The organism is Actinomyces sp. oral taxon 181, from assembly GCF_018370895.1.
Lineage (GTDB): Bacteria > Actinomycetota > Actinomycetes > Actinomycetales > Actinomycetaceae > Pauljensenia.
Genome location: NZ_JAGYZL010000002.1, coordinates 115343 through 203198 on the forward strand (window position 1 = coordinate 115343; position 87856 = coordinate 203198).

General features: G+C 57.6%; 87 protein-coding genes, 2 tRNA genes and 1 pseudogene (1 of these 90 only partly in view). 20 read left to right on the top strand and 70 right to left on the bottom strand.

The genetic code is table 11. The features are described from left to right. Together KHW85_RS01445 and KHW85_RS01450 are read right to left on the bottom strand one after the other, a co-directional pair. Positions 1-88 carry the 5' end (the start) of an AGE family epimerase/isomerase gene (locus KHW85_RS01445; RefSeq protein WP_291458494.1) on the bottom strand. It extends 1205 nt beyond the left edge of the window, so 88 of the gene's 1293 nt are visible here — the first part of the coding sequence; the start codon lies at positions 86-88; the stop codon falls past the left edge of the window. Between the two features lie 105 nt (positions 89-193). After that, the gene (locus tag KHW85_RS01450; protein WP_178705467.1) at positions 194-1120 is read right to left on the bottom strand and encodes a MerR family transcriptional regulator; all 927 of its coding nucleotides are present in this window, start codon (positions 1118-1120) and stop codon (positions 194-196) included. Positions 1121-1464: 344 nt separating this feature from the next. On the opposite strand from KHW85_RS01450, the gene KHW85_RS01455 reads away from it, so the two are divergent. From KHW85_RS01455 to KHW85_RS01465, 3 genes are all read left to right on the top strand, one after another. Continuing rightward, on the top strand, positions 1465-1758 hold the full coding sequence (locus KHW85_RS01455; RefSeq protein ID WP_009408838.1) for a WhiB family transcriptional regulator: 294 nt from the start codon (positions 1465-1467) through the stop codon (positions 1756-1758). Between the two features lie 170 nt (positions 1759-1928). Continuing rightward, the gene (locus tag KHW85_RS01460; protein ID WP_291458495.1) at positions 1929-2720 is read left to right on the top strand and encodes a thioredoxin domain-containing protein; all 792 of its coding nucleotides are present in this window, start codon (positions 1929-1931) and stop codon (positions 2718-2720) included. Then, complete coding sequence (locus KHW85_RS01465; protein ID WP_178705460.1) at positions 2717-3571, top strand: cytochrome c biogenesis CcdA family protein; 855 nt, start codon at positions 2717-2719, stop codon at positions 3569-3571. The genes KHW85_RS01460 and KHW85_RS01465 overlap by 4 nt, the downstream gene beginning before the upstream one ends. Positions 3572-3780: 209 nt before the next feature. On the opposite strand, the gene groES is transcribed toward KHW85_RS01465, so the two are convergent. Next, positions 3781-4077 carry a co-chaperone GroES gene (gene groES, locus KHW85_RS01470; RefSeq protein WP_009408834.1) on the bottom strand — a complete coding sequence of 99 codons (297 nt, stop codon included), beginning with the start codon at positions 4075-4077 and terminating at the stop codon, positions 3781-3783. 217 nt (positions 4078-4294) lie between these two features. On the opposite strand from groES, the gene KHW85_RS01475 reads away from it, so the two are divergent. Next, positions 4295-5533: a methyltransferase domain-containing protein gene (locus KHW85_RS01475; protein ID WP_291458496.1), complete on the top strand. Its 1239-nt coding sequence runs from the start codon at positions 4295-4297 to the stop codon at positions 5531-5533. On the opposite strand, the gene tsaD is transcribed toward KHW85_RS01475, so the two are convergent. The 10 genes from tsaD to KHW85_RS01525 form a co-directional block, all read right to left on the bottom strand. Continuing rightward, positions 5514-6611 (bottom strand): tRNA (adenosine(37)-N6)-threonylcarbamoyltransferase complex transferase subunit TsaD, encoded by a 1098-nt coding sequence (gene tsaD / locus KHW85_RS01480; RefSeq protein ID WP_178705457.1) that lies wholly within the window; start codon positions 6609-6611, stop codon positions 5514-5516. The two genes, KHW85_RS01475 and tsaD, sit on opposite strands and share 20 nt — an antisense overlap. Before the next feature lie 85 nt (positions 6612-6696). Further along, on the bottom strand, positions 6697-7440 hold the full coding sequence (locus tag KHW85_RS01485; protein WP_009408831.1) for a succinate dehydrogenase/fumarate reductase iron-sulfur subunit: 744 nt from the start codon (positions 7438-7440) through the stop codon (positions 6697-6699). After that, complete coding sequence (locus KHW85_RS01490; protein WP_009408830.1) at positions 7437-9416, bottom strand: fumarate reductase/succinate dehydrogenase flavoprotein subunit; 1980 nt, start codon at positions 9414-9416, stop codon at positions 7437-7439. The genes KHW85_RS01485 and KHW85_RS01490 overlap by 4 nt, the downstream gene beginning before the upstream one ends. A 15-nt stretch (positions 9417-9431) precedes the next feature. Next, complete coding sequence (locus KHW85_RS01495; protein ID WP_291458497.1) at positions 9432-10133, bottom strand: succinate dehydrogenase cytochrome b subunit; 702 nt, start codon at positions 10131-10133, stop codon at positions 9432-9434. Positions 10134-10340: 207 nt separating this feature from the next. Further along, on the bottom strand, positions 10341-10889 hold the full coding sequence (gene rimI / locus KHW85_RS01500; protein ID WP_178705453.1) for a ribosomal protein S18-alanine N-acetyltransferase: 549 nt from the start codon (positions 10887-10889) through the stop codon (positions 10341-10343). Further along, a complete protein-coding gene (gene tsaB, locus KHW85_RS01505) occupies positions 10886-11581 on the bottom strand; it encodes a tRNA (adenosine(37)-N6)-threonylcarbamoyltransferase complex dimerization subunit type 1 TsaB (protein WP_178705450.1) in 696 nt (231 codons plus the stop codon). Before tsaB ends, rimI begins: the two co-directional genes overlap by 4 nt. A 9-nt stretch (positions 11582-11590) precedes the next feature. Next, positions 11591-12145, bottom strand: a complete 555-nt coding sequence (gene tsaE / locus KHW85_RS01510; RefSeq protein ID WP_178705447.1) for a tRNA (adenosine(37)-N6)-threonylcarbamoyltransferase complex ATPase subunit type 1 TsaE — start codon at positions 12143-12145, stop codon at positions 11591-11593. Then, the gene (gene alr / locus KHW85_RS01515) at positions 12145-13383 is read right to left on the bottom strand and encodes an alanine racemase (RefSeq protein WP_291458498.1); all 1239 of its coding nucleotides are present in this window, start codon (positions 13381-13383) and stop codon (positions 12145-12147) included. The genes tsaE and alr overlap by 1 nt, the downstream gene beginning before the upstream one ends. A gap of 25 nt (positions 13384-13408) precedes the next feature. Further along, on the bottom strand, positions 13409-14329 hold the full coding sequence (locus tag KHW85_RS01520) for an ADP/ATP-dependent (S)-NAD(P)H-hydrate dehydratase (RefSeq protein ID WP_291458500.1): 921 nt from the start codon (positions 14327-14329) through the stop codon (positions 13409-13411). A 49-nt stretch (positions 14330-14378) separates the two neighbouring features. Continuing rightward, positions 14379-15305 (bottom strand): GRP family sugar transporter, encoded by a 927-nt coding sequence (locus tag KHW85_RS01525; RefSeq protein ID WP_291458501.1) that lies wholly within the window; start codon positions 15303-15305, stop codon positions 14379-14381. A gap of 148 nt (positions 15306-15453) precedes the next feature. Between KHW85_RS01525 and coaA the strand changes: the two genes are divergently transcribed. Then, positions 15454-16404: a type I pantothenate kinase gene (gene coaA, locus KHW85_RS01530; protein WP_291458503.1), complete on the top strand. Its 951-nt coding sequence runs from the start codon at positions 15454-15456 to the stop codon at positions 16402-16404. Here the strand turns inward: coaA and KHW85_RS01535 are convergent. The 5 genes from KHW85_RS01535 to KHW85_RS01555 all read right to left on the bottom strand — a co-directional run bounded on the left by KHW85_RS01535 (position 16394) and on the right by KHW85_RS01555 (position 24149). After that, complete coding sequence (locus KHW85_RS01535) at positions 16394-17827, bottom strand: alpha-L-fucosidase (RefSeq protein WP_291458504.1); 1434 nt, start codon at positions 17825-17827, stop codon at positions 16394-16396. The genes coaA and KHW85_RS01535 overlap by 11 nt on opposite strands. Positions 17828-17847: 20 nt before the next feature. After that, positions 17848-18783 carry a carbohydrate ABC transporter permease gene (locus KHW85_RS01540; RefSeq protein ID WP_178705432.1) on the bottom strand — a complete coding sequence of 312 codons (936 nt, stop codon included), beginning with the start codon at positions 18781-18783 and terminating at the stop codon, positions 17848-17850. Continuing rightward, a complete protein-coding gene (locus tag KHW85_RS01545) occupies positions 18780-19691 on the bottom strand; it encodes a sugar ABC transporter permease (RefSeq protein ID WP_291458506.1) in 912 nt (303 codons plus the stop codon). The genes KHW85_RS01540 and KHW85_RS01545 overlap by 4 nt, the downstream gene beginning before the upstream one ends. Before the next feature lie 74 nt (positions 19692-19765). Then, a complete protein-coding gene (locus KHW85_RS01550) occupies positions 19766-21181 on the bottom strand; it encodes an extracellular solute-binding protein (RefSeq protein WP_178705425.1) in 1416 nt (471 codons plus the stop codon). Between the two features lie 124 nt (positions 21182-21305). Then, the gene (locus KHW85_RS01555; protein WP_291458508.1) at positions 21306-24149 is read right to left on the bottom strand and encodes a glycoside hydrolase family 2 TIM barrel-domain containing protein; all 2844 of its coding nucleotides are present in this window, start codon (positions 24147-24149) and stop codon (positions 21306-21308) included. Positions 24150-24263: 114 nt separating this feature from the next. On the opposite strand from KHW85_RS01555, the gene KHW85_RS01560 reads away from it, so the two are divergent. Next, positions 24264-25286 (top strand): LacI family DNA-binding transcriptional regulator, encoded by a 1023-nt coding sequence (locus KHW85_RS01560; RefSeq protein WP_178705419.1) that lies wholly within the window; start codon positions 24264-24266, stop codon positions 25284-25286. Here KHW85_RS01560 and KHW85_RS01565 read toward each other — a convergent pair. Beyond that, positions 25283-25366, bottom strand: a complete 84-nt coding sequence (locus tag KHW85_RS01565) for a hypothetical protein (RefSeq protein ID WP_291458561.1) — start codon at positions 25364-25366, stop codon at positions 25283-25285. The two genes, KHW85_RS01560 and KHW85_RS01565, sit on opposite strands and share 4 nt — an antisense overlap. Here KHW85_RS01565 and KHW85_RS01570 point away from each other — a divergent pair. Then, a pseudogene (locus KHW85_RS01570) lies at positions 25346-25555 on the top strand (hypothetical protein); the annotation flags it as partial. The gene KHW85_RS01565 and the pseudogene KHW85_RS01570 sit on opposite strands and share 21 nt — an antisense overlap. A 335-nt stretch (positions 25556-25890) precedes the next feature. Here the strand turns inward: KHW85_RS01570 and KHW85_RS01575 are convergent. Then, on the bottom strand, positions 25891-26793 hold the full coding sequence (locus KHW85_RS01575) for a DUF4862 family protein (RefSeq protein WP_291458510.1): 903 nt from the start codon (positions 26791-26793) through the stop codon (positions 25891-25893). Between the two features lie 5 nt (positions 26794-26798). Beyond that, positions 26799-28274, bottom strand: a complete 1476-nt coding sequence (locus tag KHW85_RS01580) for an MFS transporter (protein ID WP_291458512.1) — start codon at positions 28272-28274, stop codon at positions 26799-26801. Between the two features lie 263 nt (positions 28275-28537). Between KHW85_RS01580 and KHW85_RS01585 the strand changes: the two genes are divergently transcribed. Continuing rightward, on the top strand, positions 28538-30775 hold the full coding sequence (locus KHW85_RS01585; RefSeq protein ID WP_291458514.1) for a sialidase family protein: 2238 nt from the start codon (positions 28538-28540) through the stop codon (positions 30773-30775). Positions 30776-30921: 146 nt separating this feature from the next. Here KHW85_RS01585 and glmM read toward each other — a convergent pair whose 3' ends face one another. From glmM to rpsL, 39 genes are all read right to left on the bottom strand, one after another. Next, positions 30922-32271: a phosphoglucosamine mutase gene (glmM, locus tag KHW85_RS01590; RefSeq protein ID WP_291458516.1), complete on the bottom strand. Its 1350-nt coding sequence runs from the start codon at positions 32269-32271 to the stop codon at positions 30922-30924. A 112-nt stretch (positions 32272-32383) separates the two neighbouring features. After that, positions 32384-32875 (bottom strand): 30S ribosomal protein S9, encoded by a 492-nt coding sequence (gene rpsI / locus KHW85_RS01595; protein WP_009408809.1) that lies wholly within the window; start codon positions 32873-32875, stop codon positions 32384-32386. Between the two features lie 44 nt (positions 32876-32919). Further along, a complete protein-coding gene (rplM, locus tag KHW85_RS01600; protein WP_019126481.1) occupies positions 32920-33363 on the bottom strand; it encodes a 50S ribosomal protein L13 in 444 nt (147 codons plus the stop codon). 225 nt (positions 33364-33588) lie between these two features. Continuing rightward, the gene (truA, locus tag KHW85_RS01605) at positions 33589-34575 is read right to left on the bottom strand and encodes a tRNA pseudouridine(38-40) synthase TruA (protein ID WP_291458518.1); all 987 of its coding nucleotides are present in this window, start codon (positions 34573-34575) and stop codon (positions 33589-33591) included. Then, entirely contained in the window at positions 34563-35312 is a 750-nt protein-coding gene (locus KHW85_RS01610) for an ROK family protein (protein WP_291458519.1), read from the bottom strand. Before KHW85_RS01610 ends, truA begins: the two co-directional genes overlap by 13 nt. Positions 35313-35443: 131 nt before the next feature. Then, entirely contained in the window at positions 35444-36025 is a 582-nt protein-coding gene (gene rplQ, locus KHW85_RS01615) for a 50S ribosomal protein L17 (protein ID WP_291458521.1), read from the bottom strand. A gap of 41 nt (positions 36026-36066) precedes the next feature. Beyond that, positions 36067-37065, bottom strand: a complete 999-nt coding sequence (locus KHW85_RS01620) for a DNA-directed RNA polymerase subunit alpha (protein ID WP_291457906.1) — start codon at positions 37063-37065, stop codon at positions 36067-36069. Positions 37066-37215: 150 nt separating this feature from the next. Beyond that, on the bottom strand, positions 37216-37623 hold the full coding sequence (gene rpsK / locus KHW85_RS01625) for a 30S ribosomal protein S11 (RefSeq protein ID WP_009408802.1): 408 nt from the start codon (positions 37621-37623) through the stop codon (positions 37216-37218). A gap of 55 nt (positions 37624-37678) precedes the next feature. Continuing rightward, positions 37679-38053 carry a 30S ribosomal protein S13 gene (rpsM, locus tag KHW85_RS01630; protein ID WP_009408801.1) on the bottom strand — a complete coding sequence of 125 codons (375 nt, stop codon included), beginning with the start codon at positions 38051-38053 and terminating at the stop codon, positions 37679-37681. A 141-nt stretch (positions 38054-38194) separates the two neighbouring features. Next, the gene (rpmJ, locus tag KHW85_RS01635; RefSeq protein ID WP_003790577.1) at positions 38195-38308 is read right to left on the bottom strand and encodes a 50S ribosomal protein L36; all 114 of its coding nucleotides are present in this window, start codon (positions 38306-38308) and stop codon (positions 38195-38197) included. Between the two features lie 43 nt (positions 38309-38351). Then, positions 38352-38573, bottom strand: coding sequence for a translation initiation factor IF-1 (gene infA, locus KHW85_RS01640; protein ID WP_009408800.1), 222 nt, complete (start codon positions 38571-38573; stop codon positions 38352-38354). 208 nt (positions 38574-38781) lie between these two features. Next, positions 38782-39774, bottom strand: coding sequence for a methionyl aminopeptidase (locus tag KHW85_RS01645; protein ID WP_291458523.1), 993 nt, complete (start codon positions 39772-39774; stop codon positions 38782-38784). A gap of 95 nt (positions 39775-39869) precedes the next feature. Then, positions 39870-40445, bottom strand: a complete 576-nt coding sequence (locus tag KHW85_RS01650; RefSeq protein ID WP_156335120.1) for an adenylate kinase — start codon at positions 40443-40445, stop codon at positions 39870-39872. Next, positions 40442-41734 (bottom strand): preprotein translocase subunit SecY, encoded by a 1293-nt coding sequence (gene secY, locus KHW85_RS01655; protein WP_291458525.1) that lies wholly within the window; start codon positions 41732-41734, stop codon positions 40442-40444. Before secY ends, KHW85_RS01650 begins: the two co-directional genes overlap by 4 nt. Positions 41735-41985: 251 nt before the next feature. After that, entirely contained in the window at positions 41986-42465 is a 480-nt protein-coding gene (gene rplO, locus KHW85_RS01660) for a 50S ribosomal protein L15 (protein ID WP_009408796.1), read from the bottom strand. A gap of 2 nt (positions 42466-42467) precedes the next feature. Then, positions 42468-42650: a 50S ribosomal protein L30 gene (gene rpmD, locus KHW85_RS01665; protein WP_009408795.1), complete on the bottom strand. Its 183-nt coding sequence runs from the start codon at positions 42648-42650 to the stop codon at positions 42468-42470. Beyond that, a complete protein-coding gene (rpsE, locus tag KHW85_RS01670; RefSeq protein ID WP_291458562.1) occupies positions 42650-43342 on the bottom strand; it encodes a 30S ribosomal protein S5 in 693 nt (230 codons plus the stop codon). Before rpsE ends, rpmD begins: the two co-directional genes overlap by 1 nt. Before the next feature lie 29 nt (positions 43343-43371). Next, positions 43372-43743, bottom strand: coding sequence for a 50S ribosomal protein L18 (gene rplR / locus KHW85_RS01675; protein ID WP_291458527.1), 372 nt, complete (start codon positions 43741-43743; stop codon positions 43372-43374). Next, on the bottom strand, positions 43743-44279 hold the full coding sequence (rplF, locus tag KHW85_RS01680) for a 50S ribosomal protein L6 (RefSeq protein WP_291458528.1): 537 nt from the start codon (positions 44277-44279) through the stop codon (positions 43743-43745). The genes rplR and rplF overlap by 1 nt, the downstream gene beginning before the upstream one ends. Positions 44280-44294: 15 nt before the next feature. Continuing rightward, the gene (gene rpsH / locus KHW85_RS01685; protein WP_009408790.1) at positions 44295-44693 is read right to left on the bottom strand and encodes a 30S ribosomal protein S8; all 399 of its coding nucleotides are present in this window, start codon (positions 44691-44693) and stop codon (positions 44295-44297) included. Between the two features lie 62 nt (positions 44694-44755). Then, positions 44756-44941 (bottom strand): type Z 30S ribosomal protein S14, encoded by a 186-nt coding sequence (locus tag KHW85_RS01690; protein ID WP_009408789.1) that lies wholly within the window; start codon positions 44939-44941, stop codon positions 44756-44758. A 2-nt stretch (positions 44942-44943) separates the two neighbouring features. Next, a complete protein-coding gene (gene rplE / locus KHW85_RS01695) occupies positions 44944-45489 on the bottom strand; it encodes a 50S ribosomal protein L5 (RefSeq protein ID WP_009408788.1) in 546 nt (181 codons plus the stop codon). A 2-nt stretch (positions 45490-45491) separates the two neighbouring features. Next, complete coding sequence (rplX, locus tag KHW85_RS01700; protein WP_009408787.1) at positions 45492-45926, bottom strand: 50S ribosomal protein L24; 435 nt, start codon at positions 45924-45926, stop codon at positions 45492-45494. Continuing rightward, positions 45926-46294 (bottom strand): 50S ribosomal protein L14, encoded by a 369-nt coding sequence (gene rplN / locus KHW85_RS01705; RefSeq protein ID WP_009408786.1) that lies wholly within the window; start codon positions 46292-46294, stop codon positions 45926-45928. Before rplN ends, rplX begins: the two co-directional genes overlap by 1 nt. A gap of 95 nt (positions 46295-46389) precedes the next feature. Next, the gene (gene rpsQ, locus KHW85_RS01710; RefSeq protein WP_009408785.1) at positions 46390-46656 is read right to left on the bottom strand and encodes a 30S ribosomal protein S17; all 267 of its coding nucleotides are present in this window, start codon (positions 46654-46656) and stop codon (positions 46390-46392) included. A gap of 5 nt (positions 46657-46661) precedes the next feature. Continuing rightward, on the bottom strand, positions 46662-46895 hold the full coding sequence (gene rpmC, locus KHW85_RS01715; RefSeq protein ID WP_291458530.1) for a 50S ribosomal protein L29: 234 nt from the start codon (positions 46893-46895) through the stop codon (positions 46662-46664). Continuing rightward, positions 46895-47314, bottom strand: a complete 420-nt coding sequence (rplP, locus tag KHW85_RS01720) for a 50S ribosomal protein L16 (protein WP_009408783.1) — start codon at positions 47312-47314, stop codon at positions 46895-46897. Before rplP ends, rpmC begins: the two co-directional genes overlap by 1 nt. A 5-nt stretch (positions 47315-47319) precedes the next feature. Beyond that, entirely contained in the window at positions 47320-48129 is an 810-nt protein-coding gene (rpsC, locus tag KHW85_RS01725) for a 30S ribosomal protein S3 (protein ID WP_291458531.1), read from the bottom strand. Beyond that, positions 48130-48501: a 50S ribosomal protein L22 gene (gene rplV / locus KHW85_RS01730; RefSeq protein ID WP_009408781.1), complete on the bottom strand. Its 372-nt coding sequence runs from the start codon at positions 48499-48501 to the stop codon at positions 48130-48132. Between the two features lie 35 nt (positions 48502-48536). Beyond that, positions 48537-48818, bottom strand: coding sequence for a 30S ribosomal protein S19 (gene rpsS, locus KHW85_RS01735; RefSeq protein WP_009408780.1), 282 nt, complete (start codon positions 48816-48818; stop codon positions 48537-48539). Between the two features lie 13 nt (positions 48819-48831). Beyond that, positions 48832-49668, bottom strand: a complete 837-nt coding sequence (gene rplB / locus KHW85_RS01740; protein WP_009408779.1) for a 50S ribosomal protein L2 — start codon at positions 49666-49668, stop codon at positions 48832-48834. A 24-nt stretch (positions 49669-49692) separates the two neighbouring features. After that, on the bottom strand, positions 49693-49998 hold the full coding sequence (rplW, locus tag KHW85_RS01745; RefSeq protein ID WP_009408778.1) for a 50S ribosomal protein L23: 306 nt from the start codon (positions 49996-49998) through the stop codon (positions 49693-49695). Beyond that, entirely contained in the window at positions 49995-50639 is a 645-nt protein-coding gene (rplD, locus tag KHW85_RS01750; RefSeq protein ID WP_026066606.1) for a 50S ribosomal protein L4, read from the bottom strand. The genes rplW and rplD overlap by 4 nt, the downstream gene beginning before the upstream one ends. 2 nt (positions 50640-50641) lie before the next feature. Beyond that, the gene (gene rplC, locus KHW85_RS01755) at positions 50642-51307 is read right to left on the bottom strand and encodes a 50S ribosomal protein L3 (protein WP_178706751.1); all 666 of its coding nucleotides are present in this window, start codon (positions 51305-51307) and stop codon (positions 50642-50644) included. An 11-nt stretch (positions 51308-51318) separates the two neighbouring features. After that, positions 51319-51627, bottom strand: a complete 309-nt coding sequence (gene rpsJ / locus KHW85_RS01760; protein WP_009408775.1) for a 30S ribosomal protein S10 — start codon at positions 51625-51627, stop codon at positions 51319-51321. 447 nt (positions 51628-52074) lie between these two features. Next, entirely contained in the window at positions 52075-53265 is a 1191-nt protein-coding gene (gene tuf / locus KHW85_RS01765) for an elongation factor Tu (RefSeq protein ID WP_178706754.1), read from the bottom strand. Between the two features lie 162 nt (positions 53266-53427). Continuing rightward, a complete protein-coding gene (fusA, locus tag KHW85_RS01770) occupies positions 53428-55551 on the bottom strand; it encodes an elongation factor G (protein ID WP_291458534.1) in 2124 nt (707 codons plus the stop codon). 82 nt (positions 55552-55633) lie between these two features. Then, positions 55634-56104: a 30S ribosomal protein S7 gene (gene rpsG / locus KHW85_RS01775; RefSeq protein ID WP_009408772.1), complete on the bottom strand. Its 471-nt coding sequence runs from the start codon at positions 56102-56104 to the stop codon at positions 55634-55636. Further along, complete coding sequence (gene rpsL / locus KHW85_RS01780) at positions 56104-56478, bottom strand: 30S ribosomal protein S12 (RefSeq protein ID WP_009408771.1); 375 nt, start codon at positions 56476-56478, stop codon at positions 56104-56106. The genes rpsG and rpsL overlap by 1 nt, the downstream gene beginning before the upstream one ends. Before the next feature lie 603 nt (positions 56479-57081). Here rpsL and KHW85_RS01785 point away from each other — a divergent pair. Next, a complete protein-coding gene (locus KHW85_RS01785) occupies positions 57082-58245 on the top strand; it encodes a hypothetical protein (protein ID WP_178706760.1) in 1164 nt (387 codons plus the stop codon). Positions 58246-58502: 257 nt separating this feature from the next. Here the strand turns inward: KHW85_RS01785 and rpoC are convergent, their stop codons facing one another. The 4 genes from rpoC to KHW85_RS01805 all read right to left on the bottom strand — a co-directional run bounded on the left by rpoC (position 58503) and on the right by KHW85_RS01805 (position 66872). Further along, positions 58503-62402 (bottom strand): DNA-directed RNA polymerase subunit beta', encoded by a 3900-nt coding sequence (gene rpoC, locus KHW85_RS01790; protein WP_291458563.1) that lies wholly within the window; start codon positions 62400-62402, stop codon positions 58503-58505. Between the two features lie 15 nt (positions 62403-62417). After that, the gene (gene rpoB, locus KHW85_RS01795; RefSeq protein ID WP_009408765.1) at positions 62418-65903 is read right to left on the bottom strand and encodes a DNA-directed RNA polymerase subunit beta; all 3486 of its coding nucleotides are present in this window, start codon (positions 65901-65903) and stop codon (positions 62418-62420) included. Positions 65904-66153: 250 nt separating this feature from the next. After that, positions 66154-66227, bottom strand: a tRNA-Ile gene (locus KHW85_RS01800). A gap of 66 nt (positions 66228-66293) precedes the next feature. Beyond that, positions 66294-66872: a LytR C-terminal domain-containing protein gene (locus tag KHW85_RS01805; protein ID WP_291458538.1), complete on the bottom strand. Its 579-nt coding sequence runs from the start codon at positions 66870-66872 to the stop codon at positions 66294-66296. A gap of 121 nt (positions 66873-66993) precedes the next feature. Between KHW85_RS01805 and KHW85_RS01810 the strand changes: the two genes are divergently transcribed. Continuing rightward, positions 66994-67680, top strand: coding sequence for a uracil-DNA glycosylase (locus KHW85_RS01810; protein ID WP_009408763.1), 687 nt, complete (start codon positions 66994-66996; stop codon positions 67678-67680). Positions 67681-67769: 89 nt separating this feature from the next. On the opposite strand, the gene KHW85_RS01815 is transcribed toward KHW85_RS01810, so the two are convergent. Continuing rightward, positions 67770-71129: an RICIN domain-containing protein gene (locus KHW85_RS01815; protein WP_291458540.1), complete on the bottom strand. Its 3360-nt coding sequence runs from the start codon at positions 71127-71129 to the stop codon at positions 67770-67772. Positions 71130-71559: 430 nt separating this feature from the next. On the opposite strand from KHW85_RS01815, the gene KHW85_RS01820 reads away from it, so the two are divergent. Together KHW85_RS01820 and KHW85_RS01825 are read left to right on the top strand one after the other, a co-directional pair. Then, positions 71560-71763, top strand: a complete 204-nt coding sequence (locus KHW85_RS01820) for a hypothetical protein (RefSeq protein WP_178706773.1) — start codon at positions 71560-71562, stop codon at positions 71761-71763. Positions 71764-71923: 160 nt separating this feature from the next. Continuing rightward, positions 71924-72619 (top strand): DUF3800 domain-containing protein, encoded by a 696-nt coding sequence (locus KHW85_RS01825; protein WP_178706776.1) that lies wholly within the window; start codon positions 71924-71926, stop codon positions 72617-72619. Positions 72620-72732: 113 nt separating this feature from the next. Here KHW85_RS01825 and KHW85_RS01830 read toward each other — a convergent pair whose 3' ends face one another. From KHW85_RS01830 to KHW85_RS01845, 4 genes are all read right to left on the bottom strand, one after another. After that, on the bottom strand, positions 72733-72969 hold the full coding sequence (locus KHW85_RS01830; RefSeq protein ID WP_178706779.1) for a hypothetical protein: 237 nt from the start codon (positions 72967-72969) through the stop codon (positions 72733-72735). Positions 72970-74767: 1798 nt separating this feature from the next. Continuing rightward, positions 74768-74843 (bottom strand) — tRNA-Thr (locus tag KHW85_RS01835). A gap of 228 nt (positions 74844-75071) precedes the next feature. Further along, positions 75072-75923, bottom strand: a complete 852-nt coding sequence (locus tag KHW85_RS01840) for a thioredoxin domain-containing protein (RefSeq protein WP_291458543.1) — start codon at positions 75921-75923, stop codon at positions 75072-75074. 141 nt (positions 75924-76064) lie between these two features. Continuing rightward, positions 76065-77945 (bottom strand): serine/threonine-protein kinase, encoded by a 1881-nt coding sequence (locus tag KHW85_RS01845; protein WP_291458544.1) that lies wholly within the window; start codon positions 77943-77945, stop codon positions 76065-76067. 209 nt (positions 77946-78154) lie between these two features. Between KHW85_RS01845 and ugpC the strand changes: the two genes are divergently transcribed. The 3 genes from ugpC to KHW85_RS01860 all read left to right on the top strand — a co-directional run bounded on the left by ugpC (position 78155) and on the right by KHW85_RS01860 (position 81604). Continuing rightward, on the top strand, positions 78155-79285 hold the full coding sequence (ugpC, locus tag KHW85_RS01850) for a sn-glycerol-3-phosphate ABC transporter ATP-binding protein UgpC (protein WP_291458546.1): 1131 nt from the start codon (positions 78155-78157) through the stop codon (positions 79283-79285). A gap of 98 nt (positions 79286-79383) precedes the next feature. Next, positions 79384-80802: a DUF4032 domain-containing protein gene (locus KHW85_RS01855; protein ID WP_291458548.1), complete on the top strand. Its 1419-nt coding sequence runs from the start codon at positions 79384-79386 to the stop codon at positions 80800-80802. 52 nt (positions 80803-80854) lie between these two features. Next, positions 80855-81604, top strand: coding sequence for a glycerophosphodiester phosphodiesterase family protein (locus KHW85_RS01860; protein WP_291458550.1), 750 nt, complete (start codon positions 80855-80857; stop codon positions 81602-81604). Here the strand turns inward: KHW85_RS01860 and KHW85_RS01865 are convergent. Beyond that, complete coding sequence (locus KHW85_RS01865; protein ID WP_291458551.1) at positions 81601-82224, bottom strand: RNA methyltransferase; 624 nt, start codon at positions 82222-82224, stop codon at positions 81601-81603. The genes KHW85_RS01860 and KHW85_RS01865 overlap by 4 nt on opposite strands. 46 nt (positions 82225-82270) lie before the next feature. Here KHW85_RS01865 and KHW85_RS01870 point away from each other — a divergent pair, with 46 nt between their 5' ends. From KHW85_RS01870 to KHW85_RS01890, 5 genes are all read left to right on the top strand, one after another. Continuing rightward, positions 82271-83089 (top strand): HAD-IIA family hydrolase, encoded by an 819-nt coding sequence (locus KHW85_RS01870; protein ID WP_048713861.1) that lies wholly within the window; start codon positions 82271-82273, stop codon positions 83087-83089. A gap of 9 nt (positions 83090-83098) precedes the next feature. After that, complete coding sequence (locus tag KHW85_RS01875; RefSeq protein WP_291458553.1) at positions 83099-83605, top strand: hypothetical protein; 507 nt, start codon at positions 83099-83101, stop codon at positions 83603-83605. Positions 83606-83744: 139 nt separating this feature from the next. Then, on the top strand, positions 83745-85157 hold the full coding sequence (locus KHW85_RS01880; RefSeq protein ID WP_291458554.1) for a DASS family sodium-coupled anion symporter: 1413 nt from the start codon (positions 83745-83747) through the stop codon (positions 85155-85157). Beyond that, positions 85158-87260, top strand: coding sequence for an ATP-binding protein (locus KHW85_RS01885; protein WP_291458555.1), 2103 nt, complete (start codon positions 85158-85160; stop codon positions 87258-87260). Continuing rightward, complete coding sequence (locus tag KHW85_RS01890) at positions 87257-87727, top strand: response regulator (protein WP_291458556.1); 471 nt, start codon at positions 87257-87259, stop codon at positions 87725-87727. Before KHW85_RS01885 ends, KHW85_RS01890 begins: the two co-directional genes overlap by 4 nt. The last annotated feature ends 129 nt before the right edge of the window (positions 87728-87856 follow it).

An 87856-nucleotide genomic window follows, 5' to 3' on the forward strand; every position in this document is an offset into this window, starting at 1 on the left:
CTACAACCGAGCCCGCCGCAAAATGAACAAGTTCTTCGAATTCTTCATCGAAGGCTTCGATAAGCTGGCGATCTTCCCACGGGGTCATCTTTAATCCTCTGTGCATGCCGCACCTGCGCGACCTAATAGATACGCGTCTACGCTAACACGTTGCAAGAACATGCAGTAATTGAACGAGGTAACGCAAAAGAACTCAGCGAACAGAGGCTGCGGGGGCCTTCGCACCCAGCAAGGCCAAAGTCTCTTCAACACACGCTGAGACCGTACGAACGCGAAGAACATGGTCGTCCAGAACGCGCGGGGATTGAGTTCCCACCTCGATGACGTCGATTCCGTGGTTGTGAACTGCCGCAGAGACGAAGTTCTTGCAGTCCTCACCCTGTCCCATGGTGATAAGAGCAGCGACATGCGAATCGATATTTTCAACAAAAGCATCAAGTTTTTCGCGGCCACCAGTCCAGCCACGGCTACACGCTCCCAGCACCACGACATTCGGGCCGTACCACCGCAGGGCGACTCCAATGACATGCGCGGGAAGAAGATGCGCACGATCGCCCAAAATAATGATGCTGGGCGAAGAGGGGAACTTGGGTTCGGGACGTTGTTCTGACATCACGCGAAGAACGTCATACATCGCTTGACTGAGCATTGACGAACCTGCGATACCCGGAATTTCACCGTGATAATCAGTAGCCATGATTTCAAAAGCGGGTTCGACCAAAAGCATCCATGTATGAAGCAGGCCTTTTTCACTGACACTTGCTTCGATGAGATGAACAAGACGGTCTCGATCACCTGCTTGTGCGGCAACAACCAGTTCATCTGCCGTACGCGGGGGGCGAACTTCCTCCAGCTCTCCCTTATCTTGAGCAAGGACGATCGCAGCAGAATCAGCGGGAGTGACTCCGCTTTGGATCAGCTCGATCATATGCGTCAGTCTGGCAACATCTTCCGGAAGGTAGCGACGGTGACTACCCGCGGAGCGCTCTCCGGGCCCCAGACCGTAGCGCCTTTCCCAGGTTCGCAGTGTCGAGGCCGAAACACCGAGTTTGGCAGAAACTGCAGTGACGGTCAGCGGCGCATCGTGAGCAGCGGGAGGCACGAGCTGTGCACGGGGCATGGCCACTCCTGACGTGTTGAAGGATACCTAAGTGAATGCTACCTAATTGATTGTCAGATTTCCTTCTTGCCTTTTCCAGTCGAGCGGTCAGATTTTGTCCGCTGACAGCTAAGAACGACTATGTAACGGGCAACAAAATTACGCTTTCAGTATTTCTGCAGCATTTCGTTATCTCCTGTAATAATGCGGTTTTCAGCGTTACTTCGGCCGGCTCAAGTTTCCTGTGAAACAACTATGATTCACTGAAGGGGCCTTGAATAACTCTTGCACAATTCGGTACTCTTTTTGCAGTCTTTCTCGCCGAGAACGTCTCGCGCAGGGAAATGCAATGAATGGAGGTACTCATGTCTGACGTCTCTCGACTGCCAGGCCCGTCGATTGACGCGTGGGAATGGCAGTACCAGGGCGCCTGTCGCGACCTCGATACGGAACTTTTCTTCCACCCCGAAGGTGAACGCGGTTCAACCCGTCGTCGCCGTGCCGCCAACGCAAAAGCCATTTGCGCAACTTGTCCTGTCATTGAGCAGTGCCGCGAGTATGCTCTGCGAGCTCAGGAACCCTATGGAATCTGGGGCGGCATGACTGAAGAAGAACGTCGCGAAGAAATTCAGCGCCGTCGTATTCGTCGAGTTTCCTGACCCCCTCACAACGTCACCTCGAACTCGCTCGGGTCGGTGTCCCGAGCGAGTTTCTTTTACCTAGTGTCAACCGCTTCCCTATTCCCCGCTCTCTTCCCCTATTCCCCACTCTCTATGGAATAGACTGAAACCCATCCCCGTCATCCCGTGCGAAATGCGAAAGGTGCCCCATGGAATCTCGAGGCCTCGGCAAGCAGAGAATCATCGCCATTCTTCTTCTTGCATGCGCTGTTGTTCTTGTTGCTGCTGCTGTCTGGTGGACCAGCCGGCCGTCAACGTCTCAACCCCAAGCGACGGCCTCGGCTAGCGCAACTCCGATGCAGCAAACACAGGCAACTACCGCTTCCCCACAGCAAGCCCAAGCATCCTACGCGCAGACCGTTACCGATCAACAGGGACTCGACATCATCCACTCTCAGCAGCGTCGTGATGCCAATGACGCGCGAGCAAAGGGTTCGATCGACGCTCCCGTCGTGATGGTGCTTTACTCTGATTTCTCTTGCCCCTACTGCACGCGTTTCGCGCAGCAAGTCGAACCGCAATTGCAAGATCTGGTCGATAACGGGACCTTGCGAATTGAGTGGCGCGATCTGGCACAAATCTCACAGTCTTCCCCTCTTGCCGCTCAGGCTGGCATTGCCGCAGCCAACCAGGGACGTTTCTGGGAGTTCGTGAGTGCAGCCTATGGCGAGGCCAACCCATCCGGCCACCCCGAGTACACGATGGATTCTTTGACCGCTTTGGCGCAGAAGGCGGGCGTCCCCGATATCTCGCGCTTCCAAGCCGATACCAACGATCCCGAAACGGCGGCAGAAGTCAAACAGGCCCAAAACGACGCCTACAAGATCGGCATCCAAGGCACACCTTTCATGTTCATTGGCGATAGCTTTATCTCAGGCTTCCGCGATACCGACTACGTGCGGGCAACTATCCAGAACCAGGCAGAACACCTCAAGAAGTGAATCCTCTTATTGCATTCCTCGGTGGAGTATTGACACTGCTCGCACCGTGCTCCGTCATGCTTCTGCCCGCCTTCTTTTCCTACGCGTTTCAATCTCCGCGGAAATTGATCGCTCGCTGCGGGATATTTTGGCTGGGCTTACTCACTCCGCTGATCCCGCTGGGAGCAGCGTTATCAAGCGTTGTCACGCTGATTAGAGAACACTCGGCCTTCATTACCCACATCATCGCCCTTTTGGTGATTATTGCTGGACTGATCACGCTCTTCTCCTTGGATCTTCCTGTTTTCCGCGTACGTTCCCTAGAAACGGCTTCTCAGTCACGTGATACCGCATGGGCGGTCTACCTCTTGGGTATTACCTATGGAATTGCAGGGGTTGGTTGCGCAGGTCCCATCCTTGGAGCAGTACTGGCAACTTCCTCTTTGGGCGGTTCAGTCGTAGAAGGCATTATCGCAGTCGTTTTCTATTCCGCTGGAATGGCATTTCCCCTTTTGGTGCTCGCACTACTTTGGCAGCATTCCGCGGGGCGTATCCAAGCGATCGTGCGACCGAAGCCCTTAACTCTGTTCAAGCGTCAGACGACGTGGACAAATGTAGTCTCTGGACTGGTTCTCATCATTTTGGGTCTCACAATTTTCAAAATCGACTTGAGTAACCCTCTTGGCGGGATCGTCTCCATTGACACTCTTGCGTCGTGGGAAGAATCCATCATGGGACTTTTTGGAGCACTACCCACATGGGTGATCACCCTTGCAGGAGCACTCATTATCGGCGCTATTGTTGCCCTGCTCTGGAAACCGCGCTCTGCTTCTCTTCCCTCTTCCACGCCCTCGGAAGATCAGCAGGACTAGCGCGATTGCCACTAGCGCAGTCACGACGAGTAACAGCGCTAACAGCATCACTAGCCGTACTAACACCGCCAGCGGTAACACCGCCAGCGGTAGCGCCGATGCAGTAAGTAACAGCCACGCATCTGCACTCAGAACGCAAAAAGTGGTGAGCCAGGAGGTTCACTCCGGGCTCACCACTTCATGCATCACGCGGATGCATGAACGTCTATTCAGCGCTCAACAATTGCCAGCACGTCACGTGCAGACAGGATCTGCAGTTCTTCGCCGTCGTACTTGACTTCGGTGCCACCGTAACGGCTGAAGATCACGTGGTCGCCGACCTTGACGTCCACGGGGACGCGGTTGCCGTTGTCGTCAACGCGTCCGGGGCCCACTGCCAGAACTTCGCCTTCCTGCGGCTTTTCCTTAGCGGCATCGGGAATGTACAGACCGGAAGCGGTCTTCTCTTCGCTGTCAACCTGACGGATGACAATACGATCTTCGAGGGGCTTGATGGTGATAGCCATTTCAGCACTCCCTTTCTTCTCATAACGATTAATGTCATCCCGTCCCTGCCGTCGCGGGGGTCAGGTTTGGGATCGCATGTGTGCTTACCCACTCAGTCTAGGGCTCGATTGGCACTCTAGCAAGCTGAGTGCCAATGCTGTCTACCGCCTCCACTCAGCCTCCCACACGCCCCATATCTTTTCTCTAATTCCCTGAAATTCCGCAACAATAGAGACCATGTCCTCCATTGATCCACTCTGCTGCTCCCCCGGACGTGAACTTCTTGCCCAATGGGAAGAAAACGAGGAATACCGCCACCTCTCACCCATGGAGCTCAGTTTGGCAATCCGCGCGCAAACGGATGACCCGGCCACGGCCTCGGCAATCGCCTCTCAACTGCAGTTACGCACCCAGGCGGAAGGAAAATTCGGCTCTCTTGCGCGCACAATGCTGTGGACGCGCGACGGCTACGAACAAGCAACGCGATGGGTTCTTGCCCGCGAGCACGCCGCGCGCTTCGTGGGTTCCGGCGCAACGCATATCGGAGACCTCGGATGCGGGATCGGCGCAGATTCCCTTGCTTTCGCGCGTGCGGGCATGCGGGTTACTTCGTACGACATCAATGACGAGGCACTTTCCGCCGCTCGCGAAAACCTTTCCTCGTTCCCCTCCACTCGCGTTGAGAAACGCGATGTGAGCACGCTGGGTCCTGAAGATTTCGAGGCGGAAGGTTTCGACGCGCTTTTCGCTGACCCCGCGCGCCGAACAGGAAAACAGGGTGGTTCCAAGCGCATTTCTTCGCCCTCGGATTGGTCCCCTTCTTTGGACCGCGTTTTGTCTTGGGCGCAGTATGTCCCGCGCTTAGGGGTAAAAGTTGCGCCGGGTATCCCCTACGAACTTATTCCTTCCCAGTTCCACGCGCGCTGGACCAGTGTTGATGGAGATCTTCTCGAGGCCGCGCTGTGGTCTCCTTCCCTGGCCAGCGAAGGGGCAGGGCGCTCAGCATGCGTCATCACCCACGATGAGGTCCGTACCCTTGAGGACCCCCAAACACCTTTCGCCGATTCGCCTGCCCGGCAGGCAATAGTTGGGCAGCTGGGGAGCTACCTCTACGAGCCAGATTCTGCGGTTATTCGCGCGGGTATGGTTGCAAGGCTCAGCGAGGATCTCGACGCGCATCTGATCAGCGAATCGATTGCCTACCTCAGCGCATCGCAGTTGATCCCCACTGCCTTCGCGGCAATATTCGAAGTCATCGACCAGGTCAACCTGCGCGCTAAAAATATTCAACAGGCACTTCGAGCACACGATATTGGACGTGTCGAGGTCAAGAAACGCGGCGCCGACATTCAACCCGATGTGCTGCGCAAGTCCCTCAAACTCACGGGGAGTCAGCCGGGTGTCGTTATCGCCACGCGAATTGGCCAATCACACCGGGCAATTATTGCCCGACGAATCAGTGCCGGGGAAGCATAGAGGTTTGCGTCAAGGGCATACCGGAATCGGGAGAGAAATCCCAATCTGACGGTTCAACCCCTGCACGCACAAGCTCTGAGCCCATGGCGGCAATCTGTGCCCCATTGTCCGTGCAAAAACGCAGCGGAGGCATGCGTACTTCCAAACCTGCAGCCTTACCGCGCTCAGCCAGCAACGCACGAAGTCGGGAATTAGCGGAGAAGCCACCGCCCACAACGATCGTCGAGCATCCGTGATCGAGTGCAGCGCGAACTGCTTTCGCCGTTAAGGAATCGTTGACGGCCTCGGAAAAGCCCGCGCAAATATCCTCAGCGGGAATTTCCTCACCACGTTCTTTAAGGCCTTCAACATAGCGGGCGACCGCGGTCTTGAGGCCCGAGAAAGAGAAGTTGTACTTGTGGCGTTCCTGATCTTTGCCAGCTGCCAGACCTCGCGGGAAACGGATAGCAGTGGGGTCGCCCTTTTGTGAGAGGCGGTCGACGTGCGGACCACCCGGGTAGGGAAGGTCAAGGAGACGTCCGACCTTATCGAAGGCCTCGCCAGCAGCATCATCAAGGGTTCCACCGAGCTCACGAACATCCGTTGCGATGTCATTAATGAGCAGAAGATTCGAGTGGCCACCGGAAACAACCAGTCCGATAAAACGTTCGGGCAGAGGACCTTCAGCGAGCTTATCGACCGCAAGGTGACCAATCACGTGATTGACCCCGTACAGCGGTTTTCCAATTGAGGAGGCCAGTGCCTTAGCCGCACAGATACCAACCGTGAGGGAACCCACCAAGCCGGGACCAGCAGCAACGGCCACCGCATCGACATCGTCAAGAGTCACGCCGGCTTCATCAAGGGCGCTATCAAGCGTGGGAAGGAAAGACTCAAGGTGAGCGCGCGAAGCGATTTCGGGGATAATTCCGCCGTAACGGGCGTATTGATCCATTGATGTAGCCGTGCGATCAACCAGGAGCTCGCAGCCGCGCACCAGCGCAACGCCCGTTTCATCGCAGGTTGACTCGATACCCAGTACTAAAGGCTCTTTTTCACTCACCCGGCCCAGTTTAGTCCGCTGCTGTGCTTGGTGCATTCGCCCCGACCTTCCTACAAAAAGGTGTGGGGACGACCCTAATGGATCGTCCCCACACCGGTGTTGCAAAGATTCCTTTTAAGGATCACACGCCCTTGAGCGCTGCCTTACCCAGCTGACGGTTCAGCGTGGAAATGACATCAAGCGGAATCTGCTTGGGGCAGACGGCCGCGCACTCGCCGATGTTCGTGCAGGAACCGAATCCTTCTTCATCCATCTGGTTGAGCATGCTGACAACGCGACGGTAGTTCTCAGGCTTGCCCTGCGGGAGCAGGTGCAGGTGAGTGACCTTCGCCGAGGTGAAGAGCATTGCCGAGGCGTTCGGGCAGGCAGCCACGCAGGCGCCACAACCGATGCAAGCAGCGGCTTCGAACGCGCGGTCCGCATCCTGCTTGGGAACGGGAGTGCCGTTAGCATCCGGTGCGGCACCGGTGTTCACCGAAATGTAGCCACCAGCCTGAACGATACGGTCCAGAGCGCTGCGGTTAACAACCAAGTCCTTGATGATCGGGAATGCTTCCGCACGCCAGGGTTCGATGGTGATGACATCACCATCGTTGAAGGAACGCATGTGCAGCTGGCAGGTCGTGGTGACCTCAGGGCCGTGGGCAATACCGTTAATGACAATGCCACACTGACCACAGATGCCTTCACGGCAGTCAGAGTCAAATGCGATCGGTTCTTCGCCGCGAGCAAAGAGCTCTTCGTTCAACACGTCGAGCATTTCCAGGAACGAGGATTCCTCAGAGATGCCGCGGACTTGGTATTCGTGCATGGCACCCGGATCCTCGGGTCCGTTTTGGCGCCAAATCTTCAGTGTCAGGTTCACTTGTAACTCCGCTGCTTAAGCTCGATGTTGTTGTAGATCAAGGCTTCCTTGTGGAGGATCGGAGGCTGATCCTCGCCACCCCACTGCCAAGCTGCAACATAGAGGTACTTGTCATCGTGGCGAAGGGCTTCACCTTCGGGGGTCTGCGACTCCGCACGGAAGTGACCGCCACAGGACTCTTCGCGGTGCAGGGCATCGATGCACATGAGCTCGCCCAGCTCCATGAAGTCTGCAACACGGCCAGCCTTTTCAAGGGACTGGTTGAGTTCACCAATCGACTTGCCGGGAACGCGAACGTCACGCCAGTAGTCGGCGCGAAGCTTGCGGATCATCTCGATGGCCTTCTTCAGGCCCTCTTCGCGACGCTCCATACCGCAGTATTCCCACATGATCTGGCCCAGTTCCTTGTGGAAGGAATCCACCGAACGGGAACCATTGATCGACATGAGCTTGTCAATGCGACCCTGAGCGGAGTTCAGTGCTTCAACAACATCCTCGGAGGACTCATCCAGCTTGGGGAGGTTGAAGCAGTGTGCCAGGTAGTCGTTGATGGTGTTCGGAAGAACGAAGTAACCATCGGACAGCCCCTGCATCAGTGCGGATGCACCCAGGCGGTTCGCGCCGTGATCAGAGAAGTTCGCTTCACCGGCAACGTAGAGGCCGGGGAGGTTTGATTCCAGATCGTAGTCAACCCACAGGCCACCCATCGTGTAGTGGACAGCCGGGTAGATACGCATGGGCACTTCGTAAGGGTTGTCACCCGTGATGCGCTCGTACATATCGAAGAGGTTGCCGTACTTAGCGGAGACCGCTGCGCGGCCCATACGGGAGATTGCCTCGGAGAAGTCCAAGTAGACGCCGCGAGCCACGCCGTCAATCTTCGGACCAACACCGCGACCCTCATCGCACATGTTCTTTGCCTGACGGCTTGCGATATCGCGAGGAACAAGGTTGCCGAAGGAGGGGTAGATACGCTCCAAGTAGTAGTCGCGATCTTCCTCGGGAATGTCACGAGGATCCTTCTCGCAATCTTCTGCCTTCTTAGGAACCCAAATACGACCGTCGTTACGCAGAGATTCGGACATCAGCGTCAGCTTGGACTGCTGATCTCCGTGCTGCGGAATACAGGTCGGGTGAATCTGGGTGAAGCAGGGGTTCGCGAAGTATGCGCCCTTGCGGTATGCTCGCCAAATTGCGGTGGCGTTGCAGCCCATGGCGTTCGTCGACAGGAAGAAGACGTTTCCGTAGCCGCCGGTTGCAAGAACAACCGCATCCGCAATATGGGTTTCAAGCTTGCCGGTGGTCATGTCGCGTGCGACGATGCCGCGAGCGCGGCCGTCAGAAACAATGAGTTCGACCATTTCGTGGCGGGAGTGCTCGGTAACGGTACCGGCAGCAACCTGACGCTCGAGCGCCTGGTAGGCGCCAATCAGCAGCTGCTGACCTGTCTGGCCGCGTGCGTAGAAGGTACGCGACACCTGGACGCCGCCAAAGGAACGGTTATCGAGCAGGCCGCCGTATTCACGTGCGAAGGGCACGCCCTGTGCGACGCACTGGTCGATGATATTCGCGCTGACCTCAGCCAGACGGTAGACGTTGGTCTCACGTGCGCGGTAATCGCCGCCCTTAACGGTGTCGTAGAAGAGGCGGTAGACGGAGTCATTGTCGTTGCGGTAGTTCTTCGCGGCGTTGATACCACCCTGCGCTGCAATGGAGTGCGCACGACGAGCGGAATCCTGGTAGAAGAACACGTCAATGTTGTAGCCCATCTCGCCCAGCGAGGCGGCAGCTGCACCACCGGCAAGGCCGGTACCCACGATGATGACGTGGAGCTTACGACGGTTTGCGGGGTTGACCAGAGCCGCAGTGAACTTTCGCTTTTCCCAAGCGTCTGCGAGGGGAACATCCAGCGGGGCCTTGGTATCGGCGATGTCGTCGCCTTCGCGGTACAGCCCGTGAATCAAAGTATCAGTCATGTCTCAATATCCTTGTCAGGAGATGTAACCGGCGACGATCGCCAGCGGGGGAAGCGCGAACATCAGGAAGATCAGCGCACCGACCAAGCCGGAGAGAACTTCCATGAACTTGCGGGTTCCACCGCGGACCCAACCCAGAGATTGGAATGCCGACCAGAAACCGTGAGAAACGTGGAGCGCTGCCAGACCAATGAAGATCAGGTAGACAACAACCATCAAGGGATTCTGGAAAGTCGCGACCATGCGCTCGTAAGGAGTGGAGTCTGCGACGAATCCGGTACGGATGGTTCCCGTGGTGAAGTGCAGGATGTGGAAGACGATGAGGAAGAAGAGCAGAACACCGGTCATACGCATGGTGCGTGCTGCATAAGCATCAGCTGCACTGCGCTTGACAACGTACGCACTGCGACGTGCGCGGCGTGAGCGCTTCCACGTCACTGCTGCTGCCCAAATGTGGATCACCAGCATGAGAACCATAGCTGCGCGGAATATCCAGATAAACCCACCGTGAGGGAAGATCGGTACAAAGGCTTCTTCTTTCAGCCAGTGTGCGTAGTGATCGTAGGCTTCTTGCCCCAAGAACATCTTGAGGTTGCCGTAGGAGTGGAAAAGAAGGAAGAGCACGAACACGATGCCGGAGATCGCCATAAGTTGCTTGACGAAAACGGTCGTAGTCCATGCGCGACGCTTGCGAGTTGCGACAGTTTTTGTGGCCATGACTCAAGCCTAAGCTGAAGGAGTGTCATTTCCGTAGGACTGCTGGCCCGAGCGCTCCTTATCTGCTCACAGCGTCAGATAAGTCTTCCCTAAAACCCTGATTTTTCAGGGAAATAGCGGCGCGGAGAAGCCCCGTGAAAATGCGTCACAAAGTCGACAAAATCTGTCAGAAAACACCGTATTAGGGCAACATAATTTTTCGTATTTTCATGCGTCGAAAACAAGGCGCATGTTTACCGCATCTTCGCGCGGGTTTCGGAAATATGCCTTGGTGACACCGACACGTTCAAAACCTGATTGCTCATACAGCGTGATCGCTGGGGTATTGGACGCTCGCACTTCCAGGAAAACTCGTTCACTCCCCCGCTGCCGTGCAAGTTCAAGCAAAGCGTCCATCAGCGCGCGTCCTAAGCCACGGCCTCGAAAATCAGGAAGAACCCCCATGGTCATCACGTCGCTATCGAGGCCAATCTTGACACCCGCATAGCCACACAACACAGGAAGTTCACCCTGGGGAGCATCAGCACACACGCCAAAGTAGACGCTCAGTCCCGAGGAAAGTTCCTCGGCTAGCATCCCAGGCGTCCACGGGTCCTCGGGGAAGATCGCCTGTTCCAGTGCAATAACTGCGCGCCAGTCCTGTGGCCCCAACACGACAAGCTTTCCTCCCGAGGCCTGGGCAAGCCTGTGCGCGCAGGCGCTTAGCGTTTCCTGAAAACCTTGGGCGGGGGCAGCACTGGGATTTGCTGTGCTCACATACGCTCCGGCGCTTGCCCATGAATATCGGGGCGACGCAGATACAAGGGTTCGGTACCCAAACGGTCCTCTCCACCGCGAGCCAGGCGCGCTCGGACAATGCGAACCATGACTGAAGGGTCTAGAGGAAGAACCGGTCCCATTTCTGCGCCGGCAAGTTCATCGGCACTGTGCGCCGGGATCGGCGCATCAGAAACCAGCAGTCCTTCTTGTTCACGCAAGGCACTACTCAAGGTACGCGCGTAGCCAACCTCAAGACGCCCAAGCAAGCGAACATCATCGGGGCCTTCTGCAAGGTAATGTCCCCAATACAGTTCCTTACGGCGAGCATCGGTCAATGCATACACATGAGTGTCCGGCGACAGGTGATCCAAAGCAGCGCGGGCGATCACATCCAAAGAGCAGACGCCATAGACCGGAATCCCCGCCGCCTTCGCGAAGACACGTGCTGAAACAAGTCCGGCTCGCAGACCGGTGAAAGGAGCAGGACCAGTGCCTACGCACACGGCGTCAAGACCGGCCTTTGCGGCGTCGGTCGGCAAACCGGCCTCTTCAAGGGCTTCGAGGACGCAGGGGGTAATCGATTCTGCGTGGTGACGACCCGACTCATTCCTCGAGCTCCCCAGTATCTTCCCGTCATCGACGACGGTTACTGCAGTTGCTCCAGAGGTATCAATGCACAATTCGGTCATAAGTCGATCCTATTCCACGCTCGCACGCAACTGTGGTGCAAGGTCATCAAAGACACCGTCCCAGCGGTGCGAGTAGGGCGTAAATGTGATGATGCGTTGACCGTCATCCATGCTTTCGAGGTCAACAACATCACCGTCACGTGCGGCCTCTCCCCCGCTCGCGCGCCGCACCTCAATTTCAAGGCGCGCATCACTCATGGCTTCGGTCTTGCCCTCGCCCCATTCAACAACTGTCACAGCCTGATCAATAGTTGAATCCAAATCGAGAGTCTCCAGATCATCGAGGTCACGAATTCGATAGGCATCGGCGTGGATGAGGTCAGGTCCTCCGACCAACGAGGGGTGAACGCGCGCAACGATGAATGTCGGGGAGGCAACTGTCCCTCGCACTTGAAGCCCGCGGCCAATTCCCTGAGTGAAGGTAGTCTTGCCGGCGCCCAAGCCGCCTCGGAGCATGAGGAGGTCGCCCGCGCGTAAGTGACGCGCAAGCTCTTCACCTAACTCGCGAGTCTGCTCTGCATCGCTCACACGATAGCTGTACTGCTTCGTTTGTGTCTGCGTCATTATTCCTCTTCGTTCACGTACTGCCTGGGAATGCGTTCTCCCAAACGAGTAATGACCTCATAGTTGATTGTGCCCGCATGCGCGGCCCATTCATCTGCGATCGGGTATCCCTTGGCCGGATCGCCGAAAAGAACGGCTCGATCGCCTACATGGGCGGGCGCATTGCCACTGTTCTGCGTAGCTGTGTCTTTCTGCCCGTCAGCGGGCCCCAGGTCGATGATGAATTGGTCCATGCAGATCCGACCAACGATCTGTGCCTTCACCAGACCTGAATCAGTCTCAACAACAACCGGCGCACCATTGGAGGCCGCTCGTAGAATCCCGTCTCCGTATCCCAGTGGGACCAAACCCACCCAACGACGGCTCGGGGCCTGCCAGGTTCCTCCGTACGAGGCCGGGGTCCCTTCTTCGATGACCTTGACTGAGGTTAGTGGAGCGCTCAGCGTCATCACGGGTGTCAGGCCCAGTTCCTGAGCACTTGCAACTGAAGGATCAGGGGAAAGTCCATACATTCCGATCCCCGCACGAACCATGTCGTAGTGGGTTTCCGGGTGCCATAAAATCCCCGAGGTTGCAGCAAGATGGCGAATCTGCGGACGCAGTCCAGCTTCGGCGAGAATACGCAAGCCCTCTTCAAATATCTGACGGTGCCGGCGCGTCGATTCCTCGCCGGCCACGCTGGGATCATCTGCTCGCGAAAGGTGACTCCAAGCGCCAACTACCTGAACAAGACCAGCATCTTCTGCGGCTCGTACAGCCAGGGCAAGCTCCGGCAGATCGGCCAAAGTTGAACCCGCACGCGACATCCCCGTGTCGACCTTGACGTGAATTCTGGCGGGGCGCCCGCAGCGGCGCGCCGCCGCACAGACCTCATCAAGAACCCACGTCCAGGACACAGACAGGTCAATATCTGCACGGATCGCGGATTCGAAATCACTTCCGCTGGTGGAAATCCATGCCAGGATCGGTGCGCTATCACGCGCGATCCCTGCGCTATCGAGTCCTTCACGTAGCTCAAAAGCCTCGGCTAATTGAGCGACACCCAGCCAATCGGCTCCAGCACCCAGGGCAGCTTGGGCAACGGGAAGCAAACCATGTCCATAGGCATCGGCCTTAACGATCGCCATCTGCAGAGAAGACGGGGCGCAGGTTCGCAAATGAGCAAGATTATGCGCGAATGCTGCAAGATCAACGGATGCTACCGAAGGGTATCCGCATCCACGTTTGGAAGTTTCCACTCCCCAAGTATCGCACCCTCAGCGACTAGGAACACAGTCCACCGATGACTTCTGGAAGAGCGCGGGCAATATCAATGGCCTGGATGGGGCGCGCTTGCCCTTCCGAACCCAGGCTTGCCCGAAGAGCCGCTTGGGCATGCACCCACGCTCCAAGGCTCGCAAGGGTTGCGCAGTCGGCCTCGGAAATCGACGGGCTCCCCTGCCTGCGCTCAGCTCGCGCTTGGAACCCCGCAGTGATCCCCGCGACCGTCCCGGCAAGCACATCACCGCTACCCGCAACCCCAGCCCAGGGAGTTTCTTGAGGAATCGAGACGATTTCTTGCGTCCGACTCCCCTGGTCATGTTTGAGATACGAGCACACAGTAGTCGCACTTTTCAGAAGGATAATCGCTCCCGTGAGCGAGGCAAGTTCCTTGGCAGAAGGGGCGGGATCAGCATCAACGTCTGCGCGAGAATGCGGACTACCCAACTGAGTGAGAAGGCGCGCGGCCTCGCCGTGATGAGGGGTGAGTATAGTGCGCGAAAGGGAACGCGAATGCGTGTCTGCATAGTCGATAAGGCCTCTGACTAAGTCAAGCGCGCCCGCGTCAATAAGCAGAGGAAGCGTGGAATCAATACAGAATTGCGCGAGCTCACGGCAGTCGTCGTAGCGCTCATTCGTACACCCCGGACCAATTACTCCGCTTTGGATGCGACCTCCCACAGTCACAACACCAGGAGCGTAGTGAAGAACCAGATCTTCTACCCGACGGGTCGAATTTAGACGAACCATACCCACGCCGGTGTTCGAAGCGGCAAAGGCAGCCAGCAGCCCGGCCCCCGGGTAGGTGTCAGAACCCGCGACAACGCCCACGACGCCTCGGCGATATTTATCCTCATCAGCGGAAGGCGCGAAAAGAAACTCGCGCGCGCTTTGGGGATTAAAGAGAGGAATCTGCTCAGCCATGTCCCCATTGTTTCACGTAACCAATGGGGACATCCGGCGCACGTCTGATCTAACTGAAGGAGCGAGCAACGCCCACCATGATGACGCCGATAACCATGATGACAACGCCAATAATGGTCCAGCGCATCTCACGACGCGTGCGCGTCTCGTGGAGAATCAAGATTCCACCGAAAGTCTGAATAATGACGCCCATCTGCGATAGGGGGAAGGCAACTGAGACGCCAAGGAGCGAGGAAGAAACTTGAGTCAGGAGAATAGCCGCACCCCACATCAGGCCGGGGATCAGTTGGCGAAGAGTGAGCAGACTCCAGCGATTGTCTTCCTTGCCAAGTTGAGGCGAAAGCGCAGGGATTGTTCCAACGAGGCCGACCAACAAATAGCCAACCGCTTGGGGCAGGATCACGGAGCGGCCGTCAAGGCCAAAGCCTTGCACCAAGAGAAGGAACGCCACGAGGGCGGCCGTTGAGATCACAACTAAAGGAACTCCACGTTTCCAATCAACATGCTCTTCGGTCGCTTCTTTAGTCTTCTCACTCTTTGAAATGAACAGAACACCGATAACTAACAAGGTGATTGCGCTGAGCGCACACACCAGAGCCAAACCTTGATTCATCTCGCCGAAGAGAATGATGCCACCCAATGACATGAAAACAATCTGACCAGCCGTTGTCATTGGCATGGCACGCGAAACTCCCAGCAGTTTCAAGGAGAGAATCTGCAAGTACTGACCGAATCCCAACAGGAGTCCCGAGATAAACGAGATCACAAGAGTCTTCGTCGTCCAGTGCACTTCAATGAAGGGGGTAGCCAAAAGGGAGAATAAGAACGCGCCACCCAAAAGACCGAGACTCTTCTGCCGATCATCGCCACCTTGTGCGACTAAAACAATGGCCATAAAGCCATTGAAAAGTGCCGGAAGAAAAGCGATGAGATAGTCGATCACGGCATACTCACTTTCTGGTGCGTCAATTGGCACAACCAAGTAACGATGTTTTCAGGCTAGTGGACAAGCAAGCAAATACAAGGTGCAAGATCCCTGTCTGAGCTGCGCGATAGATAACATTTTCAGACGCATAGGACCTCTGATTGCGTGTCCAGTCCACGAAGTTGCCACAATTAACACTGTGAGTGATATCAACAACACTGAAGAATCTCCCTTCGATTACTTCTCGCGAGAACAGTGGGACCAACTTGCTGATCGTTCTCCCCTCCCCCTCACTCACAACGACCTTTCGCGTTTAGCATCCCTTGGCGATCCCATCGATATTGCCGAGGTCGACGCAATCTACCGACCGCTGACCGCACTCTTGCAGCTCTACGTGGAAGGACACCGACGCGTTGAGCAAGAGCGTTCCGATTTCCTTACGCGCTCTCACCGATCTCCCGTCCCCTTCATCATCGGAATCGGCGGCTCGGTTGCCGTTGGAAAATCTACCGTCGCCCGCCTCTTGCGTTTTCTCTTATCCCGATGGGAAAAGACCCCGCGAGTTGATCTGATCACGACAGACGGTTTCCTCTTCCCCAATGCGGTTCTCCGTTCCAAAGGCCTGCTCGGGCGAAAAGGTTTTCCCGAGTCCTATGACCGCCCCGCACTCATTTCCTTCCTCTCGGCAGTGAAGTCAGGGATGCGTAATGTTCAGGCTCCCGTCTACTCGCACGTCGTTTACGACATCATCAAAGATGAAAGTGTCGTCGTAGACTGCCCAGACATTCTCATCGTTGAAGGACTCAATGTCCTCCAACCTCCCAAATGGGGACCTGGCGTTATGCCGACCGCAGTCTCAGACTTTTTCGACTTCAGCATCTACGTGGATGCCGACGCCGAACACATCCAACAGTGGTACGTCGATCGTTTCCTCACCCTGCGTCAAACCGCATTCACCCGCGAGGACTCCTTCTTCCGCACCTACGCTTCACTGACCGATACACAAGCCGAGGCGACGGCCCGCTCGATTTGGGAGGAAATCAACCTCCCGAACCTCTTGGAAAATATTGCCCCAACCCGCGAGCGCGCAACGATGATTTTCACCAAGGGTGCGGATCACCGTGTCGAGTCACTGCGGCTCAGAAGGTGAGCTCTATTCCCACCGCATAGCGCAGATCGGTCTGAGGAATCACGAGGCGTGATGAGCCTTCACGCGCCTCGACGATGACTCTGTCCTCGCTTCCAAGAATCCGGGCGCTGCGTACCTTCCCGGGGACCTCAAGCCACGTCGATGCAAGACCGGAAGGAGCAAAGGTTCTTTCTTCGAGGGAACGCTCCTCGGCCTCGTCAGTCGATGGAGCCGGAGGCATCCCAAAGAAGAAAACTCGAGACTCACTGTCCTTGGGCTGGGTTGCGTACCAGGACCAGCCGTTTTCCGAACGCAGTGTATCGGTATCCATCCACGGACGAGTCGCGTAGATTCCTTCACCGTTGATGCGCAAGAAATCACCCAGCTGCTCGAGGCCGCGCTGAATCCACGTGGACATGCTTCCGCGCGCGTCGGGACCGATCCCAATGAGGTAGTTCCCGCCTCGCGACACGATCGCCAACAGGTTGGAGATGATGTGGCGCATGGGCTTGATCGGTTCTTCGGGGCGCATCGAGCACCAGCCGCGAGTCATGGTGATGCATGATTCCCAGGGGTAGAGCCGAATATCGTCCGGAATTTCCTGTTCGGGGGTTCGGTAGTTTTCGTTCACCCCATGGACTTCTCGGTCAACGACCAAGATATCGGGTTGGAGGCGACGTGCATTCTCAGCGATCTCATCGATATCAATCGGTTCATCTGGTTCGCAAACCCAACCGGCATCGAGCCATAGCACGTTGATACGCCCGTAATTGCGCAAGAGCTCGTCAATTTGATTATGGGTGTAGCGAACAAAGGAATCCCACTTTGCGCGGTGCTTCTCGATGTCGAAGTTGTGGTAGCGGTCAGTAATAGTGCGGGCGCGATCCCAATATCCCGGGTGGTTCCAATCAGCCTTGGAGAAATAAACACCCGTTTCCATACCGTGAGCACGGAAGGCCTCGAAGATTTCGCGGACAATGTCGCGACCAAGTCCGGATTCTTCACTGGTCGACTTGAAGTTCGAGAAGTCCGTGTCGTACATGGCATAGCCGTCATGATGCTTTGTCGTAAAGACGACGTAGCGCATTCCGGCATCGGCGCACGCGGCGGCCCATTCTTCGGCATTGAAATCGTCCCCCGTAAAGGAACGAGCTTGATCGCAGTACCACGAGTGATACTCCTCGTCAGTCCCCTTCCAATCCTCAGGCGGGTCAGTAAAGCCGCCCAAACGCTGGCGGTGCAAAGACCAGGAGCCATCTTGACCAATGTGAGAGAAGATCCCCCAATGGATGATGACACCGACCTTGTGGTCCCTCCACTGCTCAAGTGCAGCGACAGTGCGCAGGTTCGTTGGCCAGATGTACCCGGGATCCGGGTATTGACGCAGCGCACCTGCAGCTTCTAGCGCATCGGGAGCGAAGTCCTCACTCAGTTCGTCACTCATTGGTGTGTACCTCTATCGATCTAAAACTTCAATCCGCCATCTTCGATTCCACGGAAGAAGTACTTCTGCGAGAAGGCGAAAACTACAACGACAGGAACCAGTGCAACGACCGCTCCGGCCAAGACCAGTTGATAAGTCGTTCCCTGAGCGGAATTTTGAATGGCTGTCAGTTCGAGCATCAAAGTGTGCTTGTCGTTGTCGACCAGCATGAGTAGCGGGAAGAGGAAATCGGACCAGGCGCCGATGAAGGAGGTCAGTCCAACAACCGTGAGAGTCCCACGAACCTGAGGAAGGAAGATCCTCCAAAAACGCTCCCATTCGCCTGCCCCATCAATCAGTGCGGCATCTTCAATTTCTTCGGGGATCCCAAGGAAAGCAGCGCGCATCATCAGGATCTGGAAGGGGCCGATCATGGCAACCATCCACACACTGGTCAGGGTCTTGTACGTGCCGATGGACACCATCATCGAGTACAGGGACAGCATGATTGATTCAAAGGGGAAGATCATCGCCGAGAGCACGACGAAGTACATGATGTTACGACCGGTCCATCCCCGTCGCGAGAGCATGTATCCGCCCAAGCAGGACAAGACGATATTTGAAACGACCGTCAGCGTTGCAACGATGACCGAGTTGCCAATCGCACGCAGGATCGCGGTTTGTTTAAACAGTGTTGTGAACGCTGCAAGCGACCATGTCTGCGGGAAGATCGTGGCGCCTTGGCCGAAAACCGACTCCCCCGGAGCTTTGAATGCCGCGAGGAGAGGAAGCAGAAGCGGTCCCACCATAAGGATCGCGACGACGACCAGCGTGATGTAACGCAGGACTAGGCGAGAGCCTTTGAGTTGGCGTGATGCGACGTTGCGCGATTGGTGCTCCAGCTTGCGAGTTTTGCGCCAGTTCGCAAACTTTGACGAGGCCGTGGCTGAGTTGGTTGAAGAAACTACGGTACTCATTGGTCTTCAGCCTTCCTCTGGAGTTTCTGGGAGGCAATGATGAATCCGAAAGTGATGAGGAAGAGGCAGACCGAGGCTGCATCGCCCTTGCCTAGAGACCCGTATGTCGGATCGGTCCAGTCTCGGATGTACATGGTCAAGGTCTTTGTTGGGGAGGCACTTCCGCCAAGGAGGTAGACCTCGGTGAAGATCTTGAGGCATCCGATGGTTGTGAGTGTCGCGACCAAGAACATCATGACTTTGACGCCCGGAATAGTCACGGTGAAGAAACGACGAACGCTTCCCGCCCCGTCGAGTTCTGCGGCCTCGTAGAGGGACTTATCGACGTTCGCAAGAGCGGACAAGTAGAGAATCATGTAGTAGGGCAAGCCCTGCCACAAGGTAATGAGCATCGCGCAAAAAAGGATCAGCCATTGGTTCGAGAGGAATGGGACCGCATCCATTCCCCACGAGGTCAAGAGGTTGTTTACTGGTCCTCTTTCATTGAGCAGGTAGCGCCAAGCCAAGGAAATGACGACGAGCGAAGAAACCGCAGGCAGGTAGTAGAGCGCGCGGAAGAACCCGATGCCCGGAACATAGGACTTGACCAGGAGGGCAAGGAGAAGAGGGAGAAGCACCATTAGAGGGACAACGCAGACCGCGTAGATCAGCGAGTTACGAAGAGAACCCCAAAATTCCGCGTCGTTCAGAACGTAGGTATAGTTCTCGATCCCAATGAAGGGACCAATTTTTCGCAGCGGTTTTGTTTTTGTGAAAGAGACGAAAACCGTTGTGATAAAGGGATAGATGTAGAAAGTAATAATTGCCAAGACCGGGAGTGTAATCCAGATCCACGGCATCCATCCCGGGCGGAAACGCGCGGCCCCATTAAGAGATCGGCTTGGGGCACGCCCTGTACGCGACGACATTGTCAGGTCCTTCGGTGCTGTTCAAGGGTTTTGCCGGGGCGAAACCGTAGTGTTTCGCCCCGGCAAGGGTGAGATCATTCGCCCAGAGCCTTGAGCTTCTTGTTCATCTGATCTTGTGCAGTCTTCAGAGCGGTCTTGGGGTCGACCTCTCCGCGGATTGCCTTGTTCACATTCTCAACGAGGCTGTCCTGAACAGCGCCGGTGGTGTAGAAGACGTCGGTGTAGGCCTCGGCGTCCTTTGCAGCCTTTGCGGCTTCCTCGTAGGCAGCCTTGAAGACCGGATCATTTGCGATCTCCGGCGGGTTAGCAACGAGCTTGTCAAGAGCAGTTGTTGCTGCCGGGAAGATGATCGCACCACCGTCGTGGGTCCATGCGTATTCGTTCTCAGCGTTGGTGATCCATTCGGCAAACTTCATTGACAGAGGAGCGTTCTTGGTTGAGACGGACACGCCGATGTACTGGCCTTCGAAGACCGGCTTGATTCCGGGGTTGGTCGGGAAGGGGCCGACACCGGTGTTGTTGTAGACGGTCGCGTTGTTTGCCTTGACGGACTTGAGGAAGGAGGCGTTCGGGGTACCGAATGCGAGGTTTCCATCCGCGTATGCCTTGCCCGGATCAGGTTCGCCGGTCAGCGAGTCCTTCGGGATCGCACCGCTCTTGTAGAGCTCGGCGAGACGGGTCACGTACTTGATGGCCTGCTCATTGTCAGCAAAGTTGAACTCGGTCTTATCAGCGTTCATGAGGCTGACACCCATTCCGTGCAGCTGAGCGGTCATGTACCACTGCGGGGAACCGTAGATACCGTAGTCGCCCTTGCCATCCGCTCCGACCTTTGCAGCGTAGTCAAACATCTCTTCCATGGTCTTGGGAGAGGTGTTTTCATCCAAGCCTGCGCGCTTGAAAACTTCCTTGTTGTAGGTGGTGATGTAGGGGCCGAAGTACCACGGGAGTGCGGTGTGGTGCTTGTTTGCGCCCAGCTCGGTCGAGCCCCAAATGGTCTTGACAAACTTGTCACCAATACCGGGAGCCTTCACGTCGAAGTCCATGAGGAGGTTGGACTTTGACAGAGCCAGGATGGTAGAGGAAGGAACGTTCACAACGTCTGCCATCTGGCAGTTCGTTGCCTGAGCGGTAATGGTCTGATCGAATTCGGCGCCGCCCGCCTGGTCAGTCCACTTGATCTTGACGCCGGGGTTTGCATCCTCAAATTCCTTGATCTTCTTGGTGAAGAAGTCGCCGAAGTCGGTCTTGAGCCCCTGAGTCTGGAAGGTGATTTCACCTTCGACCTTCGAGGTGTCGATCTTCGAATCATCGAGATTCGTTGCGGGAATATCGCAGGAAACATCGGGCTTGGGGATTGAACCCGATGCGGATCCACCGCTTGCAGAACTTGAAGAAGAGTCGCTGCTGCCGTTCGAGCAGGCGCTCAATCCTAGAGTGCTTACCATGGCCAGGGCGATGACACCAGCGGCCATCTTTTTCTTCAACATGCGAAACCTCCATTGGTTCGTGTCGTAGCTCGATATAAATACCGAATCACTAACTATCTCGTGTTAGTTGATAAGGCTAGGCTACCGTCGAGAAGCTAGCTTTACGTTGCATAGCGGACAATTGTTATAGATCCGTTACACAAACAATGAATTCGATAGTCAGCGGATTCATCCGTGCACCGAATTCGGGGCGCGCATCCGGGCCACACGAGCGAGTCCCGATGCCATCTTGAATGGCGTCAAGCCAAACAAAAGTCCGATTTGAATGCGGCAAGTCTTCCCAGTGTCCCGCCTGGGCAAGCTCTTGCTCACTCCACGGCGAGGCACTCCACCCCACCTCGCTTCGAGGAATGATCGTGAATGCACAGTCCTCCCCGCGCAGCTCAAGAACCTTCAGTCCCGGTCGGTGCCCACCTTCTTGAGGCTTGACACCCACATCCCATAGATCTTCGAGTTCAGCGCACCCAAACCCATTTGGATTGCCGCCGGGCATATCCGCATAAGCAATATCCGTCTCCCCCACCCACGAGGCCGTCCACCCCGTTCCCGGGATGCACAAACGAACCCCTGCACGAGGGATGCGCTCGGGCCACTGTCCGTAGGGAGTCATGTCGACCTTAACTGCGAGGCAGTTGCCCGGCAGCGGAGCACCCACAGATGCGCCTCCATCCTCTGCACCTACGGGAGTAAAACTCCAGCGAGCCTCAAGTCCAAACTGTGCAGCAGGCGGCGCCCAGCGTTCGACAAGCACCCGCTTTCCGTTCTCACGGGCGCATCCGTTCCAGGTTCTGCGCAGGAGATGCAAACGTGCCATTTCCCATCGCTGGGCGTGAGAGACTCCCCATTGACCGGTCCCCGTTCCCAGTGGACCCAAATCATCAGAGGAAATCCCCCAATAATCGACAGGACCGCGACCCCGATCGTTGTCCGTCGGTGCACGGTAAACACTGATCTCCGCCGCGATCACAAGCCCGCCCACGGACTCCACACGCCCTCGATCATCAAAGACGGCACTGCACTCGGCCTCGCCACAGGAGAGACGGGAAGAAGCTGAACGAGCCAGCGCACGCAAGCGTTCCTCGGCCTCGCCACCCGATTTTTGCGAGCGCCCCTGAAGGATCGGCGCGTCAGGTGCGAGCGCGCGAATCCATGCCCAGGTCCCCGCGTAGGGACGCGAAAGCGCATCAACCAAGCCGTCGCAGACGAAATTTCCGTCGTGCACTAGCTCCCCGAAATCGCCACCGTAGGCAAGAGCGCGGCGCCCATCAGGAAGGGTGCGCCACAGCGCATGGTCACGCCACTCCCACACGAAGCCTCCAGCATGGCGAGGATGGCTCATTTGCTCGACATAAGCGGCCGCCCCACCGGGGCCAGTCCCCATCGCGTGGAGGTACTCACACATGATGTAGGGAGCGCTGCGGATACGTTCTTTCGCAGCGTCATCCACAGCCGCACTTGCATGGCTCGGAACAGCAACCGGCGCATGCATATCCGTATCGTCGAGCACCGCAGCAACTTCTTCAAGTGTCGGGTACATCCGCGAGTAGATATCGACGTACTCCATGGCATGGTCACCCTCGTAGTGGACGAGGGCGCGTCCGTGGGTGCGTTCACGGAGCCAACGCGCGGACCCTGCCAAGTTACGTCCCGTTCCGGATTCATTCCCCAGGCTCCAGCAGAAAATGCTGGCATGATTCTTGTCGCGTTCAAAAGCGCGTTCGGTGCGGTCAAGGTAGGAGGCTTCCCACCGCGGATCGTCGGAGGGATTATCGATCCAGGTACGATTCCCCTCAAAACCGTGGGTTTCAATATCCCCCTCGAGCATAACCCACAGCCCAATTTCATCGGCCAGATCAAGAAGGCGCGGGTGAGGCGGGTAATGGGAGGTTCGGATCGCGTTGATTCCCATCGATTTCATGAGTTCAAGATCGGCGCGCGCAAATTCTTCACTGAATACCCGCCCTTCGTCGGCACGAATTTCATGGCGATTGACGCCATTAATCGTCAGCGGCTGCCCATTGGCATGCAGAACGCCATCGACGATTTCAACCCTTTGGAAGCCGAGGCGCAGGTGACGTTCTTCCGTTTTGCGGCCGCTCTCCCCCACCACTTGCACGCGTGCGGCGTAAAGTTGTGGCGATTGTGGGCTCCACGGCTCGACATTGCCGAGGCCAATGCTTTCACTCCGGTAGCGCCCGTCTTCCCCGCGCGAGAGAGTGAGCACCGAGGCGCCGAGGCCTTCGATGTCCAGGCTCGCTTCAAGCGTTTCGCTTTGCGCCCCGCGCACTCTGAGCTCAAGGGTCGCAAATCCTTGCCCGGCCTTGTAATCGGTATTGACCCACAGATCCTCAATGGAAAAGTCAGGAAGGTATCGCAGCGAAACTGAGCGGAAAATTCCGGGGAGCCACCACTGATCCTGATCTTCAAGATAGGATCCTGCGCTGAACTGATGAACGCGAAGAGTCACCGTATTTTCACCGGGGACAAGCATCTGGGTGACGTCGAATTCATGGGCGAGGCGTGACCCGCGAGCCATTCCAATCCACTGGCCATTGACCCAGACAATGATCTGGGATTCAACGCCCTCGAAGCGCAGACGGATCTGCCCTCCCTGCGAAAACCACGACTTGGGGCATGTGAAGCGGCGAGAATAGTCGCCGACAGGATTATCTTCCGGAGGGAAAGGCGGATCCACAGGGAAGGGGAAATCAACGTTGGTATAGGCGGGGGCACCCCAGCGTCCATCTCCTCTGAGAACCCAGTGGCTTGGGACATCGATCGTCTCTTCGCTTGATACGCGGGGAGAGGGACATGCCTCCTCGGGATTCGCACCGGGATTGGGATCAACGCGGTGATAGGTGAAGGCCCAGCGGCCATCGAGGCTCATCTGCCCTGGATCATCAGCGAGATACGCACGAGCAGGAGAAAGTGCTCCCACACAGGGTGCGTATGAGGGCATAATTTTCATGATGAGCCTTTCAGGTGAGTCAACATTGAAACTCCTTGCAGTACACAAAGACTAACACGTTATAGTTATTGTGTTAACGCACTTTTATTCCATCGCAGATCCGGAGCAGAAAGAATGGAACGAGCAACGCGGGCCGATGTGGCCCGAGCAGCAGGAGTTGCTCCTTCGACGGTTTCTTTGGTACTGAACGGCCGCGGACCGGAAGTGAAGATCGCACCGGCAACAATTCAGAGAGTCCAAGATGCAGCGCGAGACCTGAACTATATTCCTAACGCTGCTGCACGTTCACTTCGGCGAGGCAGTTCTCGTCTGATCGCGCTGCTCATGGCAGAACTCCCAGATAATCCCTTCGTCCCGGTCGTTCACACGGTTCTCACAACCGCCATGATCGAAATCCAAAAGCGCGGATATTTGCTTCTTCCCCTCTTCCAATCAAGTAATGACCCCTCAGACGCGCAGACAATTCGCTCCGTCTTAGGGGACACGCAATTAGCCGGGGTCATCCGCGAAACGACCTCCGCCGAGAGTTTTACCTCCACGCTTCTGGCAAACCTTGGTATTCCCATCGTTGCAATGTCGATGATTAATACGGAAGACACCCAAGGAGCCAGCGCTCTCGTGAGCATTGACGAATGCGTGGGAGTGAAAGAAATCCTCAGCGATCATCTGAGCGCACAAAGACGCGGACACGCAGTTTTTCTTGCAGGACCGAATACCAATCACTCACGCCAGCTCCCCCTTGAAGCCGCCTTCGGCGCGGGTTTCACTTTGCTTTCGCTTCCCGATTGGGATGCCTCGACCGCATACCAGGCAGCCCTACGCCTTCTCTCAGATAACCCGGATATCACCTTGATCGCCGTCGCCGATGACTCGCAGGCACCGGGCGTGTTCCAAGCCGCCATCGATCTTGATCGCCGCGTTCCACAAGACCTTTCCATCCTGGGATTTGGTAATCAAGAACCCGCGAGCAGCCAAGCCCTCGGCCTCACAACCGTCGAGTGGCCGCTGCGCGAAATGACGCAGGGTGCCGTTGAGGCGGTGATTTCGGCGATCGAAAAGCCGCGCAAAGCAAAGAAAGTTGAGCGGCTCATCGTCCCCACTCGCGCGGTTTGGCGCTCTTCAGTCGCCCGTCCTTAGAGCGACAGGCTTTCCTTCACCACGTCAGCCAGGCGTGAGGCTACGCCATCAGCTTGCGCCTGCGTCGCTGCCTCGACCATGACGCGAACCAAGGGCTCGGTGCCGGAGGGAGTGAAGAATCTCCCTTCGATTACTTCTCGCGAGAACAGTGGGACCAACTTGCTGATCGTTCTCCCCTCCCCCTCACTCACAACGACCTTTCTCGTTTAGCATCCCTTGGCGATCCCATCGATATTGCCGAGGTCGACGCAATCTACCGACCGCTGACCGACGCTCAAGCCGAGGCGACGTGCGTGGGGACCACAACCTCGGTGTGGGGATCGCTCTCGTCGAGGTCGGCGGCGACTTCCTCTAGGGCCGGCTACATGCGCGAGTAGATGTCCGTGTATTCGAGGGCATGACCACCCTCGCAGTGGACGATCACTCGGGAACCGCTGCGCTCGTGGACCCATCGACCGGCAAAAGAAGCGGGCGGGCGGTGCTTGATACAACACAGGGAGGGGTGGATGCCGCCTGGCATCCGCCCCTCCCTCACACTTGTACCTCGCTCCGGACACCTCCCACACGCTCACAAAATGCGGGAACGCACCCAGAGGCGCCGCTATTAATCGCCGAGGCCGCAGGCCCGGTAGATGTTGGTCAGCATGGCCAGGCGCTGCTCGAGAGACGCATCCTTGGGGACGCAGACCTTCGCGCCGAGGTACTTGGCACCACCCTCGATGGCCGCCTGCGCACAGCGAGCGATCTCGGCCTCATCCATGAGCGAGGTCGGCTCATCGGCTTGCGCGGGCAGGTGACCGTCGATCCACGAGTATCCGTACTGGGTTTCCTCCGGGCCTGCGCCCGAGAAGATGATCCCGTCCAGGACGCCACGCTTGCCAGCCTCGAGTACGTGCTCGTACGCAGTGTTTGCGCTGCGGCCCTCCACGGCGGAACGTCCCCAGTTGAGGTGAATACCGATGCCAACCTCGGAGGCGATGCCGATCTCGGATTCGAGGGACAGGAAGCCCTTCTCGGGGTTCTGCTCGGGCACGAACTTATCGCAGTGCTCAATAACGAGGCGAGCCCCACACCAGTCCCAGGTGGCCAGCTCAGCGAGTGAACTCTTGAAAGCGTCCTCCTGGGCCAGGCGCGTGGGCGCCGAGTGCAACTGCACGCGGGCGACCAGCTGGCGGCCCGCTCGCTCACACAGGGCAGCAAGGTCGTCACGCAGCGCGCGGGTGAAGTCAAGAGCGGCGGCGCGTCCGGCCTCGTCGGGCGAGGCCAAGCCGAAGTTCTCGTTCTTCCACACGTTCTGCATGGTGCCGGGGATCGCAGTGATCGTGTTGAAGTCCCAGTGTGCAGCCAGGTGGCTGGCCAGGAGCTCGCCTTCGGTGGCAAGCTGACCCGGGTAGGGCATCTCGACGCCGCTCACCCACGGCTGATCCGCAAGGAGGCGGTAATAGTCAGCCTCCAGCTCCTGTACCGGATGCGACGCGTACGCGCCGATAACGAAAGGAAGTGTCATGGCGATCATCCTTCCTTGATGATTTCATCGTTTCCATCTTCGGGACGAACATACTCCGGACCCACGGCTTTCTGCAGGAGACGCGGGATATTCGCACCGATGAAGACCATGACGATCGCGGCGAATCCGAAGGACAGGATTGCCAGCGCCATGCCCAGGCCCATCTGAGCGGCAATTGCGGCACCGAGAACGGGGCCGACCGCGCCACCGAGGGCACCGACGTTGTAGCAGAAGCCTAGGCCCGCGGCGCGCTTGTCGACCGGGAAGTAGGAGGAGACCCACTTGGGCAGCAGGCCCGAGACACCCTGGCCGAACATCTGCTGGAAGAAGAGTAGGCCCGCCACAAGAGAAACATACTTTCCATCCTGCATGAACAGCGGGAAGACAATGACCTGCGAGAGCAGAAGCGAGATCGCGTACCAACGACGCATACCAAACTTGTCACCGGCGAAGCCGGCGATAATGTAGCCCGCGGCGTTGCCGAGGCCGGCGAAGGACACGACGTTCGCGACGACCTTCTGGTCCATACCAACACCGTGTAGGTAAGTCGGCAGGAGGCCCTGGATCGGCCAGGTGTACATGAAGGACGCGAAGATCGTCAGCATGATCGCGATGCCAATGATCCAACGATTCGAGTCGAACTGGATGATCAGGTAGATGAAAACGATCGCGCACACGACGCCGATCAAGCTGACCGCAACAATACCAGCCACCTGCTGGGTGAAGATCAGCAGCAGGCCAACGAAGGCGATTACAACGACGATGTAGTTGAGGACCTTGCGCTGCCCACCAAAGAGCACGGCGAGCATGTCATTCTTTTCGTCGCCACCCTTTTCCTTGGCCTCGCTCCAGTCTGCGGCCTCGGGCAGGGTGCGCCGCATGTAGATGGCGACGACGATCGGGACAATGCCCGTCAGGAACAGGGCTCGCCAGCCCCAGCCAGGGCGCACTGAATCAACCCACGTCACGAAGTACTTGTCGACCTGAGCGGCGGCGATAACACCGAAGGCGTAGCCAGAAAGCAGGAAGCCCGAGGCCTTGTTACGCATGTGCTTGGGCCACGATTCGATAACGTACGCAGCAGATGCGGAATACTCGCCTGCCATCGCGAAGCCGATGATGAGGCGCAGGACAAACAGGATCCAGAAGTTCGGAGCGAGCGCGCAGGCGATCGATCCGAAAGCGAACATGAAGATCGATAGGATCATCGCGGGCTTACGACCGTAGCGGTCGCCTACAGCTCCGAGCACGAGGCCACCGATCCAGCGACTAATGAAGGCGGCTGAAATCAGGGATGCGCTTTGGACGAGCGTCAGGTGGAACGCCTCCCTGATCGCGGGGAGCGCAAAGGAGATGAGGACGAAGTCGTAGCCGTCCAACAGAACGCCGATCCAAGCGGCGAAGAAGGCCTTGCGATCTTCTTTGGTCAAGTATTGATACCAGGGCTTTGTGGGAAGCGCCTGCAGCGGGGACGTACTCATGATGAGTGCCTTCCTGAAATTTCATCGTTGAATAACGAAGGGCTTTGAGTCCATGTGTCTCATTAGTAAGTTGTCAGACAACTTGCTGCAATGCTAGCTCTCACCCACTCTAGAGTCAACACAAAATTCCAACCCAATCCGTGTATTGCCAATGAAATATCGCAGTGATAACATGTCTGACAACTTAATACTTGTGGTTGACCACACGCTCCACTTCGTAACGATGCGAAGCAGAATGAGCAACTAATAGAAAGATGTCAAGCATGACCTTCGACGCAAGTCAACCGGGATTCTCCTGGACTCTACAGTTCCGCGCACGCATCGACGGAACACTTATCAAGCTCAGCAGTGCGGATGACACAGGGTGGGACCTGTTCATCCGTTCCAGTGCTCTCTTCCTCGAGGGATCAACGGCGTCAATGACGTTCGCCCTAGACTTGGAGGACACCGCCTCCGTCACAGACGACACCTGGCATTCGCTTGCGCTCACAGCGACGAGCGCCGGATCGAAGATCTTCCTCGACGGTTACCAGTGCTTCTCAACCTGCGCAGACCTCTCTCCCGCCGGAAGCGGCCCCGAGGCTACTCTCGAGCTCACCCCGGGAGCTGGCATCGAGATCCGTTCCTTCGCGACGCACGACTCCGTCCTCTCCGCAGAAGAGATCCTCGCGCTTTCCCCCGCCCCCACACCCCTCATTGAGTTCGCCGCCGCCCACCTGTCGGATTACGACGTCGCCGAACTCTCTGAGCTGACCGCCGGCACAATCTTCGCCCGCTACCGCGTGCGCGGACCGGGCCAACACGGAACGATCCTCGCAGCCGGCGGCGCCGGCAGCGAGCAGCTCAATCTGTCGGTCACAGCGGATGGTATCGAATACAAGGTTCTGGGCCGCAGGGGCCAGTGGCGCACTTTCACCGCACACGGCCACTGGGATCAGGGGCACTGGCACGACGTCGTCGTGCGCGTCGGTCACGGCGCGGTGCAGATCTACGTGGACGGTTACCTTGAAGCACACTTGCCCGGACAGGCGTTCTTCGCGGCCGTCAATTCCCTCGACGAGGTCGTCATCGGTCAGGACACCTCGGGCTCGCGCCTATTCGGCGAGGTCCGCAACGCGGCGCTCTACTCCTCGGTCCTCAACGATTCACAGATTAAGAAGCTCTCCTCCGTCGCCCCACTCGACACACAGTGCCTCTTTGATGCCGGGTTTCACGACTCCATCAGCTACCGGATTCCCTCGCTGATCACCCTCAAGTCCGGGGTCGTCGTTGCCGGTGCCGACCAGCGCGAAACCATCGCAAACGACTCCCCCAACTCCATCAACTTCACGATCCGCCGTTCCTTTGACGGCGGACATACCTGGGGAGACCTCCAGACGGTGCTCACCTACCCCGGCCACGGGGCAAAGGGCGCATCGGTCATCGATTCGTGCGTCGTGCAGGATCGCCGAAACGGACGCCTCGTCGTCCTCATCGACCACTTCCCCGGCGGGATCGGTCAGCCTAACGCCGAAGCCGGCCTCGGCGTTGACGAGAAGGGCCGCTACATCCTGCACGATTCCAACGGAGCCACCTACACCTGGAACGAGGATGGAAGCGTCACAGACGCTGACGGCAACACCGCCCCATTCAGAATCTCCGAGCGCGGCGATGTCACCGTCACCTCGGGCGGCCAGGAAAACCCCGGGGGCAACGTCTTCCTCGCCGATGGGGAAGACCCCCACCAGACACTCCTCACCGCCCGCACCTGCTTCCTGCAGATGATCTACTCCGACGACGACGGCGAGACCTGGTCCGGCCCCTTCAACCTCAACCAGGACGTGAAGGAAGAATGGATGTCCTTCTGCGGTACCTCGCCGGGCACGGGTGTGCAGCTGCGCAGCGGGCGCCTCGTCATCCCGATCTACTACAACGGGGACCACAAACGTCACTTCTCCGCATCTGTTGTCTACTCCGACGATGGTGGTGCAACGTGGAAGCGCGGCAAGTCCCCCAACGACGGGCGTATCTTCGAAGGCCGCGAGATCGATTCGCGCACGCTCGACACCGAGGCGGCCGCAACGCACGAGGCCACGCTCATCGAGCGCGCCGACGGTTCGCTCCTGATGCTCATGCGTAATCAGCACCCCAGCGGAAAGGTCGCGGCGTCCGTCAGCACCGACGGAGGCGAGACCTGGAGCGACGTGTTCTTTGCGCAGGAGATTACCGAAATCTTCTGCCAGCCGAACGCGGTTCCCTGGCCGACGGAGGACTGCCCCGAGCGCGTCGTCTTCGCGAACGCCTCGCAGATGCGTCCCTACCGCGGTCGCGGCGTCCTTCGCCTGTCGGAGGACGGAGGCCGCACGTGGATCGCGTCGCGCACCTTCAACCCGGCGCACTACGTCTACCAGTGCATGACGATCCTGCCCGACGGAACCCTCGGCCTACTGTGGGAGCGCGAGATGCAGGGACTGTACTTCACACGCATCCCGCTAGAGTGGCTCGAGGCCGCCAAGATCTGACAATTCGCCTTACCTTGACGCGAGGCCGCCTGCCACACTCTCCACACAGGAGAACGGCAGACGGCCTCGCACGCCGAGGGAAGATATACAAGGCGCAGGGCGGGACCCACCGGTGCCCACCCTGCGTGCGTACGTCTCTCAGACGTTCACAGCGCTAGGTTCTCCTTGACGACGTCAGCCAGGCGCGAGGCTACGCCATCGGCTTGCGCCTGCGTCGCCGCCTCGACCATGACGCGAACCAAGGGTTCGGTACCGGAGGGGCGGAGCAGGACGCGTCCGGTATTACCCAGCACGGCCTCGGCAGCAGCAACTGCCTCTGCCACGGTTGGATCGGTGTTTGCGCGAGTACGGTCCACTCCCCCAACGTTGATCAGGGTCTGTGGGAGGCGCTTGATAAAGCCGGTAAGGTCTGCAAGATCACGTCCAGATTCCTTCACCATGCGTGCGAGCAGGAGCGAGGAAAGGATGCCATCACCGGTAGTTGCGTACTTCTTCGCAATGATGTGTCCGGACTGTTCGCCGCCCAGAGAGTATCCACCCTCGAGCATGGCTTCGAGGACGTAGCGGTCACCGACGCCGGTCTGAATCGTCTTAATACCGGCCTCTTGCATGGCAAGAATCAATCCGAGGTTCGACATCACCGTAACAACCAGCGTGTCCTTGGCAAGCTGGCCGTCATCGCGCATGTGGACAGCCAGTGCGCCCATGATCTTGTCACCGTCAACAAGATTTCCGTGGCGGTCAACCGCAAGACAACGGTCCGCGTCACCATCGTAAGCCACACCAAAATCGGCCTCGGAGGCGACGGTCAGCGCCTGAAGCTGTTCGGGGTGCGTCGAGCCGGCTTTGTCATTGATGTTCCGACCATCGGGGGCAGCATTGATCACGACAGCGTCAGCACCGGCCTGACGGAAAGCTTCAGGGGCAAGGAAAGAAGCACCACCATTTGCGCAGTCAACAGCAATACGCAAGCCGTGCAGGTCTGTTCCCAAAGAAGTCATAAGGTGCTCAATGTAGGACTTTTCTGCCCAGTCATCGTCGTATTCAACCTCGCCAACAGCGGCGCCTGTGGGACGATCCCAAGGAGTATTGAGGAGCTCTTGGATCTGATCCTCGACCTGGTCAGGGAGCTTGTAGCCGCCGTGCGCGAAGAACTTGATGCCGTTGTCGGGCATGGGGTTGTGCGAAGCGGAGATCATGACTCCCAGATCAACTGAGGACGAGGCAGTCAAGTGAGCAACGGTCGGGGTGGTGACGACGCCAACGCGGACAACGTCCATTCCGGCACTTGCAAGACCTGCCGCCAGCGCGTGGTCGAGGAACTCGCCGGAGATTCGTGTATCGCGACCGATGATAGCTTTTGGTTTGTGTCCCGAGGCCGGGCGTCCCTGAATCGTCAGGCGAGCTGCCGCTTCACCCAGTTCCAGTGCGAGGGGCGCGGTCAAATCAACATTTGCCAGTCCGCGTACGCCGTCAGTTCCGAACAACCTGGTCATCGGGGTTCCTCCCAAATTCGATATCGAACTCTCCAAGTTTACCCGGCCTGCACAAAAATGACTCGTGGCTCCAACCAAAAGGTGGAGCCACGAGTCGAAGTAAAGGCGAAGATCAGCGCTTCGAGAACTGCGAAGCCTTGCGTGCCTTCTTGAGGCCTGCCTTCTTACGCTCAACAGCGCGGGCATCGCGGGTCAGGAAGCCAGCCTTCTTCAGTGCGGGACGGTTCGCGTCACGATCGATCTCGTTCAGTGCACGCGAAATGCCCAGGCGCAGCGCACCGGCCTGGCCGGAGATGCCGCCGCCATTGATACGAGCGATCACGTCGAAGCGACCGTCGATATCAAGCAGAGTGAAGGGGGACTTCACGAGCTGCTGGTGCAGCTTGTTCGGGAAGTAATCTTCAAGAGTGCGTCCGTTAATGGTCCACTGGCCGTTGCCGGGAACCAGGCGAACACGGGCAACGGCTTCCTTACGGCGGCCAAGGCCCGCGCCGGGCGCGGTGATGGACTGACCAGCACCAGCAGGCGCTGACTCAGTCTCTGTGGTGTAGGAGCTGGGGACAACTTCCTCATCCAGCTCAAGAATCTCGGTGGTCTCAGCCACAGTTCTCCTCAGTGCAGTTCGTTGGGCTCAGAAGCGCGACGCGCTCACTGGGCGACCTGGGTGATTTCGTAGGGAATCGGCTGCTGGCCGATGTGCGGGTGCTCAGCTCCGGCGTAGACGTGCAGCTTCTTGAACTGCGCGCGGCCGAGGCTGGTGTGAGGAAGCATGCCGCGGACTGCCTTCTCGACTGCGCGTTCAGGACGCTCAGCCATGAGATCGCGATAGCGTGTTGCGCTCAGACCACCGGGGCGACCGGAGTGGCGGTAGGCCATCTTCTGGTCAAGCTTCTTACCGGTGAGGGCAACCTTGTCCGCATTGATGATGATGACGTAATCGCCCATATCGAGGTGAGGGGCAAACGTCGGCTTGTGCTTCCCACGAAGGATAGCGGCAACTTGAGCCGCCAGGCGGCCGAGGACGACGTCAGTGGCGTCAATGACGTACCACTGCTTGTCGGCATCCGCCGGCTTAGGTGAATAGGTGCGCACGGGCGTAACCTTCAATTCTTTCTGTCATGGGGCCTAGCATCGAGTGTTCGACGCACCGGCCCGCTATGAAACGGTTCCGCGAGGCATCAGCCGAATTTCTTCTCCGGCGAGTGGGAAGGCACCGAAGGTCCAGCTGACACACAGCACCTGTTAGTTTATGCGCCAAAAGGCAGCGGGGTCAAAGCGCAGACCAGAGTGTGGCTTATTCCTCATATCGTTTCTGAATCAACCAGCGCAGCAGTTGCCGCCCATGGCCCATTCTTCAAGACTTCCGTCAAAGGCAAAACCGCGTATACGGCGTGCCCGGTGGACCTGATCGCTCCACTCGGCCTCGTCGGGATAACTCACGGATTCCAGGGTCAGCCCATGCGCGGGGGCAATCGGTGCCGCCTCTTGGCGCGAGGCCTTCTCAAGCAGCTGTGCGGGCCAACTTTCCTCACGCACTCCCCTGCCCACCTCAATTAAAGCGCCAACAAGAGAGCGAACCATGGAATGGCAGAAGGCATCAGCGCGCACATGACACTCGAGGACCCCGGTCGCCCCGATCTCGGGAACAATGCGCAATTCCCGCAGTTCACGAATCGTCGTCGCCCCCTCGCGCGGGCGGCAGAAGGCAAGGAATTCGTGCTCACCCAGAAGAGGCTGCGCGGATCGGTTCATTGCCTCGATGTCAAGGGCGTGGGGGACCTCGTAGACATCCCAACGCCGCGCCAGTGGCAGTTGTCCCTCGGGGACGAGGCGATAGGTATAGGAACGCTCAAGCGCTGCGAAACGCGCATCAAAGTCAGCTGATACCACGCTTACTTTTGAGAGACGGGCATCAGCAGTCCCCCGGGGCACTTTGACACCTGTTGTCGCCATATGTTCGATGTATTCACGACCGAGAAGCGAATTCACTCGTCGCAACAGGGCGCGACAGCAGGCCTGGTTGAGGTCATCTTCGTTTTCGGGGCGGTCGGATTCTCGTATCAACGACTGGAAGGCGTCAGAAGCGCAATCAAAATGGGCGACCTGATGGCGTGCGTGGACTCCGGCATCGGTTCGCCCAGCGACGGTCAGGATTACAGGACGGCGCAAAATTGTTGAAAACGCTTGGGTGAGAACGCCCTGAACAGTGCGAAGGCCATCTTGTGCAGCCCATCCGTGGAAGAAAGTGCCATCGTAGGCAAGATCCAGACGAATCCGTAGCTGGGAAGTATTTAGAGCTCCCATGAACGCACGCCTCCGATAATGCCAGCATCATTGGGGACAATGATCACATCCTCCCCGAGACGGTCACGGTAGGTTGGGACAATTCGTTTTGAATTGCCACCGCCCAGATACAGACGATCCCACATGTACATAGGACGCAGACCATCCACGACTCGCCGAACGCGGCGAGACCAATGGACGTCACCGAGGCGAAGTCGCTCATGCTCGCCGATATAGTCATCGTAGGTAAGGCCCCAACGAATCGGCCCCTGTGAGACCTCGACGTGCGGAGAAAGCTGCCCACCATCGAAGACCGCGTTTCCCAGTCCCGTGCCCAGCGTGATGATCATTTCTAGGCCGCGTCCGGTGATCACACCGGCTCCTGCAACTTCAGCATCATTGAGAACCTTGGTCGGAATTCCAAGAGCACTCTCAACCGCCTGCCCCATATCAAAGTGATCCCACTTCTCAACAAGTTCGGGAAGAACACGCGAGCGAGGACCGTCCTTCGTGATGTAGTGCGGAGTTGCAATCACAACCCCATGGCGAATCATTCCTGGCATACCAACGGTCGCGCGATGAGCGTCTGGAAGCTGAGCCGCAAGATCGACAATCGTCTGAACCAGCAATTCAGGGGGAAGCGGATAGGGCGTGGGTGTCCGTTTTGGCGGGGCGACCATTGTCCCCTGCCCATCAAGAACGGAGGCTTTAATTCCGCCACCGCCACAATCCACTGCCAGTGTCATCTCGCGAGTCATAGGTACAGGCTAGCGCCACCGATGACTTTCATCCCGAAAAGGCAAGAAATATGAAGGCGACGATTGGCACAACAAAGGGGCCGGCACCACACGTGGTACCGGCCCCTTTCAAGTCGCTTACGCGAAAGAGATCACTTCTCTTCTTCGACCTGCTCAGCGGCGTCAGCCTCTTCGCCGGCCTCGGCTGCGATTTCCTCAGCCTCGTTAGCCTTGGTGAGATCGCCCTCTTCGCGAGCCTCTTCGGCGCGCTCGAAAGCGGCCTCTGCAGCTTCCTCAGCCTCTGCTGCAACCTCGGCTGCAGCGGCCTTTTCGGCGGTCTTCTCAGCAGACTTCACGACTGCCTTCTTCTCGACGGCCTCCATGCAGAACTCAATCTGCATCAGAGGAGCGTTGTCGCCCTTGCGGTTACCCACGCGGGTCAGGCGGGTGTAGCCGCCCTGACGCTCGGGATCAAGCGCAGGAGCGATGACGTCGAACAGGGTGTACAGGGCGTTCTTGTCGGTGATGACGCGAGCCACGGTACGGCGAGCGTGCATATCGCCACGCTTTGCCTTGGTCACGAGCTTCTCAACGAAGGGGCGCAGGGCCTTAGCCTTGGCCTCGGTCGTGGTGAGCGAGCGGTGTTCGATGAGCTGAGTCGCAAGGTTCTTGAGGATCAGCTTCTGGTGTGCCGGGCTTCCGCCCAGACGAGCACCCTTCTTGGGGGTGGGCATTTTGTCTCCTAGGAATTTATGCGTCCATCGGACGCAGCATGTCAGATGGACTGATCGTCGCTGAAGTGGATGGAACCGGATTCGCTAGCCTCGCCGGAGGGCAGCACAGAATCCTTCAGGGTCATCCCAAGGGTTGCAAGAGCTTCCTTGATTTCTTCAATCGACTTCGTACCGAAGTTGCGAATGTCAAGCAGATCCGCCTCGGAGTGAGCCACAAGCTCGCCAACAGTGAGGATTCCGCGGCGACGCAGTGCGTTGTAGGAACGCGACTGCAGGCCGAGGTTCTCAATGGGCAGCGCGAGGTCGGCAGCGAGGGTGGCGTCCGTGGTCGAGGGACCAACTTCGATGCCTTCGGCTTCCTCGTTCAGTTCACGCATCAAACCAAAGAGCTCAACCAAGGTCTTGCCAGCGGAGGCAACGGCGTCACGCGGGCTGATTGCCGGCTTGGTCTCAACATCAATGATCAGGCGATCGAAGTCGGTGCGCTGCTCAACACGAGTTGCCTCAACCTTGTAGGTCACCTTGACAACGGGAGAGTAGATCGAATCGATCGGGATGCGGGAAATTTCAGCCTGGGGATCCTTGTTCTGAGCAGCCGACACGTAGCCGCGGCCACGCTCGACGGTCAGCTCGATCTCAAGCTTGCCCTTTTCATTGAGGGTCGCCAGATGCAGATCGGGGTTGTGAATCTCGACGCCGGCCGGAGGGGTGATGTCCCCTGCGACGACCTCTCCCGGGCCTGCCTTACGCAGGTACATAACAACAGGCTCGTCGTTCTCGGAGGAGAGAACGATCTGCTTGATGTTCAGGATGATCTCGGCAACGTCTTCCTTCACGCCCTCGATCGTCCGGAACTCGTGAGGCACACCATCAATGCGGATGGAGGTCACGGCAGCGCCGGGGATCGACGAGAGCAGGGTTCGGCGCAGGGAGTTACCCAGCGTGTAGCCGAAACCGGGCTCAAGGGGCTCCAGGATGAAACGGGAGCGCAGTTCGCTGACCTTCTCTTCGGTCAGGATGGGTCGCTCTGCAATGAGCACGTCTTAGTCCTTTCTTCCCGGCGCCCGCCATATGACGCCGGATCGGGGTCCCGCATTGCGGGGAAAAGGTAAGGACGAGGCCACGTATTCTTGTGTGATCCCGCCCAGACGTGGGGGGTGGATTTCCGTGGGATCTCCACCCTCCGGGGCTCAGACGCGACGACGCTTCGGGGGACGAGCGCCGTTGAATGCCTGGGGCGTCACGTCCTGAATCGAGCCGACCTCCAGGCCAGCAGCCTGAAGCGAACGGATCGCGGTCTCGCGGCCGGAGCCGGGACCCTTCACGAAGACGTCGACCTTCTTCATGCCGTGTTCCTGTGCGCGACGCGCGGCGGCCTCGGCAGCAAGCTGAGCAGCGAAGGGGGTCGACTTACGCGAACCCTTGAAGCCCACCTGGCCGGAGGAGGCCCAGGAGATCACCGCACCGGTAGGGTCGGTAATGGAAACGATAGTGTTGTTGAACGTCGACTTGATGTACGCGTGTCCGTGAGTGACGTTCTTTGAAATCCTGCGGCGCGGCTTGCGTCCCGCGCCGGAACGAGTGGTCTTTGCAGCCATGTGTTTCAGTTCCTTCGAAGTCGTGTGTTAAAAGTCCACGCTGGACTTAGCGGCCTTACTTGGCCTTCTTCTTACCTGCAACGGTGCGCTTGGGGCCCTTACGGGTACGCGCATTGGTCTTGGTGCGCTGACCGTGGACCGGCAGGCCACGACGGTGACGAAGTCCCTGGTAGGATCCGATCTCAATCTTGCGACGGATGTCTGCCTGGACCTCACGACGCAGATCGCCTTCCACCTTAAAGGTGTTCTCGATGTATTCGCGAAGCTTGACGAGGTCTTCCTCGGTGGCATCCTTCACGCGAAGATCGGGGCTCACGCCGGTGGCCTCGAGGGTCTCCTTGGCGCGGGTGCGTCCAACTCCATAAATGTACGTGAGCGCGATCTCCATACGCTTTTCGCGAGGGAGGTCGACGCCGGCAATACGTGCCATGTTTATGCTCCAAATTGTTCATCGGAGGTCGTCACCACTCCTCCCGGGTGAGCCACCCGGCCCCGGCCTCCGAACCGAGGGTCGCGCAAGCGCGTGTGGAATGATGCTGCCGGATTACTCCGGCGTTATCGCAGCGAGGATTCAGCCCTGGCGCTGCTTGTGCCTGGGGTTGTCACAGATGACCATGACGTTGCCGTGGCGACGAATCACCTTGCACTTGTCACAGATCTTCTTGACACTCGGCTTGACCTTCATGGTGTGTACCTCCGCTACCCGCAGGTAGCTTGTGTCGGTGTGTTCACTTGTAGCGGTAGACGATGCGGCCTCGAGAGAGGTCGTAGGGGCTCAGCTCGACGACCACTCGGTCCTCGGGCAGAATGCGAATGTAGTGCTGACGCATCTTGCCGGCAATGTGGCCAAGCACGATGTGTCCATTGCTCAATTCCACGCGGAACATCGCATTCGGCAAGGCTTCGATAACCGTGCCTTCGATTTCGATGACGCCGTCCTTCTTCGCCATATCCTCCGTCTATCCTCTACTACTTTTTCGGATTCGAACGGCCTCAGGCCGCTCGGGATTGCCCTTGGAAACAGGCATACTGCCCCCAAAGACACGTCCAAGGGTCGAGCCTACGCTATTTTGGCCCTTCTTGGAAAGCTGGATGCGGTGTCTATCACCTCACGCTTAATTCCAGCAAGGCGTTGGCATATTCATGCGCGCAAGCGGATCAGTCCAGCAAAACAGGAGTGACGCCGAAAGGCGCAAGCCCTGCTACTCCCCCGTCAATGGCACTCAAGATTGCGACACCATCATCCAAAATTGCGATGGTGTGCTCCCATTGAGCGGCATCTGAGCCATCAACGGTGCGAACCGTCCAGTCATCGTTCTCGGTGACATTCTCAATGTCCCCGCTGGTCAGCATCGGTTCAACAGCCAGAACCATTCCGGGACGTAGCCTGGGCATCATGCCACGCACGCGATAGTTCAGGACTTCCGGGTCCTGGTGCATCGCGGTACCAATCCCGTGTCCGGTGAAGTCCTCGATAATTCCCGCTTCCCAGCCAAGGTCCTCCGCACGCTCGGCAACGACGCGCTCGACGGCCTCGCCAACTGCGCTCACGCGCTTTCCACGAGCAACCGAGGCGAGTGCCGCCCACAGCGCCTCACGAGTAACGAGGTCGAGCTCGCGCCTGCGTGCAACGCTTCCCTGCTGCGAAACTTCCCCTGCCGAGGCCGCCTTGGTTTCGCCCACCTCAGTCTGAGGAGCTGAAGGGATCGCACTCCCCCAGCGTTTTCCCGCGCCCGGTCCTTGGTGACGACGAACCCAAGAACGCGCAAACTCTTCATCAGAGGTGAATTCATCTCCGACGATCATTGAGAATGCTGCATCTCCGTGCCACTGTTGACCACTGCGCTCAAGCCATGCCCCGCAGTCGAAGGTCACAATGTCACCGACAGCGAGCTTGCGCTTTCCGGGGATACCGTGAACGATCACGTCATTGGGGGAAATACACACCGTTGCGGGATAGCCGTAGTAATTGAGGAAGTTTGAGCGCGCACCGCAACGACGGATCGCGTCTGCGCTTACCTCGTCCAGCTCACCGGTTGTTATACCGGGACGAGCCGCCTCTCGCAGACTTCGGTGAATTTCTGCAACAACCAGCCCGGCTTCTCGCATCCACTTGATCTGATCAAGGGTCTTGTATTCAATGTGGGACATTGTGCTTCCTTTGGATGAAACTCCGGGGCGCGATGGCTTTCACCACCGCGCCCCGGTTCCGTATCAGCGCTGAGCAGCGCCAAGGTACGTGTTGCTTACTTGTTGAGACCGTCGAGAAGCGCGAAGATGCGCTCGCTCACTTCGTCGATCGAACCGCGTCCGTCAACGACCTGAAGTAGGTCTTGATCGGCGTAGTAGGTTGCCATGGGCTCAGTCAGCTCGTGGTAGATCTCAAGGCGGTGACGAATCACGGGCTCAGTATCATCCGAGCGGTTCTGCTCGGTTGCACGCTTGAGCATGCGAGCCACGACCTCATCTTCGTCAACCTGAATCTCCAAGACGACATCCAAGCTCACACCAAGTTCGGCAAGCATGTCGCGCAGAACATGTGCCTGTTCCAGGGTACGGGGGTAGCCGTCGAGGAGGAAGCCGTTGGCGGTATCCGGTGCCGAAAGACGCACCTTCACCATGGGGTTCGTTACCGAATCGGGAACGAACTCACCGCGTTCCATGTATTCCTTGGCTCGTTTACCCAATTCCGTGCCCTCAGACATATTGGCGCGGAAGATCTCTCCGGTGGAGATAGCGGGAATGTTCAGGCGCTCGGCGATACGCGCGGCCTGAGTACCCTTACCAGCTCCGGGAGGGCCGAGGAGAACGATAGCGGTCATCGCAAGAATCCTTCGTAGTGATGCTGTTGAAGCTGAGTGTTGATTTCCTTCACCGTCTGTAGGCCGACACCGATGATAATCAGAAGGGTCGTGCCGCCGAAGGGCATCTGTCCTTGGGAAATGTGCAACGGAATGATCGCCAACGAAGGAATGAGCGCGACGATGACCAAGTAGAGCGCACCGGCGGTGGTGATTCGGTTCATCACGTAACGCAGGAACTCAGCCGTCGGACGGCCTGCGCGGTATCCGGGGATGAAGCCGCCGTAGCGCTTCATGTTATCCGCCACCTCATCCGGATCGAAGGTGATCGCGGTGTAGAAGAAGGTGAAGAAGAGTGTGAGCAGGGCGTAGGTGGTCAAGTAGGGCCAAGCGTCCTGGTGGAAGTTCGCGCTAATCCACTGGACCCACCTGGAGTCCTGACTGCCGAACTGTGCAAGCATCGGGGGGAATGCCAGAAGTGAAGAAGCAAAGATAACGGGGATAACGCCCGACATATTGATCTTCAGAGGAATGTAAGTCGTTGTGCCGCCATACTGACGGCGACCGATCATGCGCTTTGCGTACTGAACGGGAATTCGGCGTTGAGCCTGTTCCAGATAAACTACGACGATCGAGACGAGAAGCATCAGGCCGATGATCGCGAAGACTGCTCCCCACTTACCACTTTGTCCGATGGTGAGAAGCTGGGAAGGCATACGCGCGGTAATAGAAGTAAAGATCAACAGCGACATACCGTTACCGATACCGCGTTCGGTGATCAATTCGCCGAGCCACATGATGACACCGGTACCGGCGGTCATGACGATCATCATGAGAAGGAAGGTCCACACTGAATTCGAGGGGATAACCCTCTCAGAGCATCCTGCGAAAAGATTTCCCGAACGGGCCAGCGAAATCATGGTCGTGGACTGAAGGACACCCAAGAAAATTGTCAGATATCGCGTGTACTGAGTGAGCTTCGTTTGGCCGGTCTGACCTTCTTTGTGCAGATCGTCGAAACGAGGAATCACGACGCGCAGAAGCTGAATGATGATCGATGCGGTGATGTAGGGCATGATACCCAGCGCAAAGATCGACAATTGGAGGAGCGCACCACCAGAAAAGAGGTTCACCAAGTCCAGCAGCGAAGCGTCACTCTGTTGAGCGAGACACTTGTTTACTGCCTGCGAATCAACGCCCGGAGTTGGAATGAAAGATCCCAGACGGAACATCGCCATAATAAATAGCGTGAACAGAAGTTTCCGTCGAAGATCTTGGGTACGGAATGCCTGCGCGAACGCACTGAGCAAGGCTTCCTCCTACGTAACGAAATAATTGCGACCATTTAGATCGCACGACTCTCAAAAGACTACCTGAAATGACAGAGATACTGTGAATCAAAAGTAGAGAACTTGAGAAACTGTGATATGGGTAAAGGCCCTCTCCCACAAGAGAGTCACTGAAATCGGGGGGCTTCAGCGACTGGGGAAACGGCCTCGACGTGCAAGAAAGCGAAACGGGGGCAGCCCGGAAACCGAGCCACCCCCGTGGCAATCACCACTCAGCGGGTCTTGATAGAACCGCCGGCAGCAGTAATCTTCGCTTCTGCCGAAGCCGACCAGGAGTCGACCTCAATATCGAGCTTAACGGTGAGCTCACCGGTGCCGAGCACCTTCACTGCCCAACCGTCGCGCACTGCGGAACGTGCAACGAGATCCTCAACAGTCACCTTTCCACCTTCGGGGAAGAGCTCCTGCAGACGACCGACGTTGACGACCTGGTACTCAACGCGGAAGGGATTCTTGAAGCCGCGCAGCTTGGGAAGGCGCATGTGGATGGGCATCTGGCCACCCTCGAAGCCTGCGGGAACCTGGTAACGAGCCTTTGTGCCCTTGGTACCACGTCCAGCGGTCTTACCCTTTGAACCTTCACCGCGACCGACGCGGGTCTTCGCGGTCTTTGCACCAGCGGCGGGACGCAGGTGGTGCAGTCGAACGACGCGACCCTGCTCCTCACCGGTGTTCTTCGTGGAGTCCGCCATGGTCAGTCGACCTCCTCAACTGTAACCAGGTGACGAACGGTGTGGATGGCACCGCGAACGGTTTCTGCATCCTCACGAACGACGCTCTGGCCGATCTTGCGCAGCCCGAGGGTGCGCAGTGTGTCCTTCATGTTCTGCTTGGCGCCGATGCTGGACTTGACCTGCGTGATCTTCAGCTTTGCCATCACTCAGTCACCCCCGCAGCAGCCTTATCAGCTTCGCTTGCCTCTGCGGCAGCGCGCTTTTCAGCTTCGCCTTCTGCGCGTGCACGGAGCATGGAAGCGGGAGCAACGCGCTCGAGCGGAAGACCGCGGCGAGCTGCGACTGCTTCAGGCTGTTCCAGAAGCTTCAGTGCAGCAACAGTTGCGTGAACAATGTTGATTGCGTTGTCAGAACCGAGCGACTTCGTCAGCACGTCGTGGACGCCTGCAGCCTCGAGGACTGCACGGACGGGGCCGCCGGCGATAACGCCGGTACCGGGGGCGGCGGGGCGAAGGAGAACTTCACCTGCCGCGTCGAGGCCCTGAACGACGTGGGTGATGGTGCGGCGGATCATCGGGACGCGGAAGAAGTTCTTCTTCGCTTCCTCAACACCCTTGGAAATAGCCTGGGGAACTTCCTTGGCCTTTCCGTAGCCGACACCGACGGTGCCTTCACCGTCACCAACGACAACCAGAGCGGTGAAGGAGAAACGACGTCCACCCTTCACAACCTTGGAGACGCGGTTGATGGTGACAACACGCTCGATGTACTGATCTTTACTTTCGCCCCGACGGGTGTCGCGGTTCTCGCGACCGGAGCGGCGGTCACGGCGTTCGCCGTCGCCAGAGCGCTCGGCGCCTTCCTGACCGTTCCTGCCTCGCTGCGATGCAGCCATCAGTTGATCTCTCTTTCCTCGAGGCTCAGTCACAGCTCAAGTCCGCCCTCACGGGCGGCTTCTGCGACTGCCGCAACGCGGCCGTGGTACTTATTGCCACTGCGGTCGAAGACCACAGCGGTGATGCCTGCGGCCTTTGCGCGCTCTGCAATGAGAGTGCCGACCTGGTAGGCCTTGTCCTTCTTCGTCCCTTCAGCGGCAACGAGTGCTGCTTCCTTGGTCGAAGCGGAGACCAGGGTGTGACCGATGGTATCGTCCACAACCTGTGCGACCATGTGGCGGTTCGAACGGGTGACAACCAAACGCGGACGCGAAGGGGTGCCCTGAACCTTCTTGCGCAGGCGCAGGTGACGACGCTTGCGAGCGACGAACTTGCCCTTGCCCTTGACTGTGTACGCCATCACTTACCAGCCTTTCCAACCTTGCGACGGATGGTCTCGCCCACGTAGTGGATACCCTTGCCCTTGTAGGGTTCAGGCTTCTTGAGCTTACGGATGCGAGCGGCGGTCTCTCCAACGAGCTGCTTGTCGATGCCCGACACGGTGAACTTCGTCTGAGATTCGACGGAGAACTCGATGCCTTCGGGCGCCGCAACGAACACGGTGTGCGAGAAGCCGAGGGAGAACTCGAGGTCCTTGCCCTTTGCAACGACACGGTAACCGGTACCGGCGATTTCAAGCTGCTTCGAGAAGCCCTTCGTCACGCCCTCGATCATGTTTGCGATCAGGGTGCGGGTCAGGCCGTGGAGCGAACGAGCAATACGATCATCGGAAGGACGGGTCACAACGACCTTGCCTTCGTCGATGGCGGCACTGATAGGTTCAGCCACAACGTGGCTCAGTGTTCCCTTGGGGCCCTTAACGGTAACGTCTGCACCATTGATGGTGACATCGACGCCCGCGGGAATTTCGATCGGATTCTTACCAATACGCGACATTCTTCAGCCTCCTCATCACCAGATGTAGGCGAGGACTTCCCCACCCACACCCTTCTCGGCTGCCTGACGGTCGGTAAGCAGGCCGGAAGACGTGGACAGAATTGCCACGCCGAGGCCGCCGCGGACCTTGGGCAGGTTGGTGGACTTGGCGTAGACGCGCAGACCGGGCTTGGAGACGCGCTGCAGACCCTCAATAGCGGCCTCGCGGTGCGAGCCGTACTTGAGAGTAAGAACCAGCGTCTGGCCGACCTTGGCATCCTCGACGTCGATAGAGGCGATGTAGCCTTCCTCGACGAGAATCTTCGCGATCGCGGCCTTGAGCTTCGAGTACGGCATGGAAACCGACTCGTGGCGCGCGTGGTTCGCGTTACGCAGACGCGTCAGCATGTCTGCGATCGGATCAGTCATTGTCATTTGGGGATTCTCCCCTTCCTCGTCGCGGTTTCTCCGGAAAACCGGGACCTACGACGTCAGTTTTACCAGCTGCTCTTGGTGACACCCGGGAGATCGCCACGAAGGGCGAGCTCACGCAGGCACACACGGCACAGTCCGAACTTGCGGTACACCGAGCGGGGACGACCGCAACGGTTGCACCGGGTGTAGCCACGCACGCCGAACTTGGGCTTACGCGCAGCCTTGATCTTCAGTGACGTCTTAGCCATGGTCAGTCCTCCTTAAACGGGAAGCCGAGGTGACGCAGAAGAGCACGGCCTTCTTCGTCGGTGGAGGCCGAGGTAACGACCGTGATGTCCATACCGCGAACGCGGTCGATGGAATCCTGATCGATCTCGTGGAACATGGACTGCTCCGTCAGGCCAAAGGTGTAGTTGCCGTGTCCATCGAACTGCTTCGAGGACAGACCGCGGAAGTCACGAATGCGCGGGAGCGCAGTCGAGAGAAGGCGGTCCAGGAACTCCCACATGCGGTCACCACGGAGGGTGACGTATGCGCCAATAACCTGGCCTTCGCGCAGCTTGAACTGTGCGATGGACTTCTTCGCCTTGCTCGTCTGAGGCTTCTGACCGGTGATGGCGGTGAGGTCGCGGATCGCGCCCTCAAGTGCCTTCGAGTCACGGGCAGCCTCGCCGACACCCATGTTGACGACGATCTTGGTCAGACCGCCCACCTCCATGGGGTTTGCGTGCTTGAATTCAGCGCGCAGAGCATCGCGAATTTCGGAGTTGTACTTTTCCTTCAAACGCGGGGCCATAATCAGATCTCCTTGCCCTGCTCGATACCGCGACGGGCTCCGCCACGGGTGACGCGAACGCGAACGGTGCGCGTACGGCCGTCACGCTCAACGGTGTCCTCACGGAAGCCAACGCGAACGCGCTGCTTCGTCTCAGGATCAACCAGAGCAACCTTCGACAGCGAGATCGGAGCCTCGACGGTGATGATGCCACCGGCCTGGCCCTGGGTCTGTCCCTGACGCACGTGGCGGGTCTTCAGGTTGATGCCCTCAACGAGGACCTTCTCCTGAGCGGGGAATACGCGGATAACGCGACCCTGCTTGCCCTTGTCGCCAGGCTTGAGGGGCTCGAGGCCCTGCTCGGCACGGCGTGCGTTGCGCTTTGCGAGTTCCTTTTCGTCCGAGGTACGTCCGCGAACGACCTCGACCAAGTCACCTTTACGAATCTTCGCTGCCATCAGATCACCTCCGGTGCGAGAGAAACGATTCGCATGAACTTCTTTTCGCGCAGCTCGCGGCCCACGGGACCGAAGATACGCGTACCGCGGGGTTCACCGTCATTCTTCAGAATGACTGCCGCGTTTTCATCGAAACGGATGTAGGAACCGTCGGGGCGACGGGTCTCCTTGCGCGTACGCACGACGACCGCCTTAACGACGTCCCCCTTCTTAACATTTCCGCCGGGGATTGCATCCTTGACGGTGGCGACGATCACGTCGCCGATTCCGGCATAACGCCGACCAGATCCGCCGAGAACACGGATGGTGAGGATTTCCTTGGCACCTGTGTTGTCGGCGACCTTCAGTCGCGACTCCTGCTGGATCATTTTCTACTGACTCCTGTCGTCGAGCCGGTTCTCTGCCCCGGAGTTACCTCCGGGGCCGAGCCTTGCCGAACGGATTTCGGTCTGTTAGGCGAAGATTACTTCGCCTTTTCGAGAATCTCGACCACGCGCCACCGCTTGGTAGCGGAAAGCGGACGAGTCTCCATAATCAGGACGAGGTCGCCAACGGAGCACTCGTTGTGCTCGTCGTGAACCTTGACCTTCTTGCTCTTGCGCATAACCTTGCCGTAGAGGGCGTGCTTGACACGGTCCTCGATCTCGACGACAACGGTCTTGTCCATCTTGTCACTGGTGACGTATCCACGACGGACCTTGCGCTCGTTGCGCACAGTGGTTTCTGCCATGTTTGTCACTCCTCAGTGCCAGGTGCGGTGCGGTAGCCGAGCTCCCGTTCACGCGCGATGGTGTAAATGCGGGCAATATTGCGACGAACAGTCTTCATATGACCGTTGTCTTCAAGGGAGCCAACTGCCTGCGCGAAGCGGAGGTTGAAGAGCTCAGCCTTTGCCTTCTCAAGCTCCTTGGACAGCTGTGCATCGTCCATGGCATCGAGATCGGCGGTGGTCAGACCCTTATCTGCCATCAGTTGTCACCACCCTCGCGGACCACGAAACGGGTCTTCATCGGAAGCTTGTGCTGGGCGCGGCGCATTGCCTCGCGAGCAAGGCTCTCGGGCACACCGGCCAGCTCGAACATGATGCGTCCCGGCTTAACGGGAGCAACCCACCACTCGACGGCGCCCTTACCGGAACCCATACGAGTTTCGGCAGGCTTCTTGGTCAGCGGGCGATCCGGGAAGATGTTGATCCACACCTTGCCACCACGCTTGACGTGACGGGTCATTGCGATACGAGCAGCTTCGATCTGACGGTTGGTGACGTAGGCACCCTCGAGTGCCTGAATCCCGTAATCGCCAAATGCGAGCTCCGTGCCGCCGGTAGCAAAACCGGTGCGGTGCGGGCGGTGCTGCTTGCGCCACTTAGTACGACGGGGAATGAGCATTGGGCTCAGGCCTCCGTTCCGGTCTCGGTAGCGGCAGGTGCTTCAGCCTGAGCTGCCTGCTGCTGAGTGTTCTCGTGCTGCTGCTGGCCACGCTGTCCGCGACGGGGGTTGCGACGATCGCCGCGTCCACGTCCACCGCGGTTGGCCTGCTCAGCCTGCTGGCGGGCAAACTCACGCTCGGTGATATCGCCCTTGTAGATCCACACCTTGACACCGATGCGACCAAAGGTCGTACGGGCCTCGTGGAATCCAAAGTCGATGTTTGCACGCAGGGTCTGCAGCGGGACACGGCCTTCGCGGTAGAACTCGCTACGGCTCATTTCAGCGCCACCCAGACGGCCGGAGACCTGGACACGGATGCCCTTGGCTCCCGCACGCTGTGCGGACTGAATACCCTTACGCATTGCGCGACGGAAAGAGACACGAGCAGCGAGCTGCTCAGCAATTCCCTGTGCGACCAGCTGTGCATCCAGATCGGGGTTCTTGACCTCGAGGATGTTCAGCTGAACCTGCTTGCCGGTGAGCTTCTCCAGGTTCTGACGAAGACGATCTGCTTCTGCTCCGCGGCGACCAATAACGATACCGGGGCGAGCGGTGTGCAGATCAACGCGAACGCGGTCACGCGTACGCTCGATATCGACCTTTGCAATACCTGCGCGCTCAAGGTTCTCAGTCAGGTTCTTGCGGATTGCGACGTCCTCTGCAACGTAGTCAGCGTAGCGCTGACCTGCAGTCGTCGAATCGGAGAACCAGCGAGACCGGTGATCAGTTGTGATTCCCAGGCGGAACCCGGTGGGGTTAACCTTCTGGCCCATTTACCGGTCTCCCTTCTTCTGATCTTCCTTAGTGCCAACCACAACGGTGATGTGGCTGGTGCGCTTAAGAATGCGTCCTGCACGGCCCTGAGCGCGGGGGCGGAAGCGCTTCATCGTAGGACCTTCATCAACGTAGGCTTCGAGGATCAAAAGATCCGCCTCATTGAAGGTCTCCTTAGCGGCTTCAGCCTTAACCTTCGCGTTAGCGACTGCGCTCAAGAGCACCTTGCGGACATCGGTGGCGACGGCCTGCGGGGCGAACCGCAGAATGTCGGCTGCCTCCAAAGCAGCCTTGCCGCGAACCTCGTTCACGACACGGCGTGCCTTCTGGGGCGTGACGCGGACAAAACGCGCCTGCGCCTTGGCTTCCATGAAATCCTGCCTTTTCTTCGTTACGCAAGGCCGGCTCAGCGCCGACGTCCCTTGCGATCGTCCTTGTCGTGGCTACGGAAAGTACGCGTGGGAGCGAACTCTCCGAGCTTGTGGCCCACCATCGACTCAGTGACGAAAACGGGCACGTGCTTACGACCGTCGTGCACGGCAATGGTCAGACCCAGGAAATCCGGGGTGATGACCGAACGGCGCGACCAAGTCTTGATAACGTTCTTAGAGCCGGATTCGACCGCGGCGTCAACCTTCTTCATAAGGTGATCGTCGACGAAGGGGCCCTTCTTCAAACTACGAGGCATTCCCAGCTCCTACTCAGCGATTCTTGCCGGTCTTGCGACGACGCACGATCATGCGGTCGCTGGCCTTGTTCGGACGACGGGTGCGTCCCTCGGGCTTGCCCCAAGGCGACACGGGGTGACGACCACCAGAGGTACGGCCTTCACCACCACCGTGCGGGTGGTCAACCGGGTTCATAACAACACCACGGACGTGCGGGCGCTTGCCCTTCCAGCGCATACGGCCGGCCTTGCCCCAGTTGATGTTGGACTGCTCGGCGTTGCCGACCTCACCAATGGTGGCGCGGCAGGTGATTTCGACGTTGCGAATTTCACCGGAGGGCATACGCAGCTGAGCGAAGCGGCCTTCCTTTGCGACGAGCTGAACCGAGGTTCCAGCAGAGCGTGCAATCTTTGCGCCGCCACCGGGGTAAAGCTCCACAGCGTGGACAACAGTACCCAAGGGGATGTTGCGCAGGGGCAGGTTATTGCCGGGCTTAATATCGGCCGCGGGGCCGGACTCGACAAGGTCGCCCTGATTGAGCTTGGCAGGTGCCAGGATGTAACGCTTCTCGCCATCTGCGTAGTGCAGGAGGGCGATACGAGCGGTGCGGTTGGGGTCGTACTCGATGTGAGCGACCCGTGCGGGCACGCCATCCTTGTCGTGACGACGGAAGTCGATCACGCGGTAGGCGCGCTTGTGGCCGCCGCCACGGTGGCGAGCAGTCACACGGCCGTTGTTGTTACGGCCGCCAGTCTTGTGCAGCGGACGCACCAGCGACTTTTCGGGTTCGGAACGAGTAATCTCGACGAAGTCGGAGACGCTCGAACCACGACGACCCGGGGTCGTGGGCTTGTACTTGCGAATTCCCATGATTTTCCTCTAGTTCTCCGACGCTCAGGCCTGCTCGCCGAAGATGTCGATGGTGCCTTCACGCAGGGTCACGATGGCGCGCTTGACATCCTTGCGCGTACCGATTCCGTTGCGAGTGCGGTAAACCTTGCCCTTGCGGTTCTGCGTAGCCACGGAGGCAACCTTCACGCCGAAGATTGCTTCGACGGCCATCTTGATCTCGGTCTTGTTCGAACGAGGATCAACTTCGAAGGTGTACTTGCCCTGATCCATCAGGATCGAGGACTTTTCGGTGACAACCGGACGCAGAATGATATCGCGGGGGTTCTTAGCGGCTTCGATCGAGCTCACTTCGTTTCCTCCTTGGTGCCGAGGAATGCCTCGAGGGCGCCCTGGGTGAAGATGACATCTTCGTTGTCGAGGACGTCATAGGTGTTGAGCTGATCTGCCCACAGCACGTGAACCTCGCGAGCGTTGCGGAGCGACAGAGCCGAAAGCTCATCGCCGCGCTCGAGCACGACAAGTGCCGGACGGTCAGCAACGAGTGCGCGGACCGCGGCCAGTGCCTGCTTGGTCGAGGGCTTCTCGCCTTCGAACAGAGCGGTCACGACGTGAATGCGACCATTGCGTGCACGGTCAGAAAGAGCCGAACGCAGTGCGCCGACCTTCATCTTCTTGGGGGTGCGCTGCGAGTAATCGCGAGGCTGAGGACCGTGGACAATGCCACCGCCAGTGAAGTGAGGTGCACGGATGGAGCCCTGACGAGCGTTACCGGTGCCCTTCTGGCGGAACGGCTTCTTACCGCCACCGGAAACCATGCCGCGCGTCTTGGTTGCGTGCGTGCCCTGACGGCCTGCAGCAAGCTGAGCGACGACGACCTGGTGCATCAGCGGGATGTTGGTCTCAACGTCAAAGACCTCTGCGGGGAGGTCGACGGTGCCGGCCTTCTTACCCTTCAGGTCAAGAACATCGATGGTACGGATTTCAGACATGATCACGCACCCTTCACAGCGGAGCGAACCAGCACGATGCCGTTCTTAGGTCCGGGAATCGCACCCGAAATCAGGAGCAGACCCTTTTCCACGTCAACGGCCTGAACGTGCAGGTTCTGGACGGTACGACGGACACCACCCATACGGCCAGCCATACGCTGACCCTTGAAGATGCGACCGGGGGTTGCGCAAGCACCGATCGAACCGGGCTTACGGTGGTTACGGTGAGAACCGTGAGATGCGGACACGCCAGCGAAACCGTGACGCTTCATAACACCGGCAAATCCCTTGCCCTTGGTGTTACCCGAAACATCGACGCTCTGTCCAGCTTCAAAGATTGAGGCATCCAGTTCCTGGCCGAGCTCAAAGTTATCGGCCTCGGAGGTGCGGACCTCGGCGAGATGGCGGCGGGGAGCAACCCCGGCCTTTGCGAAGTGAGCAGCCAGGGGCTTGGTCACCTTGCGTGCATCGATATCGCCGAAGCCAAGCTGAATAGCGGTGTATCCGTCGGTTTCCTCAGTACGGAGCTGAGTAACAACGTTGGTGCCAACCTGCACGACAGTCAGGGGCACGAGGCGGCCGTCGGCGTCCCACACCTGGGTCATACCGAGCTTGCGGCCGAGCAGCGCCTTAACAGGCGCAGCAGCGTGCTGCTTATTCTTTGTCATTGCAGATGTCCTCAGAGCTTGATCTCGATGTTGACGTCCGCGGGCAGATCGAGGCGCATGAGCGAATCGACGGCCTTCGGAGTCGGGTCGATGATGTCGATGAGCCGCTTATGCGTACGCATTTCAAACTGTTCGCGGCTGTCCTTGTACTTATGGGGCGACCGAATCACGACAAACACGTTCTTTTCGGTCGGCAGCGGCACCGGGCCCACGACAGTGGCACCTGCTCGCTGCACGGTGTCCACGATCTTGCGCGCGGAGCTGTCGATGACCTCGTGGTCATACGACTTGAGCCGGATGCGGATCTTTTGTCCCGCCATGCCGTCTTACCTCTTCTCGTACAGATTCGGCGCCGGTACCCGTATCCGGGCGTGTCGCTCTTAGCGAGAGCGCCCAGTGCGGACCGGCGTCTTGTCCAAAGATCTTGGGCATTTTGCCCGATTAAGCAGTGATTGCACTGCCTAACCGCCCCACCTCTAGCGGGGCAACCCTTCTATTTTGGCAGAAATACGCAGGCTTCCTCAAGCTCGAGGCCAAGGAAACCCGTGTGAATCCACTGACATAGAAGACGTGCGCATGCATTGCTCCAATGGAGGTACGTTGCGCACCGGATACCTACACTACACCGCACTCGGGCGTGTCGCAAAGTCAGATCGGTCACCTTTGCATACGCCACTCCCCCACAATCGACAACAAAAGAGCAGGCCCGTTCAAAAGAACGGACCTGCTCTACTGAAGATTCAGCGATCGCTAGGCGATCAACAAAGTCACTTCAGGATCTTGGTCACACGACCGGAACCAACGGTGCGGCCACCTTCACGGATTGCGAAGCCGAGGCCGGGCTCCATGGCGATGGGCTGGATCAGCTGAACGGTGATCTCAGTGGTGTCGCCAGGCATGACCATGTCGGTGCCCTCGGGAAGGGTGATGACGCCGGTCACGTCGGTGGTACGGAAGTAGAACTGAGGACGGTAGTTGGAGAAGAACGGGTTGTGACGTCCGCCTTCTTCCTTCTTCAGGATGTAGACCTGGCCCTCGAACTCGGTGTGAGGCGTGATGGAGCCGGGGACTGCCACAACCTGGCCACGCTCGACCTCGTCGCGCTTGGTGCCACGGAGAAGCAGACCACAGTTCTCGCCTGCCCATGCTTCGTCCATCGACTTGTGGAACATTTCGATGCCGGTGACGGTGGTCTTCTGGGGCTCGCGGATACCGAGGATCTCAACTTCGGAGTTGATCGGCAGCTTGCCACGCTCGACACGACCGGTAACGACGGTGCCACGACCGGTGATCGTGAAGACGTCTTCGATCGGCATGAGGAAGGGCTTGTCCATGTCGCGCTCGGGGGTGGGAACGTAGTCGTCCACAGCGTCCATGAGCTCTTCGACCTTGGCGGTCCACTCGGGGTCACCCTCGAGGGCCTTCAGAGCCGAAACCTTGATGACGGGAGCGTTCTCGCCGTCGAAGCCCTGCGAGGACAGGAGGTCACGGACCTCTTCCTCAACGAGCTCCAGCATTTCTTCGTCATCAACCATGTCGGCCTTGTTCAGGGCGACGAGGATGGTGGGCACGCCGACCTGACGGGCGAGCAGAACGTGCTCGCGGGTCTGGGCCATGGGGCCGTCGGTGGCGGCGACAACGAGGATGGCGCCATCCATCTGTGCCGCACCGGTGATCATGTTCTTCACGTAGTCAGCGTGGCCGGGGGCGTCAACGTGTGCGTAGTGACGCTTCTCGGTCTGGTACTCAACGTGAGAGACGTTAATGGTAATACCGCGATCGCGCTCTTCAGGAGCGTTATCGACCTGATCGAAGGGGGTGAACTCGTTCAGATCCGGGTACTTGTCGTGCAGAACCTTGGTGATTGCTGCAGTCAGCGTGGTCTTGCCGTGGTCAACGTGACCGATGGTACCGATGTTGACGTGCGGCTTGGTGCGCTCGAACTTGGCCTTCGCCACTTGTGTCCTCCTGGACTCGGGTAGAAATTCTCAGCCTATGGCTAGGTGTCAGCATAACACCCAATGGGGCATGAGACCTACAGGTTTATTGATTCTTGTCAGGTCGGTCACAGCTCAGGAACAATTTTGGCTGTTCCTGAGCCGCATCCAACCCTGTGGGACTCACTCGCCCCGAGACTTTCCGATGATCTCATCCGCGACGTTACGCGGGACCTCGGCGTAGCTATCGAACTGCATAGAGTACACTGCGCGACCCTGCGTCTTGGAACGCAGATCACCAATGTAACCAAACATTTCTGACAGCGGAACCTGTGCGCGGACCACGCGCACACCGTGCTGCTCATCCATGGACTGGACTGCACCACGACGAGAGTTCAGGTCGCCGATGACGTCGCCCATGTATTCTTCGGGCGTACGGACCTCGACGGCCATGATCGGCTCGAGCAGAACCGGTGAAGCCTTCTTTGCGGCCTCGCGGAATGCCATCGAACCTGCGATCTTGAAGGCCATTTCCGAAGAGTCAACTTCGTGGTATGCACCATCAAGCAGAGTTGCCTTGACATCAACCATCGGGTAACCGGCAAGAACACCATTCTGCATGGCGTCCTGAATACCAGCGTCGACCGAGGGGATGTATTCGCGAGGAACGCGTCCACCTGTGACCTTGTCCTCGAAGATGTACTCTTTTTCGGATCCGGCCGGGATGGGCTCAAGCGCGATGATGACACGCGCGAACTGACCTGAACCACCGGTCTGCTTCTTGTGCGTGTACTCGAACTTTTCGACGTTCTTACGAATGGTTTCGCGGTAAGCAACCATGGGCTTACCAACGTTTGCCTCGACCTTGAATTCGCGACGCATACGGTCAACGATGATGTCGAGGTGAAGCTCACCCATACCGCCGATGACGGTCTGGCCGGTTTCGGGATCGAGCTCGACCGTGAAGGTCGGGTCTTCTTCAGCCAGCTTCTGGATGGCGACGCCCATCTTCTCCTGGTCAGCCTTCGACTTGGGCTCAACGGCCACGTGGATCACGGGCTTGGGGAAGGTCATGGACTCGAGAACAACCGGCTTGTCGATCGCGCAGAGCGTATCGCCAGTGGTGGTGTCCTTGAGGCCGATAACGGCGTAGATGTGGCCTGCATGTGCCTCTTCGACCGGGTTTTCCTTGTTGGAGTGCATCTGGAAGATCTTGCCGATGCGCTCCTTCTTGCCCTTGGTCGAGTTGAGGACCTGCGAGCCAGCTTCCAGCTTGCCGGAGTAGACACGGATGAAGGTCAGCTTGCCGTAGAAGGGGTGAGCTGCGATCTTGAAGGCCAGCGCTGCGAAGGGTTCCTTCTCCGAGGCCTCGCGGACCTCATTGCGCTCTTCTTCGTCGTGTCCGGGCTTGAAGCCGCGAACCGCGGGGATATCCAGCGGCGAGGGCAGGTAGTCGATAACCGCATCGAGCACGGGCTGAATACCCATGTTGCGCAGCGCGGTACCGCAGAAGACGGGGAATGCGCGACCGGAGATGGTCAGCGCACGAACGCCCTGCTTGATCTGCTCAACGGTCAGTTCGCCGTTCTCAAGGTAGGCCTCGGTCAGCTCGTCAGAGCCTTCCGCTGCAGCTTCCATGAGCGCCTCGCGGTACTCTTCTGCCTTCTCCTGGAGCTCTGCGGGGATCTCGCCGCGAACGACGAGGGCGCCAAGCGTGGGCTGGCCGTTCTCGTCCTTGGCGGGGTAACGCACGGACTCCATGGTGAGCAGGTCAACGGTTCCCTCGAAGTCATTCTCTGCGCCGATGGGCAGGTGCATGACGATCGGGGTTGCGTGAAGGCGGTCGCGAATGGTCTGGACCGAGAAGTAGAAGTCTGCGCCCATCTTGTCCATCTTGTTGATGAAGCAGATACGGGGGACGTCGTACTTGTCAGCCTGACGCCACACGGTCTCAGACTGGGGCTCGACACCTTCCTTACCGTCGAACACGGCAACTGCACCGTCGAGGACGCGCAGCGAGCGCTCAACCTCAACCGTGAAGTCAACGTGACCGGGGGTGTCGATGATGTTGATTTGGTTACCGTTCCAGAAGGAGGTCACGGCTGCGGAGGTGATGGTAATACCACGCTCCTTTTCCTGCTCCATCCAGTCGGTGGTCGAGGCGCCATCGTGCGTCTCGCCAATCTTGTAGTTGATGCCCGTGTAGAACAGAATACGTTCGGTCACGGTGGTCTTGCCGGCATCGATGTGAGCCATGATGCCGATGTTGCGAACCTTATTGAGGTCAGTAAGCACCTCGTGTGCCACTACATCAGTCCTTCGTTTGAAGTGAGGGTGTTAAAACATCCTGCCCGCTCCGGATGGGGTCATCGCGAAGCGGGAGGGGTGATCACCAGCGGTAGTGAGCGAACGCGCGGTTCGACTCAGCCATCTTGTGCATGTCTTCACGACGCTTGACAGCGGCGCCAAGACCGTTGGAGGCATCGAGAATCTCGTTGGCGAGACGCTCGGTCATGGTCTTCTCACGACGCTGACGCGAGAAGTCCACGAGCCAACGCAGTGCGAGGGTGGTCGCACGTGCGGGGCGAACCTCAACCGGGACCTGGTAGGTCGCGCCACCAACACGGCGGGAGCGAACTTCAAGGGCCGGGCGAATGTTGTCCAGTGCGCGCTTGAGCACGGAAACAGGTTCCTGCTCGGTACGCTCACGAACCATTTCGAGTGCGCCGTAAACAATGCGCTCTGCAACGGTCTTCTTACCGTCGAGGAGCACGCGGTTCACGAGCTGGGTCACGATCTTTGAGCCGTATACCGGGTCGTCGACCAGGGGGCGCTTGGGAGCGGGGCCTTTACGAGGCATTACTTCTTCTCCTTCTTTGCGCCGTAACGGGAACGGGCCTGCTGGCGACCACGGACACCCTGGGTGTCGAGAGCGCCACGGACGATGCGGTAACGCACGCCGGGGAGGTCCTTCACACGACCGCCACGAACGAGGACGATCGAGTGTTCCTGCAGGTTGTGGCCTTCACCGGGAATGTACGCGGTGACCTCGATGCCAGACGAAAGGCGCACACGAGCGACCTTACGCAGAGCCGAGTTCGGCTTCTTAGGGGTTGTGGTGTACACACGGGTGCACACGCCGCGACGCTGGGGCGAGCCCTTAAGCGCGGGGGTCTTCACCTTCGCACGCTTGGAGCTGCGGCCCTTGCGGACGAGCTGCTGAATGGTAGGCACTGGTTCTCCAGTTCAATTCCGTCTACGGTTTAAGGATTCCCTTAAACCCATGTCTCAGTCTTCCGCGACTGCTTGAATCCCCCAGCGCGCACAGCGATCCGCCAGGGGCCGGCGTGCCATGATAACGAGGCTTAAGCCGCGTCAGAGAATGACACCCGGAGCTCCGACGGAGGGAGCCCGCGCGTTCCACATGTGGCTCATAGTCGCCGCGATAAACTCACGGAGAAGAACCGCTCGGGAACTGTCACACATAATGTGGACATAGGAAACCCGTACAGTCACGGGTACCGCGTTCAAGAATACTCAGTCTCACGCCGCGTAGTCAAAGGCAGATTGTTCACATTGCTTGTGGGACTGACCACTTCTGTCTTAGCTCGCCCATTCCTGATTTAGCTCGCTCACCTGCAGCCTTAGAACAGCAATATGCCCGGAATTAGTGAGCTAAACCAGGAGCACACCGCTCTAGAACAGAACCAGCACCGGGCGAAACCTCCCCATCGCACCGCTCTATCCCTCTTTCCACAGGAATACCCAAGAATCGGTGTTTTCCACAACAACACGATTCTGGGTTTCGAGGCCCTTTCCTTTAGAGACACTGACGAAATGAGTACCGTCACCATTGAGAACATTCAAACTCGACATAATACATTCCGTCATTTACGCGAAGATTCAGCAGTCTGTCGAATTCGACGCGGCTACTACGCGCGTTTTCATTCGTCAGACAAAGTTCCTCTCTGGGATTTGTGGCAGGCCGTTGCACTCTCCCGCGTATTCGCATCAGCTGCGCTCGCCCGGAGCGAACGCATATTTACCGGAAGATCCGCCCTGCTTCTTCATTCAATCCATACATGGGTGACGAATCCGAATGTTGAGTATTGGTGCGAAGACGGGGGTAGACGAACTATCCCCTTCGCCAGTGTGAAGTTTCAGAATATGTGCGTTCCTCCGTGTGCGATTACTCTTCGTTCTCACAAACCCCACACGGTGGTGCGGCTTCCCGACGGCCTCGCTGTTGAGTCTGTTGAAAGCGCAGTAGTTCGAATTGCACTCAAGGAAGAACCTCTTGAGGCCTTTGTAGCCGCGTGCATGGCGTTACATTCGCTTTCAGACTTTTCGCATTTTGCGCTGGAAATATCTAGAACTCGCGTTGAGATAGCAAGAGAAAGACTATTCGCCGTTTTAGACGATCAACTATCGCACCGGAATTATGCGATAGCGCATTCGATTCTCGCTTTTGCCGACGGTGGCTGCGATAACATTTTCGAGGCCGCGGTTCTTTGGGTAGTTCGCACTCTTTATTCCGGTGAAGTTGTAACACAATTTGAGATTTACGGCAGATATGGTCGCTATTTCGGCGACATTGTTATTCCCGCTCTCCAGTTGGTCATCGAGACAGACGGAGTGAGCAAACTTTCTCTTCCACGTTCAGACGGATTATCCGCAGAACACGCATGGATGCGTCGCCAGCAGGATCTCATTAATCTCGGATGGAAAATCTTCAGAGTTTCATGGGCAGACCTTGAAGACTTTCCAGCTTTACGTCGTGCCATTGCATCAAATTTGGGGGTGAAACGTCTTCCGCCGAGCTCGGAATGCGCACGAATATGGTCTATTCCCAGCGCCGAATGCGACGGACCAAAACGTCGCATCCACACAAATAGGCATCGCTCAACCGGATTTGTAGGCGCCGTTGACCAACCGGACCCCGGGTTTGGCTCACGCATTCCTGTTTTAGCTCACTCACCTGCGGCCTTAGAACAGCAATAGGCCCGGAACCAGTGAGCTAAACCAGGAGAGGACGGAGCGGGACGGCAGAGGACGGAATACGACCGGCGATAGGCGACGGACACTGGTTGCCTAGTGGTAATAGTGAAGGCCCGGTCTGCACAAGCAGACCGGGCCTTACGACCTCTAGAGCGTTACAGCGATCAGAACCATATGACCACAAAGCCACATGACCGTCAGAACCTAACGCCCGTCAAGGCTGAAGCTGTCCGATGCTCACCGGATTAACTCCAACAGGATTACTCCTTGAAGGTCATTCCGAAGTCGATCGCTCCAAGGGCATCCAGGAAGTCCGCGGACACCTGGCCATCTTGGAAATCGAGCTCGGAGTAGTTCGAGTTCGCCATTGCCTCGGGGGTGGGCTCAACCGTGACGTTGTTGTAACGGGACAGGCCGGTACCTGCCGGGATGAGTTTACCGAGAATGACGTTCTCCTTGAGGCCAAGAAGCTGATCCGACTTGCCGTTCATGGCGGCCTCGGTCAGAACCTTCGTGGTCTCCTGGAAGGACGCTGCGGACAACCAGGAGTCGGTTGCCAGCGAGGCCTTCGTGATGCCCATGAGCATCTGACGACCGGATGCAGGCTGGCCACCTTCAGCAGCAACCTTGCGGTTCTGTGCCAAGTAGGCCATGCGGTCGACAAGTTCGCCGGGCATGAAGGAGGTGTCGCCGGGCTCCAGGATGGTGACCTTGCGGAGCATCTGGCGGACAATAACCTCGATGTGCTTGGAGTGGATACCAACGCCCTGATCGCGGTAGACCTTCTGAACCTCGTCCACAAGCTGCTTCTGAGCGACGTTGCGGCCCATGATGCGCAGAACTTCCTTGGGATCCAGCTGACCTTCGGTCAGTGCGGTACCGGCATCGATGTGCTGGCCCTCTTCGACCAGAAGCTTCTGGCGACGAGAAACCTCGACGACCGAATCTTCCTTACCGTCATCACGGATGATGACGATGCGACGTACCGAAGGATCTTCATCGTCAATGTGAACGCGACCAGCGGCCTCGTTCATCTTGGCTTCGACCTTCGGGCTACGCGCCTCGAAGAGCTCCTGAACACGCGGCAGACCCTGGGTAATGTCGGCTGCCGAGGCCGCACCACCGGTGTGGAAGGTACGCATCGTCAGCTGAGTACCGGGTTCACCAATCGACTGGGCGGCGATAATACCGACGGCCTCGCCGATATCCACCTGCTTGCCAGTGGCCAGTGAACGACCGTAGCAGGTCGCACAGGTACCAACCTGAGACTCACAGGTCAGGACGGAGCGGCAGACAACTTCCTCAACTCCGGCTGCAACCAGCTCAGCGAGCTGTGCATCGCCGAGGTCATCGCCGGCGTGGGCAACAACAGTACCGTCTTCCGCAACCGCATCGCGGGCCAGAGTACGTGCGTAAGCAGTGGTCTCGATGGTGTCCATAGCTTCCCATTCACCCGCAGAGTTCTTCTGCGCGATCTTGATGCGCACGCCCTGACGAGTGCCACAGTCGGCCTCTCGGACGATGACGTCCTGTGAGACGTCGACAAGACGACGGGTCAGGTAGCCAGACTCCGCGGTACGAAGTGCGGTATCAGCCAGACCCTTACGAGCACCGTGGGTAGCGATGAAGTACTCGAGAACCGTCAGGCCCTCGCGGTAGTTCGCCTTAATGGGCTGCTCGATGAGCTTCTGCTTCGGGTCAGACACCAGACCACGCATACCAGCCAGCTGCTGAACCTGCGACCAGTTACCACGAGCACCGGATGAAACCATTCGGTACACGGTGTTACGTGCGGTGAAGTGATCGCGCATATCTTCTGCGACCTCTTCGGTGCACTTCAGCCACAGGTCAACCAGCTCTTCGTAGCGGGTTTCCTCAAGGATGATACCGGTCTCGAACTGATCCTGGATCTCAGCGGCCTTGGCCTCGTAACGAGCAAGGATTGCACGCTTGTTCGGCGATGCCTGAATATCCGAGAAGGCAATGGTGATGCCCGACCATGTCGACCAGTGGAAACCAGCGGACTTGAGTGCATCCAAGCAGTCAGCGACCAGAACATTCGGGTAACGCTCGGTCAGGGTGTTAACGATCTGGCCCAGCTGCTTCTTGCCGACAACTTCGTTGACGAAGGGGTAGTCGACAGGGAGCTGCTCGTTGAAGATCGCGCGGCCCAGCGAAGTTTCCAGAATGATGTCGTCGCCTTCGCTCCAGCCCTCGGGTGCTTCCCAATCCAGCGGCGGAACAATACCCGCGAAGCGGATACGTGCGCGCTGGTTCAGGTGAAGATCACCGTTGTCGAAGGCCATGCGTGCTTCGGCGACCGTAGAGTAGACGGGGATGATTTCCTCGCCGTTCTCATCACGAGCAACCGGAAGCGACGGATCGGGATCCGAAGTCAGGTGGAACAGACCGATGATCATGTCCTGTGAAGGCATGGCAACGGGGCGTCCATCAGAGGGCTTCAGAATGTTGTTGGTCGACAGCATGAGGATACGGGCCTCGGCCTGTGCCTCTGCACCAAGGGGCAGGTGAACTGCCATCTGGTCGCCGTCGAAGTCTGCGTTGAAGGCGCCACAAGCCAGCGGGTGCAGCTGGATTGCCTTACCTTCAATGAGCTGGGGCTCAAATGCCTGAATACCCAGGCGGTGCAGCGTAGGTGCACGGTTGAGCAGCACGGGGTGCTCGCGGATCACGTCGTCGAGGACGTCCCACACCTCGGGGCGCTGGCGTTCAACCTTGCGCTTTGCAGCCTTCACATTCTGGGCGAAGTTCTTCTCAACCAGGCGCTTCATGACGAAGGGCTTGAAGAGTTCCAGAGCCATCTGCTTGGGCAGACCACACTGGTGGAGCTTCAGCTGCGGGCCGACGACGATAACGGAACGACCCGAGTAGTCGACGCGCTTACCCAGAAGGTTCTGACGGAAACGACCCTGCTTACCCTTGAGCATGTCAGAGATCGACTTGAGCGGACGGTTACCGGGGCCTGCAACGGGGCGGCCGCGACGTCCGTTATCGAAGAGAGCGTCAACGGATTCCTGAAGCATGCGCTTCTCGTTGTTGACGATGATCTCAGGCGCGCCCAGCTCAAGCAGACGCTTGAGTCGGGTGTTGCGGTTGATCACGCGACGGTACAGGTCGTTCAGGTCAGAGGTCGCGAAACGGCCACCATCAAGCTGAACCATGGGGCGCAGGTCCGGCGGAATAACCGGAATCTTCGTCAGAACCATGGACTCGGGCTTGTTGCCGGTCGCAACGAAGGCGTTGATAACCTTCAAACGCTTGATGGCACGTGTCTTACGCGGGCCATTTTCGTTCTGAATGGTTGCACGAAGCTGTTCAACTTCGCTCTCCAGATCGAAGGTCTGCAGGCGCTTTTGGATGGCGGATGCACCCATGTCACCCTTGAAGTAGGTGCCATAGCGGGCAACCATCGCACGGTAGAGGCGCTCATCACCTTCGAGGTCACCGACCTTGAGGGACTTGAAGCGCTCCCACACCGTCTCCAGGCCTTCGATATCGCCCTCGTAACGACGACGGATCTTGGCCATATCGCGTTCGCCTGCCTTGCGGCGGCGCTCGATCTCGGTTGCGGATGCATCGCCTGCTTCGAGTTCAGCGATCTCTGCTTCCAGGCGCTCTGCAAATTCGTTGATCGCAGCATCGCGCTGGTTCTCGAGGTGGGTCTTTTCGACCTCGAGCTCAGAACGCAGATCCATCAGATCTTCGTCACGGCCCTTTTCGTCGACCTCGGTGATCATGTAGGCAGCGAAGTAAATGACCTTTTCCAGGTCCTTCGGAGCCAGATCCAGCACGTAGCCCAGGCGCGAGGGAACACCCTTGAAGTACCAGATGTGGGTGACGGGGGCGGCAAGGTCAATGTGACCCATACGCTCACGACGCACCTTGGAGCGCGTCACCTCAACACCACACTTTTCGCAGATGATGCCCTTGTAGCGCACGCGCTTGTACTTACCACACGCGCATTCCCAGTCGCGGGTGGGGCCGAAGATCTGCTCACCGAACAGACCGTCACGCTCGGGCTTGAGCGTACGGTAGTTGATGGTCTCCGGCTTCTTCACTTCACCGTGGCTCCACGAGGCGATATCGTCGCCCGTGGCCAGGGTGATCTTCAAACTGTCGAACGTCTTGGCGTCCAGCAAAGTCATTGCTCCTTATCAGATCGCATCGATGGTCGCCGCGGCGTTCGGACGCGCATCAAGAGTGATGCCCAGTTCCTCACGCGCATTGAAGTCGTCATCTTCTTCACGCAGGTCAATCACGTTGCCGGCTGCGTCGAGAGCTTCGACGTTCAGGCACAGCGAACGCATTTCCTGGATCAGAACACGGAAGGATTCGGGGATGCCGGGTTCGGGGATGTCCTCGCCCTTAACAATTGCCTCGTAAACCTTGACACGTCCGGTGGTGTCATCGGACTTGATGGTGAGCAGTTCCTGCAGTGCGTAGGCAGCGCCGTACGCCTCCAGGGCCCACACTTCCATTTCACCGAAGCGCTGGCCACCGAATTGAGCCTTACCACCCAGGGGCTGCTGCGTAATCATCGAGTACGGACCGGTCGAGCGAGCGTGAATCTTGTCGTCAACCAGGTGGTGCAGCTTGAGCATGTAGGCGTAGCCCACTGCGATCGGGTACGGGAAGGGTTCACCGGAACGACCGTCGAAGAGACGCGCCTTGCCCTCGGCGTTGGTGAGAACGTCACCATCGCGGTTGGGGTTGACGTTGCGCAGCAGACCTGCGAGCTCTTCGGCCTCGAGGCCATCGAAGACCGGGGTCGCGACGGGGGTCTCGGGGGCAACGGTAATGCCGTCCTTGGGAAGGTGCTTGGTCCACTCTTCGCCAGCCTTGACAGCTGCCGAGACGTCCCAACCCTGGTGGGCAAGCCAACCGAGGTGGAACTCAAGGACCTGACCGACGTTCATACGGCCGGGGACACCCAGCGGGTTGAGGATGATATCAACCGGGGTTCCGTCCTCGAGGAAGGGCATGTCTTCGACCGGGAGGATCTTGGAAACGACACCCTTGTTACCGTGACGGCCTGCCATCTTGTCACCAATGGTGATCTTGCGGCGCTGTGCGACATAGACGCGAACGGTCTGGCGCACGCCGGGGTTGAGATCGTCTTCGTCGTCGTTAAATTCACGAACGCCAATAACGATGCCCTCTTCACCGTGGGGAACACGCAGCGAGGTATCGCGAACCTCGCGGGCCTTCTCACCGAAGATTGCGCGCAGCAGGCGCTCTTCGGAGGTCAGCTCGGTTTCACCCTTCGGGGTGACCTTACCGACGAGGATGTCGCCAGCGGTGACCTCGGCGCCAATACGAATGATGCCGCGTTCGTCAAGATCAGCCAGCGACTCTTCCGAAACGTTCGGAATATCGCGGGTGATCTCTTCTTCACCGAGCTTGGTTTCGCGGGCGTCGACTTCATATTCTTCGATGTGAATCGAGGTCAGAACATCGTCTTCAACAACGCGACGGCTCAGGATGATGGCATCCTCGTAGTTGAGGCCTTCCCACGACATGTAAGCAACCAGCAGGTTCTTACCCAGTGCAACTTCACCGTTGTCGGTAGCGGGGCCGTCAGCGAGGACATCGCCGACCTCCACGCGCTGGCCTTCATCAACGATGACGCGCTGGTTGGTGCAGTTGCCGGGGTTCGAGCGCTCGAACTTTTCGAGGCGGTAGGTATCGCGTCCACCTTCGTCCGTGGTCACGACGACCAGGTCGGCGGAAACTTCGGTGACAACACCGGAGTGCTGAGCGATGACCATCTCACCGGAGTCATGTGCGGCACGCTGTTCCATACCGGTACCCACCAGCGGCGCTTCCGTGGTGAGCAAGGGAACAGCCTGACGCTGCATGTTCGCACCCATGAGGGCTCGGTTTGCATCGTCGTGCTCGAGGAAGGGAATGAACGCGGTTGCCACAGACACCATCTGGCGTGCGGAAACGTCCATGTAATCCACGCGATCACGGGCGATCAGCGTCGGATCCTCGCCTGCAACACGGCACAGAACCTGCTCATCAATGAAGTGGCCCTCATCATCGACAGGCGAAGAAGCCTGAGCGATGAAGTGTCCCTTTTCATCATCAGCGGTTAGATAGTTGACCTCATCGGTCACCTGTCCGTTGCGAACAATACGGTAGGGGGTCTCGATGAAACCGAAGGGGTTGATACGAGCAAAGGTTGCCAGCGAACCGATCAGACCAATGTTCGGGCCTTCAGGGGTTTCAATCGGGCACATACGTCCGTAGTGCGAGGGGTGAACGTCACGAACCTCCATGGAGGCGCGATCGCGAGACAGACCACCGGGGCCCAGTGCCGACAGACGGCGCTTGTGCGTCAGACCGGCCAGCGGGTTGTTCTGGTCCATGAACTGCGACAGCTGAGAGGTTCCGAAGAACTCCTTGATTGCCGCAACGACGGGACGAATGTTGATCAGGGATTGCGGAGTAATAGAGTCCGTTTCCTGAGTGGTCATACGTTCGCGGACGGTGCGCTCCATACGTGCAAGACCGGTGCGGACCTGAGCCTGGATCAGCTCACCCACAGCGCGAATACGACGGTTACCGAAGTGGTCGATGTCGTCGGACTCAACGCGGACCTCGACGGGCTCGCCGTGGCGGACGCCTGCGAAGGTCTTCTCACCTGCGTGCAGAGCAAGCAGGTACTTCACAGTTGCAACGATGTCGTTGATCGAGAGCACCAATTCAGAGGTGCCTTCGGGGGAATCAACCGCAAGCTTCTTGTTGATCTTGTAGCGGCCGACCTTTGCCAGGTCGTAGCGCTTGGGATCGAAGTAGAAGTTGTGCAGGAGCGCTTCAGCGGCCTCGACGTTTGCGGGCTCACCCGGGCGCAACTTGCGGTAGATATCGGTCAGTGCCTCTTCGCGGGTACGCGCGGTGTCCTTCTCAAGAGTCTCAAGAAGAATCGGGTACGCGGCGAACTGCTCGCGAATCTCACCTTCCGTCAGGCCAATTGCCTTCAGGAAGTGGGTTACCGACTGCTTACGCTTACGGTCGATACGCACGCCGACAGCGTCGCGCTTATCGATCTCGAACTCCAGCCATGCACCGCGGCTGGGGATGATCTTCGCGTTGAAGATTTCCTTGTCGGAACCGCGATCCGAGGTACGTTCAAAGTAGACACCGGGCGAACGAACCAGCTGAGAGACAACGACACGCTCGGTGCCGTTGATGATGAAGGTGCCACGGGGGGTCATGAGCGGGAAATCGCCCATGAACACGGTCTGGGACTTAATTTCACCCGTGTTGTAGTTCATGAACTCGGCGGTCACATACATGGGTGCCGAGTAGGTGTAATCCTTAGCTTTTGCTTCTTCAACCGAGTACTTCGGTCGCTCCAAGCGGTGATCACGGAACGACAGAGACATGGTGCGGGCCACGTCTTCAATCGGCGAGATCTCCTGGAAAATTTCTTCAAGGCCGGAAACATCCGGAACATCTACGCGTCCAGCAGCCTTTGCGGCATCCACGCGTGCTTTCCATGCATCGTTTCCCAGTAACCAGTCAAAGCTTTCGGTCTGCAGGCCGAGCAGGTTCGGTGCCTGCAGGGGCTCGCGGAGCTTAGCGAAAGAAATGCGGTTCTTGGGCTGGTTGGCAGTGTTGGTACTTGCAGCCAACGGGGGTCCTTCCCTGCGTTTTCATTGCGCGCACACGCCTTTTAGCCCATTAACTGACACCGTCCACATCCGCCCAGCGCCTATTACAGCGAATGGGTACGGGTCACCTCGGGCACAATAAAGCGCAAATACTCATAATAGGCACACGAATATAGGGGTGCAATGTACGGACGAGAATATGTCCAACCTCACGTTCAGCTGGCGCTCAGTCCAACTTCAGCCATTGAAGCTCTTCGCAGAACGTGGTCCGTGCCCCAAGTCGGGCTTGAACCGACGACCCACGGATTATGAGTCCGCTGCTCTGACCGACTGAGCTATTGGGGCTCTGAAAGTGTAACGCGAACTCTCACCTTCAGCGCAACACGAGCCTTGCTCAGTGGCTAATAAACGTTACTTCAGAACGACAACGACATCCGGGTCGCCGGTCTGCGTCTGTTGCACGCGGCTGATTCCAAGGACCTTCGCGACCTCTTCCGCAGTGGCCTTGAGGTTTGGATCCTCGTAGTAAACGGTCGTTACTTCGGTATCCCAACCGCGCGCGTTCGCTGCAGTGGCACCGTCAAAGCCTGCGGAGGAAAGCGCGGAAACCTTCTGCGCTGCCAGTCCCTGTGTTCCGGTTCCGTTCAGAACTGAAATCTTCGCGGAGTGACGCACTGGAATCGACGGCGAAGGAGAAGGAGTCTCACTGGTCGACGGGGCCGCGGAAGGAGTCTGAGTGGCCTCGGTAGTCGCAGAGGCGGCGGGGGCCTGGGTCGTTGCAGCGGTCGTGGAGACGCTTGTGGTCGGCTTCTGCTGAGCGCCGCCCGAAGTCAGGATGTGGCTGATCCCCCACGCGGCAGCGGGAACGATCACCAGCACTGCAAGGAAAGGCCATACGCTCTTCCATCGCGAGGGCTGCTGAAGGTGCATGCCCTGGGGCATGTCTTCGCCGGCGCGGTCAAATTCGTCCTTTGGATACTGTGAAGTCACGGCTTCAGAGTAGCGAAATACCCCCGCTCCCGCATAGTCCCTGCCCGCGTGCCTTAGATTTCCCTGAACGCCTCCCATTGTCGAGGCCGTGGCTGGGCACGCCTGAGGTTACAGTAGGTGCGTGGAATCTTTGGACACCGTTATCGATCCCTCTTGGGCACGCGCGCTGGCACCGGTTGAGGGAAAAATCCATGAATTGGGAGCTCAGTTGCGCCGCGAGATCGAGGCCGGACACGGCTATCTTCCCGCCGGTAGCGATGTCTTGAGAGCCTTTACCTATCCTCTTGACCAGGTGAAGGTCCTCATTGTCGGGCAGGACCCCTACCCCACTCCCGGCCACGCCATTGGGCTGAGTTTCTCAGTCGCACCGGGGATTCCTTTCCCGGCCTCGCTGCGCAATATTTTCAAGGAGCTCACCACCGATGTTGGCATTCCCATGCCAACCAGCGGCGATCTGCGACCGTGGTCTCGTCAGGGAGTATGCCTACTCAACAGAGTACTGACAGTCAGGCCCGGACAAGCCGGTTCCCATCGAAAGATGGGGTGGGAGGAAGTTACCTCCTGCGCAATTGATGCTTTGGTGAACCGGAGGGATGCATCCGGGAACCCGCTACCCCTGGTCGCAATTTTGTGGGGACGCGACGCGCAATCTCTGCGCGAGCAATTGGGATCCACGCCAGTCATCGAGTCGGCACACCCCTCTCCCCTGTCAGCGCGCCGCGGCTTCTTCGGCTCGAGGCCCTTCTCTCGTGCGAATACTCTCCTTGAGAAGCAGGGAGCAACGCCGGTGGACTGGAGATTGCCGTAGGCCTCGGCGTCAGGGATACGTACAACAAACAGGGGTGCGCTCGCGCATAGTGACGCGAACGCACCCCCATATTTTGGCTGCGAAGCTGACTACTTCAGGAAATCAAAGCGCTGGGCCGAACTTCCATTGTCCTGATAGAGGTGAACCGTTGTTTCGTTCTGACTACGCCCGCCTTCAAGATCGAGGACCAGCATGGGTGAGAGTGCCGAAACAAGAACCTTATGGCCGCCTCGCTCTTGGATGACCCACTTTTGAGCTGCGGAGGAGTTCGAGGGCTGCTGATTGACCCGAGCCGGCCAATTCTTCCACGCCGCGAAGACATCCAAGACTTTCCCAGAAGCCACGTTGGTCAAGGTCACGTAGCCCTTGTCGTCGTGACTGATACGCCACTTCTGTGCCGCACTTCCGTTGGACTGGTAAGACCAGACGCGAGCTCCCGCGTCCCGAGATGCCCATTGGACCTCGACACGATTATTCGGGGCCACAACCGGACGGATCTGATACTCACCATCAGGAACCAAGTTGCGGTTCTCCTTCGCCCACTGGTCCAGGATCTCTTGGGGACCTTGAACCGGGTTCAGACGCCACTGCTGAGAGGTTGTTCCATTGGCCAGGTAGCCATCAATAGCCATACCATTACGCGCTTGTCCCCAGCGAAGATTGACAACCAGACCGGTCCCGACGTTGCGGAGCATATACGCCCCTCCCGTCACCGAGAAGATTGCCCACTTCTGGTTCGCATTTGACATGTCCGTGTCCCACAGCTGGAGCTCGGTACCGGGAATCGGAGTGCCATCAGTGGAATCCAAGGACTTATTCGACCAGGTATTCACCAATCGGTAGAAGCCATCAGATTCACGGCTAATTTTCCAGATCTGATTATCGGTCTTGCTTGAGCCCCACAGCTGAAGCCGAGCTCCGTTGTTCATCGCGAAGTCTTTCAGATCGATCGCCTTCGTGGGATCAACGACGCTTGCCAGTTCGTAGTAACCGGGGGTGATATCTGCCTGCCCCGCGGAGGAAACCTTGGGCTGAGTCGGAATGAATGAAAATGCCTGAGCATCAGAGCCATTTGCATTCCACAGGCCAACATTTGCTCCCGCTGAGGCATTGGCTGCCGCAATATCCAGAACAATTGCGGGATCCAAAGCGGAGACGATCTTCACTCGGCCCTGATCGTCCGAAGTGATGCGCCACTTCTGCGCGCGCGTGCCATTCGAACTCCACTGATCAACGTTTGTCCCAGGACGCGAGGAACCCCATTGGGCATCAAGCACCTTACCCGAGGCCACATTGGTGATGGTCGCAAGTCCTTGCGAATCATAAGAAACACGCCACTTCTGGGCATCGCTTCGATTAGCGTCCCACAGCTGGACATTCGCACCATCATCGCGGCTAGCACCGGGAACATCCAGAACCAGGTGATCCGCGAGCGCTGACTTAATGAAGTACTCCCCCGGCTCTACCGAGGACTTTTCACCAATCGCATCTTGACTGCGGACCTTCTCGAAACGATCCCCCTGTTTCTTGTAGTAGACGATGACCGAATCAGTGGCATCCCACAGCGCGTGTGTATAACCTTCGCGCGCGGCGATCTCATCAGAGAACTCCACCTGGTAGCAGCTGTGTCCACCCGGGCACAAGCGCTTCAGCTGGTCCCAGGCCCGATCGATCGGGACAATCCAGAAGTCAAGGTCACGGTAGGGCGAATCGGCCTTCGCCATAGCTTCACCCTTGGTGTAGTTAAACACGCCCTTCGAGCGCCCGGGCTGGGTCGACTCAAAAGTTGAGGACTGATAACCGGCAATATCAATTCCCGGGTTAAAGAACAGAATCAATTCCGCCGCAATGGAGGCATCGACATCTTCCATTCCTAGGCGCTTGAGTTGTTCTTGCTTGGGAATTGACATTTCCGTGGGCGTCGCTGGGTGCCCCTTGTAGTAGTAGGCGTAACGATCCCCGTAGTAGCTCTTCGTAAAGCGGGCGTAGTCCTCGAAGCCCTGCTCATTGGGATGAATCGTTCCAAGAAGCAGAAGGACATCCTTGCCCTCATGTTCCGCGGCACTGAAGTACCCATCGTTGAAGTTATAGAGAGCCTTAAACTGCTCCGTCGCTTCCTTCGAGGGCTTGATATTCGCACTCAGCAGTTGAGAGATATTAATTCCGCGAACCTTAGGGGACTTTTGAACCTGGGTCGCGAAGGCATTCCCATCTCCAGAAGTACTCAGAAGCTTCGGGCGAGCCAGCCACCAGTGCGCATTCGGCTCAGAATCAACCAGTGCCCACAAATAGTCAACAGTACTCCCCTGATCGGATGCCTTCGTATCAGCACGCCCATTGGCATAGGCGTGTTCCTTCATTTCTTTCCACTCACGGACCAAGCGACCATGCGTCCCCTTGGGATTTGATCCCTGATAGAGATCAGCAAACTTCACATAGGAATACGCGCCATCAGTGATGAGATTGATCGTGTAGTGATCTTGAGGAATCCGGTTCGCGTAGATGACCTTCTGGACCATATTGGGGAACATATCAACCGAGTAAAGATGGAATGCTGAAGAAGGATCCAACTCACGCAGGTCGCGCACATAGTCGGCAACGATATCGATGCAATTACGGAACTGCTGCGAGGCCTCGTCAAAGCCACCGGGCTGGAACGCGTTCTCACGCTCGGTCAGGTAAGGAAGCGCGTAGACTCCATACTCTGGACCTGCTGGACCGGGCAAGGCGCCCCAGTCGTAGGCGTTGGGACGCTCAAACATCGCGATCACGGGACCCGTTTTACGAACCGAGTTTTCTCCCCACAGGTTCAGCGAGAACATCGCGACGGGAAGTGTCGCACTGACCGGTGCAATATTGTAGCTATCCGCAGTTACGCCAACTGTCTGCTTCGGGAATCGTCGAACAAGCGAACCGTTTTTCTCGGTCGAAAGTTCGACAGTGAATTTTCCGAAGGTTCCAAAGTCGAGAAAGTAGTTTCCCTCCTGCACCTGCGCAAGGGGAATCTTCTTGTCGATCTCGCGAGTGACTTTTCCGCGGTAGTTCATCGTCGCCTGAACGTGAACAGTATCGATTGTGTCTGCGATATCGGCTGCGGCGTCATCGCCGAGGCGCACTCGCACCTGGGTGGTGTTCCTTTGCGGCTCAAGAAGGATTTCCGAGGCGGCAGTTGAGCGAGCGACGCGCCTGCTTTGGGTGGAAGGCGCAGTGCCTTCTTCTTGTGAGGGTGAAGCACTGACTTCAGGAGTGGCAGCCGACGAGGCTTCAGAGGGAACTGAAGGCGTCTGCGTCGCATGTGGTGCCGTTGGTGTTGCCTCAGTGGAGGGAGCCGTAGGAGCGGCCTGTGCAGGAAGTACGGAGGTTCCAACTCCAAGCGCGGTTGACAACAGTGTTGAAATGAAAATGCGTCGGAGGGTGCGCTGGCGCATCGAAGGATATACACGGTGCATGAGAAGTAAACCCATCTGTCGTGAAAAGCTCAGGCGCGAATTGGGGGGGGCGCACCTTTGCGTAGGCTGGATGGACAGTTGTGAGTTTACCGAGCGAGCGGAGTATTTGTTGCTGCGACAACCTAAATTTATGAGATTTAAAAATGTTTTGAAAGCTTGAAAACACAGGAAAACAGGGGTCGGTTTCCCGGATAAAAAATGGATACCTCGCTATCCAATCGGTACACCAGTAGCGCCCTGCATAGTGTGTAACCGTGTGGCGGTCGGCTGTGATCACCTCGATCACGTCAGGGCAGGCGTCTTCACGGGAGCTGTCCTGGCCGAACAATACGATGACACCACTCCACAGGACTTAACCGCGCACGCGGATAGGCTATTCGAGCGGTAAATACTTCCGCATGCGGCACGCGTGGACGAGGGGGCCAACGCAGTGAGCAGCGAAACCGAGCAAGTCCACGACCTCAAGGAGGTGACGATGCGGCGTATGTTTAGCGAGTACTTCATCTACATTGCTGTCCAGTCAATCCTGTTGATCTGTGGTGACACGGTGTACGTGCACGCCTACTCTGAGATGCAGCACCTTTTGGTCGGTAGCACCAAGGAAGAACCATCCCAAAGAACGAAACCCTGGTGAGTACTCGATATCGAAAACCGTGACCTAGTGGAGGAAGTCATTGCGATCAGCCTGCCACTGACGCCTGTGCGGGTGAAAGAGAATGCCAACGGACCAAAACAACCTACTGCTGGTAAAATCTTGGGATGAAAAATTGGATTGGCTAGGAAAGGAGGCAGATATGTCTTCATTGAATATCTATTGTGACGAAAGCACTCATCTGCCTAACGACCAGAAGCCTTTTATGGTTTTAGGTGCGATTACCTGTCCAACTGAGCGTTCACGGGAAGTGGCAGTTCAACTTCGTAAGATAAGAGCCAAACACCACATTCCAAGTGAATTTGAGATCAAATGGACTAAAGTTTCTCCTGCGAAAGTAGATTTCTACCTAGATGTTATTGACTATTTTTTCGATGACGACGACCTCAATTTTAGGGCGGTAATTGCGTCAAAACAGAATCTTGATCATGGTCGTTTTAACCAGACTCATGATGACTGGTATTACAAGATGATGTTTTATCTTCTCCGCAACGTCCTTCCCCCACAAGAACAGGCGTTCATATACCTAGACAAAAAGGATACGAACGGTAAGCAGAAGATTGACAAACTTCGAACCGTCATAGCGAACGCTGAGTATGACTTTGATCGACGTAACATTCGACGCTTGCAGATCGTAGAGTCCCACCATGTCGGATTGCTTCAGCTGGCTGATCTGATCATTGGTGCAATTAACTATGCGAACCGTGGCGAGGTTGGAAACCCTGCAAAAATGAGGCTTATTGAAAGGATTCGGGAGCGTTCTGGTTTAAGCCTGACTTGCACGACCCTTCTTTCTGAAATGAAGATGAACCTCTTTCACTGGAAGGCACAGGAATGACATCTTGCCCGCCTTTCCCTATTGAATCTGAATACGATCCAAATTCATCTTCTTGCGACGAATACATAGACCACATTTATCAAATCTTTTTGAAAGACTTAATCAAAAGCCCCCTATGTTGGAAAAACAAAAATACTCACGTAAGTCTTCGTAGAAACCCCGAGGTTGATGGCCGACATCGAGTGTTTTGGCATGTCATTTCTGGAGGCAGCAATACTGAAGAAAACCGCCAAATTGATTTCGAACGATGCCGAAGGATCCGCTGGATCCGCATTATAATCGAATTGTTCAACAACGACTTCCCAGCCGAAACTGACATCTGCTGGTGGATCGACCAAAAGCGTGCGCACCGTGACCGCTATGTCATTACGAGGTCAGAATTTGACTACATTGTCGTTATTGAAGAGTGCAATGGCTATGCTCTCCTCGTCACGGCCTACTATGTAGAATACGAACACCGAAGGCGAAAGCTGAGGCGTGAGCACGACGAATACTGGCGAAAGCAAGAGCCGCTCACTTAGTGAACGGCTCCAGATACTCCTTCAACACCTGGTTGATGAGCTACCTATAGTCTAGCAGGAGAACCGAATCGGTAGCTAATTGAATGGTTGCGTCTCACATCTTCATTTAGCAGTAACTCGGTAACCGTCCACATCCCAACGGCACTCCAGATGCTCATCGCGGCGCCTCCCACATGGCCGTCGTAACTTGCTCAACCGTCACTGAATTCTTGGGGACTTCGATGATGAGCTCGTTGTGAACATGCATGCCTGCCGGCCACCCCTTTGGCCTCCACAGCGTGAATGGCATGGGCCAACAAATCCCGCGCGGTTGCCCGGGCGACGTTTTCCACTGGTTTCGGTCCACGGGTCTCAATCGAATCCCAACGTTTAGCAGCGCTCTACCCTTGACAGCTAATGACTTGCACCCAAACCTGCCGATAGGCGATCTTAAGACCGTATACCTTGTGCCATCCACATGCTGTGGAGGTAAGTCGCTACGATTCCTCAATTCGTCGATAATCGATGCCTCCCCACCCAAATAGTCGACCACATACTATAACTCAGGCGATATTTTATTTTTCTTGCCGTTACAGGCCTCCACCAAGACGGATGTAAATCCCATTCCTGTTGCGACATCCCACGCATTTCGGATATTTCCAAGAGGAATCCATACTCGATGAAAATCATCGGTCGATAAATTTATCTCAGTGAGTCTCAACAGAACGCGGGTTACGGATCATCCTGACTGCATTCTTTACAGCTAGGAGATTTACACCGACAAAGGGATGGGAATCGAGACTTGAGGACTAGGCTCCGGCGCACCAGCTGACGTGATATCAATATCTTTCAATCGCATGTTGATTGCATAATCACGCTTCAGGCATCGCAAACCTTTCGGAGCATCACTCAATGCTCTGACCAAACTTTCATACTGTTGAAGATCGGGGGTCGCACTTCTTAGTAAGAAAATCTGCAGGACATTCTTCAAACCTCTCTTTAACTCTCCCACGTATTAAGTACTGCCTTCCGCAAATCCAACAATTGATTGCGAGATGCAGATACGATGACCGAATTCATTATTTCCTTAATTCTTTCGGAGACCTCACTGCTTCTACTCCGGCTTTTGCGATGGATCAGAGTTACAGCTCGCCATGTATATCCATATAATTCCGACGAGACTTTGCGCGCTAAACACACCTACCGGAATGAGCGGAGAAATGATCTCGCGATAGATTCCTTGAATAATGAAGAGTAAACTTGAATCTACATAAGCAACCGCTAAGCAAATGAGTGGGACTAAACCTGCTCGTTGAACCTGATACCAGGACGACTCCGACTCTGATGCCGCCTTCGCCCTGATTCCCGCCCACATATTCGGAGGCAACTTGTCAGTTCGCATCGCTCGCGCTAGACCAGCCAAGCAGGATGCGGCAACAAACGTTAAGAGTCTAGACCAAATGAGATGAGTCCATCCATCTCTCTCCTGTCAACTAGGCGCACCTTAGCGTAGGCTGGATGGACAGTTGTGAGCTTACCGAGCTGACGGAGTATTTATTGCTTCGACAACCTAAATCTATGAGATTCAAAAATGTTTTAAAAGCTTGAAAACACAGGGAAAACCAGAAGTCGGGATTCCGGATAAAAATGGAGCCACCTGTCGGACTCGAACCGACGACCGTCCGCTTACAAGGCGGGTGCTCTACCAACTGAGCTAAGGTGGCAACCCACATAGTGTGCCATGACTGAGGGCGCAAAGACGAATTAAAAATCGCAATGTGGCTCACACGCTACTGTTAGGCCCTCAAAACAGGCTGCACATCACGGCAAAAACGCTACGCTCCAGCAGCCCCCACAGCTACAAAGAAAGGGCGCGCACGCGACCACGTCACGCACGCGCCCTCACACTTCGAGTTCCAAAGCGCAATTACCCTAGGGGATCACATTGCCCCTTACTTCGAAGCGGATGCCGTTCCCGCGGTAGCAAGCTGCTGCTGAATTACCGGGTACACACCATCAACCGTGGTCACGCCAAACTTCGAGAAGTCCAGAGCAGTCTTGTCATTGATGACAAACTCGGGAGTACCCAAGGAATTGGGACTGCGCCCCTCGTAGGTGGCATTTGCCCACGCCTGAGTGGTCTTAGTCAGGTATTCATCAACACCATTCTCGGGGAAGGAATTCACCACATCCTCGGGAATTCCAACCTGCGAGGCAATGGTCTTGACCTGCTTAGCTGACTTCGACAGGTCCTGAACAACTGAGCCGTTACCCGAGGTGTAGGCCTCGTTGAAGTAGGCAAGAAGTGCATTATGGAACTTGCCCCAGGTCTGTGCATCAACCTTTTGCGCTGCAATCAAAGAAGCGGTGGTTGCGGCGTACTGATAAGGCGCCTTCACCGTATTGACTGGCTGGTACTTGATATTGAATTTGCCATCGAGAGCATCTTGAGTGGCCTGTTCACCGAAGGCAACGTCATAGGCTGCGCAGACGTGGCAGGAGTAATCAAAGTATTCCGTCAGCGTCGGAAGGGACTCGTCGACCTTGCCAATACCCAGGTGAGAAACCACAATCGGCGCGCCGTCCCCGTAGGTACCGATAGCAGCGGTCGCAGCTTGGCTGTCCTGAGCCTTCTTGTGGTTCGACTGAATGATCACCGCAGCGATCGCGCCAATGATCACAACAAGAATCAGTACGACCAGTCCGATGATGATGTTTCGGGTTCGACGATCCGCACGTGCCTGTTGCTCACGCAGTTGCTGAGCTTTCTCACGCACTTCCTGCGAGCGAGACGGCTTTGCCATTATCTGGGCCTTTCTGTTGATGTGCATCCAAGCCTAGCGAGCATTACCCACCGACGCACACTACCAACGCTGATGCTACGCGTTTCATTCCTCAGGGCCACTGACGCAAGCATCCACCACAGAGGGTATGCGTTCACTCGGTCAGAAATTCCCCGCGAGAATAACACCGATAGCAAGTACACCAATCAGCCCAAGAATGACCTGCATCCACACTCGCGGCGCGCAGACCCGTACCGCTACGCTCAGGCCAGTGCGAAGCGGCCGCCCCGTTGGCATTACCCACATTCCCCACAGGGAAATCGTTGTCAGCACCCACGTCAGCAGAACCCAGGATGGATTCATTGCTAGCCAGGAATCAGACTGAATGGGTGTTTGTCCTGTTAGGACCAGAGGGAACCACGAAATGCCAGGATTACCCAACCTAGTTGCAAAAAAGCCCGAGTAAATTGACCAGCCAATCTCTGCGTAGAAATCACACGAGAAGAGAACCCACTGACCCCACGCCAAAGCCGTTCCTGGGAAAAGGCCAATTGCCGTCGACAGTATTGCTCCCAGTCCCGTAAAGGGAAGCATTCCCAGAGCTGCCCAGTTGTCACTGGAACGAACCTCTTGATGGCGGATCCGGCGGTTTTCTCGCCATCTGTACGCACCGCCCAGCACCGCGAAAATAGCAGTGATCACGCCGACAAAGATAAGCCCGCCCATCCCCATATATATAGGTGCAAGAGCAAGCGCAGCCAGCGCGATAAGTCCAATGAAATTCGCAGTTTTCAGGTGCTGCCACTCGTAATGACGCTGTTCCGTCACGAACTCGACATTCGGAGGAATTGCCGCCTGACGGTATCCGTCCTCTGCGGGAAGATAGCTTGTTCCCATTGACGAGGCCGTTGGAGCAACGGGAGGCAAATAAGCAGTTTCCCCTCCCCCGCCTCTGCCTTCCCAGCCTCGAGGCTCAGTAGCGGTCTGGGGATAAACCTGCGTGGCCTCGGGATCAACATAGGAGGGATCCTCAGCAAAACCGCTCTCCATTACGCGAGTTGCATCCGCGTCTGCGGGCTCAAGGAGCGAAGTATGCTCTTGGTCAGCGACAAAGCGCTCTTCGTCTTCATCGCCCTCACTCAAGCCGGCCACCACAGTGGGAGCCTGTGAGGAAGTTGCAGGTGCAAGAAGACGGGCCCAATTGAGGCCTTCCCACGCCATAGAGCCGCCATAGACCGCCATGTCGCTCAGGCGGAACCTACCCCACTGCGCGAGCTCTCGAACAACCTGATCCGGGCTTGGACGCACATGAGCGTCTGGATGCAGAGCCATGCGTATGAGCGAAGCAACTCGCGGATCAAGTCCTCGCGTATCAGGTTCACCTTTAAGGACTCGGTCCAAAATCCCTTCTGTGGCGCCTTCTCCGTAGGGTGGGCGCCCGGTGAGCGCAGTCAGCAGAGTTGCCGTCCAGCCCCACCAGTCCGTAGCCGCCGAGGCGCGCCCTCCCCTGAGCAATTCGGGTGCGGTATAGCCCGCGGTACCGGAAACGAGGCCGGTTTGGGTGAGTCGAGCCTCGTCCTGTCCCATCGCGATACCGAAGTCAATGAGTACGGGACCGCGGGGTGAACAAATGACATTGGAGGCTTTGACGTCGCGATGAATAATCCGGCGCGCATGAACATCTTCAAGGGTTTGAGCAAGAGCGCCGCCGATCGCGGCTACACCACCGATGTTCAATGCCCCTCTGGCAAGAAGTTCGGACAGAGTCGGGCCGGGAATGTATTCACTAACGACGAAGGGTTGGGTGGCATCGATCTCAATATCTAAGATGTGCGCAACCCCTCCACCGCGGATCGAGTTAACCGTCCGAGCTTCACGTAAGAGGCGCTCACGATAGCCCTCATCGGCAGCCAAGGCGGGGTGAAGAATTTTTAACGCAACACGCTCTCCGGCCTCGTCACAGGCAAGCCACACGGTGGCAGCGCCTCCCGCGCCCAGGCGCTTGAGAAGGCGGTACCCACCAATCATGTCTTGCTCACGCATCACCCCAAGCCTAGCGAATGGTTGACGATTTTCAGGCCTCAAGTGCGCTGTCGATAACAAATAGGGCTGGAATTTGTTCGACAAGCGGTGCTATGGTGAGCGAGTGCGAACTTCACATCTGATGTGGGGCAAGCGCGGCGGCAGTGAAGACGCTGTCGTCTGGTCTCTACAAAGGATCGTCCGGCACGTACCGCCGGTGGAGGTTCAATATGGCAACTGTAACTTTCGACAAGGCGACCCGCATCTATCCCGGGTCTGACAAGCCAGCAGTCGATCAGCTCGATCTTAAGATCGAGGATGGCGAATTCCTGGTTCTCGTCGGTCCTTCCGGTTGTGGCAAGTCCACGTCCCTGCGAATGCTCGCAGGTCTTGAAGACGTGAACTCCGGCCGCATCTTCATTGGCGATAAGGACGTCACCGACGTACAGCCGAAGAACCGCGACATCGCAATGGTCTTCCAGAACTACGCTCTGTACCCGCACATGACTGTTCGCGAGAACATGGGCTTCGCACTGAAGATTGCAGGCACCCCCAAGGCTGAGATTGCTCAGCGCGTTGAGGAAGCAGCACGCATCCTCGACCTGGAGCCCTACTTGGATCGTAAGCCGAAGGCACTTTCCGGTGGTCAGCGTCAGCGTGTGGCAATGGGCCGCGCAATCGTCCGTAAGCCTCAGGTCTTCCTCATGGATGAGCCTCTGTCCAACTTGGACGCCAAGCTGCGTGTCCAGACCCGTACCCAGATTGCTTCGCTGCAGCGCGAGCTGGGCGTCACCACTGTGTACGTGACCCACGACCAGACCGAAGCTCTGACCATGGGTGACCGCATTGCGGTTCTGAACAACGGCCTGCTCCAGCAGGTTGGAACTCCCCGGGAAATGTACGAGCACCCGGCCAACGAATTCGTTGCAGGCTTCATCGGCTCCCCCGCCATGAACCTGGGCAAGTTCAAGGTCGAGGGCAACGTTGCAAAGCTCGGCACCGCAGAGGTGCCGCTGTCGCAGGCAACCTTGGATGCCATGGTTCCCGAAGACGAAGGCAAGATCACAATCGGCTTCCGTCCCGAGGGCCTCGAGGTTGTTTCTGAGGACACCGAGAACACCATTCCGATCGAAGTTGAATTCGTTGAGGAACTGGGTTCGGACGCCTACATCTACGGTCACCTTGCAGGCGCAGACTCCGGCCACGGCCTGGGTTCGGGCACCGAAGGAAAGGGCGAGCAGCTGATCGTCCGCGTTCCTCCGCGTACCGCTCCGAAGCCCGGCGGCGTGATCCACACTCGCATCAAGGCTGGACAGCAGCACAACTTCTCTGCATCCACGGGCGATCGTCTGCCTGAGTGATCAAAGGTTTCTGATCACTAAAACGGCTCATGCGGGGCCCGCAACCACACGGTTGCGGGCCCCGTGCCCTATCGTGCAATGAATGAGACAATAGAGCCATGCCCATTCCCTCAACGCTTGAGATCACGGCAGCAACGGTTGATCCTGCACTGCTGGATTTGCCTTGGGATCTTCCCCTTGAAGACTGGCCTACGGAAATCCTTGCCGCACTTCCCCGCGGCATTTCACGCCACGTCGTTCGCTTCGTCAATCTTTCCGACAGGGTGATCGCAGTCAAAGAGATCGGGGAAAGCGTCGCGTACAAAGAGTACGAACTCCTTCGCGACCTCTCACGAATGGGAGCCCCCTCGGTGATCCCCACAGCGGTCGTCAGCGGCCGACGGGATGCCTTTGGCGAGGAGCTCGCAGCCGTATTGGTGACTGAACACCTACAGTTCTCCCTTCCCTACCGTGCAGTCTTCTCGCAGCATATGTCCCCCGACACCGCGGGACGCTTGATTGATGCTTTGGCCGTCCTTCTTGTTCGCCTCCATCTTCTGGGCTTCTATTGGGGCGATGTTTCACTGTCAAACACCTTGTTCAGGCGCGATGCCGGATCATTTTCTGCCTACCTCGTCGACGCAGAAACAGGCGAGATTCACCCTTCACTCACCGAAGGGCAACGCTTGTACGACGTCGATCTTGCACGCACCAACATCATCGGTGAGCTCATGGACTTGCAGGCCGGCTCTTTCTTCCCCAGCGAAGAAGACCCCATCGCAGTCGGCGACCGTATTCGTTCACGCTACCTCGAGCTCTGGAACGAACTCACGGGCCCTGAAGTCATCGAAACCAACCAAAAATGGCGTGTTGCTCAGCGCATCCGCCGCCTCAATGACCTGGGCTTTGAGGTCGGAGAACTTCAGATGTCCTCGGATCTTGATGGCACTCACATGATCATCACTCCGAAGGTCGTCGACGCTGGACATCATCATCGAAAGCTCATGCGCTTGACCGGTATGGATGTCGGCGAAAATCAGGCACAGCGAATGCTCAACGACATCGAGACCTACCGTGCGATGACTGGGAAGAACAAGATCCCCCTGGAAATCGTTGCGCACGAATGGATGAACGAAGTCTTCGAACCCGTCATCAGCGCTGTTCCCGCAGAATTTGCTGCAAAGCTTGAACCCGCACAGATTTTCCACGAATTCCTTGAGCACCGCTGGTATTTGGCCGAAGAAGCCGGGCGCGATATCCCTCAAGATGAGGCAATTGAGTCTTACGTGAAGAGCATTCTTCCGACCAAACGTGACGAAGCGATGCTACTGGATCCGGCGCTGATGACCCAACCTGACGAAGGCGTGGCCTCGGAGATGGAAACGCTCACTGAAGAAGAGGGTTTCAGCCGCCAAGAAGAGCGCGCGGGAATTGACGGAATGCATGGGAAAGCTGATGAGACCGAAGAGAATCCCGGTCGCCCAAAGATGCAATTCGTCCCGGGGATTGGATTAATTCCCGTCGACGATTACTTCTAGACCCAACTGAGATGGCTACCGGCACCTGTTGTGAAGAAATGAAGGATACACAATGAGCGAATTCCCAAAGATCATTGCCCATCGCGGCGCATCGACTCTTGCACCCGAGAATACGATCGCGGCCTTCGCCAAGGCCTCGGAAATTGGCGCGCGCTGGTGTGAATGCGATGTGGGCGTCATGGCTGATGGGACACTGCTGGTGATCCACGATGACACGGTCGACCGCACAACGAATTCTTCAGGTTCTTGGGAGTCCTGGGGCTACGGGGAACTACGCCGACTTGATGCGGGTGCATGGTTTTCTCCGACCTACCGTTTTGAGCGCATTCCTGAGCTGGCCGATGTGGTGTCTTTTGCGAATGCGACGCAGACATCCTTCAATATTGAGCTGAAGCCGCGAGCCGAGGGAAAACGCCGCGATACATTGGTTGAAAACCTTCAGGTCGCACTGCAGTCCTTCAAAAATAAGGGCGGCCTGCTGATTTCTTCCTTTGACCACGAGCTGCTCGGCGCTGTCCGCCGGGCAATGCCCGAGCTGGCGCTGGCGTGGCTGTGCCGTCGCGATGAAGTCACTGCTGGTTCCTGGCGTCAGGCTGCCGATCTTGGATGCAGCGCCATCCATCCCGCTTGGGAAGGGCTGACCGAGGCCGAGGTGAACGAGATGCTCAGCGCGGGCTTCGAAGTGAATGCCTGGACCGTCAATTCCCTTGAGGATGCGCGCACGGCCGCACAATGGGGCGTCAACGGGATCTTTACCGACCGCGTACAAGATTTTCCCGCCGAGGCCCTGGCTCGCGCTTAAGAGTGCTGAATCACCCACGCCCACATGGCGATTGCCGCGGCGTGGCCCACGTTCATCGAGCGAGTCGAACCCCGCTGCGTGATGTGAAGGATCTCGCTGCACTGCGCGCGCATTTCTTCACTCAACCCACTGGATTCTTCCCCGAATATCAGGCATGCCTGAGCGGGAAGCTGGTGACCTTCCAGCGGAATTGAGCCTGGCACATTGTCAATGCCGACCAGCGATAATCCCCGCTGACGCACCGAATCAGCGAATTCCGTGACATCAGCGTGGTGGACAACATCCAAGTATCGGTCCGTGACCATCGCGCCACGCCGATTCCATCGGCGTCTTCCAACAATATGTACGCGGCTGACTCCCAGAGCATTCGCGCTACGAACGATTGAGCCGATATTGAAGTCGTGGCCCAGATTTTCAATGGCAATCTCAAAGGGCAGTGCGTGGGCAGCGATGTCGGCGATGATCGCCTCCATTTTCCAATAGCGGTAGCGGTCCTCGACATTTCGCCGATCACCATCGGCAAGGAGCTGAGGATCATAGACATCATCGTTCGGCCAGTTTTCGGGGCCGCCAGGCCAGGGGCCAACGCCCACTTCTGGCTGAGAATTTGTGTCCATCATCGCCTTCTTCCTACCGAATGAACCCACAAACAGATACATTAGATGCATGACGAATTCACTTTCCACCGCACTGTCGGATATGCCCCCAATTAGCGCATGGCTGTCAGATATGGACGGCGTTCTTGTAAAAGAGAATCGCGCTCTTCCCGGTGCTCAAGACTTCATCTCGGCGTTGGAAGAAAATGGGATCCCTTTCCTGGTTCTCACAAACAATTCGATCTTCACAAACCGTGACCTTTCTGCTCGGCTTGCGAACTCGGGCCTGAAGGTCCCCGAGGAACACATTTGGACCTCTGCCAATGCGACTGCCGCGTTCCTTTCCCAGCAATCCCCCAACTCCACGGCGTATGTCATCGGCGAGGCGGGGCTGACGACGGCCCTCCACACCGCGGGCTACGTGATGACCGACCAGGACCCCGAATACGTCGTTCTTGGAGAGACCCGCTTCTATGACTTTTACGCACTCACCACTGCAATCCGCCTGATCGAACGCGGCGCAAAGTTTATTGCAACCAACCCGGATGTTTCGGGCCCTTCCGATGAAGGAACCCTACCCGCAGCGGGCTCCATCGCAGCAATGATCCAGGCAGCGACCGGCAAGGCTCCCTATTTCGTCGGTAAGCCAAACCCCGTCATGATTCGCGCCGGCCTCAACAAGATCGGTGCCCACTCCGAACAAGCTGCAATGGTTGGCGACCGCATGGATACGGATGTCCGCGCAGGTGTCGAGGCCGGCATGAGGACCTTCTTGGTGCTCTCGGGTTCGACGCACTCTGATGACGTGGCAAACTTCCCCTACCGCCCCTTCCGTATCTACAACGGAATTGGTGACCTGATCCGTTACGTCCAGCCCGCATCCAACTGAATGGGAACAATGATCACTCACGATCCTCAGCTCCTTGCCCTACGCAGCCTCACTGCACCGATACTGGATACCGAAGAACCACTTGCGCACCTCAATGAGATTTCCTTGAGCGCTCAAGGTGCGGCTGTTTGCGGTCACGTCCTCATTGATCTTCTCGAGGAAAATGACCTCGCAATCGGTGACTACGAATTGGTGATCGCACCCGAAGGTGACGGCGCACTTGCTGCCGCGATGATTCACGCAGCGGGAGGGCGAGGGCTGGATCTGGATGCCGCACTTCTACGTCCGACTCAGGCGACAGCCTCGGACGCGTCTTTCACCGGCGCACCCATCCACGGGCGTCCGGCGGTCCTTCTAGCAAACTCTTCTTTGGCGGACACCGGCGCACTTCGCGAAGCTGTAGAAGCTGCGGGCGCCACGGTGGTCGGAATTGTTTCCCTTCTCCCCGACCCTTTGACGCGGGATTTCGCAGGCAAAGCCGGACTCACCTACTGCGCCCCATCACTTGCTGATTGATCATCAAAATGGTCATCACCACGTGATGTATGACATATAATTATGCGTACTCATTCCGTGAAGACAACGAGGTCTGCCCATGGTACGCCGCAACCGCAGTACTGCATCTGTATCTATTAACCCACGCTCCGCGCAGAACATGTCGACCCGACCGGCCGACTTTACTGCGACCAAGCAACGCCTGAGTCCCTTCAAGGTGTTTGGAGCTGTGGGCGCGCTGATATCGATCATCACCTGCCTGCTCATCCAGCTGCCCGGCCTCGATGCCTCGGGAACCCGAATGTTTGGGATCTTCTTAGCGGCAATTCTCCTGTGGGTCACCGAGGCTGTCCCACTTGCGGGTACCGCGGTCCTGGTGATTTTCCTCGAGGTCCTCTTCATCTCTGACCATGCCCTTTTGAGCATCCCCGAGAAAGCCCCCGCCTACACAAAGTTCTTCGGAGCTCTGGCAAATCCCGTCATCATCCTCTTCTTGGGCGGATTCATGGTTGCCGATGGAGCTGCGAAGTACAAGGTCGACCGTGCACTCTCCGCAGTGCTGCTGAAACCATTCATTGGCAAGCCGCGACTGACCGTCATGGGCGTCATGCTCATTACCGCAATCATGAGCATGTTCATGTCAAACACCGCAACGACGGCGACCATGTTCGCTGTCATGATGCCGGTCATCATGGCGCTCCCCGAAGGTAAAGCGCGAACTGGCATCGCCTTATCGATCCCGGTTGCTGCGAATGTTGGTGGCATGGGAACACCTGTCGGCACTCCCCCTAACGCCATCGCCCTGGGCGCCCTGGAGAACGCGGGCATCAAGGTCACCTTCTTCCAATGGATGCTGGCAGCTGTCCCGCTCATGCTGGTTCTGCTGGCACTGTCATGGGCATTCATCGCGTGGCGCTACATTCCGTCCAATGCAAAGTTTGACATTGACACCTCTGCGCGATTCGAGAAGTCAAAGAGCGCCATCATTTTCTACGCAGTCGCGGGAGTAACGATTCTCCTGTGGATGACAGAATCCCTCCACCACATCTCCTCCAATATCGTTGGCTTCCTTCCCGTCGTCATTCTGCTCATGACAAAGGTGATGAGCGGTGATGACCTTCGTGCATTGGATTGGCCTGTTCTGTGGCTCGTTGCCGGAGGCATCGCGCTTGGTTCCGGCGTTAGCGCGACCGGCTTGGACAAATGGATGCTCGGTTCAATCAAGTGGGCCTCAATCCCCGGCGCACTGCTGATTCTGGTTCTGGCGCTGGTCGGCTGGGTCACCTCAAACGTCATCTCGCACTCGGCCTCGGCGAACCTGCTGGTCCCCATGGGTATGGGCCTTGCAGCCACGGTATCGACGGGTGCCGCAGAGATCGCCATGGTCATTGCCCTCGGCTGCTCGCTGGGCATGTGCCTACCGATTTCGACCCCTCCGAACGCAATCGCCTACTCGACAGGAACCACCCCGACAAAGGAAATGGCCATTGTCGGTGTCATCGTCGGCGTCATCGGCATCATCCTCCTGTCCTTCGTCGCGCCTTTGACCTGGGGTGCGATCGGGGTGATGTAGGTGTCCTTTCCCCCAGCCGAGGCCTCTTCCGCGAGCGCACCTGGGCTTGCCCACGGGTGGACGCAAGGCCCTGCGCAAGGAGATGCTCAGGTTCTTGAACGAACCGATGTCCGCAGCGGTGGGCACCGGGCGGGCTATCACATTCATGTCCTCGTCGTTGGAGATAATTCCCGCCAAATTGCCGGTCCTCTCACGCGTGATCTCACGCAGTCTTTCCCAAACCTCTGCTTCGACCGAATCAAGGATCTCAATGATCTAGGCGTCTTCCTCGAGGACCTCGGGGACGATGACCACGTGGTCTTGGGAGTTGCAACCAGCGAGGTCCCCAACGTCGATGCCCTGATTGAATCCGCACGTGCGTCCTCGCTCATGGCGTCGACTCAGTGGATGCTGGTGACCGACCAGGAAATTCATACTGATCTCGCGATATGTACTGAATCTGGGCACTTAGCCTCGGTCGTGCGCTCCCCGTGGACAGTCCCCTTGCTATCCGGCCAAGCGTATTCAAGCATGCGCCGCTACCTCGAGGAATGCGGATACTGCGGAGGAGAGATCCTCGCTCTCATCCAGGGTGCGCCTTCTTTCGCGGTTCAGGGACCAATCCTCGAAGGCCTCGACCTCAATGAAGCTCAGGTTGTCCACGAATTGCTTGAAGGTGTCGAGAGGGTCCTGGGGCCTCGGCCTCGGATCATTCTTCCGCGGGGAACTCACCTGCTGACGCAGGGCCACAGAGTCGAAGCAGTTCACTTGGTCCTTGAGGGGACAGTTTCGCTCCACCGCGATTCGCGCCACGGCGAGGTCCTCGCCCACCTTGCGACCTCGGGCCCGCTCATTGGTCTTATTTCGCTTGCGCGAGGCGAGAGTGCCTTTTTCACCGCGCTGACGACAAGCGAAGCAACAGTGGTGCGTCTAACCACCGAACAGCTTCAGATCGCTTTGACGGAAGATCAATCAATTTCAACGGTTTTAACTGCCTTGGCAATTCGTTCACTGACGCGACGTCTCATGCGAGCCGAGGACCTTCATGTTGAAAATGCGATGTTGGCTGAAGACTTGGAGCGCCAAAAAGAAGAACTGGCGGCGACCTTGGAGGACCTGCGTGCAACGCGCGCAAAGCTTGTCGAAGGCGCTCGTTTTGCCATGCTCGGCGAACTCAGCGCTGGAATTGCCCACGAACTCAATAACCCCGTCACCGCCCTTTTGAGGGCGGCCGGGCATCTTCGCGAAGATACCAAGGATGTAGTCAGTTCACCCGAACCGGAGGCATGTCTCAAGGCGCTCAATTCTGCGATGGACCTTCCACCCCTTTCAACCGCTCGCGAAAGGGAATTACAAAAGGAGTTCTTGCCAATCCTTCACGATCGCAGCGTTATTCGGCAGCTGATCCGCGCAGGGCTGAGCGACCGCGAGCAGGCGCAAAAGCTCGCAGATGATCCCAAGCAGCTGCTTGCCTTCCAGGCAGGAGCTCGATTAGGAAGCTCCCTTCGATCAGTCCTGGCATCTGGCGAGCGCATCATCGCACTCACGCAGTCATTAAAGGGCTATGCGCGCCCTGATGCCGATGAGCGCAAAGAGGTCGATGTTCGGCGCGGGATCGATGATGTGCTGCGATTAACCTCGCATCGGGTTCACGGGATCGATGTCGTGTGCGAATACGAGGATGTGGAACCGGTCCTCGCCCACCCCAGCAAATTGCAGCAGGTCTGGACCAATCTCATTGTGAACGCGGCTGAAGCAATCGAAGATGAGGCCGCAGACCTCAAGGCGTGCACGGAGGTCAGCCCGGCCTCGGGAATTCACCTTCCCGCGCGCGGCCATGACGAAGCGCGAATTACCATCCGGGTAGCAATGGATGGAGATCGAGTCGAGGTCCAGATCTGCGATAACGGCCCCGGTATTGCACCCGAAGTTTTGGACCGTATTATGGAACCACATTTCACCACGAAGGCTGGCCGCGTGCGCTTCGGCTTGGGAATGGGCATGTCCATCGTCCACTCGATCATTGCTGATTTGGATGGGCGACTACTCATTGACTCTCACCCGGGATCCACTACGATGCGGATCCTTATTCCAGCACACCATGTTCACGAGGAGGAATCATGACGCTGACCATTTTGTCCCTCGAAGACGAGGCCGAGGTTCGTCAGGCGCTAGAACGTGACCTTGAGGAATTCGACGGTCGCGTCCGTTTGGAATTGGCAGAAGACGCCTCCGATGCGTGGAGCGTTGTCGACGAAATCGAGTCGGATGGGGATGAGCTTGCGCTGGTCCTCTCCGATCATCGTCTACCGGGAAAGTCGGGTGTCGATTTCCTTGTTGAGCTGACTGCAGACCCACGGTTTAGTTCAACTCGCACGGTGTTGGTCACAGGACAGGCCGATCAAAGCGACACCATCAAGGCACTGAATCAGGCCGGTTTGGATTACTACGTTGCCAAGCCTTGGGATCCACACACGCTTCGAAACGTTGTCCGCGAGCAGCTGACGGACTATGTGCTTGAGACCGGAATCGACCCTCTTCCCTACATGCCCGTACTCGATGGAGTCCGAATCATGGAGTCAATTCGGTAGCAAAATACACTGAAGTGCCCCGGTTGGAGATGTGAACTGCGCCCCGAAACTTGGACGCGTTTAATGGTAGCCGTTATGCGGCTTCCCGTAGGGCCTGATCCCGGTATTCTGCCGGGGTCAGGCCCTTGA

Bases quoted from the DNA above. Each gene is read 5' to 3' on its own strand.
- KHW85_RS01450 (WP_178705467.1), bottom strand. From the start codon at position 1,120: ATGCCCCGTGCACAGCTCGTGCCTCCCGCTGCTCACGATGCGCCGCTG.
- KHW85_RS01455 (WP_009408838.1), top strand. From the start codon at position 1,465: ATGTCTGACGTCTCTCGACTGCCAGGCCCGTCGATTGACGCGTGGGAA.
- KHW85_RS01460 (WP_291458495.1), top strand. From the start codon at position 1,929: ATGGAATCTCGAGGCCTCGGCAAGCAGAGAATCATCGCCATTCTTCTT.
- groES (WP_009408834.1), bottom strand. From the start codon at position 4,077: ATGGCTATCACCATCAAGCCCCTCGAAGATCGTATTGTCATCCGTCAG.
- KHW85_RS01475 (WP_291458496.1), top strand. From the start codon at position 4,295: ATGTCCTCCATTGATCCACTCTGCTGCTCCCCCGGACGTGAACTTCTT.
- tsaD (WP_178705457.1), bottom strand. From the start codon at position 6,611: ATGCACCAAGCACAGCAGCGGACTAAACTGGGCCGGGTGAGTGAAAAA.
- KHW85_RS01490 (WP_009408830.1), bottom strand. From the start codon at position 9,416: ATGACTGATACTTTGATTCACGGGCTGTACCGCGAAGGCGACGACATC.
- KHW85_RS01495 (WP_291458497.1), bottom strand. From the start codon at position 10,133: ATGGCCACAAAAACTGTCGCAACTCGCAAGCGTCGCGCATGGACTACG.
- tsaB (WP_178705450.1), bottom strand. From the start codon at position 11,581: ATGACCGAATTGTGCATTGATACCTCTGGAGCAACTGCAGTAACCGTC.
- tsaE (WP_178705447.1), bottom strand. From the start codon at position 12,145: ATGACGCAGACACAAACGAAGCAGTACAGCTATCGTGTGAGCGATGCA.
- KHW85_RS01520 (WP_291458500.1), bottom strand. From the start codon at position 14,329: ATGGCTGAGCAGATTCCTCTCTTTAATCCCCAAAGCGCGCGCGAGTTT.
- KHW85_RS01535 (WP_291458504.1), bottom strand. From the start codon at position 17,827: ATGAGTGACGAACTGAGTGAGGACTTCGCTCCCGATGCGCTAGAAGCT.
- KHW85_RS01540 (WP_178705432.1), bottom strand. From the start codon at position 18,783: ATGAGTACCGTAGTTTCTTCAACCAACTCAGCCACGGCCTCGTCAAAG.
- KHW85_RS01545 (WP_291458506.1), bottom strand. From the start codon at position 19,691: ATGTCGTCGCGTACAGGGCGTGCCCCAAGCCGATCTCTTAATGGGGCC.
- KHW85_RS01550 (WP_178705425.1), bottom strand. From the start codon at position 21,181: ATGTTGAAGAAAAAGATGGCCGCTGGTGTCATCGCCCTGGCCATGGTA.
- KHW85_RS01555 (WP_291458508.1), bottom strand. From the start codon at position 24,149: ATGAAAATTATGCCCTCATACGCACCCTGTGTGGGAGCACTTTCTCCT.
- KHW85_RS01560 (WP_178705419.1), top strand. From the start codon at position 24,264: ATGGAACGAGCAACGCGGGCCGATGTGGCCCGAGCAGCAGGAGTTGCT.
- KHW85_RS01565 (WP_291458561.1), bottom strand. From the start codon at position 25,366: ATGGTCGAGGCAGCGACGCAGGCGCAAGCTGATGGCGTAGCCTCACGC.
- KHW85_RS01575 (WP_291458510.1), bottom strand. From the start codon at position 26,793: ATGACACTTCCTTTCGTTATCGGCGCGTACGCGTCGCATCCGGTACAG.
- KHW85_RS01580 (WP_291458512.1), bottom strand. From the start codon at position 28,274: ATGAGTACGTCCCCGCTGCAGGCGCTTCCCACAAAGCCCTGGTATCAA.
- KHW85_RS01585 (WP_291458514.1), top strand. From the start codon at position 28,538: ATGACCTTCGACGCAAGTCAACCGGGATTCTCCTGGACTCTACAGTTC.
- glmM (WP_291458516.1), bottom strand. From the start codon at position 32,271: ATGACCAGGTTGTTCGGAACTGACGGCGTACGCGGACTGGCAAATGTT.
- truA (WP_291458518.1), bottom strand. From the start codon at position 34,575: ATGGGAGCTCTAAATACTTCCCAGCTACGGATTCGTCTGGATCTTGCC.
- KHW85_RS01610 (WP_291458519.1), bottom strand. From the start codon at position 35,312: ATGACTCGCGAGATGACACTGGCAGTGGATTGTGGCGGTGGCGGAATT.
- rplQ (WP_291458521.1), bottom strand. From the start codon at position 36,025: ATGCCCACCCCCAAGAAGGGTGCTCGTCTGGGCGGAAGCCCGGCACAC.
- rpsK (WP_009408802.1), bottom strand. From the start codon at position 37,623: ATGGCTGCAAAGACCACTCGTTCCGGCGCGGGACGCAAGCCGCGCCGC.
- rpsM (WP_009408801.1), bottom strand. From the start codon at position 38,053: ATGGCACGTATTGCCGGCGTCGACCTCCCTCGCGAAAAGCGTATGGAG.
- rpmJ (WP_003790577.1), bottom strand. From the start codon at position 38,308: ATGAAGGTCAAGCCGAGTGTCAAGAAGATCTGTGACAAGTGCAAGGTG.
- infA (WP_009408800.1), bottom strand. From the start codon at position 38,573: ATGGCGAAGAAGGACGGCGTCATCGAAATCGAAGGCACGGTTATCGAA.
- KHW85_RS01645 (WP_291458523.1), bottom strand. From the start codon at position 39,774: ATGTCCCACATTGAATACAAGACCCTTGATCAGATCAAGTGGATGCGA.
- KHW85_RS01650 (WP_156335120.1), bottom strand. From the start codon at position 40,445: ATGACCGCTATCGTTCTCCTCGGCCCTCCCGGAGCTGGTAAGGGTACT.
- rplO (WP_009408796.1), bottom strand. From the start codon at position 42,465: ATGGCGGACTCCACGAAGAACACCGGTGAGGAGCAGGGTCGCGTCGTT.
- rpmD (WP_009408795.1), bottom strand. From the start codon at position 42,650: ATGGCAAAGCTGAAGATCACGCAGGTCAAGTCCAGCATCGGCGCCAAG.
- rpsE (WP_291458562.1), bottom strand. From the start codon at position 43,342: ATGGCTGCATCGCAGCGAGGCAGGAACGGTCAGGAAGGCGCCGAGCGC.
- rplR (WP_291458527.1), bottom strand. From the start codon at position 43,743: ATGGCGTACACAGTCAAGGGCAAGGGCAAGTTCGTCGCTCGCAAGCGT.
- rplF (WP_291458528.1), bottom strand. From the start codon at position 44,279: ATGTCGCGTATTGGTAAGAATCCGATCGAAATTCCCGCGGGCGTCGAT.
- rpsH (WP_009408790.1), bottom strand. From the start codon at position 44,693: ATGACAATGACTGATCCGATCGCAGACATGCTGACGCGTCTGCGTAAC.
- KHW85_RS01690 (WP_009408789.1), bottom strand. From the start codon at position 44,941: ATGGCTAAGACGTCACTGAAGATCAAGGCTGCGCGTAAGCCCAAGTTC.
- rplE (WP_009408788.1), bottom strand. From the start codon at position 45,489: ATGGCCCCGCGTTTGAAGGAAAAGTACAACTCCGAAATTCGCGATGCT.
- rplX (WP_009408787.1), bottom strand. From the start codon at position 45,926: ATGGCAGCGAAGATTCGTAAAGGTGACTTGGTCGAGGTCGTTCGCGGA.
- rplN (WP_009408786.1), bottom strand. From the start codon at position 46,294: ATGATCCAGCAGGAGTCGCGACTGAAGGTCGCCGACAACACAGGTGCC.
- rpsQ (WP_009408785.1), bottom strand. From the start codon at position 46,656: ATGGCAGAAACCACTGTGCGCAACGAGCGCAAGGTCCGTCGTGGATAC.
- rpmC (WP_291458530.1), bottom strand. From the start codon at position 46,895: ATGGCAGATAAGGGTCTGACCACCGCCGATCTCGATGCCATGGACGAT.
- rplP (WP_009408783.1), bottom strand. From the start codon at position 47,314: ATGCTCATTCCCCGTCGTACTAAGTGGCGCAAGCAGCACCGCCCGCAC.
- rpsC (WP_291458531.1), bottom strand. From the start codon at position 48,129: ATGGGCCAGAAGGTTAACCCCACCGGGTTCCGCCTGGGAATCACAACT.
- rplV (WP_009408781.1), bottom strand. From the start codon at position 48,501: ATGGAAGCCAAGGCGCAGGCGCGTTTTGTCCGCGTCACGCCCCAGAAG.
- rpsS (WP_009408780.1), bottom strand. From the start codon at position 48,818: ATGCCTCGTAGTTTGAAGAAGGGCCCCTTCGTCGACGATCACCTTATG.
- rplB (WP_009408779.1), bottom strand. From the start codon at position 49,668: ATGGGAATTCGCAAGTACAAGCCCACGACCCCGGGTCGTCGTGGTTCG.
- rplD (WP_026066606.1), bottom strand. From the start codon at position 50,639: ATGTCTGAAATCCGTACCATCGATGTTCTTGACCTGAAGGGTAAGAAG.
- rplC (WP_178706751.1), bottom strand. From the start codon at position 51,307: ATGACAAAGAATAAGCAGCACGCTGCTGCGCCTGTTAAGGCGCTGCTC.
- rpsJ (WP_009408775.1), bottom strand. From the start codon at position 51,627: ATGGCGGGACAAAAGATCCGCATCCGGCTCAAGTCGTATGACCACGAG.
- rpsG (WP_009408772.1), bottom strand. From the start codon at position 56,104: ATGCCTCGTAAAGGCCCCGCTCCCAAGCGCCCCCTGGTCGACGACCCG.
- KHW85_RS01785 (WP_178706760.1), top strand. From the start codon at position 57,082: ATGAGTACCGTCACCATTGAGAACATTCAAACTCGACATAATACATTC.
- KHW85_RS01815 (WP_291458540.1), bottom strand. From the start codon at position 71,129: ATGCACCGTGTATATCCTTCGATGCGCCAGCGCACCCTCCGACGCATT.
- KHW85_RS01825 (WP_178706776.1), top strand. From the start codon at position 71,924: ATGTCTTCATTGAATATCTATTGTGACGAAAGCACTCATCTGCCTAAC.
- KHW85_RS01840 (WP_291458543.1), bottom strand. From the start codon at position 75,923: ATGGCAAAGCCGTCTCGCTCGCAGGAAGTGCGTGAGAAAGCTCAGCAA.
- KHW85_RS01845 (WP_291458544.1), bottom strand. From the start codon at position 77,945: ATGCGTGAGCAAGACATGATTGGTGGGTACCGCCTTCTCAAGCGCCTG.
- ugpC (WP_291458546.1), top strand. From the start codon at position 78,155: ATGGCAACTGTAACTTTCGACAAGGCGACCCGCATCTATCCCGGGTCT.
- KHW85_RS01855 (WP_291458548.1), top strand. From the start codon at position 79,384: ATGCCCATTCCCTCAACGCTTGAGATCACGGCAGCAACGGTTGATCCT.
- KHW85_RS01860 (WP_291458550.1), top strand. From the start codon at position 80,855: ATGAGCGAATTCCCAAAGATCATTGCCCATCGCGGCGCATCGACTCTT.
- KHW85_RS01865 (WP_291458551.1), bottom strand. From the start codon at position 82,224: ATGATGGACACAAATTCTCAGCCAGAAGTGGGCGTTGGCCCCTGGCCT.
- KHW85_RS01870 (WP_048713861.1), top strand. From the start codon at position 82,271: ATGACGAATTCACTTTCCACCGCACTGTCGGATATGCCCCCAATTAGC.
- KHW85_RS01875 (WP_291458553.1), top strand. From the start codon at position 83,099: ATGATCACTCACGATCCTCAGCTCCTTGCCCTACGCAGCCTCACTGCA.
- KHW85_RS01880 (WP_291458554.1), top strand. From the start codon at position 83,745: ATGTCGACCCGACCGGCCGACTTTACTGCGACCAAGCAACGCCTGAGT.
- KHW85_RS01890 (WP_291458556.1), top strand. From the start codon at position 87,257: ATGACGCTGACCATTTTGTCCCTCGAAGACGAGGCCGAGGTTCGTCAG.